The sequence below is a fragment of the Cellulosimicrobium cellulans genome, from assembly GCF_016921195.1.
Classification (GTDB): domain Bacteria; phylum Actinomycetota; class Actinomycetes; order Actinomycetales; family Cellulomonadaceae; genus Cellulosimicrobium; species Cellulosimicrobium cellulans_F.
The window spans coordinates 799711-914573 of sequence record NZ_JAFGYF010000001.1; the positions used below are offsets into that span (position 1 = coordinate 799711).

101 protein-coding genes, 3 tRNA genes and 4 riboswitches (2 of these 108 only partly in view) are annotated in these 114863 nt (G+C 74.7%); of the genes, 64 read left to right on the top strand and 40 right to left on the bottom strand.

Going from position 1 to position 114863, the window contains the following annotated elements; translation table 11 throughout:
- From recD to JN535_RS03455, 6 genes are all read right to left on the bottom strand, one after another.
- Positions 1-1303 carry the 5' portion of an exodeoxyribonuclease V subunit alpha gene (gene recD / locus JN535_RS03430; RefSeq protein ID WP_205202163.1) on the bottom strand. Its footprint begins 809 nt before the window's first position, so 1303 of the gene's 2112 nt are visible here — the first part of the coding sequence; it begins with the start codon at positions 1301-1303; its stop codon lies off the left edge, out of view.
- Positions 1300-4776, bottom strand: a complete 3477-nt coding sequence (locus JN535_RS03435; RefSeq protein ID WP_205202167.1) for a UvrD-helicase domain-containing protein — start codon at positions 4774-4776, stop codon at positions 1300-1302. Before JN535_RS03435 ends, recD begins: the two co-directional genes overlap by 4 nt.
- 65 nt (positions 4777-4841) lie before the next feature.
- The gene (recC, locus tag JN535_RS03440) at positions 4842-8276 is read right to left on the bottom strand and encodes an exodeoxyribonuclease V subunit gamma (RefSeq protein ID WP_307868239.1); all 3435 of its coding nucleotides are present in this window, start codon (positions 8274-8276) and stop codon (positions 4842-4844) included.
- Positions 8277-8408: 132 nt separating this feature from the next.
- On the bottom strand, positions 8409-9143 hold the full coding sequence (locus JN535_RS03445; RefSeq protein ID WP_205202171.1) for a class I SAM-dependent methyltransferase: 735 nt from the start codon (positions 9141-9143) through the stop codon (positions 8409-8411).
- A 149-nt stretch (positions 9144-9292) separates the two neighbouring features.
- Positions 9293-10543 carry an O-succinylhomoserine sulfhydrylase gene (locus tag JN535_RS03450; protein WP_374100424.1) on the bottom strand — a complete coding sequence of 417 codons (1251 nt, stop codon included), beginning with the start codon at positions 10541-10543 and terminating at the stop codon, positions 9293-9295.
- Positions 10540-11028: a rhodanese-like domain-containing protein gene (locus JN535_RS03455; RefSeq protein ID WP_205202172.1), complete on the bottom strand. Its 489-nt coding sequence runs from the start codon at positions 11026-11028 to the stop codon at positions 10540-10542. The genes JN535_RS03450 and JN535_RS03455 overlap by 4 nt, the downstream gene beginning before the upstream one ends.
- Positions 11029-11316: 288 nt before the next feature.
- On the opposite strand from JN535_RS03455, the gene JN535_RS03460 reads away from it, so the two are divergent.
- The 3 genes from JN535_RS03460 (at position 11317) to JN535_RS03470 (ending at position 14250) form a co-directional block, all read left to right on the top strand.
- Positions 11317-11859, top strand: coding sequence for a hypothetical protein (locus JN535_RS03460; RefSeq protein WP_205202173.1), 543 nt, complete (start codon positions 11317-11319; stop codon positions 11857-11859).
- A gap of 45 nt (positions 11860-11904) precedes the next feature.
- Positions 11905-12020: riboswitch (SAM riboswitch) on the top strand.
- Between the two features lie 35 nt (positions 12021-12055).
- Entirely contained in the window at positions 12056-13489 is a 1434-nt protein-coding gene (locus JN535_RS03465; protein ID WP_205202174.1) for an aminotransferase class V-fold PLP-dependent enzyme, read from the top strand.
- 113 nt (positions 13490-13602) lie between these two features.
- Positions 13603-14250 (top strand): GNAT family N-acetyltransferase, encoded by a 648-nt coding sequence (locus JN535_RS03470; RefSeq protein ID WP_205202175.1) that lies wholly within the window; start codon positions 13603-13605, stop codon positions 14248-14250.
- Positions 14251-14331: 81 nt separating this feature from the next.
- On the opposite strand, the gene JN535_RS03475 is transcribed toward JN535_RS03470, so the two are convergent.
- A complete protein-coding gene (locus tag JN535_RS03475) occupies positions 14332-14505 on the bottom strand; it encodes a CsbD family protein (RefSeq protein ID WP_047233613.1) in 174 nt (57 codons plus the stop codon).
- Between the two features lie 92 nt (positions 14506-14597).
- Between JN535_RS03475 and JN535_RS03480 the strand changes: the two genes are divergently transcribed.
- Entirely contained in the window at positions 14598-15188 is a 591-nt protein-coding gene (locus tag JN535_RS03480; RefSeq protein ID WP_205202179.1) for a GNAT family N-acetyltransferase, read from the top strand.
- A gap of 99 nt (positions 15189-15287) precedes the next feature.
- Here the strand turns inward: JN535_RS03480 and JN535_RS03485 are convergent, their stop codons facing one another.
- The 3 genes from JN535_RS03485 to JN535_RS03495 are packed head-to-tail and all read right to left on the bottom strand — an operon-like array spanning position 15288 to position 19128.
- Positions 15288-16382, bottom strand: a complete 1095-nt coding sequence (locus JN535_RS03485) for a MaoC family dehydratase (protein ID WP_205202181.1) — start codon at positions 16380-16382, stop codon at positions 15288-15290.
- Complete coding sequence (locus JN535_RS03490; RefSeq protein ID WP_205202183.1) at positions 16379-17791, bottom strand: 3-oxoacyl-ACP reductase; 1413 nt, start codon at positions 17789-17791, stop codon at positions 16379-16381. Before JN535_RS03490 ends, JN535_RS03485 begins: the two co-directional genes overlap by 4 nt.
- A 26-nt stretch (positions 17792-17817) precedes the next feature.
- The gene (locus JN535_RS03495; RefSeq protein ID WP_307868241.1) at positions 17818-19128 is read right to left on the bottom strand and encodes an acetyl-CoA C-acetyltransferase; all 1311 of its coding nucleotides are present in this window, start codon (positions 19126-19128) and stop codon (positions 17818-17820) included.
- A 318-nt stretch (positions 19129-19446) separates the two neighbouring features.
- Here JN535_RS03495 and JN535_RS03500 point away from each other — a divergent pair, with 318 nt between their 5' ends.
- Together JN535_RS03500 and JN535_RS03505 are read left to right on the top strand one after the other, a co-directional pair.
- Positions 19447-20301, top strand: coding sequence for a TetR/AcrR family transcriptional regulator (locus tag JN535_RS03500; RefSeq protein WP_307868155.1), 855 nt, complete (start codon positions 19447-19449; stop codon positions 20299-20301).
- The gene (locus JN535_RS03505; RefSeq protein ID WP_205202194.1) at positions 20298-22430 is read left to right on the top strand and encodes an acyl-CoA dehydrogenase family protein; all 2133 of its coding nucleotides are present in this window, start codon (positions 20298-20300) and stop codon (positions 22428-22430) included. The genes JN535_RS03500 and JN535_RS03505 overlap by 4 nt, the downstream gene beginning before the upstream one ends.
- 222 nt (positions 22431-22652) lie before the next feature.
- On the opposite strand, the gene JN535_RS03510 is transcribed toward JN535_RS03505, so the two are convergent.
- Together JN535_RS03510 and JN535_RS03515 are read right to left on the bottom strand one after the other, a co-directional pair.
- On the bottom strand, positions 22653-23753 hold the full coding sequence (locus JN535_RS03510) for a DUF2599 domain-containing protein (protein ID WP_205202196.1): 1101 nt from the start codon (positions 23751-23753) through the stop codon (positions 22653-22655).
- On the bottom strand, positions 23750-24190 hold the full coding sequence (locus JN535_RS03515) for an NUDIX hydrolase (protein WP_205202198.1): 441 nt from the start codon (positions 24188-24190) through the stop codon (positions 23750-23752). Before JN535_RS03515 ends, JN535_RS03510 begins: the two co-directional genes overlap by 4 nt.
- Before the next feature lie 176 nt (positions 24191-24366).
- On the opposite strand from JN535_RS03515, the gene JN535_RS03520 reads away from it, so the two are divergent.
- From JN535_RS03520 to JN535_RS03530, 3 genes are all read left to right on the top strand, one after another.
- Positions 24367-25032 (top strand): PadR family transcriptional regulator, encoded by a 666-nt coding sequence (locus JN535_RS03520; protein ID WP_205202201.1) that lies wholly within the window; start codon positions 24367-24369, stop codon positions 25030-25032.
- A gap of 203 nt (positions 25033-25235) precedes the next feature.
- Positions 25236-26321, top strand: a complete 1086-nt coding sequence (locus JN535_RS03525) for an ATP-binding cassette domain-containing protein (RefSeq protein ID WP_307868156.1) — start codon at positions 25236-25238, stop codon at positions 26319-26321.
- Positions 26318-27106 (top strand): ABC transporter permease, encoded by a 789-nt coding sequence (locus tag JN535_RS03530; RefSeq protein WP_205202215.1) that lies wholly within the window; start codon positions 26318-26320, stop codon positions 27104-27106. Before JN535_RS03525 ends, JN535_RS03530 begins: the two co-directional genes overlap by 4 nt.
- Positions 27107-27139: 33 nt before the next feature.
- On the opposite strand, the gene JN535_RS03535 is transcribed toward JN535_RS03530, so the two are convergent.
- The 3 genes from JN535_RS03535 to JN535_RS03545 all read right to left on the bottom strand — a co-directional run bounded on the left by JN535_RS03535 (position 27140) and on the right by JN535_RS03545 (position 30187).
- Positions 27140-27523, bottom strand: a complete 384-nt coding sequence (locus JN535_RS03535; protein ID WP_205202217.1) for a DUF2568 domain-containing protein — start codon at positions 27521-27523, stop codon at positions 27140-27142.
- The gene (locus JN535_RS03540) at positions 27520-28983 is read right to left on the bottom strand and encodes an APC family permease (RefSeq protein ID WP_205202219.1); all 1464 of its coding nucleotides are present in this window, start codon (positions 28981-28983) and stop codon (positions 27520-27522) included. The genes JN535_RS03535 and JN535_RS03540 overlap by 4 nt, the downstream gene beginning before the upstream one ends.
- Before the next feature lie 64 nt (positions 28984-29047).
- Positions 29048-30187 (bottom strand): EamA family transporter, encoded by a 1140-nt coding sequence (locus JN535_RS03545; RefSeq protein WP_205202221.1) that lies wholly within the window; start codon positions 30185-30187, stop codon positions 29048-29050.
- Positions 30188-30278: 91 nt separating this feature from the next.
- Between JN535_RS03545 and JN535_RS03550 the strand changes: the two genes are divergently transcribed.
- From JN535_RS03550 to JN535_RS03560, 3 genes are all read left to right on the top strand, one after another.
- Positions 30279-31244 (top strand): LysR family transcriptional regulator, encoded by a 966-nt coding sequence (locus JN535_RS03550; protein WP_205202223.1) that lies wholly within the window; start codon positions 30279-30281, stop codon positions 31242-31244.
- Positions 31241-31801 (top strand): hypothetical protein, encoded by a 561-nt coding sequence (locus JN535_RS03555; RefSeq protein WP_205202224.1) that lies wholly within the window; start codon positions 31241-31243, stop codon positions 31799-31801. Before JN535_RS03550 ends, JN535_RS03555 begins: the two co-directional genes overlap by 4 nt.
- 73 nt (positions 31802-31874) lie before the next feature.
- Positions 31875-32261, top strand: a complete 387-nt coding sequence (locus JN535_RS03560; protein ID WP_205202225.1) for a DUF1304 domain-containing protein — start codon at positions 31875-31877, stop codon at positions 32259-32261.
- Between the two features lie 34 nt (positions 32262-32295).
- Here JN535_RS03560 and JN535_RS03565 read toward each other — a convergent pair whose 3' ends face one another.
- Positions 32296-32571: a hypothetical protein gene (locus JN535_RS03565; protein WP_205202226.1), complete on the bottom strand. Its 276-nt coding sequence runs from the start codon at positions 32569-32571 to the stop codon at positions 32296-32298.
- 163 nt (positions 32572-32734) lie between these two features.
- On the opposite strand from JN535_RS03565, the gene purL reads away from it, so the two are divergent.
- Together purL and JN535_RS03575 are read left to right on the top strand one after the other, a co-directional pair.
- Positions 32735-35101, top strand: a complete 2367-nt coding sequence (purL, locus tag JN535_RS03570) for a phosphoribosylformylglycinamidine synthase subunit PurL (RefSeq protein ID WP_205202228.1) — start codon at positions 32735-32737, stop codon at positions 35099-35101.
- Positions 35102-35242: 141 nt separating this feature from the next.
- Entirely contained in the window at positions 35243-36250 is a 1008-nt protein-coding gene (locus tag JN535_RS03575; RefSeq protein ID WP_205202230.1) for an endonuclease/exonuclease/phosphatase family protein, read from the top strand.
- A 73-nt stretch (positions 36251-36323) separates the two neighbouring features.
- On the opposite strand, the gene JN535_RS03580 is transcribed toward JN535_RS03575, so the two are convergent.
- Positions 36324-38963, bottom strand: coding sequence for an MMPL family transporter (locus JN535_RS03580; protein WP_205202232.1), 2640 nt, complete (start codon positions 38961-38963; stop codon positions 36324-36326).
- Positions 38964-39040: 77 nt separating this feature from the next.
- The gene (locus JN535_RS03585; protein ID WP_307868160.1) at positions 39041-39763 is read right to left on the bottom strand and encodes a TetR/AcrR family transcriptional regulator; all 723 of its coding nucleotides are present in this window, start codon (positions 39761-39763) and stop codon (positions 39041-39043) included.
- Positions 39764-39935: 172 nt separating this feature from the next.
- A riboswitch (SAM riboswitch) is annotated at positions 39936-40034 on the top strand.
- Positions 40035-40390: 356 nt separating this feature from the next.
- Here JN535_RS03585 and JN535_RS03590 point away from each other — a divergent pair.
- The 19 genes from JN535_RS03590 (at position 40391) to JN535_RS03680 (ending at position 62870) form a co-directional block, all read left to right on the top strand.
- Complete coding sequence (locus JN535_RS03590) at positions 40391-41545, top strand: LLM class flavin-dependent oxidoreductase (protein ID WP_205202234.1); 1155 nt, start codon at positions 40391-40393, stop codon at positions 41543-41545.
- Positions 41546-41563: 18 nt separating this feature from the next.
- Complete coding sequence (locus JN535_RS03595; protein ID WP_205202250.1) at positions 41564-42964, top strand: NtaA/DmoA family FMN-dependent monooxygenase; 1401 nt, start codon at positions 41564-41566, stop codon at positions 42962-42964.
- A gap of 59 nt (positions 42965-43023) precedes the next feature.
- Entirely contained in the window at positions 43024-43959 is a 936-nt protein-coding gene (locus JN535_RS03600; protein ID WP_205202253.1) for a DUF1684 domain-containing protein, read from the top strand.
- 101 nt (positions 43960-44060) lie between these two features.
- On the top strand, positions 44061-44594 hold the full coding sequence (locus tag JN535_RS03605; protein WP_240200431.1) for a GNAT family N-acetyltransferase: 534 nt from the start codon (positions 44061-44063) through the stop codon (positions 44592-44594).
- Positions 44591-45682, top strand: coding sequence for an amino acid ABC transporter permease (locus JN535_RS03610; RefSeq protein WP_205202257.1), 1092 nt, complete (start codon positions 44591-44593; stop codon positions 45680-45682). Before JN535_RS03605 ends, JN535_RS03610 begins: the two co-directional genes overlap by 4 nt.
- Positions 45679-46473: an amino acid ABC transporter ATP-binding protein gene (locus tag JN535_RS03615; protein WP_205202259.1), complete on the top strand. Its 795-nt coding sequence runs from the start codon at positions 45679-45681 to the stop codon at positions 46471-46473. The genes JN535_RS03610 and JN535_RS03615 overlap by 4 nt, the downstream gene beginning before the upstream one ends.
- A 101-nt stretch (positions 46474-46574) precedes the next feature.
- On the top strand, positions 46575-47597 hold the full coding sequence (locus tag JN535_RS03620) for an ABC transporter substrate-binding protein (protein WP_205202261.1): 1023 nt from the start codon (positions 46575-46577) through the stop codon (positions 47595-47597).
- Positions 47598-47604: 7 nt separating this feature from the next.
- A complete protein-coding gene (locus JN535_RS03625) occupies positions 47605-48798 on the top strand; it encodes an FAD-dependent oxidoreductase (protein ID WP_205202269.1) in 1194 nt (397 codons plus the stop codon).
- Positions 48795-49733, top strand: a complete 939-nt coding sequence (locus JN535_RS03630; RefSeq protein ID WP_205202270.1) for an NADPH-dependent oxidoreductase — start codon at positions 48795-48797, stop codon at positions 49731-49733. The genes JN535_RS03625 and JN535_RS03630 overlap by 4 nt, the downstream gene beginning before the upstream one ends.
- Positions 49734-49807: 74 nt before the next feature.
- The gene (locus JN535_RS03635) at positions 49808-51076 is read left to right on the top strand and encodes an LLM class flavin-dependent oxidoreductase (protein ID WP_205202271.1); all 1269 of its coding nucleotides are present in this window, start codon (positions 49808-49810) and stop codon (positions 51074-51076) included.
- Positions 51077-51170: 94 nt separating this feature from the next.
- Positions 51171-51557, top strand: coding sequence for a rhodanese-like domain-containing protein (locus JN535_RS03640; RefSeq protein WP_205202272.1), 387 nt, complete (start codon positions 51171-51173; stop codon positions 51555-51557).
- A 116-nt stretch (positions 51558-51673) separates the two neighbouring features.
- A complete protein-coding gene (locus tag JN535_RS03645) occupies positions 51674-52789 on the top strand; it encodes an LLM class flavin-dependent oxidoreductase (protein WP_205202273.1) in 1116 nt (371 codons plus the stop codon).
- 151 nt (positions 52790-52940) lie between these two features.
- Positions 52941-54038, top strand: coding sequence for an LLM class flavin-dependent oxidoreductase (locus tag JN535_RS03650; RefSeq protein ID WP_205202274.1), 1098 nt, complete (start codon positions 52941-52943; stop codon positions 54036-54038).
- 169 nt (positions 54039-54207) lie between these two features.
- Positions 54208-54321: riboswitch (SAM riboswitch) on the top strand.
- A gap of 102 nt (positions 54322-54423) precedes the next feature.
- Entirely contained in the window at positions 54424-56052 is a 1629-nt protein-coding gene (locus JN535_RS03655; protein ID WP_205202276.1) for an ABC transporter substrate-binding protein, read from the top strand.
- A gap of 70 nt (positions 56053-56122) precedes the next feature.
- Positions 56123-57076 carry an ABC transporter permease gene (locus tag JN535_RS03660; RefSeq protein ID WP_205202278.1) on the top strand — a complete coding sequence of 318 codons (954 nt, stop codon included), beginning with the start codon at positions 56123-56125 and terminating at the stop codon, positions 57074-57076.
- Positions 57073-58119, top strand: coding sequence for an ABC transporter permease (locus JN535_RS03665; RefSeq protein ID WP_205202280.1), 1047 nt, complete (start codon positions 57073-57075; stop codon positions 58117-58119). The genes JN535_RS03660 and JN535_RS03665 overlap by 4 nt, the downstream gene beginning before the upstream one ends.
- Complete coding sequence (locus JN535_RS03670; RefSeq protein WP_205202282.1) at positions 58116-59933, top strand: dipeptide ABC transporter ATP-binding protein; 1818 nt, start codon at positions 58116-58118, stop codon at positions 59931-59933. Before JN535_RS03665 ends, JN535_RS03670 begins: the two co-directional genes overlap by 4 nt.
- Positions 59930-61348, top strand: coding sequence for a M20/M25/M40 family metallo-hydrolase (locus JN535_RS03675; RefSeq protein WP_205202283.1), 1419 nt, complete (start codon positions 59930-59932; stop codon positions 61346-61348). The genes JN535_RS03670 and JN535_RS03675 overlap by 4 nt, the downstream gene beginning before the upstream one ends.
- A gap of 25 nt (positions 61349-61373) precedes the next feature.
- Complete coding sequence (locus JN535_RS03680) at positions 61374-62870, top strand: MFS transporter (protein ID WP_205202284.1); 1497 nt, start codon at positions 61374-61376, stop codon at positions 62868-62870.
- Positions 62871-62945: 75 nt separating this feature from the next.
- Here JN535_RS03680 and JN535_RS03685 read toward each other — a convergent pair whose 3' ends face one another.
- Positions 62946-63431: a Dps family protein gene (locus JN535_RS03685; protein ID WP_205202285.1), complete on the bottom strand. Its 486-nt coding sequence runs from the start codon at positions 63429-63431 to the stop codon at positions 62946-62948.
- A gap of 263 nt (positions 63432-63694) precedes the next feature.
- Between JN535_RS03685 and JN535_RS03690 the strand changes: the two genes are divergently transcribed.
- The 3 genes from JN535_RS03690 (at position 63695) to JN535_RS03700 (ending at position 66467) form a co-directional block, all read left to right on the top strand.
- Entirely contained in the window at positions 63695-64714 is a 1020-nt protein-coding gene (locus JN535_RS03690; protein ID WP_205202286.1) for an aldo/keto reductase, read from the top strand.
- On the top strand, positions 64711-65943 hold the full coding sequence (locus tag JN535_RS03695) for an LLM class flavin-dependent oxidoreductase (protein ID WP_205202287.1): 1233 nt from the start codon (positions 64711-64713) through the stop codon (positions 65941-65943). Before JN535_RS03690 ends, JN535_RS03695 begins: the two co-directional genes overlap by 4 nt.
- 131 nt (positions 65944-66074) lie before the next feature.
- Positions 66075-66467 carry a hypothetical protein gene (locus tag JN535_RS03700; protein ID WP_205202288.1) on the top strand — a complete coding sequence of 131 codons (393 nt, stop codon included), beginning with the start codon at positions 66075-66077 and terminating at the stop codon, positions 66465-66467.
- Positions 66468-66563: 96 nt separating this feature from the next.
- Here the strand turns inward: JN535_RS03700 and JN535_RS03705 are convergent, their stop codons facing one another.
- Both JN535_RS03705 and JN535_RS03710 read right to left on the bottom strand, forming a co-directional pair.
- Entirely contained in the window at positions 66564-67133 is a 570-nt protein-coding gene (locus JN535_RS03705; protein WP_205202289.1) for a flavin reductase family protein, read from the bottom strand.
- Positions 67130-67720 carry an NADPH-dependent FMN reductase gene (locus tag JN535_RS03710; RefSeq protein WP_205202299.1) on the bottom strand — a complete coding sequence of 197 codons (591 nt, stop codon included), beginning with the start codon at positions 67718-67720 and terminating at the stop codon, positions 67130-67132. Before JN535_RS03710 ends, JN535_RS03705 begins: the two co-directional genes overlap by 4 nt.
- 20 nt (positions 67721-67740) lie before the next feature.
- A riboswitch (SAM riboswitch) is annotated at positions 67741-67873 on the bottom strand.
- 226 nt (positions 67874-68099) lie between these two features.
- Between JN535_RS03710 and gdhA the strand changes: the two genes are divergently transcribed.
- The 11 genes from gdhA to JN535_RS03765 all read left to right on the top strand — a co-directional run bounded on the left by gdhA (position 68100) and on the right by JN535_RS03765 (position 84055).
- A complete protein-coding gene (gdhA, locus tag JN535_RS03715) occupies positions 68100-69437 on the top strand; it encodes an NADP-specific glutamate dehydrogenase (protein WP_205202301.1) in 1338 nt (445 codons plus the stop codon).
- A gap of 79 nt (positions 69438-69516) precedes the next feature.
- Entirely contained in the window at positions 69517-70314 is a 798-nt protein-coding gene (locus JN535_RS03720) for a copper homeostasis protein CutC (protein ID WP_205202303.1), read from the top strand.
- Positions 70315-70563: 249 nt separating this feature from the next.
- On the top strand, positions 70564-72246 hold the full coding sequence (locus tag JN535_RS03725; protein ID WP_205202311.1) for an ABC transporter substrate-binding protein: 1683 nt from the start codon (positions 70564-70566) through the stop codon (positions 72244-72246).
- A 46-nt stretch (positions 72247-72292) separates the two neighbouring features.
- A complete protein-coding gene (locus JN535_RS03730; protein WP_205202313.1) occupies positions 72293-73291 on the top strand; it encodes an ABC transporter permease in 999 nt (332 codons plus the stop codon).
- Positions 73284-74444 (top strand): ABC transporter permease, encoded by a 1161-nt coding sequence (locus JN535_RS03735; RefSeq protein ID WP_205202315.1) that lies wholly within the window; start codon positions 73284-73286, stop codon positions 74442-74444. The genes JN535_RS03730 and JN535_RS03735 overlap by 8 nt, the downstream gene beginning before the upstream one ends.
- Positions 74441-75370, top strand: coding sequence for an ABC transporter ATP-binding protein (locus JN535_RS03740; RefSeq protein ID WP_205202317.1), 930 nt, complete (start codon positions 74441-74443; stop codon positions 75368-75370). The genes JN535_RS03735 and JN535_RS03740 overlap by 4 nt, the downstream gene beginning before the upstream one ends.
- Positions 75367-76251: an ABC transporter ATP-binding protein gene (locus JN535_RS03745; protein ID WP_205202319.1), complete on the top strand. Its 885-nt coding sequence runs from the start codon at positions 75367-75369 to the stop codon at positions 76249-76251. Before JN535_RS03740 ends, JN535_RS03745 begins: the two co-directional genes overlap by 4 nt.
- A gap of 188 nt (positions 76252-76439) precedes the next feature.
- Positions 76440-78014, top strand: coding sequence for an RNB domain-containing ribonuclease (locus JN535_RS03750; protein ID WP_307868162.1), 1575 nt, complete (start codon positions 76440-76442; stop codon positions 78012-78014).
- A 29-nt stretch (positions 78015-78043) separates the two neighbouring features.
- Entirely contained in the window at positions 78044-78415 is a 372-nt protein-coding gene (locus JN535_RS03755) for a sterol carrier family protein (RefSeq protein WP_205202320.1), read from the top strand.
- 302 nt (positions 78416-78717) lie between these two features.
- Positions 78718-83478, top strand: a complete 4761-nt coding sequence (locus JN535_RS03760; RefSeq protein WP_307868163.1) for an ExeM/NucH family extracellular endonuclease — start codon at positions 78718-78720, stop codon at positions 83476-83478.
- A gap of 145 nt (positions 83479-83623) precedes the next feature.
- On the top strand, positions 83624-84055 hold the full coding sequence (locus JN535_RS03765; protein WP_205202322.1) for a hypothetical protein: 432 nt from the start codon (positions 83624-83626) through the stop codon (positions 84053-84055).
- A gap of 33 nt (positions 84056-84088) precedes the next feature.
- Here JN535_RS03765 and JN535_RS03770 read toward each other — a convergent pair whose 3' ends face one another.
- The 5 genes from JN535_RS03770 to JN535_RS03790 all read right to left on the bottom strand — a co-directional run bounded on the left by JN535_RS03770 (position 84089) and on the right by JN535_RS03790 (position 89309).
- Positions 84089-85396, bottom strand: coding sequence for a hypothetical protein (locus JN535_RS03770; RefSeq protein ID WP_205202324.1), 1308 nt, complete (start codon positions 85394-85396; stop codon positions 84089-84091).
- Between the two features lie 79 nt (positions 85397-85475).
- Complete coding sequence (locus tag JN535_RS03775) at positions 85476-86495, bottom strand: sulfate/molybdate ABC transporter ATP-binding protein (protein WP_205202326.1); 1020 nt, start codon at positions 86493-86495, stop codon at positions 85476-85478.
- The gene (locus JN535_RS03780) at positions 86492-87367 is read right to left on the bottom strand and encodes a sulfate ABC transporter permease (RefSeq protein WP_205202328.1); all 876 of its coding nucleotides are present in this window, start codon (positions 87365-87367) and stop codon (positions 86492-86494) included. The genes JN535_RS03775 and JN535_RS03780 overlap by 4 nt, the downstream gene beginning before the upstream one ends.
- Positions 87360-88247: a sulfate ABC transporter permease subunit CysT gene (cysT, locus tag JN535_RS03785; protein ID WP_205202330.1), complete on the bottom strand. Its 888-nt coding sequence runs from the start codon at positions 88245-88247 to the stop codon at positions 87360-87362. The genes JN535_RS03780 and cysT overlap by 8 nt, the downstream gene beginning before the upstream one ends.
- Positions 88248-88250: 3 nt before the next feature.
- Positions 88251-89309 carry a sulfate ABC transporter substrate-binding protein gene (locus JN535_RS03790; RefSeq protein ID WP_205202332.1) on the bottom strand — a complete coding sequence of 353 codons (1059 nt, stop codon included), beginning with the start codon at positions 89307-89309 and terminating at the stop codon, positions 88251-88253.
- 273 nt (positions 89310-89582) lie between these two features.
- Here JN535_RS03790 and purF point away from each other — a divergent pair, with 273 nt between their 5' ends.
- Complete coding sequence (purF, locus tag JN535_RS03795) at positions 89583-91130, top strand: amidophosphoribosyltransferase (protein WP_205202334.1); 1548 nt, start codon at positions 89583-89585, stop codon at positions 91128-91130.
- A 76-nt stretch (positions 91131-91206) separates the two neighbouring features.
- Positions 91207-92340, top strand: coding sequence for a phosphoribosylformylglycinamidine cyclo-ligase (gene purM / locus JN535_RS03800; RefSeq protein WP_205202336.1), 1134 nt, complete (start codon positions 91207-91209; stop codon positions 92338-92340).
- Positions 92341-92585: 245 nt separating this feature from the next.
- Here purM and JN535_RS03805 read toward each other — a convergent pair whose 3' ends face one another.
- Positions 92586-92795, bottom strand: a complete 210-nt coding sequence (locus JN535_RS03805) for a DUF3073 domain-containing protein (protein WP_154799469.1) — start codon at positions 92793-92795, stop codon at positions 92586-92588.
- 397 nt (positions 92796-93192) lie between these two features.
- Between JN535_RS03805 and JN535_RS03810 the strand changes: the two genes are divergently transcribed.
- Positions 93193-93405 carry a BldC family transcriptional regulator gene (locus JN535_RS03810; RefSeq protein WP_024839011.1) on the top strand — a complete coding sequence of 71 codons (213 nt, stop codon included), beginning with the start codon at positions 93193-93195 and terminating at the stop codon, positions 93403-93405.
- 89 nt (positions 93406-93494) lie between these two features.
- On the opposite strand, the gene JN535_RS03815 is transcribed toward JN535_RS03810, so the two are convergent.
- The 5 genes from JN535_RS03815 to JN535_RS03835 all read right to left on the bottom strand — a co-directional run bounded on the left by JN535_RS03815 (position 93495) and on the right by JN535_RS03835 (position 94814).
- Positions 93495-93803: a DUF3618 domain-containing protein gene (locus JN535_RS03815; protein ID WP_307868166.1), complete on the bottom strand. Its 309-nt coding sequence runs from the start codon at positions 93801-93803 to the stop codon at positions 93495-93497.
- Positions 93800-94222 (bottom strand): phage holin family protein, encoded by a 423-nt coding sequence (locus JN535_RS03820; protein ID WP_205202338.1) that lies wholly within the window; start codon positions 94220-94222, stop codon positions 93800-93802. The genes JN535_RS03815 and JN535_RS03820 overlap by 4 nt, the downstream gene beginning before the upstream one ends.
- A gap of 158 nt (positions 94223-94380) precedes the next feature.
- Positions 94381-94453 (bottom strand) — tRNA-Phe (locus tag JN535_RS03825).
- A gap of 50 nt (positions 94454-94503) precedes the next feature.
- Positions 94504-94577, bottom strand: a tRNA-Asp gene (locus tag JN535_RS03830).
- Positions 94578-94741: 164 nt separating this feature from the next.
- A tRNA-Glu gene (locus tag JN535_RS03835) sits at positions 94742-94814 on the bottom strand.
- Between the two features lie 103 nt (positions 94815-94917).
- Between JN535_RS03835 and JN535_RS03840 the strand changes: the two genes are divergently transcribed.
- The 9 genes from JN535_RS03840 (at position 94918) to JN535_RS03880 (ending at position 102006) form a co-directional block, all read left to right on the top strand.
- Positions 94918-95262, top strand: a complete 345-nt coding sequence (locus JN535_RS03840; protein WP_205203060.1) for a metallopeptidase family protein — start codon at positions 94918-94920, stop codon at positions 95260-95262.
- A 40-nt stretch (positions 95263-95302) separates the two neighbouring features.
- A complete protein-coding gene (locus tag JN535_RS03845; protein WP_205202340.1) occupies positions 95303-95620 on the top strand; it encodes an ArsR/SmtB family transcription factor in 318 nt (105 codons plus the stop codon).
- 120 nt (positions 95621-95740) lie between these two features.
- Complete coding sequence (locus JN535_RS03850) at positions 95741-96667, top strand: cation diffusion facilitator family transporter (protein WP_205202342.1); 927 nt, start codon at positions 95741-95743, stop codon at positions 96665-96667.
- Positions 96668-96753: 86 nt separating this feature from the next.
- Positions 96754-97773, top strand: a complete 1020-nt coding sequence (gene galE, locus JN535_RS03855) for a UDP-glucose 4-epimerase GalE (RefSeq protein WP_205202344.1) — start codon at positions 96754-96756, stop codon at positions 97771-97773.
- Between the two features lie 88 nt (positions 97774-97861).
- Positions 97862-98776 carry a phytoene/squalene synthase family protein gene (locus JN535_RS03860; protein ID WP_205202345.1) on the top strand — a complete coding sequence of 305 codons (915 nt, stop codon included), beginning with the start codon at positions 97862-97864 and terminating at the stop codon, positions 98774-98776.
- On the top strand, positions 98773-100446 hold the full coding sequence (gene crtI, locus JN535_RS03865; protein ID WP_205202347.1) for a phytoene desaturase family protein: 1674 nt from the start codon (positions 98773-98775) through the stop codon (positions 100444-100446). The genes JN535_RS03860 and crtI overlap by 4 nt, the downstream gene beginning before the upstream one ends.
- Positions 100443-100784, top strand: coding sequence for a lycopene cyclase domain-containing protein (locus tag JN535_RS03870; protein WP_205202348.1), 342 nt, complete (start codon positions 100443-100445; stop codon positions 100782-100784). Before crtI ends, JN535_RS03870 begins: the two co-directional genes overlap by 4 nt.
- Positions 100781-101140 (top strand): lycopene cyclase domain-containing protein, encoded by a 360-nt coding sequence (locus JN535_RS03875; RefSeq protein WP_205202349.1) that lies wholly within the window; start codon positions 100781-100783, stop codon positions 101138-101140. The genes JN535_RS03870 and JN535_RS03875 overlap by 4 nt, the downstream gene beginning before the upstream one ends.
- Complete coding sequence (locus JN535_RS03880) at positions 101137-102006, top strand: prenyltransferase (RefSeq protein WP_205202350.1); 870 nt, start codon at positions 101137-101139, stop codon at positions 102004-102006. The genes JN535_RS03875 and JN535_RS03880 overlap by 4 nt, the downstream gene beginning before the upstream one ends.
- Before the next feature lie 84 nt (positions 102007-102090).
- Here the strand turns inward: JN535_RS03880 and JN535_RS03885 are convergent, their stop codons facing one another.
- Together JN535_RS03885 and JN535_RS03890 are read right to left on the bottom strand one after the other, a co-directional pair.
- A complete protein-coding gene (locus JN535_RS03885; RefSeq protein WP_240200433.1) occupies positions 102091-103566 on the bottom strand; it encodes a M15 family metallopeptidase in 1476 nt (491 codons plus the stop codon).
- Positions 103567-103946: 380 nt separating this feature from the next.
- Positions 103947-104360 carry a hypothetical protein gene (locus tag JN535_RS03890; RefSeq protein WP_205202359.1) on the bottom strand — a complete coding sequence of 138 codons (414 nt, stop codon included), beginning with the start codon at positions 104358-104360 and terminating at the stop codon, positions 103947-103949.
- A gap of 120 nt (positions 104361-104480) precedes the next feature.
- On the opposite strand from JN535_RS03890, the gene JN535_RS03895 reads away from it, so the two are divergent.
- Together JN535_RS03895 and JN535_RS03900 are read left to right on the top strand one after the other, a co-directional pair.
- Positions 104481-104627 carry a hypothetical protein gene (locus JN535_RS03895; protein ID WP_205202361.1) on the top strand — a complete coding sequence of 49 codons (147 nt, stop codon included), beginning with the start codon at positions 104481-104483 and terminating at the stop codon, positions 104625-104627.
- Positions 104628-104689: 62 nt separating this feature from the next.
- Complete coding sequence (locus JN535_RS03900; RefSeq protein WP_205202369.1) at positions 104690-106360, top strand: mechanosensitive ion channel domain-containing protein; 1671 nt, start codon at positions 104690-104692, stop codon at positions 106358-106360.
- A 57-nt stretch (positions 106361-106417) separates the two neighbouring features.
- On the opposite strand, the gene surE is transcribed toward JN535_RS03900, so the two are convergent.
- From surE to JN535_RS03925, 5 genes are all read right to left on the bottom strand, one after another.
- Positions 106418-107185 (bottom strand): 5'/3'-nucleotidase SurE, encoded by a 768-nt coding sequence (surE, locus tag JN535_RS03905; RefSeq protein WP_205202371.1) that lies wholly within the window; start codon positions 107183-107185, stop codon positions 106418-106420.
- A 43-nt stretch (positions 107186-107228) separates the two neighbouring features.
- Positions 107229-108230 (bottom strand): 1-phosphofructokinase family hexose kinase, encoded by a 1002-nt coding sequence (locus JN535_RS03910; RefSeq protein ID WP_205202373.1) that lies wholly within the window; start codon positions 108228-108230, stop codon positions 107229-107231.
- Positions 108227-109093, bottom strand: coding sequence for a glycerophosphodiester phosphodiesterase (locus JN535_RS03915; protein ID WP_205202375.1), 867 nt, complete (start codon positions 109091-109093; stop codon positions 108227-108229). Before JN535_RS03915 ends, JN535_RS03910 begins: the two co-directional genes overlap by 4 nt.
- Positions 109094-109188: 95 nt before the next feature.
- The gene (locus JN535_RS03920; RefSeq protein WP_205202377.1) at positions 109189-109752 is read right to left on the bottom strand and encodes a TIGR03086 family metal-binding protein; all 564 of its coding nucleotides are present in this window, start codon (positions 109750-109752) and stop codon (positions 109189-109191) included.
- 153 nt (positions 109753-109905) lie between these two features.
- A complete protein-coding gene (locus JN535_RS03925; protein WP_205202379.1) occupies positions 109906-110964 on the bottom strand; it encodes a 2,3-butanediol dehydrogenase in 1059 nt (352 codons plus the stop codon).
- 334 nt (positions 110965-111298) lie between these two features.
- On the opposite strand from JN535_RS03925, the gene JN535_RS03930 reads away from it, so the two are divergent.
- Complete coding sequence (locus JN535_RS03930) at positions 111299-112441, top strand: VanZ family protein (protein ID WP_205202380.1); 1143 nt, start codon at positions 111299-111301, stop codon at positions 112439-112441.
- On the opposite strand, the gene JN535_RS03935 is transcribed toward JN535_RS03930, so the two are convergent.
- On the bottom strand, positions 112428-112610 hold the full coding sequence (locus JN535_RS03935; protein WP_205202382.1) for a hypothetical protein: 183 nt from the start codon (positions 112608-112610) through the stop codon (positions 112428-112430). The genes JN535_RS03930 and JN535_RS03935 overlap by 14 nt on opposite strands.
- Positions 112611-112819: 209 nt before the next feature.
- Between JN535_RS03935 and JN535_RS03940 the strand changes: the two genes are divergently transcribed.
- Together JN535_RS03940 and JN535_RS03945 are read left to right on the top strand one after the other, a co-directional pair.
- A complete protein-coding gene (locus JN535_RS03940) occupies positions 112820-114433 on the top strand; it encodes a class I SAM-dependent methyltransferase (RefSeq protein WP_205202384.1) in 1614 nt (537 codons plus the stop codon).
- A gap of 159 nt (positions 114434-114592) precedes the next feature.
- Positions 114593-114863: the beginning of a hypothetical protein gene (locus tag JN535_RS03945; protein ID WP_205202386.1), read on the top strand. Its footprint extends 326 nt past the window's final position; 271 of the gene's 597 nt are visible here — the first part of the coding sequence; the start codon lies at positions 114593-114595; the stop codon falls past the right edge of the window.

Below are 114863 nucleotides of genomic sequence, written 5' to 3' on the forward strand. Positions count from 1 at the left end.
CCAGCACCGCACGGTCGTCCACCTCCCCGTGGGCGGGCGGCGGGGAGTCGGCGAGCGCGGTCGCGGCCGTCGCCACCACGGCCGGCGCGGACGCGGGCGGCGCGACCGGCTCGCGGTGCACGAGGTCCCCGAGCACCGCGCCGGCCTCGACGGAGGCGAGCTGGTCCGGGTCGCCGACGAGCACGAGCCGCGCGTCGGGCCGCAGCGCCTCGAGCAGCCGCGCCATGAGAGGCAGCGCCACCATCGACGTCTCGTCCACGACGACGACGTCGTGCGGCAGGTGATGGTGCGCGTCGTGGCGGAACCGCGTGCTGCTGCCGGGCCGGTACCCGAGCAGGCGGTGCAGCGTCGTCGCGACGGGCGTGCCCACGCGCTCGCGGTCGGCCGGGTCCGGGAACCCCGCGACCACCTCGCGCACCGCCTCCTGGAGCCGCGCGGCGGCCTTGCCCGTGGGCGCGGCGAGCGCCACCCGCAGCGCCGTGCCGGTGACCGGGTCGGGGCCGCCCGCGGGAGCGGCGCCCGGAGCGGGCGGCGTCGCGCCGGTGCCCGGGCGCGCCGGGGAGGACGGGGCGGCGGACGCGGTGACGGCGGACGACGAGGACGGGAGCGCGGCGTCGTGCAGGACGGCGAGCAGGCGCGCGACCGTCGTCGTCTTGCCCGTGCCGGGACCACCCGTGAGGATCGTGAGCCGGCGCGTCGCGGCGTGCGCGGCGGCGAGCCGCTGCCGGGTGTCGTCCGCCGCGGGGAACAGGCGCGCGAGGGCCGCCGCGAGCCGGTCCGGGGCCACGGGCAGGTCCGCCGCCGCGAGCCGCCCGTCGACGTCGTGCCGCACCGCGAGCTCGTCGCGCCAGTAGCGGTCGAGGTACAGCGCGCCGCCGACCCAGCGTGCGGGCAGGTCCACGGGGCCGTCGACCCCGACGGCGACGAGCGGGCTGCGCGCGACCGCGTCCGCCCACGCGGCGCGGTCGGGCCAGGGCAGGTCGGCGGCGTCCGCGCGCGCAGCCTCCTCGTCCTCGGGCAGCTCGAGCGACCCGAGGTCGTCGAGGCGCACGCACACCGACCCGCTGCGGACCGCGCGCACGGCGAGCGCGACGGCGAGCATCACGCTGTCGTCGTGCTCTCCGGTGAGCCGGCCCAGGCGCAGGGCGACGCGCAGGTCGGCCGCCGAGACGACGCGCGCGGCGTTGAAGGCGGCGAGCCACGGGCGCACGCCGACGGCCAGGCGCGGGTCGCCCTCGTCCACCGGGACCGGCGTGGAGGCGGGAGGAAGGGCCGCGGACGGCCCGGGGAGCGTCGTGGTCATGCGCGACCTCCGTCGAGCAGGGCGGACAGGGCGACGACCAGCCCCGGCGGGGGCGTCCAGGCCACGACGCCGTACGGCGCGCCGTCGGGGCCGGTCGGGGTGTCCGGTCCGGCCATGCCGCGCACGAACAGGTAGGCACCGCCGGCGAGGTCGCGGTCCGGGTCGTAGTCGCGCACGCGCCAGCGCAGGTAGCGGTGGAGCGCGACGAGGTACAGCACGAGCTGGAGGGGGTAGTGCGAGGCGAGCATCGCGTCGCGCGTCGCGTCCGGGTGGTAGTCCCCGACGGCGAGCGGCACGCCGGGCGGGCCGACGCGGTTGGTCTTGTAGTCGACGACGAGGTACCGGCGACGGCCCGCGGGGTCGGGGCGACCGTCCGGGCCCGCGGCGGGCACGCGCAGCACCGCGTCGATCGAGCCCGTGAGGTAGCCGCGCAGGGGCACGCCGCCCGAGCCTGACCCACCGCCCTCGGCCTCGTCGGCGAACGCCGCGAGCAGGTCGGGGTAGCGGGCGAACGCGTCGTCGGGGGGGAGGTGGGCACGCAGCGTGTCGGCGAGGTCGCGCAGCGTCGAGGGCCGGACGCCCTCGGTCTCGTCGCCGCCCGCGAGCGGGAGCTCGAACTCGAGCTCGGGCAGCCGGTCGCGCGGGTCGACGTCGGCGAGCGTGAGCCCGCCCGCGATCGGCCCGAGCGGGGTGCGCAGCGACAGACCGAGCGCCGCGGCGAGCGACGCGGGCTCCACCCCGGGCACGCGGACCGTCGCCGCCTGGGCACAGCGTGCGCGCAGCTCGGCGTCGAGGTCCTCCGCGGCCGTGTCGACGTACTCGAGGATCTCGTGCACGAGGGTGCCGAACGCGGTGCCGCCAGGCTGCCCCTCGTAGGGCGAGGGTACGTCGGCCCCGGGCCGTGCGGCCGGGCTCGGGGTCCCGGCGGCGGGACCCTCGTCCGTCGTCTCCTCCGGCTCGTCCTGGACGCCGGGGTCCTCGGGCTCGCTCTCGATCCCGCCCACGGGGCCGTGGTGCGCCGCCGCCGTGAGGGCCGAGTACGACGCGCGCCGCCACTCGCGGTCGGGCAGGTGCGTCGCGGCCGCGAGCGCGAGGCCCGACCTCGCACGCCCGCCGGGCGACCAGCGCTCGCCCTTCGGGCGCGCGTCCACCTGCTCGACGACGACGGTCCCGCCCGAGCGTGCGGCGACCGCCTCGAACGCGGACCGGGCCGCGTCGTCGCGCATCGCGTCGGGCCGGGCGTGACGACCGGGCTCGCCGCCGAGCATCCGGTCCGCGAGGAGCAGCCGCGTGAGCGGGCCGGACCCGGTGCTGCGCTTGGTGGGGGTCCAGTGCACGACCACCTGGTGCCGCGCGCGCGTGAGCGCGACGTACAGGAGGCGCAGGTCCTCGCCCAGCTCCTCGTCGCGCGAGCGCGCCCTGGCGTCCACGAACCCGGGGGAGCCGACCCCGCCCAGGTGCAGGACCCGCTGGCCGTGGTCGTCGTGGAACGCGAACAGCTCCTGGTCGTCCGGCTCGAAGCGCTCCCAGCCGAACGGGACGTACACGACGCCGAACTCGAGGCCCTTCGCCGCGTGCACCGTGACGACCTGCACGGCCGCCGCGTCCGTCTCGAGGCGGCGGGTGCGCTCGTCGGTGAACACGCTGCCGACCTCGGCGATCCGGGCGCGCAGCCACGCCGTGAGCGCGGCCGTGCCGAGCCCCTCGGTCACCGCGGCCTCGTGCAGGGCCTGGGTGACGTGGCGCAGGTCGGTGAGGTAGCGCTCGCCGTCCGCCCGGGCCATCACCCGTTCCGTGGCGCCCCGCCGGGCCGCGACCTCCGCGACGGCGGCGACGCCGCGGTCCGCGAGCAGGCGCGCCCAGGCCCGGACGGTGTCGCCCAGCTCGTCGTGGTCCGCGTCCCCGGCCGTCGCGAGCCGCTGGGCGTCCCAGCCCACGAACGGCGTGAGGGCGAGCGCCGTCGCGCGGCGGTGCAGGCCCGGCTGCTCGAGCGCGGCGAGCAGGGTGAGCCAGTCCTGGGCCGCCGCCGAGCCGAACACGCTCGACGGACCCGACACGACCGCCGGGACCCCCAGCGCGACGAGCGCCGAGCGCACCGCCTCCGCCTGGGCGTTCGTGCGCGTCAGCACCGCGACGTCCCGCGGCTCGAGCGCTCGCCAACGTTCCGCGCCGTCCGGGCCGCCGGCCGCGTCGTCACGTACGCGGTCGCCGCTGCCGTCGGCGGTCCCGAGCCGGCCGGCGACGTCGGCCGCGACGTCCCTCGCGAGCAGGCTGCGCGCGTCCGGTGCCGACGGTGCCGACGACCCTCCGAGCCGGTAGGCACGCCGCGTGACCTGCCGCAGCCGTACCGGCGGCCCGCCGGAGAACCGCGCTTCGGGGTGGGCGGCGTCGACGGGACGCACGACGATCCGCGGGTCGCCGAGCGCCGTCTCGCCGAGCAGCGCGTGCAGGCCCTGGAGGAGCGGGCCGTCGCTGCGCCAGCTCGTGCTGAGCGTCGCGGTGTCCGCGGCGTCCTCGACCGCTCGCAGGTACGTCACGACGTCCGCGCCGCGGAACGCGTAGATCGCCTGCTTGGGGTCTCCGATGAGCACGAGCGTGCGGTGACCGTGGAACGCCGTGCGCAGGATCTCCCACTGCTCGGGGTCCGTGTCCTGGAACTCGTCCACCATGACGACGCGGAACCGCGACCGGACCCGCTGGGCCGCCGTCGCGCCGTGCTCCGGGTCCGTCAGGGCGCGCCGCAGGAGGACGAGGAGGTCGTCGTAGTCGAGCAGGTGCATCGCGCGCTTGCGCGCCTCGACCTCGCGGCGGGCCGCGACCGCGACCTCGTACCGTGCCGCGCCCACCGAGCCCTCGGGAGCGTCCGACGGCGCGATGACGGCCCCGTGGTCGCTCACCGCCGCGCGCGCGACGTCGCGCACGTCGCGCGGCGAGAGGATCGGCTCCGGCTCGTCGGCGAACCTCCGCACGTACAGGTCGTCCGTGACCTCCTCGACGAGGTCGGCGACGTCGGGCAGGAAGGTCGTCGCGAGGTCGACGTCGGCCGCGGTCCCGAGCGCGGTGAGCATCTGCTGGCAGAAGCCGTGCGTCGTCGTGATGGTCGCGGCGTCGAGCTGGGACAGCGCGACGCGCAGGCGCTCGCGGCGGCGGGCGAGCTCGTCGTCGTCGACGGCGCCGAGGAACGCCACGAGCGCGTCCGGGTCGGACGCCGGCTCGGGGCCGCGCAGCGCACGCTCGGTCGCGACGAGGCGCTCGCGCACGCGGTCGCGCAGCTCCGACGTCGCGGCGCGGCCGAAGGTCACGAGCATGATCTCCGGCAGGACCGCCACGCCCTCGGCGACGTACCGCGTCGTGAGGGTCGCGATGGTGTGGGTCTTGCCCGTGCCGGCGCTCGCCTCGAGCACGACCGTCCCGCGCGGCAGGCCGCCGAACGGATCGAAGCGCCGCGGGCTCCCCGCGGCGGTTCCGGGCACGGCGGTTCCGGGCGCGGCGGGTCCGGAGGCTGCGGCAGCCGTGGCGGGTGCGGACGTGGGGCCGTTCACCGGGCACCTCGCAGCTCGTTCTCCAGCAGGGGCTCCCAGACGCGGCGCGCGAGCGCACCGAGACGGGTCGGGTCGTCGGGGAAGCGGCCCAGGTCGGCCGTGGTGGCGAGGCCCGCGAGGTCCGTCAGGGCCGGGTCCTGGCCCCACGCGAGGACGACGTACGGGTCCTTGCGCTCGAAGCCCTTGTTCCACGCCCAGCCTGCGCGCATCAGGGCGTCGCGCGCGTCGCTCGCGCGCCGCTCCTCGGTGTAGCGCAGCGACACCTCGGGGAGCAGGGGCAGCGGCTCGCGCGACGCCTCGTCGCGCAGCGCCACGAGGTCGGCGAGGAGCGCGGCCGCCGTGTCGCGGTCCGGCGGGGTCAGGGTGGACCACGCCACCCCGGGGCCTCGGGGCGAACGCCCGATGGCGACGGCGTCCCACGGGTGCGCGGGGTCGCTCGCCGTGAGCGCGAGCGCCTGGACCCAGGCGCGCAGGCGGTGCTTGGGCCCGAGGCGGGAGTACTCCGTGCGCACGACCCGCGCGCCGTGCACGCCCGGCACGCTCCCGACGACCGTGCGACCGTCCGGGAGCACGGCACGGACGTCGACCGTCTCGGCGGAGCTCAGCACGTCCTGGCTCACCGGGCGGCCCGCGGCGAGGTCGGCCTCGCGCGCGGCCTCCACCGCCGCGACGCGCAGCGGCCCGACGCAGCGGACGACCTCCTGCAGCGCCGAGCGACCGAGCTCGCGCGGGGGTACCTGGCCCCGGCGCCACTCGGCCTGCATCGCCCGGTTCGGGTCGACGCCCGCGAGCGCGGCCCGCAGCACGCGGTCGCCCACGCCCCACCCGGACAGCCCCGTGAGCGCGAGCGGGAGGCGGTCCTCGACGTCGTCCTCCTCCAGCACCAGCCCCACGTCGAGCGTGTGCTGGGCGAACCAGCGCGGCGCGTTCTCCAGCAGCCGGACGAGGTCGTCGAGCTCGACGTCGGCGTCGGTCCCTGGCGCCGCGGCCGTCACCTCTCCCTGCACCGGGCCGCTCGCTGCGCCGACAGGCAGCGAGAGCGGCGCGCCGACGAGCGCCCCGACCGGCTCGCGCCTCTCGCGTGCTCGCCGGGCTCCGGCGAACGCGGCGTCGTCGTGGCTGAAGGGGCCGGGCACGCCCAGCGCGCCCGGGGTGAAGTTGCGGTCGTCCACGGTCTGGAGCGGGTGCTGCACGACGACGTGCTCGCGCGCCGGGCGACCGTCGGGGGTGGTCGCGACGCGGTCCAGCGCGTCCAGCAGCTCCGCGACGGGGACCGCGGGCGGGCGGGGAGCGCCCGTGCGCTCGTCGGCGCCCGTGTGCACGACGACGAGGTGGTCGCCCGCCGCGGCGACGGCGTCGAGGAAGATCTGCCGGTCCTCGCTGCGCGCGTCACGCTCGCCGATCTCCGGGTGCCGCGCGAGCAGGTCGTCGCCAGCCGGCGCGGCGGTACGGGGGAACACGCCGTCGTCGAGGCCCAGGAGGCACACCACCCGGTGCGGCACCGAGCGCATCGGTTCGAGCGAGCACACGGTGAGCGCACCCGTCCGGAAGCCCGCGCGCGTCGGGCGACCCGCGAGGCGGTCGTCGAGCAGCGCGCGCACGTCCGCGAGCCGCAGCGCGACCCCGCCGTGCGAGGCGCCCGCCGCGCGCACGTCGCCCAGCACGCGGCGTGCGGAGCCGATCTGCCACGCCTCCGTCGGAGGCGCCTCGGCGAGCAGCGTGAGCGCGCGGTCGAGCGCGTCGAGCCAGTGCGCGAGCGGGTGCACCCCGTCGAGCGCGCGCAGCGTCTCCGTGAGCCGCGCGACGAGCTCCGCGAGGCGGCCCGCGAGGTCCACGTCCGTCGAGCCGACGTCGTCGAGCGGCAGCGCCGGCCCGACGAACCGTGCGTCCTCGTCGGCCATCGCCGCACCGAGCAGGAGGCGGTCGAGCGCCGCGTCCCACGTGCCCTGGCGCACGTGCCCGTCGATCCCGAACCGGGTGCGGCGCTCGCCGTCCTCGCCCCAGTGCACCCCCGCCTCGACGGCCCACTGCCGCAGGCGGTCCACGTCGTCGTCCGAGAACCGGAACCGGCGACGGACCGGGGCGCTCGCCGCGAGGTCGAGCACCTCCGACGCCGTGACGCGACCGTCCGCGAGGCGCAGCAGCGTGGCGACCAGCGCGAGCACGGGGTTGGTCGTCCCGGCGCCGCGGTCGGCGAGGCTGACCCGCAGCCGCTGGCCCGGGTGGGCCTCGTCCCCGAGCTCCGGGACCGCGCCGAAGGTCGCGGTGACGAGGGGCGCGAACGTCTCGACGTCCGGGCACAGCACGATGACGTCGCGCGCCTGGAGCGTCGGGTCGGCGGAGAACAGCCCGACGAGCGTCTCCCGCAGGACCTCGACCTGGCGGGCTCGGCCGTGGCAGGAGAGCACCTGGACGGACCGGTCCGCCGGGTCCAGCACGTGCGCGCCGTCGGGGTCGTCGGCCCACAGCGCGGACTGGAGCGCGCCGAGCAGCGTCGACGGGGTCGGTGCGGCCGCGTGGTGGGCCTCGTGGACGTCGCCGCGCCCGGCCAGGCGCAGCTGCAGCTCGACCGCGTCGCGACCGGTGGAGGCGAGGAACGGGTGGCGGGCGAGCGTCGGCAGGTCCGCGCGTCGCCGGGCGACGTCGCCGCCCGCGGCCGGGCCGCCGTCGTACGCCGCGACCTTCTCCCAGAGCGCGGGAGACGGGTGCACGAGCCACAGGTGGACGTCGCGGTGCTCGGCGAGCGCTCGCAGGACCCGCAGCTCGTCCTCCGGCAGCCGCGTCGGGCCGAAGACGGACAGCCGCGGCGGGAGGCCGACGCCGGCCGGGTCGGCGCGCAGCGCGGCGACCGCCTCCTCGACGCGGCGTGCCGGGTCCGTGGCCGGGACGCGGTCGACGAGGCGGCGCCAGAGCTCGGGCTGCCAGCCGAGGTCGTCCGGGGTGTCACCGGTCTCCGGCGACGTGGCCGACCACGCGAGCACGACCTCGGGCCGCTGTCGCGCGTAGTCGACGAGCAGGTCCGCGAGCCGGCGCGCGAGCGTGAGGCGCCGGCCCCGGCGCACCTCGTCGCCCGGGTCGCCGACGTACCGCGCGAGCGGCGCCGCCCACGGCTCGGCGAGGTGCGCGTCGAGCACCTCGAGCACGGACCAGGCGAGGCGCTCGGGCCGCCAGGGGTCGTCGTCGGGATCGAGGTCGGTGAGGTCCGCGACGACCTGCTCCACGAGCCGGCGCGGCCCGCGGAAGTCCACGTTCGCGCAGACGCCCGACGTCTCGCCCGCGCCCAGGTGGTGCGAGAGCCGCTGCGCGAGCCACCGCTCCACCCCGCGCGTCGGGACGGCCACGACGTCCGGCGTGAACGGGTCCTCCGGGACCTCCGCGAGCACGGCGGCGAGCGGCGCCACGAGCGCCTCGGCACGCTCGGAGCGGTGCACGTGCAGCAAGGGGACCCCTGTCGGTGGTGGCGGACCGGTCGTCGCGCCCCGCCGGCCGGCCGGGCGCTACGAGGAATCTACGAGGTGCGTCCCACACCGTCGAACCACCGTCCAGAGTGGTCGCCGGGGGCGTCACTCGGCCGGGTCAGCGCGCCGCGCGACGAACACCCACTCGCGACCCGGGCGGTCGGGCGCGTCCCGGACGTCCACGACCTCGAACCCGCACGCGGCGAGCGACGCCTCGACCTCGTCGCGCTCCCGGAAGCGCAGCGTCGAGTCGGAGGGCAGCACCGTGCCGTCGGGCAGCACGGTGGTGTGACGGAACGACACGAACGGGAGCGACACGTCGGTGAGGTCGGTCCAGGACTCGACCGGCCCGACGTCGGGCACGTCCACGCGGACGGTCGTCGCCTCGCGGACCCAGCGCTCCCACGCACGGCGCGCGGGATCGCGCGTCTCGAAGACCAGCCATCCTCCCGGCACCAGCGCGGAGCGGACACCGCGCAGCGTCGTCGTCCACGCGTCGTCGGTGAGGAACACCTGCGCGACGTTCGCGGTCATCGTCGCGAGGTCGACCTGGAGCGGCGGGAGCGTCGTCGCGTCGCCGTGCAGCCAGCGCACGCGGTCGGCACCCGGCTTGGCGCGCGCGACGTCGAGCGACGCGCTCGCCGGGTCCACGCCGACCACGTCGATCCCGCGCTCCGCCAGGAGGCACGCGAACGTCCCGGTGCCGCACCCGACGTCGAGCACGCGCCGCGCGCCGAGCTCGTCGACGATCGCGACATAGGCGTCGAGATCGCTGCGGTCGGGGTCGAGCGGGTCGTAGAGCGCGGCGAGGCGGGGGTCGTCGAAGATCGCGTCGGGCACCCCCCGACGCTAAGGAGGCATGACGGGACCGGTCCACCCGATTCTGGGAAGCCCCGCCGCCGACCATGCCCCTGCTGCCCGCCGACCATGCTGTTGTGGCCCGTCCCGACGCCGGGACGGGCCACAACCACATGGTCGCGGGAGGGGGGTCAGGAGTTCAGGGCCTGTTGCACGTCCTCGATGACGTCGAGTGGGTCTTCCAGGCCCACCGACAGGCGCACGGTCGTCTCTGCGATCCCGACGGCGGCGCGGCCCTCGGGGCCGAGCTTGCGGTGCGTCGTCGTGGCCGGGTGCGTGATCAGCGACTTCGCGTCGCCGAGGTTGTTCGAGATGTCGACGACCTGGAGCGCGTCGAGGAACGTGAACGCGCGCTTCTTCGCCGTCTCGGGGTCGGTGCCCTCGGGGACGGCGAGGTCGAACGTCACGACCGTGCCGCCGCCGCTCTGCTGCGACCGCGCGAGCTCACGCTGCGGGTGCGACGCGAGGAACGGGTACCGCACGCGGCCGATCCCCGGGAGCTGCTCGAGCGCCTCCGCGACCTGCGCCGCGGCGGCGTTCTGCGCGGCGACGCGCACGGGCAGCGTCTCGAGGCCCTTGAGCAGCACCCACGCGTTGAACGCCGAGAGCGACGGCCCGGTGTTCCGGATGAACGTCTGCACGGGCCCGTTGACGTACTCCTCGGTCCCGAGGATCGCGCCGCCGAGCACGCGGCCCTGCCCGTCGATGTGCTTGGTCGCCGAGTACACGACGACGTCCGCCCCGAGCTCGAGCGGCTTCTGCAGCAGCGGCGTCGCGAACACGTTGTCGAGCACGACGACCGCTCCCGCGGCGTGCGCGAGCTCGCTCACGCGCCGCGCGTCGACGATGTCCTGCATCGGGTTGGACGGCGTCTCGAAGAACACGACGTCCGCGGGCGTGGACAGCGCCTCCTCCCACTGGGAGAGCACGTGGCCGTCGACGTAGTCCGTCCGCACGCCCCACTTGGCGAAGATCTCGTCGAAGATGACCAGGCTCGACCCGAACAGCGCGCGCGCCGCGACGATGCGCGACCCGGATCCCACGAGCGCGGCGAGCGACGTGAACACCGCGGACATGCCGGACGCCGTCGCGTAGCAGGCCTCCGCGCCCTCCAGCAGACGCAGGCGCTCCTCGAAGGCGTGCACCGTCGGGTTGCCGTACCGCGAGTAGACGAACCGGTCGAGCTCGCCCTTGAACGCGGCCTCGGCGTCGGCGGCGCGGTCGTACGTGTAGCCCTGCGTGAGGAACAGCGCCTCGGAGGTCTCCTGGAACTCCGTGCGGTGGTGCCCGCCGCGCACGGCGAGCGTCGCGGGGCGCGCGCTCGCGGGCAGGGGCTTGCGTCCGGAGCCACCGGGCACGTTCCCGGGCTGCGCGGCGGTCACCGCGCCGCCTCGTCGTACGTCGTCGTCGGCAGGCCGCGGACCTTCCAGCCCTCGACGTCGCGCAGGCCCGAGAGGCCCTGGGCGCCCTCGAAGCCCTCGAGCACGTTGTACGACGGCCCGAGCCCGGCAGCCGTGGCCGCGCGCGCGGCGCCGATCGAGCGCTGGCCCGACCGGCACAGGAACACGACGGGACGCTCGTCGCCGGGGGTGAGGCCGGCCTCGACGAGCTGGTCCACGAAGCGCGGGTTGGGCCCGGCCGGGGTCACCCACTCGTCGAACACGACGTCGCGGCCGAGGGGTGTGGCGTCAGGCACGCCGATGGTGCGCCACTCGCCCTCGGTGCGGACGTCGACGAGCACCGCGCGCTCGTCGTGCGCGAGCAGGTCCCACGCCTGCTGGGGGGTGATGTCGCCGGCGTAGCCGACGGCGGGTCGCGCGTCGGGCAGCGCCGCACTGGGTGCCGACTGCTGGGACTGGTCGCTCATGAGTCCTCCTCCATCGATCGTGGCAGTAGCACCCTGCGCCCGGCCGCCTCGCGACGGACCGGGGGGTTGCTGCGGCGTCGACGTGCCACGTCACTCGGCCGCTCCGGATGGTTGCTCGGGATCGTACGCCACGTGTCCGACGCGCGGAACGCCCGTCTCGGGGAACGGCCCGCAGGCCGGGGTGCCCGACGTCGGACGGTCGCGCTAGCGTGGCGCGCGGCCGGGCGGGGGTCCCGGCGGGCAGGGGGATCGATGCGGATCGCGCGAGGACGTGCGGTGGGGGCGGCCGTGGCCGCCGGAGTGGTCGCAGCGGGTGTCGTGCTGCTGTGGACGGCGCCTCAGGACGAGCAGACCCCGCGGGCGGTGGCCGAGGTGCACGTCGTGGGGGACGCGCCCGGGCTGCCCGCCGAGCGGCCTCGGGTCGTCCAGGTCGAACCCGACGAGGACCTCGTCCCGCGCTTCCCCTCCCGCGCGGCCCTCGACGCGGAGACGGGGGAGCCGATCGATCTCGCGGACCTCGTCGTCGGGGGGTACGAGGGCTGGTGGAGCTCGGACGGCGACGGCGAGGCGTGCGACGCCTACGCCGACGCGCACCCGGAGGTCGTGCTGGTGAGCACGCGCACCGGTGAGGTCGTCGAGGCCCACACGAACGGCGTACGGCTGCAGCGTCCTCCCCAGACGGCACCTGGAGACCCGGCCGAGTGGCCGCCCGAGTCGGTCGTCGTGCTCGACGCGCGCACCGGGGCGGTGCTCGACGCGTTCGAGGTCGACGAGTCCGGGTGGCGCCTCGACCCGCCCGTGGAGTGCGTCCCGCCATCCGAGACGCCCTGACCACCGGTTGACACGGCGCGTCCCGCGCGCACATCCTGGGACGCAGGTCATGAGTGCCAGCGTGAAACCCCGGTTTGCTGGCCGGCAACCCTCCTCTCGCGGCGGGGTGCCCCGGGTGACGACCAGGCCGCACGCCGACCGGCGCGTGGCAAGCGCGGGGATCACCGTCCCCGGACCGCCCTCGGAGGACTGTGCCATGACTGCTCTCGCCGACGTCTCGTGTCCGACGGACGTCCCGGCCCCTGACCTCGCGGCGATCGCCGACGCGCCCGCCCTCCTGCCCGTCGTGGGCGCGGACACGCTCGTGCCGCTCGTCGACGGCCGCAGCGTCCCGTACGCGAACCTCGACGTCGCGGCCTCCGCCCCCGCGCTGCGCTCGGTCGCGGACCGCGTGACCGAGGTGCTCCCGCTCTACGCGAGCGTGCACCGCGGCGCGGGCTACCTGTCGCAGGTCTCGACCGCGCTCTACGAGGCGTCGCGCCGCACGATCGGTGCGTTCGTCGGCGCGCGCGAGGACGATGTCACGGTCGTCACGCGCAACACGACCGACTCGCTCAACCTGCTCGCGGGCTGCGTCCCGGCGAACCCGGACGGGACGCCCGGGCGCGTGCTCGTCCTCGACGTCGAGCACCACGCGAACCTGCTGCCGTGGCAGCGCACGGGCGGTGCGACGGTCCTCGCGGGCGGCGCGTCCGTCGCGGAGACGTTGTCCGGCCTGCGCACCGAGCTCGCGCGCTTCCCGTACGCCCTGGTCGCCGTGACCGGCGCGTCGAACGTCACGGGCGAGTCGCTGCCCGTCGCCGACGTGGTCCGCGTCGCCCACGACGCCGGCGCCCGGGTCGTGCTCGACGGCGCCCAGCTCGTCCCGCACCGCGGGTTCTCGCTCGCGGACTCGGACGTCGACTACGTCGCGTTCTCCGGCCACAAGACGTACGCGCCGTTCGGCGCGGGCGCGCTCGTCGGCCGCCGCGACTGGCTCGACGCGGGCACGCCGTACCTCGCCGGTGGCGGTGCGGTGCGCCAGGTCGCCGTCACGGGGACGCAGTGGCAGACGGCGCCCGCGCGCCACGAGGCCGGGTCGCCCAACGTCGTCGGTGCCGTGGCGCTCGCGGCGGCGTGCGACGCGCTCGCGGCGCTGGACCCGGCCGACCTCCACGCGCACGAGGCGACGCTGCGCGCGGCGCTCGTCGCCGGGCTGGAGGCGGTCCCGGGCGTGCGGGTCGTGCGCGTGTGGGAGGACGCCGTCGACCTGGTCGGCGTCGTGACGTTCTCCGTCGAGGGTCACGACCCGGGCCTCGTCGCCGCCTACCTCTCCGCCGAGCACGGCATCGGCGTGCGCGACGGCCGCTTCTGCGCCCACCCGCTGCTCGCGCGCCTCGGGTACGACGCGGGCGCGATCCGCGCGTCGGTCGGTGTCGGCACGACGGGCGCGGACGTCGTCCGGCTCGTCGAGGCCGTGCGGTCGTACGTGGAGCAGGGCCCCGCGACGCGCTACGAGGTCGTCGACGGCTGCTGGGCCGTGGCCGACGACCCACGCCCCGTGCCCGTGGGTTCCGGTCTCGAGGGTCTCTTCGCGACCGCCGCGGCGGGCTTCCTCGCCGACGCAGCGGGGTGCGGTCCCGCCGTCTGACCCGGCGCGCCGGGACGGCCCCCGTGCCCGTTCACCGGGCCGTCGACGAGCGTTGTCCACCGCGTCGCCGAACCCTCTTGGCGGCGTCGTCCGCGTGTGCTCTGATATGCGCTGTGCTGCACGACGTCGTCCTCTCGGGGCACGGGTTCCGCCTGGAACCGCTGGCCCTGGAGCACGCTGAGACGCTGGCCGGCCTCGTCGACGAGGCGATGTGGTCAGGCATGAGCGTCCCCATGCCCTTCGGGGTCGCGGGGATGGCCGAGCTGGTGGCCGCGACGCGCGCCGCGCCCGACCTGACGGGCTTCGTCGTGCGCGCCGTCGAGGCCGACGGGACCTCGGGCGACGTGCTCGGCAGCACGGCGTTCCGCGACCTGTCGCTCGTCGACCGCCGGGTCGAGGTCGGCCGGACGTTCTACACCCGCTCGACCTGGGGCGGCCTCGTCAACCCTGTGACCAAGTGGCTGCTGCTGCGGCACGCGTTCGAGACGTGGGACGTGCACCGCGTCGGCTTTCGCGTCGACACGCGCAACACGCGCTCGCTCGGAGCCATGCGCCGGCTCGGCGCGTACGAGGAGGGCGTCATGCGCGGGCATCGCACCGCCCCCGACGGGACGCGCGCGGACTCCGTGATGTTCTCGATCCTCGCGCCCGAGTGGCCCACCGTCGAGGTCGGCCTCCTGGAGCGGATCAACGCCCCGCGCGTCGTGCCCGTGCTGGCGCCGCCGGCGCCGCCGGTGGTCCTGCCGCTCGCCGCGTCCTGACCTCCCGCTCGCGGGCATCCCCGGACACGCCGCGAGGGCCCCGCCGCAGCGGAGCCCTCGCGAGCAGATCAGGGGCGGTGACTAGCGGTCGAACGCGTCCTTGACGTCGTCGCCCGCCTGCTTCACGTCGGCCTTGGCCTGGTCCTTCTTGCCCTCGGCCTCGAGCCGCTCGTTGTCGGTGAGCTTGCCCGCACCTTCCTTGAGCTTGCCACCCGCCTCCTCGGCGGCGTGCTTGGCCTTGTCTCCGAGTCCCATGAGTGCTCCTCTCGTCGGTACGTGCTCGACCGTAGGCAGGGGCCGGGCCGCTCGCACGCGGTCGGGCACCCGGCGTGTGGTGGGATGTGCGGGTGCAGCACGACACCACCCTCGAAGGCTTCGGCGTCCGCCTCGTCCCGCTCGACGAGAGCCACGCCCCTGCGCTCGGCGCGCTCGTCGACGACGGCATCTGGGCCGGCATGTCGAGTCCCCTGCCCGCCGGGACGGACGCGATGGCCGGCTACGTGCGCGACGCCGTCGCGGCCCCCGGCCGGCTGGCGTTCGCCGTGCTCGGCGCGGGGCCGGACGGCGCGTCCGACGGCGCCGACGTCGTCCGCGGGTCGACGTCCCTCTACGAGTGGGTGCCCTCGCAGGGTCGCGTCGAGCTCGGCTCGACGTTCTACGCGCGCGAGTGGTGGGGCGGCGTGACGAACCCGGCGTGCAAGTACCTGCTGCTGCGTCACGCGTTCGAGGACCTGGGGGTCGCGCGCGTCGCGCTGCGCGCCGACGCCCGCAACAGCCGGTCCATCGGCGCGATCCGGCGCCTGGGCGCCGTGCCCGAGGGCGTGCTCCGCAGCCACCGCGTCGCGCCCGACGGGTCCCGACAGGACACCGCCTACTTCTCGATCCTGCTCGACGAGTGGCCGGCCGTCCGCGACGGCCTGCTGGCCCGCCTGGCCTGATCGGCCGGCTCGTCGCGAACGAGCCTGCGCGGCGTCGAGCACGGGGTTGGCGTCGCTCTCGGCTGGATGGCGGCACCGACCCCGTGCTCGGCAGCGCCGTCAGGCGCGCGGCGTGATGCGGCCCGCGAGGTGGAGGCGGCCCTTGCCGTCCCACGCCTGGTAGACGACGCCAGCCGACGGCTGGCCCGCGCCGTCGGTCACCGCGGGCGGGACGTGCCCGACGGCGTCCCGCACCGCGGCGGGCACGTCGGCCGCAGGACGCAGTGCCACGTCGACCGTGCTCGGCAGCAGGACCGGCTTCGCGAACGTGACCGTCCAGTCGTAGGTGTCGCCGCGGCGCGGGCCCGCCTCGGCGAGCGCCCGCGCGGCGGTGTACATACCGTGCGCGATGGCCCGCGGGAACCCGAACGCCTTGGCGCCGAGCGCCGACGTGTGGATGGGGTTCCGGTCTCCGGAGACCGCGGCGTACGCCCGGCCCGTCGTCGCGCCCAACGTCCAGCGCCCCGTCGGGAGCGGGGGGACGAACCAGTCCGTGCTGGAGGTCGGCGCCTCGTCGGTCTCCGACGCCCCGGGGAGCGTGACGCCCTTCGCGAGGTAGGTCGACACGCCCCGGTAGGCGAGGGTCGTCGCCGAGAGGCCGCTCCCGGACGCGCGCTCCTCGTCGGTGCGCTCGACCGAGACCTCCGTGACGAGGTCCACCTGGACCCCGCGACGGTGCGGACGCAGCCGCTCGGCCCAGGCACGCACCTCGAGCGTGTCCCCGAGCCGCACCGGACGCAGCACGGACACCGAGTTCGCGAGGTGCACCATGCCGAGCAGCGGCAGCGGGAAGTCGGTCCGGACCATGACGGCCGTCGCGAGCGGGAAGCCGAGCACGTGCAGGTACCCGGCGGGCAGCACCTCGGACGGGGCCTCGCCCACGAGTCCCGCGTACCGCGCGAGGTGCACGGCGCTGCCCACGTGGTCGGGCGCGGCGGCGTCGCCCGTGGGCACGCCCGCGACGCGGTACGTGACGTCGGGCAGCGCGAGGTCGCGTCGGCCGCCCCCGGGGAGGCGGTGCGCCGCCGCGATCCGGCCCGATGCCGCGAGCCCGCGTACGTAGAGCCCGCCCAGCCCGGGGATCGCGGGCAGGGTCTCGACCCGCTCGGGCGCGCTCGACCGGGGCGCCGGCCCGACGCCGTCGGGCGCCGTCACCGGCCCACCACGTTCTGCCCGCACACGCGCAGCACCTGCCCGTTCACGCCCGCGGCCGCGGGCGACGCGAGGAACGCGATCGCCTCGGCGACGTCCACGGGCTGGCCGCCCTGCTGGAGCGACGCGACGCGGCGCGCGACCTCGCGCTGGACGAACGGGATCGACGCCGTCATGTCGGTCTCGATGAACCCCGGCGCGACGGCGTTCGCCGTCCCGCCCGGCCCGCCGGGCGACGCGAGCAGGCGGGCGAACGCGCGCGTGTGCCCGATGACGCCGGCCTTCGAGAACGCGTAGTTCGCCTGGCCACGGTTGCCCGCGATGCCGCTCGTCGACGCGAGCGACACGATGCGCGGTGCGGAGGAGAACCCGTTCGCGCCGAGCAGGTACTCGGTGATCCGCAGCTGCGCCGCGAGGTTCACTGCGACCACCGCGTCCCACTTGTCCGCGGACATGTTGGCGAGCAGCTTGTCGCGCAGGATGCCCGCGTTGTGCACGAGGACGTCCAGCCCGCCGTGCCGCGCGCGGGCGTGCTCGAGGATGCGCGCGCCCGCGTCGTCGGCGGTCACGTCGAGCTGGAGCGCCGTTCCCTTGATCTCGTTCGCGACCGTGGCCAGCGCCTCGCCCGCCGCGGGCACGTCGACCACGACGACCTTCGCGCCGTCGCGCGCGAGCGTCCGCGCGACCTGCGCCCCGATCCCGCGCGCCGCCCCCGTGACGACTGCGACCTTGCCGGCGAGCGGCTTCTCGCCTGCCGAGGTAGAACCCCGGTCCGGCGAGGTAGAACCCTGGTCCGCCGAGGTGGAGCCCTGGTCGGTCGGTGCGCCGGCATTGACCTGGAGGAGCTGGCCGTCGACGAACGCCGACTTCGCCGAGAGGAAGAAGCGGAGGGTCGCGAGGACGCTCGGGCTGTCGACGGGGGCGTCGTCGGTCACCTGGATGCCGTTGCCGGTCGCGCCGTAGCGCAGCTCCTTGGCGACGGAGCGCAGGAACCCGTCGACGCCCTCGCGGGCGGCGGCGAGCTCGGGCGAGTCGGTGTCGGCGGGGGCGCGCGAGATCGTCACGACGCGGCCGTTCGGCGCGAGGCGGCGCAGCGTGGCGGAGAGCGCCATGACCGGCGCGGACGCGTCCTGCGGACGCTCGATCCCGCTGAGCACGACGACGACCGCGCCCCAGCGGGTCGTGTCGTCCGGGGTCTGGCGGACGTCGAGGTCCCAGGCGAGCAGGGCCTCGGCGACGAGGTCGGCGTCGTCGCGCACGCCCGGCGTGCCGCCGAGCACGAGCACGGGCCCGACGGTGAGCGGCTCGCCGGCGCGGAAGCGGCGCAGGACCGCGGGGCGCGGGAGGCCGAGCTTCTTGGCGAGCGTCTTCGTGAAGCCGGAGTTGACGGCCTGGACGTAGGAGTCGGTCACGGGGGTTCCTCTCGGTCGTCGGGGCGTCAGGCGGGGGCGTCGGTCGCGGGGACGGACTCGAGGATCGCGGCGACGCCGAGGCCGCCCGCGGCGCACACGGAGATCAGCGCGCGCGCGGGTGCCCCCGTCTCGGCGGTGCGCTGCGCCAGGAGCTTGGCCGCCGTCGCGACGATGCGCCCGCCGGTCGCGGCGAACGGGTGGCCCGCGGCGAGCGAGGAGCCGTTGACGTTGAGCCGCGAGCGGTCGATCGAGCCGAGCGCGCCGTCGAGCCCGAGCTCGGTGCGGCAGTACTCGTCGTCCTCCCAGGCCTTGAGCGTCGTGAGCACGGTGGACGCGAACGCCTCGTGGATCTCGTAGAGGTCGAAGTCGCCGAGCGCGAGGCCGTTGCGCGCGAGCAGGCGCGGGACGGCGTGGGCCGGGGCCATGAGCAGGCCCTCGTGCCCGTGCACGAAGTCCACCGCTGCGGTCTCGGCGTCGACGACGCGTGCGAGCAGCGGGAGGTCGCGCTCGCGCGCCCACTCGGCGGACGCGAGCAGGACCGTGGACGCGCCGTCGGTCAGCGGGGTCGAGTTGCCCGCCGTCATGGTCGGCTCGGCACCCTCGGGCGTGCCCGCGAGGCGCTTGCCGTACACCGGCTTCAGCGCGGCGAGCTTCTCGAGCGACGTGTCGGTGCGCAGGTTGTCGTCGCGCACGAGCCCGCGGAACGGGGTGACGAGGTCGTCGAAGAAGCCGGCGTCCCACGCGGCCGCGAGGTGCTCGTGGCTCGCGAGCGCGAGCTCGTCCTGCGCCTCGCGCGTGATGCCCCAGCGCGCCGTCGTGATCGCCTGGTGCTCGCCCATGGACAGGCCCGTGCGCGGCTCGTCCGTCGCGGGGGTCAGGGGAGCGAGGTCGGAGGGGCGCACCTTGGTGAACGCCTTGACGCGCTGGCCGAAGGTCTTCGCGTGGCTCGCCTCGAGCAGCGCCCGGCGCAGACCCTCGCTCACGGCGATCGGGGCGTCGGACACGGTGTCCGAGCCGCCCGCGACGCCCGACTCGACCTGGCCGAGGCGGATCTTGTTCGCGACGGTGATCGTCGCCTCGAGACCGGTCGCGCACGCCTGCTGGAGGTCGTAGGCCGGGGTCTCGGGGGAGAGCGACGAGCCGAGCACGGACTCGCGGACCAGGTTGAAGTCGCGCGAGTGCTTGAGCACCGCGCCGCCGACGACCTCGCCGAGCCGCTCGCCCTGGAGGCCGAAGCGCGCGACCAGGCCCTCGAGCGCGGCCGTGAACATCTCCTGGTTGCTCGCCGAGGAGTACTTCTTGCCCGCGCGGGCGAACGGGATGCGGTTCCCGCCCACGACCCAGGCGTCGCGTGGGGTGCTGTTCGCCGAGGGCCGCTCGGGGGACTGCTCGGGGGTCTGGCGGGGGCTGGTGCGGTTGGCCACTGTGCCTCACTTCCTGTCCGTGCTCGCTGCGCTGCGTCGGTCCGGCCCCGGGGGAGCGCCCCGGCACGAGGTTGCGCGGTGGCGGGGGAAGAGGGCCGGCTGGTGTCCAATACCAAGAGTACCTGATACTCTCGGTTTCGTGAGTCGGGTCACAGGGCCGTGCCCTGCCCCGACGCGGTGCCGGAGGACCGGGCACCGACGACATCGAGGTCGGGCGCAACGGAGGGCGACGTGAACACAGGTGCCGACGCGCGAGCGGCCACCCGAGGACGGGTGCAGCCGGGCGCGGCGGTGGACGGCCGGTCGACCCGCTGGGACGAGCACCGGGCGGCGCGCCGCGCGGAGCTCATCCGGGCGGCGAGCAAGGCCGTGCATCGGGGAGGCCCCGGGGTCTCCATGGACGAGATCGCGGCGGCGTCGGGGACGTCGAAGTCGATCATCTACCGCTACTTCGACGACAAGACCGGCCTCCAGGTGGCCCTGGGCGCCGCCGTCGTGGGGCAGATGCACGACGCGCTGACCCAGGCGGCTGAGTCGGCCGAGACGCCCCGGCGCGCGCTGCGCGCAATGGTCGGCGTCTACCTCGAGATGATCGAGAGCTCGCCCAACGTCTACTACTTCGTGACCCGGACGAGCGCGGTCGCGGGCACGGAGGAGCCGGCGGCCCAGCTCGCGGCGAGCGGCCTCACGACGAACGGCACGAGCGGCGCCGACCGTGCGCCCCTCGCGGCGTTCCTCGACTCCGTGATCGAGCTCGTCGCCGAGCCGTTCGCGCGCGTCACCGACGTCTCGCCCGCCGACGCCGCGGCCTGGGCGGCCGGGGCCGTCGGCTTCGTGCGCGGCGCGGGGGAGTGGTGGCTCGGCCATCGTGACCGGGCCGACGTCCCCGACCGCGAGCAGCTCACCGAGCGCGTCGCGGCCTGGCTCTGGGCCGGGCCCGTCGGCGTCCTCTCCCACAACCCGGGCGCCGCCCGCCCCCACGACGACCGACGCACGTCGCCCGCGACCCGTCGCGACGGCGTCCGTCCCCCGACCGCCCGCCCTGAGCACCCGGCGACCGCCTCAGACCTCAAGGAGAAGCCATGACCGCCACGTCCGACCGTCCCGCCCTCGCGCAGCGCGCGACGCCCACCGGTGACGCGAGCGCGACGCCGCAGGGCGAGGCGCGCGTCGACGTCGCCGCCCTCGAGAAGCACCTGCTCGGCCGCTGGGCCGACCTGCGCGCGACGGCGCGCGCCACCGCGGGCGAGGAGGCGTTCCAGCGCATCGAGGGCCAGAGCCTGCGGGAGCACCGCGAGCGCGTCCTCGAGCAGATGCGCCTGCTCGTCGGCAAGGGCCAGGTGTGGCGCGCCTACCCCGAGCGCCTCGGCGGCGCCGACGACCCGGGCGGCAACCTCGCCGGGTTCGAGGAGCTCGTCGCCGCCGACCCGTCGCTCCAGATCAAGGCCGGCGTGCAGTGGGGGCTCTTCGGTGCGGCGATCCTGCACCTGGGCACCCCGGAGCAGCAGGACCGCCTCCTGCCGGGCGCGATGGACCTGTCGGTGCCGGGCGCGTTCGCGATGACCGAGATCGGCCACGGGTCCGACGTCGCGAGCATCGCCACCACGGCGACCTACGACCCGGAGACCGAGGAGTTCGTCATCCACACCCCGTTCCGCGGGGCGTGGAAGGAGTTTCTCGGTAACGCGGGCGTCCACGGCGTCGCCGCGGTCGTGTTCGCGCAGCTCGTCACGAAGAACGTCAACCACGGCGTGCACGCGTTCTACGTGCCGATCCGCGACGTCGCGGGCGAGCGCGACGAGCTCGGCCGGCTGCCGTTCCTGCCGGGCGTGGGCGGCGAGGACGACGGGCAGAAGGGCGGGCTCAACGGCATCGACAACGGCCGCCTGCACTTCGACCACGTGCGGATCCCCCGGACGGACCTGCTCGCGCGCTATGGTTCCGTCGCGCCCGACGGCACGTACTCGAGCCCGATCGAGAGCCCGGGTCGCCGGTTCTTCACGATGCTCGGCTCGCTGGTCCAGGGTCGCGTGTCGCTCGACGGCGCTGCGGTCACGGCCGCGAAGCTCGGCCTCGCGATCGCCGTGCGCTACGGGAACGAGCGCCGCCAGTTCACGGGCGCGAGCGCCACGGAGGAGGTCGTGCTCCTCGACTACGGCACGCACAAGCGACGCCTCATCGTGCCCATCGCCGAGACGTACGCGGCGCACTTCGCGCACGACCGCCTGCTCGACCTGTTCCACTCCGTGTTCTCCGGCGAGGAGGACACCCCGGAGCAGCGCGAGGACCTCGAGACGACGGCCGCCGCGCTCAAGGCCACGAGCACGCGGTTCGCGCTCGACGTGCTCCAGGAGACGCGTGAGGCGTGCGGCGGCGCCGGCTTCATCACCGCCAACCGGATCACGAGCCTGCGCGCGGACCTCGACGTCTACGCGACGTTCGAGGGCGACAACACGGTCCTGCTCCAGCTGGTCGCCAAGCGCCTGCTCGCCGACTACGGCAAGCAGTTCAAGGGCATCACCCCGGGGCAGATGGCGCGCGTCGTCGTCGAGCGCGCGGGCGACATGGCCCTGCACCGCACGCCGCTCAAGCGGGCGGCGCAGGCGCTGGCCGACGTCGGCGACCCGCGCCGCGCCGCCGGCCACCTGCGCGACCCCGAGACGCAGCGCGCGCTGCTCACCGACCGGGTCGAGACGATGGTGGCGGACGTCGCGCAGGCGCTGCGTCCCGCGCAGAAGGCCGACCCCGAGACGGCGACGAACCTGTTCAACGCCCACCAGGTCGAGCTCGTCGAGGCCGCCCGCGCCCACGCCGAGCTGCTGCGGTGGGAGGCCTTCACGCAGGCGCTCGAGACGATCGAGGACGCGGGCACGCGCGAGGTCCTCACCACGGTCCGCGACCTGTTCGGCCTCAGCCTCGTCGAGCGGCACCTCGCCTGGTACCTCCTCAACGGCCGCCTCTCGGCGCAGCGCGCCCGGACGGTGACGAGCTACCTCGACCGCCTCATCGACCGGCTGCGCCCCCACGCGCAGGACCTCGTCGACGCGTGGGGCTACGGCCCCGAGCACCTGCGCGCGACGATCGCGACCGGCATCGAGAAGGAGCGCCAGGACGAGGCGCGCGACTACTACCGGCGCCTGCGCGCGAGCGGCGACGAGCCGCGGAGCGAGAAGTCGCTGCGCAAGGCCGCGAAGGGCGGCCCGCAGGCCCGCTGACCGGCCCGTCCCCGGAACGTCCTCGGCACAGCAGCGGAGCGGTACCGCCGCCGAGGTCAGGCCTGGGCGGCACGACGTCCACCAGCCGTCGTGCCGCCCGGGCCGTTGCCGTCCCCGCTCCCACCGAGCACGGCGTCAGGGTCGTCCTGAGTCTCGGGACGACCCTCACGGCGTGCTCGACCGCGAGCGGCGTCGTCCTCGTCGTGGCCCGGGCCGTCGCGCTCAGGCGGGGTTGCAGCGCGCCGCCATCGTGGCGAGCAGCCCGACGTCGGGCCGCCACGGCTCGAGGTTCCACGTCGCCTTGTCCGGGGCGCCGACGGCGTGGCACACGAGCTGGTCGTGCATCGTCGGGGTGTCGGCCTCCGGCTCGGCGGCGACGACCTGCGCCCACACGAGCTCCCGGCCCGCCTGGCCCGCGGCGCGCGCCCACGCGGTCGGGTCGACGGCGAGCGACCGCCCACCCTCGCGCTCGCCCCAGTCGGTGCTCCGCACCGCCTGCGTGCCGAGCGCGACGACGACGTCCCACGCCGCGGTGGGTCCGTCGCCCTCCGCTCCCGTCCCGCCCGAGCCCGCGCCGTCCGTCGTGGCGCCCGGCGCGCTGCTCGTCGCGTCGGCGGCTGACGAGGTGCCCGACGACGTCCCCGCCGCGGGCACGAGAGCCACCTCCGCGCGGCGCGCGTCGACGAGCGCGACCCGGACGCCCGGGGTCCCCGCCGCGAGGGTGCCCGCCGTGGCGCGGTCGTCCGTCCCGCCCGCGTCGTCCGTGCCGGTCCCGTCGTCCGTGCCGGCACGGCGAGGCTCGCCGTGCGGGCCCACGACGCGCGGGGCGCCGAACCCGCCGGCGGGCGCGCCGCCGTCGTCCAGGACGGTCAGGGTGCCGTCGGCGTGCCGCACGAGCGACCCGCCCTCGACGGAGACGAGAGCCGGGGCGTCCGCGAGGGCGAGCATGACGTCGGACGCGCCCTCGTCGTCGGTCGAGACCCGCGACGGCGCCGCCTCGCCCGGCGCGGCCGAGGGGAGCGGGGAGACGGCGATCTCGACGGTCGTCGTCCCCACGGGCACTCTGACGACCTCGGGCTCCGCGGCGCTGCCGCCCCGGTCCTCCGCGGCTCCCGCGCCACCGTCCTCCGCGGTGGTGCCGTCACCGGGACCGGGGGACAGGACGTCCGCGGCTGCCGACGGGGCCGCGTCCGGGCTCGGTGACCGGCCGTCGTCGGGCGTGCACGCGGCGAGCGCGACCGGGACCAGGACGCCGACCGCGAGCGCGCCCAGCGCCGTCACCCCCGCGCGCCCGCGCGCCCGGGCCCGCCCCGGCCATGTCACGACGGCACGGGGAGCAGGCCGGCCCAGCGGCGGGCCACGTCGACGAGGCCGACGCGGGCGAGCGCGTCCACCTCGTCCGGGGTGAACCACCCGACGTCGTCGGTCGACTCGTCCTCCTCGACGCGCAGCTCGCCGCCCACGACATGGGCCTGGTAGACGATGCGGATCGCGTGCAGCGACCGGTCGCGGTCCTCGGGCCGGATCCGGTCGGCGGCGTCGACCACGATGCTGTCGACGCCGAGCAGGCCGTCGAGCTCGACGTCGTAGCCGGTCTCCTCGCGCACCTCCCGGACGGCCGCGGCGGCCGGGTGCTCACCGGGGCCGATGCCGCCGCCGGGCAGCGTCCAGCCGCCGCGGCCCCCCTCGCTCCAGTGCGGGAGGAGCATCCTCCCGTCCTCGCGGACGATCACGGCGTAGGCGGCGACGCGGGTCTGCATGGACCCATCATGCGCGACGGCCGTCGTCGAACATGCGGTCCCGGCACGCCGAGCATGGGGATACCGACCGTCCCGGCTCCCGGACGGTCGACAACCCCATGTTCGGCGCTGCCGACGGCACTCTTGTGCGAGCAATCGGCGTCGAGTACTCTGGGTCGAGTATTCGGAGGTGAGTCATGTCCCGTCGTCCTGTGTCCAACCCGCTCGCGCTCGCGGTCCTCGCGAGCCTCGCCGAGCGACCCATGTACCCGTACGAGATCACGACGACCCTGCGTGAGCGGGGCAAGGACGACAGCATCCGGCTCAACTTCGGCTCGCTGTACTCCGTCATCAAGTCGCTCGAGAAGCACGGCTTCATCACGCCGTCGCACTCGGAGCGCGAGGGCAACCGGCCCGAGCGCGTCGTCTACGAGATCACGGAGGCGGGCAAGGTCGAGGCGGCCGCGTGGCTGCGCGAGCTGCTGGCCGTGCCGTCCAAGGAGTACCCGGACGTCGAGGCGGGGCTGTCGCTCATCGCGATGCTCTCGCCCGAGGAGGTCGCGGCGCTCCTGCGTGCACGCCTCGCGTCGCTCGACAACGAGATCCGCACGCGCGACGCCGGGCTCACCGGCGCTGCCGCGGCCGGGCTGCCGGAGATCTTCCTCGTCGAGGCCGACTACCGGCTGGCCATGCTGCGCGCGGAGCGCGGGTGGATCGACCGGTTCGCCGCACGCCTGGAGGCGGGCGAGGTCGGCGGCCAGGACGGCTGGGCCGAGATGGCGCGTCTGCGCGCCGCGGGCGCGTCGCCCGAGGAGATCGAGGAGGTCGTGCGCCGCCACCTGCCCGCCGACCCCACCCCCTGAGACCACCGGCGCACGCTCGACCGAGCGCGCGCCGGACGGAGAAAGAGTGGTGGCCCGGATGCGCCAACATCCGGGCCACCGAGCCCGAGTCGTCCCGCCGGAACCGACGGAACCGCTGCGTCAACAGTCACCAGGGCTCTCCCATGCTATCCGCGCGGGAGGGGCCACCCGGCGAGACGGCTCCCGAGAGAAGGAGCCTCATCGTGCCCTCCACCACCCGGACGCAGGCGACGGCGATCGACGCCGTCGACCTGCGCAAGACCTACCCGGGCGGCCGTGGCCGCCCGCCCGTGGCCGCGCTCGACGGCCTGTCGTTCGCCGTCCCCGCGGGCACCGTGTTCGCGCTCCTCGGCCCCAACGGGGCGGGCAAGTCGACGACGGCCAAGATCCTCACGACGCTCAGCCGCGCGGACTCCGGCACGGCGAGCGTCGCGGGGATCGACGTCGCGCGCCACCCCGAGCGCGTGCGACGCGCGATCGGGTACGTCGCGCAGAAGCCCGTGACCGACCCGATGGACAGCGGTCGCGAGAACCTCGTCCTCGCGGGCCGGCTCCAGGGCCTCGGCGCGCGCGACGCCCGCGCCCGCGCGACCGAGCTGCTCGACCGGTTCTCGCTCACGGACGCGGCCGACCGCCTCGTGCGGACGTACAGCGGCGGCATGGCGCGCAAGCTGGACGTCGCGATGGGGATCGTCCACCGTCCCCGGGTCCTGTTCCTCGACGAGCCGACGACCGGGCTCGACCCCGAGGCGCGCGCCGAGATGTGGGCCGAGATCGAGCGCATGACCGCGCGCGAGAGCATGACGATCCTCCTCACCACGCACTACCTCGAGGAGGCCGACCGCCTCGCGGCGAACCTCGCGATCGTCGACCACGGCCGCGTGGCGGTCGCGGGGACGCCCGACGCGCTGAAGGACGAGCTGCGCGGCGACGGGATCGTCGTCGAGCTCGCCCCCGGGGTCGGGTTGCCCGACGGCGGCGCCGCCGTCGCCGACCGCGTCACCGCCGCGGTCGGCACGTGCGCAGGCGTCCGCGACGTGCACGTCGAGGGCCGCACCCTGCGCGCCCGTGCCGACTCGGGCGCCGTCGCGCTGCCCGCCGTCCTCACCGCGCTCGACGCCGCGGGCCTCCCCGTCGCGTCGGCGACGCTCGCGCGCCCGAGCCTCGACGACGTGTACCTGCGCCACACCGGCCGGACGTTCACGGCCGCGCAGTCCTCCGCGGGCGCGACGCCGGGGGGCGGCTCGGGGGCCGATGCCGGCGCGACCGTCGAGGGGGTGGCCGCATGACCGCCGTCGTGCACACCGGGCTGCTCACCGCTCGGGCGCTGCGCCAGGGTGTGCGCATCCCCGTGTTCATGGTCATGAACCTCGTCCAGCCCATGATCTGGCTGCTGCTGTTCGGCCAGCTCTTCCGGTCTGTCGTGGAGATCCCCGGGTTCGCCGCGGGCGGGACGTACCTCGAGTTCATCACGCCCGGCGTCGTCATGATGACGGCGATGTTCGGGGCCGCGTGGGCCGGCACGTCGTACGTCCAGGACATGGACCGTGGCGTCATGGACCGCTTCCTCACGTCGCCGGCGTCGCGCGGTGCGCTCATGGCATCGACGATGATCTACCAGGCCGTCATCGCGGTCGGGCAGGCGCTCGTCGTGCTCGCGGTCGCGTGGCTGTGCGGGGCGCGGTTCGGCAGCACGCCGGGCGAGACGACGCTCGGCGTCCTCGCCCTCCTGCTCGCGGTCGTCCTGCTCACGGCGCTGTTCTCGGCGCTGAGCAACGCGACGGCCCTGCTCACCGGTCAGCAGGAGGCGCTCATCGGCATCTCGCAGCTCATCACGCTGCCGCTCATGTTCCTGTCGTCGGCCGTGATGGACACGCGGCTGTCCGCGGGCTGGGTGGCGGACGTCGCGCGGTACAACCCGTTCGACTGGGCCGTCGTCGCCGGGCGCGCGGCGCTCGCTGCGTCGCCCGACTGGGGCGTGGTGTGGGGACGGCTCGGGCTCCTCGCGCTCGCGGCGGTCGTCATGGGCTGGCTCGCGACGCAGGCGTTCCGCACGCGGCAGCGCTCGGCCTGACGACCGGGCACGACGGCGGTCGCCCCGCCCGGGTCAGCGGTCCCGGGTGAGCGCGAACGCCGTCGTGCCGACGAGCGCGAGGCCCACGCCCCACCAGACGAGACCGACGCCCGCGGCCGCGAGGCCTGCGGCGACGAACAGCGCGACCTGCGCATCGAGCCGCCAGGGCTGTGCGAGGCGCCGGGTCGCGGTCCGCGCGAACCAGCGCCCCCACACGACCACGACGAGGGCGGGCAGAGCGACGGCGAGGACGAGCGAGAGTGCGACGCCGCCCGGGCCGGACGCGCCGCCGAGACGCCAGCCCACGAGGGCGACCAGCGCGAGGAGCGCGAGCTCGCAGAGGAACGCGACGACGTCGGCGGCGCCGACGCGCGGGACGTCACGACGGGGACGGTCGTCGGTGGACGGGCTGCTCATCGCTCCTCGACGTCGTCCTCGAGGTGGGACACGTCCGAGAACGCGGTCTGGCGGTGGCGCACCGCACGGTTGTACAGCCACGTGACGAACGAGAGCAAGATCCCGAGGCCGACGAGCGCGCCCGCGATGACGTACTGCTCCTGCTGCTCGGCGCTGCGTGCCCACGGCCCCGCGAGGTACGCGCACGTGAGCGCCCCGAGGACGGCGAGCCACGTGCGGGTGCGGAAGTGCTCGTGGTCGACACGGTCGCGGCGCAGCACGAGGAGCGCGACGTTGACGATCGTGAACACGACGAGCAGGAGCAGCGACGTCGTGCCGCCGAGCAGCGCGATCGCGGTGGTGCCCGCCTCGGTCCCCGACTGCCGCACGACGTACGCGATGAGCGCGAACGCGATGGCCGTCGTGACGAGGATCGACACCCACGGCGTCCGCCGGAACGGGTGGACCTGGCCGAACGCTCGCGGCAGCACGCCCTGGTTCGCCATGCCGTAGAGCAGGCGGGACGCCATGAGCATGTTGATGAGCGCCGAGTTCGCGACGGCGAACATGCCGATGAACGGGAAGATCGTGTCGAACGGCAGGTTCGGCGCCCCCGCCGCCACGACCTGCGTGAGCGCCGAGCCCTTGGAATCGTCCACGAGGTCGCCGACGGGGACGAGCGCGACGGCGGTGATCGCGACGAGCACGTAGATCGCACCCGTGATCGACAGCCCGGTGAGCATCATGCGCGGGAAGTCGCGCACGGGGTCCTTGCACTCCTCGGCCATGTTCACCGAGTCCTCGAACCCGACCATCGCGAAGAACGCGAGCGTCGTCGCAGCCGTCACGGCGAGGAACACGCTCTTGTCGTCCGCGCTCTCGAACACGACGACGCGCGAGAAGTCGGCGCGGCCCTGCGTCGCCGCCCACAGCCCCACGAAGATCACCAGCAGCAGGCCGGAGAGCTCGACGAGCGACAGCACGACGTTCGTCCGGACGCTCTCGCCGACGCCCCGCAGGTTCACCAGCGCGACGAGGGCCATGAAGCCGAGCGCGATGAGGAGCCTGCCGTTGCCGCCCGTCGGGAGCCCGAGGCCGAACCCGTCCGAGACGAACCCCGCGAACGCGTTGGACGCCGTCGACGCCGACGTGATGCCCGAGCTCATGACCATGAACGCGACGACGAACGTCAGCAGGTGGATGCCGAACGCCTTGTGCGTGTAGAGCGCCGCGCCGGCGGCGCTCGGGTACTTGGTGACGAGCTCGAGGTAGGAGAACGCGGTGATCGTCGCGACCACGAACGCGAGCAGGAACGGCAGCCACGCCGCCCCGCCGACCTCGCCCGCGACCTGGCCCGTGAGCGCGTAGACGCCCGTGCCGAGGATGTCCCCGACGATGAACAGGAGCAGGAGCTTGGGCCCCATGACGCGCTTGAGCTCCGGCTGCTGCCGTTCCTGCGTGCGACCCGCGGTCTGGCTCATGAGAGGCTCCCTCGCGTCTCGGACGTCCCCGGACCTCCATGAAACCCCCGGCCACAGCCTCCTGTCAGCGCGACCGGACGCGTGTCGCCCCCAGGCTGCCGAACCCGGGCCTGTCGTCAGGAACCTCGCCGAACCCGGGGTTGTCGCCGGGTTCGGCCGCGTGGGGTGCGACAACCCCGGGTTCGGCGGCCGGGCGGGCGGCACGCGGTCGCCGGTGCAGGACGCCGGTCGTCGTCGCGACGCCCAGCAGGAGGACGGCGCCGCCCGACAGCTCCGCCGCGTTCGGCACCTCGTCGAGCACGAGCCACGCGGCGAGCATGCCCACCGGCGGCACGAGCATCGTGAACGGCACGACCGCCGACGCGGGGTACCGCGCGAGCAACGTGTTCCAGATCCCGTAGCCCACGAGGCTCGCGAGCCACGCCGTGTACAGGGTCGACAAGACCGGCGCGAGCGTGAGGTGCGTGAGCGCGTGCCCGACGGCGTCCGGCCCGTCGAGCGCGAGGGACAGCCCGAGCATGGGGACGGGCACGACGACGGCCGACCACACGGTCATCGACAACCCGTCCAGCCCGGGCCGCGAGGTAGAACCCTGGTTGCGCGAGGTAGAGCGCTGGTTGCGCGAGGTAGAGCGCTGGTCGCGCGAGGTAGAACCCTGGTCGCGCGGGGTAGAGCCCTGGTCGCGCGAGGTAGAGCCGTGGTCGCGGCGGCTCCCGGCGCGTCGCGCGACGACGTTGCCCACCGCCCACGACGCCGCGGCGGCGAGCGTCACGACGAACGCGAGGGCGGGCGTCGACGCGCTGCGTCCCACGCCGACCACCACGAGCCCTGCGGCGCCGACGAGCACCCCGACGAGCTGCGAGCGCGTCGGGACCTCGCGCAGCGCCGCGGCGGCGAACAGCACGGTCAGGCCGACCTGGGCCTGGAGCACGAGGGACGCGAGCCCGGCGGGCATGCCGAGCGAGAGGGCGGTGTAGAGGAGGCCGAACTGGCCGAGGCTCATGAACGCGCCGACGAGCAGCACGTCCCGCCACCGCGCGCGGGGCCGCGGGACGAGGAACACCGCCGGGACCAGGACGACGAGGAAGCGCAGGGCGACGAACAGCGTCGGCGGCATGTCGCCGAGCCCGAGGTCGATGACGACGAAGTTCACGCCCCAGACGACGGCGACGAGGACGGCGAGGAGCGACGGGCGCAGCGGCATGGCATCGAGGGTGCGCCCGCGGCATCGTGCACGTCCAGCGCACAGTCGTGCACGATTCCCGGTAGCTACGCTTCTGGATAGCATCGGTCGCATGATCGACCTCGCCGCCGTGGACGCCCTGCTCGCCGTCGAGCGCACCGGGACCGTGCACGCCGCCGCGCGTGACCTCGGCTACACGCCGTCCGCCGTCTCGCAGCAGGTCAAGCGCCTCGAGCGCGACCTCGGCGCGCGGCTGCTCGACCGGGAGGGCCGCGGCGTCGTGCTCACGGCCGCGGGGCGGCGCGTGGTCGAGGAGGGCCGCGTGCTGCGCGAGCAGGTCGAGTCGCTGCGCGCCCGCCTGCATGACGCCGGCGCCCGCCCGACCGGGACCGTGCGGCTGGGGTCGTTCTCGACGGCGGTGCGCGGCGTCGTCGCACCGCTCGTCGCGCGCGTGCGCGAGGACGTCCCCGACCTGCGGCTCGTCGTCGAGGAGGCCGAGCCGTGGGACGCGGTCGCGGCCGTCGCGGCGGGCACCCTGGACCTCGCGCTCGTGCACCACTGGGAGGGCGTCGGCCTCGCGCTGCCGCCGAGCCTGCGCGCCGAGGAGCTCTTCCGCGACGAGGCCGACGTGCTCGTGCACGCGTCGAGCCCGCTCGCGGCCAGGCCCGCGCTCACCCCGCCCGACCTGCTCGACGAGACCTGGGTCTGCACGCCCGACGGCACCATCTGCTACGAGTGGTTCTGCCACATGTTCGCGCGGGAGCCGCGCGTCCCGCGCATCGACTTCCGGTGCCTCGAGTTCGCGTCGCAGGTCGAGGTCGTGGCGCAGGGACTCGCCGTCGCGCTCGTGCCGCGCCTCGGGCGCGGTCCGCTGCCCGCCGACGTCGTCGCCGTGCCCGTGCGCGAGCCCGTCCCGACCCGCCCGGTCACCGTCGTGTGGCGCGCGACCATGACCGACGCCCCGGCGGTCCGCTACCTGCGCGAGAGGCTGCGCGACGCAGGAACTCGACGCGGGCCCGAGCCGTTGGGTACCGCGAGCCCACCTGCCACCGCACCGTCCGACGAAGGGGCACGATGACCGAGCACGAGCCGACCCGGAGGTCCGCCGACCCGCGCACCGTGGCGATCGCGGGCCTGATGACCGTCGCCTGGTACGCCGTGCCCGACGTCGTGCGGCCGCGCTGGGCCCGCGCGCTCGCCAAGACGGCGGTCGGGACCGCGGGCGTCGTGCTCACCCTGACCTCGACGGCGGAGGGGATCGAGGCGCGCGAGGGCGTGCGGGCGCTGCGGGACGCGGCCCGGGAAGCGGGTGCGACCGGTGCCGACCCCGACGCCTCGCCCGACCGTCCGGCCGACGGAGCGCCCGGCGCCGCGCGCGAGGACAACACGTACGTCCCCGACCACGACGAGGCGACGCCCGCCCCGCCCGCGGTGGTCGTCGGGGGCGCCGTCGCCGGTGTCGCGCTCGCGACGACGCTCATCGTGGTGGGGGAGAAGTGGGTCTACCGCCGCGGCGAGCGGCTGCGCGCCCGGGGCGTGCGCCTGCCGCACACGCGCGTCGGGCTCGTGCTCGGCGCGCTCGCCGTGGCGCTCGCGGCGGCGGAGCCGCTGCTGTGGAACGCTGAGGACCGCTGAGGCAACGACCCGGGCCGGCCCGCCGGCGTGAGGTCGTGCACCGTGCGGCCTCGCGGACCGGGAGGAGCCGACCGTGATCGGGTTCGGGCTGGCGCTCGCGGGGGTCGCCGCGGCGATCCACGTGTACATCTTCGTCATGGAGTCGCTCACGTGGACGAGCGCACGCACGCGTGCGACGTTCGGCACGTCGCGCGAGGAGGCCGAAGCCACCAGGGAGCTCGCGTTCAACCAGGGCTTCTACAACCTGTTCCTCGCGGTCCTCGTCGTGCTCGGCGTCGTCCTCTACGCGGCGGACCGGCAGGACGTGGGCCTCACGCTCGTCGTCGCCGGGGCGGGGTCGATGGTCGCGGCCGGGCTCGTGCTGATCCTCTCGTCGCCGTCGAAGGCGCGCGCGGCCCTGGTCCAGCTGGTGCCGCCCGCGCTCGGCGTGCTGGGCGTCGTGCTGGGGCTGACGCTCTGAGCCGGCCCGCGCTCCGGGTCGCCCGCGGCGACGGTCAGGAGGAGGCGGCGACGCGCATCGCGCTGAGCATCTCGATCCGCGACAGGATGCGCTCGCGCTCCGCCTCGAGCTCCTCCCGGTAGCGCCCCTCCGCCGGCTCGACGATCTCGACGGCGCCGTGGCCCACGTAGGAGCCCGTGCGCCGGGAGTAGCCGCGGAGCTGGCGCTCGACGAGCGTGAGCTCGTGGCCGAGCCGCTCGAGGTGCGGGTCGAGGAGGTCGCTGATCGTGGTGCGGGCGGTGCCGGACGTCGGTTCGAGAAGGGTGGTCACGTCTCCATCCGAACCCGGAAGTCGGGTTTCCGCACGGCGAGACGCTCGTCTCGCTCCTCGGTCGACCGCGCCGCGAGACGCGCGGACGGCCTCGCCCCGGGCGCCGGTAGACTGGCCGCGCGCCGTCGTGCGCTCCCCGCTCAGCGCCCACCCGAGGGAAACGATGACCGCCCCCGCACCCCAGGCTTCCGCACGCTCCGAGGCTCGTCCCGCCGCACCGACGCTCGACACCGTCGAGCGCGCCGCCGCCACCCCCGACGAGGTCCAGCCGTACGCCGAGCTCGGCCTCAAGCCCGACGAGTACCAGCGCATCCGCGACATCCTGGGGCGCCGCCCCACGGCCGCGGAGCTCGCGATGTACTCGGTCATGTGGTCCGAGCACTGCTCGTACAAGTCGTCCAAGGTGCACCTGTCGAAGTTCGGCAAGGCCACGACGGACGAGATGAGGAAGCACCTGCTCGTCGGCATCGGCGAGAACGCGGGCGTCGTCGACATCGGCGACGGCTGGGCCGTGACGTTCAAGGTCGAGTCGCACAACCACCCGTCGTTCGTCGAGCCCTACCAGGGCGCCGCGACGGGCGTCGGCGGCATCGTGCGCGACATCATCTCCATGGGCGCGCGTCCCGTCGCCGTCATGGACCAGCTTCGCTTCGGCGCGGTCGACCACCCGGACACGGCGCGCGTCGTGCACGGCGTCGTGAGCGGCGTCGGCGGGTACGGCAACAGCCTCGGCCTGCCGAACATCGGCGGCGAGCTCGTGTTCGACGCCTCGTACCAGGGCAACCCGCTCGTCAACGCGCTGTGCCTCGGCGTGCTCCGCCACGAGGACATCCACCTCGCCAACGCCTCGGGCGTCGGCAACAAGGTCGTGCTGTTCGGCGCCCGCACGGGCGGCGACGGGATCGGCGGCGCCTCGATCCTCGCCTCGGAGACGTTCGAGGACGGCGTGCCCGCCAAGCGCCCGAGCGTCCAGGTGGGCGACCCCTTCATGGAGAAGGTCCTCATCGAGTGCTGCCTCGAGCTCTACGCGGCCAAGGTCGTCGAGGGCATCCAGGACCTCGGCGCCGCCGGCATCTCCTGCGCGACGTCGGAGCTCGCCTCGAACGGCGACGGCGGCATGCACGTGTGGCTCGACGACGTCCTGCTGCGCGACCCCACGCTCAACGCGGGCGAGATCCTCATGTCGGAGTCGCAGGAGCGCATGATGGCGGTCGTCGCGCCGGACAAGCTCGACGAGTTCCTCGCGATCACGAGCAAGTGGGACGTCGAGACCGCCGTGATCGGCGAGGTCAACGACTCGGGCCGCCTGACGATCGACCACCACGGCGAGCGCATCGTCGACGTCGACCCGCGGACGGTCGCGCACGAGGGCCCGGTGTACCACCGCCCGTACGCGCGCCCGTCGTGGCAGGACGGGCTCAACGCGGACACCGCCGCGGGTCTTGCCCGCCCCGAGACCGGCGACGAGCTGCGCGCGACGGCCCTGCGCCTCCTCGCGTCGCCCAACCTCGCGTCGAAGGAGTGGGTGACGGACCAGTACGACCGGTTCGTCCAGGGCAACACCGCGCTCGCGCAGCCCGACGACTCGGGCGTGATCCGCGTCGACGAGAGCACGGGCCTCGGCGTCGCGCTCGCGACCGACGCCAACGGCCGTTACGCCAAGCTCGACCCGCGCACGGGCGCGCGCCTCGCGCTCGCCGAGGCGTACCGCAACGTCGCGACGACGGGCGCCCGCCCGCTCGCGGTGACCGACTGCCTGAACTTCGGCTCGCCCGAGGACCCCGACTCGATGTGGCAGCTCGTCGAGGCGATCGAGGGCCTCGCGGACGCGTGCCGCGAGCTCGGCGTCCCCGTGACGGGCGGCAACGTCTCGCTCTACAACGGCACGGGGGAGCCGGGGCAGATCGACTCGTCGATCCACCCGACCCCGGTCGTGGGCGTGCTCGGCGTGCTGGACGACGTCGCGCACGCGACCCCGTCGGGCTGGCGCGAGACGGGCGAGAGCATCTACCTCCTCGGGACCACGCGCCCCGAGCTCGACGGCTCGGCGTGGGCCGACGTCGAGCACGGCCACCTCGGCGGCCTCCCGCCCCAGGTGGACCTCGCGGCGGAGAAGGCGCTCGCCGGCGTGCTCGTCAACGCGAGCCGCGACGACCTCGTGTCCGCCGCGCACGACCTCTCCGAGGGCGGACTCGCGCAGGCGCTCCTCGAGTCGTCGCTCCGCTTCGGCGTCGGGGCGACCGTGTCGCTCGACGCGCTCACCGAGCGCGACGGCGTCACCCCGTTCGAGGCGCTGTTCTCCGAGTCGACGGCCCGCGCGCTCGTCGCCGTGCCGCGTGGTGAGGAGTCCAAGCTCGTCGACGCGTGCGTCGCGCGCGGCGTCCCCGTGCTGAAGATCGGCGAGACGGGCACGGAGCCCGGCGCCGCCGCCGAGTCGGGCGAGGCGCTCGAGGTCACGGGCCTGTTCACCGTCCCGCTCAGCGAGGCGGACGCGGCCTTCCGCGGCACGCTCCCGGCCATCTTCGGCTGACACCCGCTCTGCCGACGCCCCGGTCACCGCACAGGTGACCGGGGCGTCGTCGTGCTCGGTCGTGGGCGGGTTCGGTGGAGATCGGCGCCGGGGCGGTGGGGCGGGTCGCGGCGCGCGCCCCGACGCTGGGAGAGTCCGGGCATGACCTCGGCGGCCACGAGCCTCCCGCCCGCGCGCGTCACGGCCCGACGGCGCCCGGGCGGTCCCGTGCTCACGGTGCTGCTCTCGCTGGCCACCGTCGCCGTCGTCCTGCTCACCCTCGTGCGCGCGGTCCCGTACGACGCCGTGACGCCGCTCGCGCAGGTCGTCGGGTTCACGCCGTTCGTCGCGGCGGCGGCCGTCGTCGGCCTGGCGGTCACGCTCGTCGCGGGCCGACGGGTCCTCGCGGCGCTGCTCACCGTCTGTGTCGCCGCGCAGGCGGTGTGGCTCGTGCCGGCGTTCGTGCCGGGCCCGGCGCCGCCCGACGACGGGGCGTCGCTGCGCGTGATGGGCGCCAACGCGTGGCTCGGGTCGGCGGACGCGGACGCGTTGGTCGACCTCGTGCGCGAGCAGGACGTCCAGGTGCTCGCGGTGCTGGAGCTGACGACCGGCCTGCGCGAGCGCCTCGTCGCCGCGGGCATCGAGGACGTGCTCCCGTACAGCGCCGACGCGAAGGTGGGATCCGGGGCGCTCGGCAGCGGGCTGTGGAGCGCGCTGCCGCTCGACGACGTCGACCTCGAGCCCTTCTCCAACGACGCGATGCCGTCCGCGACCGTCGAGGTCGACGGCGTGCCGGTACGGGTCACCGCCGTGCACCCGATCCCGCCGATCCCGGAGTACGTGCGGGTCTGGGGCGAGGAGACGGCCGCGCTCGCCGAGCGCGCGCACGGCGACCCGTTGCCCCAGGTGCTCGTCGGCGACTTCAACGCGACCCACGACCACGCGACGTTCCGGCGGCTGCTCGGCGACCGGTTCCACGACGCGTCGCGCGCGTCGGGCGGCGGGCTCGACCTGTCGTGGTCGCCGCGGCCAGGCACGGTGCCGCCGGTCCTCAACCTCGACCATGTGGTGACGGACCGCGAGAACGTCGTGACCGACGTCGCCTCCCTGCACGTTCCCGGCAGCGACCACCGCGCGATCCTCGCGACGGTCCACGTGCCTCGCCCCTGACGCCGAACCCGGGGTTGTCCCCGGGCTCGGGTGCCGAACCCGGCGGCAACCCCGGGTTCGGCACCGGGCGGGGTCAGCCGCGTGCGGGCTCCGAGGACTCGGAGGAGGCTTCGGGGGTGGCCTCGTGATGGTGCGGGTGGCGGCGCTCCAGGGCGGCGCCCTCGACGTCGACGTCGGGCAGGACCTTGTCCAGCCAGCGGGGGAGCCACCACGCCTTGTCGCCCACGAGGTGCATGAGGGCAGGGACGAGCAGCATCCGGACGACGAACGCGTCGACGAGCACGCCGAACGCGAGCGCGAACCCGATGGGCCGGATCATCGCGCTGTGCGAGAAGACGAACCCGCCGAACACCGAGATCATGATGATCGCCGCGGCGGTCACGACGGCCCGGCCCGCGCGCACGCCCTGGACGATCGCGACGCGCGCCGGGGCGCCGTGCGCGTACGCCTCGCGCATCCCCGAGCCGAGGAAGAGCTGGTAGTCCATCGCGAGGCCGAACAGGATGCCGACGAGGATCGTGGGCAGGAAGTTGAGGATCGGGCCCGGCGTCTCGACGCCGAACACCCCCGAGAGCCAGCCCCACTGGTAGATCGCGACGACACCGCCGAGCGCGGCGAAGTAGGACAGGATGAAGCCGAGCGTCGCGACGACCGGCACGAAGATCGACCGGAACACCAGCACGAGGATGACGAGCGACAGCCCGACGACGACCGCGAGGTAGATCGGCAGCGCCTGCGCGAGCTTGTCGGAGATGTCGATGTTGCCGCTGGCCGAGCCGGCGACGCCCAGCGTCACGTCCCCGTCGAGGGGCTCGAGCGCGCGCAGGTCGTGCACGAGCTCCTCGGTCGACGCGCTCGTGGGCCCCTCGGCGGGGATCACCTGGAACGCGGCGACCGTGCGGTCCTCGGACGTCCCGATCGGGGCGACCGCGACGACGTCGTCGAGTGCGAAGAGCTCCTCGGCGACGTTCACCTGGTACTCCAGCGCCTCCGCCTCGGTGGGCTCGCCCGGAAGGTCGGCGACGACGAGCAGCGGGCCGTTCGTGCCCTCGCCGAACTGCTCGGCGATCGTCGAGTAGGCGCGGTACTGCGTGGAGTCGTGCGCCTCCGACGACCCGTCGGGCAGGTTGGTCCGCAGGTCGAGCGCGGGGAGCGCGATCACCCCGAGCGCCGCGACGGCGAGGATCGCCGTGCCCACCGCGCGCAGCGTCGACATGGTGCGGAGGGGCTTCGTCCCGGCCGGGGCGGTCGTGCCCGACGGCGCGGTGTCGGCGGTGGCGCCCGGCTCGCCCGAGGCGTCACTCCCGGCGAGCGCGGCGCGCTCGCGGCGGCTGAGGATCCGCGGGCCGATCATGCCCAGCAGGGCCGGCGTGAGCGTGACGGCGATGAGGACGGCGATCGCGACGCACAGCGCGCCGACCGTCCCCATGAGGCCGAGGAACGGGATGCCGGTGACGTTCAGGGCGAGCAGGGCGATGAGCACCGTGGTCCCGGCGAACACGACGGCGTTGCCCGACGTGCCGTTCGCGAGCGCGATCGACTCCTGCACGTCGTCGCCCTGCTTGAGCTGGCGGCGGTGCCGGTTGACGATGAACAGCGAGTAGTCGATCCCGACCGCGAGCCCCAGCATGAGGCCGAGCACGGGGGTCACCGACGACATCTCGACGACGCCGGACAGCGACATCGCGGCGAGCGCGCCGATCCCGACCCCGATGAGCGCGGTGAGGATCGGCAGCCCGGCGCCGACGAGCGTCCCGAGCATGATCACGAGCACGACGGCCGCGACGACGAGGCCGATCGCCTCGCCCACGCCGAAGACCTGGGGGACGCCCTGGGCGATGTCGGACGAGAAGTCCGTCTGAACGCCCTCGACCGGGTCGTCGGTGAAGACCGCGACGAGGTCGTCCTTGGTCTGCTGCTCGATGCTCATGTTGGGCTCGGTGAACGTGACGCTCGCGACGGCGGCGCTCCCGTCCTCGGAGACCATGCGGATCTCCGACGCCATGTCGAGCAGGGGCGCGGAGAGCTCGAGCTGCGCGGACTGCTCCTCGAGCGCCGTGCTCTGGTCCTCCAGGGCGGTGACCTGCTCGTCCAGCGTGGCGGCCTGGGTGTCGAGCTCGGCGCGCCCGGCGTCGAGCTCCGCCTGCTGGGCGTCGAGCTGCGGTGCGGCCTGGTCGAGCGCGCCCGCGGCCTCGGCCTGCGCGCGCGCCGCGTCGAGCTGGGACTGGCCCTCGTCGAGCCGGGCCCGTGCGGCGTCGAGCTGCTCCTGGCCTGCGGCGAGCTGCGTGCGCCCGTCCTCGATCTGCGCGCGCCCGGCCTCGATCTGGGTCCGGCCGTCCTCGATCTGCCGGCGCTGGTCGGCGAGCTCGGCCTGCGTGGTGAACGGGTCGACGGCCGCCTCGACGCCGTCGACGTCCTCGGCCGCGGCGAGGCGGTCGGAGATCTCGGCCTCCTGCTCGGGCGTGAACGCGGAGCCGTCGTCCGTGGCGAAGACGACGGTGCCGCTCCCTCCCGCGGCCTCCGGGAGCGCCGTCTGGAGACGCTCGGTGACCTCGGCGGTCGGGGTGCCGGGGATGGAGAAGCTGCTCGCGAGCGTGCCGCCGAACGCGACGAACGCCGCCCCGGCCAGCACGAGCACCGCGAGCCACGCGGCGAGGACGGTCCGCGCGCGGCGCGCGCACGCGCGTCCGAGGCGGTAGAGGAGTTCAGCCATGCGGGGATCCTTCGGGTGGGAGTCCGGGGTGGTCCGGGAGGCGGTCCGGTGGGCGGTCGAACGGGGAGGCGGAGAGGTCAGGCGGGGCTCGCCCAGCCCGCGCGCACGCGGTCGACGAGGCGGTCGAGGAGGTCGGCCCACACGCGGCGCGAGGCGTCGTCGTCCGCAGCCCCGGTAGCCGCCCACCAGCGGCGCTGGATCACCAGGACGCCGGCCATGAGCGCGCCGACGAGCATCTCGATCTCGAGCGGGTCGACGTCGGGGTGCCGCCGCGTGGTCTCGGCGACCAGGCGCTCGGCGAGGTGGGTGAACGTGCGCACGACCATCGTCGTGACGCGCGGTGTGGGCTCGGTCGCGGTGCCACCGAGGGCGCGCGTGAGGTAGGCCATCGGGCCGACGAGGTCCGTGCCGCGGAGCGCCGTGGTGACGTCGTCGAGCGGGGTCGCGCGGTCGGTGCCGGGGTCGGCCGCGCTCGCCCCGAGCGCGTCGACCACCGTACCGAGCACGTCCTCGCACACCTCGACGACGACGTCGTCCAGGGAGGCGAAGTGGTTGAAGATCGTGCGCCGCGCGACGTCGGCGCGGGCCGCGAGGTCGTCGACCGTGAACCGGGCGCCGCCGTTCTCCTCCATGAGCGACGCCGCGGCGTCGACGATCCGACGGCGGTGCCGCGCGCGCAGCGCGGCGCGGCGGTCGGTCGCGGGACCGGCCGCGGGGTCGCTCACGGAGTCGGCCGCGGGGTCGGTCGCCCGGTCGGGCACGGGGGCGCCCGACGGCTCGGTCGTGGAGGAGAGGGGCACCCTTTGACACTAAGTGCATCGATGCACTCAGTGCAAACAGTGGCCCCTCGCGGCTCAAAGTTGACCAAACAAGTCCAGTATGTGGGAAGGTCTCCCCGGTGCGTTGACACCCCCGGCGGCCGCTCGTAAGTTCCCGCGCAACCGAGGTCGACGTACCCCGGTCACAGGACATGGTCATGAGCTCCGACGCCAAGCCCCGGCTCGTCGGACGGCAACCCTCCCGCGCGGTGGGGTGCCCCGGGTGAGGACCAGGTCCCGCGTCGCGCGGACCGCGCGCGGCACGGGACAACGACGCGGAGCCCGGAGACGGGCACGAAGGAGACGGACGATGGACCGGCGAGAGTCGAGCACCGCGGTGAGCACCCCGCACGCGTCGACGTGCCCCTGTCCGCTCGCGGGCGCCCCGGTCGCCCGCGCCCTCGGGGCCGCCGGACCCGTGCGCATCGCCTGTTGTCGCTGACGACGACCCGTCCCTGACACCCCGCGCGCCCCGGCGCGCGAGCCGGGTCCCTCCCGGCTCTCCAGCCTCGTCCTGCCGCCGCGCGGCCGGACCGCCCTGCCCACCCTCCGGCACCCCGCCGCGCCCCGAGCGCGCTGTCGGCACCCCACTGAGAACGGATCCTCGCGATGTCCGACCCCCGCCCCGCCCGCACCCTCCACCTCGGCGTCGACCTCACCGACGCCGGCGCGCACCCCGCCGCCTGGCGGACCGTGGGCTCCCAGGCGCAGCGGCTCTTCGACGCCAAGCGCCTCGTCGAGCTCGTCGCCACCGCCCAGCGCGGCCTGCTCGACCTCGTGACGCTCGACGACGCGTTCACGCTCCAGCCGGGCCGCAACGGGTCCGTGCGCGGCCGGCTCGACGCCGCGCTCGTCGCGTCCCGGCTCGCGCCGCGCAGCGCCGGCATCGGCCTCGTCCCGACCGTGACGACCACGCACACCGAGCCGTTCCACGTGTCCAAGGCGATCGCGACGATCGACCACGTGAGCTCCGGGCGCGCGGGGTGGCAGGTCGGGTGGTCGACGACCCCCGCCGAGGCCGCGGCCTTCGGCCGCAAGGGTGCGCAGGACGAGCCCGACGCCGTCGCCGAGGCCGACGAGGCCGTCGAGGTCGTCACGCGCCTGTGGGACTCGTGGGAGGACGACGCGGAGATCCGTGACGTCGCGACGGGCCGGTTCGTGGACCGCGAGAAGCTCCACTACGTCGACCACGAGGGCATCCGGTTCGCGGTCAAGGGACCGTCCATCACGCCGCGGCCCCCGCAGGGCCAGCCGCCCGTCGTCGTGCGGGCGGACACGCCCGCGTCGCTCGACCTCGCGGCCCGCCGGGCCGACGTCGTGCGGGTCCGCGCCGCGACGCGCGACGAGGCGGTCGCGCTGCGGACGCAGGTGCGCGACGCCGCCGCCGACGCGGGGCGCGACCCCGGCACGCTCCGGGTCCTCGTGGACGCCTACGTCGTCATCGGCGACACCCGCGCGAGCGCCCAGGCCCGCCTCGACCTGCTCGAGGACCTCGAGGGGGTCTCGTGGGACACGGACTCGCTCACGCACGTCGGCACGGCGCGCGACCTCGCCGTCACGGTCGAGGAGTGGCTGCACGCCGGCGCGGCCGACGGCTTCCTCCTGCGCCCGTCGTCCCTGAGCACCGACCTCGACGCGGTCGTCGACGGCGTCGTGCCGCTCCTGCAGGGCGCGGGCCTGTTCCGCACGGCGTACCCCGGGACGACGCTGCGCGACACCCTCGGCCTCCCGCACCCCGCGAACCGCTACGCGGCGATCGCCTGAGCCCGGACGGATCCCGACATGAGCACCCGACCCCGCAAGCAGATCCACCTCGGCGCCCACTTCCCGGGCGTCAACAACACGACCGTCTGGAGCGACCCGCGCTCGGGCAGCCAGATCGACTTCTCCTCGTTCGAGCACCTCGCCCGCCGCGCCGAGGAGGCCAAGCTCGACTTCTTCTTCCTCGCGGAGGGCCTGCGCCTGCGCGAGCACAAGGGCCGCATCCACGACCTCGACGTCGTCGGCCGCCCCGACACGCTGCCCGTCCTCGCCGCGCTGGCCGCCGTCACGGAGCGGCTCGGCCTCGCGGGCACGATCAACACGACGTTCAACGAGCCGTGGGAGCTCGCGAAGCAGTTCGCGACGCTCGACCTGCTCTCCGAGGGCCGCGCGGCGTGGAACCTCGTGACGAGCCCCGACGCCTTCACGGGCGCCAACTTCCGCCGCGGCGGCTACCTCCCGTACCCCGAGCGCTACGCGCGGGCGGCCGAGGTCGTCGAGGTCGCGCGCGCCCTGTGGGACTCGTGGGAGGACGACGCCGTCCTGGCCGACCGGATCGCGGGCGAGTTCCTGCGGCCCAGGTCGGTGCGGCCGGTCGCGCACCACGGGACGTACGCGGACGTCGTCGGGCTGTTCGAGACGCCGCGCGGTCCGCAGGGCCACCCGGTCCTGTTCCAGGCGGGCGACTCGGCCGACGGGCGCGACTTCGCCGCCGCGACCGCGGACGTCGTGTTCTCCGCGCACTCGACGTTCGACGCCGGCCGCGCGTTCTACGCGGACGTCAAGGGACGGCTCGCCGCCCACGGGCGCGAGCGCGACTCCCTGAAGATCCTGCCCGCGACCGTCGTCGTGCTGGGCGGCACGCCCGCCGAGGCGGAGGAGCGCGCGCGAGAGATCCGGCTCCAGCAGGTCTCGGGCCCGACGGCGATCGCGTTCCTCGAGCAGGTCTGGGGCCGCGACCTCGAGGCGTACGACCCCGACGGACCGCTGCCCGACGTCGACCCCGACACCGAGAACCTGTCGATCACGCGCGGCCGCGTGCGGCACGCGAAGGACCCGGCGGCGGTCGCCGCGGAGTGGCGCGAGCAGGCCGAGGCGAACGGGTGGTCGATCCGCGAGCTCGTCATCCAGGTGACGTCGCGCGGCGGGTTCGTCGGCACGCCGCAGCAGGTCGCGGACGACATCGACCGGCACGTCCAGGAGGACGCGTCCGACGGCTTCATCCTCGTGCCCCACCTCACGCCGGGCGGGCTCGACGACGTCTTCGACCAGGTCGTCCCGCTGCTCCAGGAGCGCGGCTCGTTCCGCACGGAGTACGCGGGCACGACCCTGCGCGAGCACCTCGGCCTCGCCCGCCCCGGCGCGCAGCCGCGCGCCGACGACCCCGAGCCGGCCACGGCCTCCGCCGAGCTCGTCGGCTGACCCCCCGCCCGCCCGCACCCGTCCCGCAGACCCTGCACCGCACCGACCTCGGAGGACCCATGAGCCAGAGCACGCTGCCCGCCACGGGCGCCACGGGCGCCACGGGCGCCGCGGCCGCGAGCACCGACGCACCGGACGTCGTCCCGCACCCGGCGGCCGACGCCGCCGCGTGGGAGGCGTGGCACGCCGAGCGCGAGGAGGCGCTGCGCCCGCCGCACGGCTGGCTGAGCCTCGTCGCGTACCACTGGCTCGCCGCCGAGCCCACCGCGCTGCCCGGCGTGCCCGGGCTCTGGTGGGCCGACGCCGACGGCGCGCACCACCGCGCGGGCGAGGGCGGCGCCGTCCGGGCGACGACGGGCGACTCCGTCGAGACCGCCGTCGGGACCGTCGTCGTCACGGAGGGCGGCTCGACGATCGCGGGCACGTTCCTGCCGGACGGCCGGGACGCGCTCGACGTGTCGAACGGGGGTGAGACGCGCGAGGTCGCGGTCGAGGTCGTGCGCCGCACGGGCCGGTACGCGGTCCGGCTGCGCGACCCGCTCGCACCGCCCCGGCTCGCGTTCGACGGCGTCCCGGCGTTCGCGTACGACCCCGCCTGGGTCGTGGACGCGCCGGTGCGCTGGTACGACGCGCCGCGGCCCGTCGTCGTCGGCGCAGCGCGCCCCGGCCTGGTGCACCACGTGAGCACGGTCGGCGAGGTCGACCTCGTGGTCGAGCGTGACGGGGTCTCCCGCCGCGCGACGCTCGTCCTCACCGGCAAGGCCGGCGGCGCGGTGACGCTGCTGTTCAGCGACGAGGCCGACGGCGTCGCCCCCTGGCGCGTGCTGGGGGTGGACGCCGACGTGGCGCCCGGCACCGCGGGGCGCGTGCGGTTCGACCTGAACCGGACGGTCAACCTCCCGTACGCGTTCAGCAACTTCGGGACGTGCCCGGCGCCGGTCGAGGGCAACCACGTGCCGTTCGCCGTCACCGCGGGCGAGAGGGCACCCCGATGACCGCGCTCGCGGCGGGACCGGCCACGGCGGGACCGGCCAGCACGGGATCGACCGGAGGGACACGGCCGAGCGCAGCAGCGCGTGAGGTCCGCTCCGTCGCCATGCACGACCCGCTCGTGCGACCGCTGCTCGACGAGCTGTCCCACGAGTACTGGACGCGGTACCAGCGCGTGCTCACCGCGGAGGAGCTCCGCGCCGAGATGGAGCACTATCCCGCGCAGGACTTCGCGGCGCCGCACGGCGAGCTCGTGCTCGTGCTCGAGGACGGCGAGCCCGTCGCGGGCGGTGCGTTCCGGCGTCGGGCCGAGCCGGAGCTCGGTGACCCCGCGCGCCTCGCCCGGCCCTCCGCGCGCCGCGCCGACGGGACGCCCGCCGTGCGCACCGCCGAGCTCAAGCGGATCTGGACGCACTCGGCGCACCGGCGCCGCGGGCTGGCGCGCGTCGTGCTCGCCGAGCTCGAGCGCCGGGCCGTCGAGCGCGGCTACCGGCGCGTGTACCTCACGACGGGCCCGCGCCAGCCCGAGGCCGCCGGCCTCTACCTCGCGACGGGCTACACGCCCCTGTTCGACACCGGGACCGATCCCGAGGAGATCGGCCCGCTCGCCTTCGAGAAGTGGTTGGAGGTCGCGCCATGAGCACCGTGTCGCTCCCGCAGGACGAGTCCCGGCAGCTCGCGCCGCCGTCGGGCCGGCACCCCGCCGACCCGCGCGCCGGCTCGCCCGACGCGCTGCCGCTCGAGAGCCTGCGCATCGTCCCCGCCCGGCACCCGGGCCGCTGGGTCGCGACGGCCGGCGTGGCCGTGCTGCTCGCCATGGTGGTCAGCTCGCTCGTGACGAACGACCGCTGGGAGTGGGACGTCGTCGCGCAGTACCTCACGTGGCCCTCGATCCTCGAGGGCGCGTGGGCGACGATCCGGCTCACGCTCGTCGCGTCGGTGGTCGGGTTCGCGCTCGGCACCGTGCTCGCGCTCATGCGGCTGTCGCGCTCGCCGCTCCTGCAGTCGGTCTCGTGGACGTACACGTGGGTGTTCCGGTCGGTGCCGCTGCTGCTGCAGCTCCTGCTCTGGTACAACCTCGCCTACCTGTACCCGTACCTGAGCGTCGGCATCCCGTTCGGGCCCGAGTTCCTGTACTTCGACACGCTGTCCGTGATCGACAAGTTCTGGGCCGCGATCCTCGGGCTCGGGCTCTCGCAGGCCGCGTACTCGGCCGAGATCGTGCGGGCCGGGATCCTCTCCGTCGACCAGGGGCAGCAGGAGGCCGCCGCGTCGCTCGGCATCCCCAAGCGGCGCCAGGTGAGCCGCATCATCCTGCCGCAGGCGATGCGCTCCATCATCCCGACGGCCGTCAACGAGGTGATCGGGCTGCTCAAGGGCACGTCGATCGTCTACGTGCTGGCGTACGGCGAGCTGTTCTACATCGTCAGCGTCATCTACGGCCGCAACGGCCGCGTCGTGCCGCTGCTCATCGTCGCGTCGATCTGGTACCTCGTGCTGACGACCCTCATCACGGTCGTCCAGTACTACGTCGAGCGGCACTACGCGAAGGGCGCGGTCCGCACGCTGCCGCCGACGCCGCTCCAGAAGGCCCGCTGGACCGTCCTCGTCTGGGCGTCGCGGCTCTCCGGCCGGCCCGTGCCCGACTCCGTCCCGCCCGCGTACGCGGCCCGCGCCCGGGTGGGCGTGCTGACCCGCACCGCCCGCACCTCGGGAGGTGCGGCATGACCGCCGAGACCACAGCCGCGGGCGTCGCGACCGCCGGGCTCGTCGAGATCCACGGCGTCCACAAGAGCTTCGGCACGCTCGAGGTGCTGCGCGACGTGTCGCTCACGGTGCCGCCCGGGTCCGTGACCGTGGTGCTCGGGCCGTCCGGCTCCGGGAAGTCGACGCTCCTGCGCGCGATCAACCACCTCGAAAAGGTGGACAAGGGTTTCATCTCGCTCGACGGCGAGCTCATCGGCTACCGCCGCAAGGGCAACACCCTGCGCGAGCTCAAGGAGCGCGAGATCCTCGGTCAGCGCACCCAGATCGGGTTCGTCTTCCAGAGCTTCAACCTCTTCCCGCACCTCACGGCGCTCGAGAACGTCGTCGAGGCGCCCGTCTCCGCGCAGCGCCGCCGTCGCGAGGACGTCGAGCCCGAGGCCCGCGCGCTGCTCGAGCGCGTGGGGCTCGCCGACAAGGCGGACGCCCGGCCGCGCCAGCTCTCCGGTGGGCAGCAGCAGCGCGTCGCCATCGCCCGTGCGCTCGCGCTGCGGCCCAAGGTGCTCCTGTTCGACGAGCCCACCTCGGCGCTCGACCCCGAGCTCGTCGGGGAGGTGCTCGAGGTCATCAAGGACGTCGCGAGCACCGGCACGACGCTCGTCGTCGTCACGCACGAGATCGGCTTCGCCCGCGAGGTCGCCGACACCGTCGTGTTCATGGACGACGGCGTCGTCGTGGAACAGGGCACGCCCGCCGAGGTGCTCGACCACCCACGCCACGACCGCACCCGGGCCTTCCTCCAGAAGGTCCTCTGAACCACCGATTCCCGACGTCGTCACGCGACCGGCCGTCCGGCCGTCCCGCACACCCGCACTCCCTGCGTCGCCCGACGCACCACCCGAGAGGTAGGACACCCGTGACCGCAACGACCACCCGCGCCCGCGCCCCCCGCGCGCTCGCCGCCCTCGCCGTCGTGCCCCTGCTGGCGCTCGCGGCCTGCTCCGGGGTGAGCACCGAGGCCCCGGCCGCGGCGGAGGAGGGCGCGGCCACCGAGGAGAGCACGACCTCCGTGTCGGACGCCCTCGACGTGAGCACGAGCCCCGACCAGGACCGCATCCGCACCACCGAGTCGGCCGAGGCGATCGCGCTCCTCCCGGACGCCTGGAAGGACAAGGACGAGCTCGTCGTCGCGATCTCCGCCGGCGCGGCGCCGCCGCTCGGGTTCCTCGCCGACGACGACGAGACGCCCATCGGCAACGAGACCGACATCGCGCAGCTCGTCGCCGACGCGCTGGGCAAGGACCTGCGCCTCGAGGTCAAGGCCTGGGCCGACTGGCCGCTCGCGCTGGGCTCGGGCGACGTCGACGCCGTGATCTCCAACGTCACCGTGACCGAGGAGCGCAAGGAGACCATCGACTTCTCCACCTACCGCAACGACGAGCTCGGCTGGCTCGTGGGCGCCGACTCCGACATCACGTCGATCACGAAGCGCGAGGACATCGCGGGCAAGGTCGTCGCCGTCGGCTCCGGGACGAACCAGGAGAAGATCGTGCTCGAGTGGGACCGCCTCAACCAGGAGGACGGCCTCGAGCCCATCCAGGGCCCCGAGTACTACGAGCAGTTCTCCGACGTCCTGCTCGCGCTCCAGTCCGGGCGCATCGAGACGTACGTCGGCCCCAACGCGTCGCTCGCGTACCAGGCGGCGATCTCCCCGCAGGACTTCACGGTCGTCGGCACGCTCAACGGGGGCTGGCCCGACACGGCGCAGATCGCCGTGGCCACGAAGAAGGGCAACGAGCTCGCCCCGGCCGTCACCGCCGCGATCAACCACGCCATCGAGGACGGCACGTACCTCGAGGTGCTCCAGCGGTGGGGCCTGGAGTCCGAGGCCGTCGAGCAGTCGCAGACCAACCCGCCCGGCCTGCCGAAGACGGAGTGACCCGAGCATGACCACCAGCACCCAGCACGTCGACCACCTCGTGGTCGGGGGCGGCGTCATGGGCTCGGCCGCGGCGTGGCAGCTCGCCCGGCGAGGGCGCGACGTCGTGCTGCTCGAGCGCTTCGCGCCCGGGCACGCGCACGGCGCCTCCCACGGGACGTCGCGCATCTACCGCACGACCTACGCCGAGCCCGAGTACCTCGACCTCGCGCAGGAGGCGCTCCGCCTGTGGCGCGAGGTCGAGGACGAGGCCGGCACCGAGCTCCTCGCCGTCACCGGTGGCGTGAGCCACGGGCGGCGCGACGGCGCCGCCGAGCGCCGCGCGGACGCGATCGGCGCGGCGTTCGCGGCCCGCGGGATCGAGCACGAGTGGCTCGACCCCGCGGCCGCGGCCGAGCGGTGGCCCGGCCTGCGGTTCGAGGGCCGGGTGCTGCACGAGGTCGCGACGGCCGGGCGGCTCCACGCCGACCGCGCCGTCGCGGCCCTCCAGGGGGCCGCGGCCGCCCGGGGCGCCGACGTCCGGCACGAGGTCGCCGTCCGCCACGTCGAGCGCGTGCCCGCGGGCGTGCGGGTCGTCACCGACGGCGGCGACGTCGTCGCGCGGGTCGTCGTCGTGACCGTCGGGGCGTGGAGCGCCGGCCTGCTCGGCGGCCCGACCGGCGGGCTGCTGGGGCAGGAGCTCCCGCTCGTCGTCACGCAGGAGCAGCCCGCGCACTTCGCGCTCGTCCCGGGCGCGTCCCCGCAGGGGTGGCCCGCGTTCACGCACGACGTCGGTCCCGGTACCGCCTGGCCGAGCGGTGTCTACGGCCTCGCGACCCCGGGCGAGGGAGTCAAGGTCGGCTTCCACGGGGTCGGCCCCGTCGTCGACCCCGACCGGCGCTCCTACCGGCCGGAGCCGGGCCAGCTCGCCGCGCTGCGCGACTACGTGCGCACCTGGCTGCCCGGCCTCGACCCCGACGCCTACGTCCCCGTGAGCTGCACCTACACCACGACGCCGGACCACGACTTCGTGCTCGACCGGCGCGGCCCGGTCGTCGTCGGCGCGGGGTTCTCCGGACACGGCTTCAAGTTCGCCCCGGCGGTCGGGCGCGTGCTCGCCGACTTCGCGACCGCCCCCGGCTCGCTGCCCGACGGCCGCACCGCCGCCGAGCGGTTCGCGCTCGCTCGCCTCGCCGCACTCCCCGAGAGGACCGCCTCATGACGATCGCTCCCGCACCCATCGCCGGGGAGGCTCCGGCTCCGTCCGCGGACCCGAGGACGCCCCCTACGCTGCCCCACGACACCGACGGCCCCCACGCCGCGCTCGCGGCGCGGTACGGCGTCGACCCCGCCTCGGTCGAGGACGTCGCGCCCGGCGCGACCGCGGGCCTGGCACCCGCGGCGGACCGTCCCGGCACCGTCCTCGCGACGCAGCTTGGCCACCGGACGGTGCGCCGCTACCTCACCCACCCGCTGGCCCACCACGTCGTGCCGACGCTCGTCGCGGCCGCGCAGTCCGCCCCGACGTCGTCGAACCTCCAGCTCTGGAGCGTCGTCGCCGTCACCGACCCCGCGCGCAAGGACCGGCTCGCGGCGCTCGCGGGCGACCAGGACCACGTACGCACGGCCCCGCTGCTGCTCGTCTGGCTCGCCGACGTCGCGCGGGCGCGCGCCCTCGGCGAGCGCGAGGGCGTCCGGCTCGAGGCGACCGACTACCTCGAGACGACGGTCGTCGCGTTCCTCGACGCCGCGCTCGCCGCGCAGAACGCCGTCGTCGCGGCCGAGTCCCTCGGCCTCGGCACCGTCTACATCGGCGCGCTGCGCAACCACCCGGCCCAGGTCGCCGCCGAGCTCGGCCTGCCCGAGGGGGTCGTGGCGGTCGTCGGGCTCGTCGTCGGCCACCCCGACCCCGCGGGCGGCGAGCGCGTCAAGCCGCGCCTGCCGCAGGCCGCAGTGCTGCACGCCGAGCGCTACCACGGCGACCAGGCGGAGCACGTCGCGGCGTACGAGGAGCGCATCGCGCCCTTCTACCGCGAGGAAGGGCTCGACGGCGGCTGGCACGACCGCGTCGTCGACCGCCTGCGCGTCCCGGGTGCCCTCCGCGGGCGCGCCCACCTACGACCCACGCTCGCCGCGCTCGGGTTCCCGTCCAAGTGACCCGGCGCGCCGCACGCGACCACGCCGGGAGCCACCGCACCACCACGAGCCCCCCGCCACCACTGAAGGAAGCCATGTCGTCCCACCAGCACCCCGACCCGACCGCCATCCCCGGCTGGCCGCGACCGGCGTCCGGCCGTGTCCCGCTGTCCGTGCTCGACCTCGCGATCGTCCCCGAGGGGGCGACGGGCCAGGACGCGGTGCGCCGCGCCGTCGGGCTCGCGCGCGACCTCGACCGGCTCGGCTACCACCGCGTCTGGTACGCCGAGCACCACCTGTCGCCCGGCGTCGGCTCCGCGTCGCCCGCCGTGCTCGCCGCGGCCGTCGCGGCCCGGACCGAACGGATCCGCGTGGGCAGCGGTGCCGTGCTGCTCAGCACGACGAGCCCGCTCGTCGCCGCCGAGCAGTTCGGGACGATCGCCGCGCTGCACCCGGGTCGCGTCGACCTCGGGCTCGGCCGGGCGTTCACGCCGCCGACGGGGGAGAAGGGAGCCGGGGCGCCGCCGCGGCGGGCCCGGCCCGCCACCGCGCCGCGGGTCGTCGACGGGCTGTACGTGCCCGGCGCGCCGCCGGCGGACGTCGACGACTCCGTGCTGCGCGAGCGGATCCTCGCGCAGAAGCGGATCGTCGGGGCGTCGCGCACCCCGGCGAGCTTCCGCGACGAGCTCGACCTCGTGCTCGGCCTGCGCGCGGGGACGTACCGCGACGAGCACGGGACGCCGTACGTGAGCCCGCCCGTCGAGGGCGCCGACTGGGACCTGTGGGTCCTCGCGTCGAGCGCCGGCGAGAGCGCGCGCGTCGCGGGCGAGCTCGGGCTGCCGCTCGCCGCGAACTACCACGTGGCACCGTCGGCCACGCTCGACACGGTCGCCGCCTACCGCGAGGCGTTCCGGCCGGGCGTGCTGGACGAGCCGTACGTCGTCGTGTCCGCCGACGTGCTCGTCGCCGACACGATCGAGCGGGCGCGCGAGCTCGCGACGCCGTTCGCCGACTGGGTGCTCTCCATCCGTAGCGGCACCGACGGCGCGATCGCCTACCCCGCGCCGGGCACGTCGCCCGCGTGGGAGGACCGCCCGGAGGCCGAGCGCGCGCTCGTCGCGGACCGCGTCGACACACGCATCGTCGGCGACCCGGAGACGGTCGTGCAGCGGCTCGAGACCTTGCGTCGCGCGACCGGAGCGGACGAGCTGCTCGTCACCACCGCGACCCACGACGCCGACGACGCGCGCCGCTCGTTCGAGCTGCTCGCCGAGCACTGGTTCGCGGCGGACCCCGTGCCCGACGCCTCCGCGGCACCCGCCGCCACCGCCGGCGCCGCTCCCGCGCTCGCCATCGCCCCCTGACGCGACATCGACCCGTGCGTCACCAGATCGACCTCCGGAAGGTCGATCTCGGACGTGCGGGCCGATCTCGCGACCTCACCCGAAGGAGAGACCCATGACCACGACCCCGCGCCTCCAGACCGCGGCCGACGCCGCGGCCAAGGTCGCCGACGGCGCCCTGCTGATCGACGTGCGCTCGGCCGGCGGCCGCGCCGCGCACGGCGAGATCCCGGGCGCGACGCTCGCGGACCGCCACGACCTCGACGCGCTCTTCGGCCCCGCTGACAACCCGGCGATCTCGCTCGACACGCCCGTGGTCGTCGTGTGCGGGTCGCCGAACGGCTCCGGCCCCGTCGCCGAGGCGCTCGCCCGGCGCGGGTACACGAACGTGTCCCACGTCGACGGCGGATTCCCCGCGTGGAAGGAGGCCGGTCTCCCGGCGTCCGACCCGGTCGGGGCGCCCGCTACGTCCCCGGAGCCGACGGCGTCCGCCCGGCCCTGAGCCGGCGTCCGACCGCATCGCGACTGCCCGGAGCGCGCCCCGCCCGCACCCGGCCGGTCCGGCCCACGCACCACCCGCACGCCGCACCACCCGCACCGACACCCACGGAGACCCTCATGCCCGTCGAGTTCCTCGGCATCGCCACGACCAACGACGCCTCGGAGACCACCGAGCGCACGACCGCCGCGTTCGACCCCGCCTACCTCGAGCGCATCGTCCGCGCCCACGAGGACAACGGCTGGACGCGCGTGCTCTTCGCCTACGGCTCCTCCGGCCCCGAGCCCGCCGCGCTCGCCGCCTACACCGCCGCGCGACTCGACTCGATCGAGCTGCTGCTCGCGCACCGGCCGAACGTGTCCTACCCGACGTACGCCGCCAAGACGTTCGCGACGCTCGACCAGCTCTCCGGCGGGCGGCTCTCCGTGCACTTCATCACCGGTGGCAACGACCACGAGCAGGGCCGCGAGGGCGACACGCTGACCAAGGACGAGCGGTACGCGCGCACCCACGAGTACATCCAGATCGTCAAGCAGGCCTGGTCGAGCGCCGAGCCGTTCGACCACCACGGGCCGTTCTACGACTTCGACGACTTCGTGCTCGACGCCAAGCCGTTCGAGGGCCGGACCCCGACCATCTCGTTCGGCGGATCGTCCGACGCCGCGTTCCGCGTCGGCGCGGCCGAGGCCGACATCTACGCCGTCTGGGGCGAGCCGCTCGACCGCACCGCCGAGCAGATCGCGCGCGTGCACGCCGAGGCCGCCGCGGCGGGCCGCGCGACGCCGCCACGCATCCACGCCGCGTTCCGGCCGATCGTCGCGCCGACCGAGGAGCTCGCCTGGGAGAAGGCGCACCGCGTCCTCGACCGGATCGAGGCCCGCAAGGCCGCCGCCGGAGGACAGCTCAGCCGCCGGCACCCGATCGACAAGCCCGAGAACGCGGGCTCGCAGCGGCTGCTCGAGATCGCCGCCCAGGGCGAGCGCTTCGACACCGCGCTGTGGACCGCGACGGCGAAGGCCACCGGCGGCGCCGGCAACTCCAACGCGCTCGTCGGGACGCCCGAGCAGGTCGCCGAGGCGCTCCTCGCGTACTACGACCTCGGCGTCCGCGTCATCTCCGCCCGCGGCTACGACCTGCTCGACGACGCGATCGACTTCGGCCGGTACGTCATCCCGATCGTCCGCGAGGAGGTCGCGAAGCGCGACGCTGCGACCGCGGAGGCCGCCGCGGCCTGACGGGCCCGGGACCGAGATCGGCAGAGAAGGACGAGATCGGCAGCCCCGGCCGAGATCGGCGCGTGCACGTGCCGACCTCGACCGGTGCTGCCGATCTGGCTGGCGGGCCCGCCCGGCCCGACCACGAACGACGACAGCAAGGAGAACGACCGTGCGGTTCCAGGTACTCGACATCGTGTTCAACCCGCCCCACCCCGTGACCGGGGAGGCGGTCGCGCCGTCCGACCGGTTGAACCGGGTCGTGGAGACGGCGGTGCTGGCGGAGGAGCTCGGGTTCGACTCGTTCGCGGTGGGGGAGCGGCACGCGGGGGAGGTGCTGTCGTCGGCACCGACGGTGATCCTCGGCGCGGTCGCGGCGCGGACGTCGCGGATCCTCCTGAGCACCGGCGTGACGGTGCTGTCGCTGCTCGACCCGATCCGCGTCGCCGAGGACCTCGCGACGGTGGACCAGCTGAGCCGGGGGCGGCTGGAGATCGTCATCGGCAAGGGCAACGAGGTGCTCCAGTACCCGTTGCTGGGGCTGGACATCGACAAGCAGTACGAGTACCTCCAGGAGAACTACGAGCTCCTGCGGCTGCTGTTGTCCGAGGAGGACGTGAGCTGGACCGGGAGGCACCGGCACGCGCTGGAGCACGCGACGACGCTGCCGCGTCCGTTCGCGGGGCCGTTCCGCATCTGGCACGGGTCGGCGACGTCGCGCTTCGCGGTGGACCTCGCGGCCCGGTACGGGGACCCGATCGTCAGCGCCAACGCGCTGCAGCCGCGCGAGAACTACCAGGTGCTCATCGACCGCTACCGTGAGCGGTACGCGGCGCACGGGCACGACCCGGCGTACGGGTTCGTCGGGTCGGGCTCGGGCGGGCTGTTCCTCGCCGACACGACGGAGGAGGCGGTCGAGCAGTACCGGCCGATCTACGAGGGCCAGGTCGCGGCCGCCGCACGCCGGGGATACGGGCCGGACGCCGTCGGGAAGGCGCCGAGCTTCCGGACGGTCGAGGACGCCGTCGAGCGGGGACCCGCGCTCGTGGGGTCGCCGGAGCGCGTGGCGGAGAAGATCCTCGACTACCACGCCTCGTACCGGCACGACCTGCAGTCCGTCTCGGTGAACCACCTCATCCCCGCGACGCAGCAGGAGGACGTGCTGCGCCGGTTCGCGGAGGAGGTCATCCCCGTCGTGAAGGCCGAGGTGAAGACGGACCTGTGGAGCGCGGCCGACGCCCGTCGCGCGGCGGGCTTCACCGCCGCCTGACCCGTCCCCGCTGAGTGCCGGATATTCGTCGTGGAGTACGCCCGTGGACGACGGATGCCCAGCCCTCAGCCGCTGATCGGCGACGGTGCGCGCGAAACATCCGTCCAGCAGGCGGGACGGCCGTCTCGATACTTGACTTAACCGGTCGAGATTGTCTTTCCTGCTCCCAGGTGACGAGCGTCAGCACACAGGCCCGGCTCGCTGACCAGCAACCCTTCGACGTGACGGGGTGCTCCGGGAACGACCTGACCGCGTGGCTCCCGCCGCGCGGTAAGCACGGCACCCCGGTGGGTTCCCCGCCGCGCCGGCCCTCGGCCCGGTGCGGACGACCACCGGCGCCGGACGACCGCCGGTCCCGGCCGGCACACGAGGAGAGCAGCACGACATGATCCCCACACCTCACCGACGCCGGTCCCTGACCGCCGCCGCGGCGGTCGCCGCGACGGGCCTCCTGCTCAGCGCGTGCGCGGGCGGCGGCTCCGGCGCGTCCGACGGCGACGGGTCGCCCAGCCCGTCCGGCGAGCCCGTGGCGGGCGGCGACCTGACCTTCGCGATCACGGTCGACTCGCACTGCATCGACCCGCAGCAGGTCGGCAACAACGACGCCATCGCGGCGGCCCGCCAGACCGTCGCGTCGCTCACGGCGCAGGACCCGGAGACGGGCGAGATCCTGCCGTGGCTCGCGGAGAGCTGGGAGGTGAACGACGACGCGTCGAGCTACACCTTCCACCTGCGCGACGACGCGACCTACGCCGACGGCACGCCGATCGACGCCGAGTCGGTCAAGACGAACTTCGACGCGATCGTCGCGCTCGGCGCGACGGCGTCGCTCGGGTCGCAGTACCTCGTCGGCTACGAGGGCACGACCGTCACGGACCCGCAGACCCTCACGGTCGACTTCACGGAGCCGAGCGCCCAGTTCCTCCAGGCGACGTCCACGTTCTCGCTCGGCCTGCTCGCGCCGTCGTCGGCCGACCTGAGCGTCGAGGACCGCTGCGCGGGCAAGTTCGTCGGTTCCGGCCCGTTCTCCGTGAAGTCGTACACGCAGGATCAGGAGATCGTGCTCGAGAAGGTCACGGGCTACGCGTGGGGCTCCGAGGCGAACGACCACCAGGGCGAGGCCTACCTCGACACGGTGACGTTCAAGGTCATCCCCGAGGCGAGCGTGCGCAGCGGCGCCCTGCGGTCCGGCCAGATCGACGCGACGGCCGCGATCTCGACCGTCGACCTCCCGCAGTTCGACGGCAACGGGTTCTGGCTCGAGTACCGCGCGAACCCGGGCGTCGTGTTCAACCTGTTCCCCAACGAGTCGAGCCCGCTCGCGGGCGACGAGGCCGTGCGGACGGCGATCCTCAAGGGCATCGACCGCGAGCAGATCGCGGACACCGTGCTCAGCGAGCAGGACGAGCCAGCCACTGGCGTCCTGTCCCACTCGACGCCCCTGTACGAGAGCATCGCGGACGAGCTCGCCTACGACCCTGAGGGCGCGAAGAAGATCCTCGACGACGCGGGCTGGGTCGAGGGCGCCGACGGCGTCCGTGAGAAGGACGGCCAGAAGCTCTCGACGACCGTGACGTTCTGGCAGGTGCCGGAGCCGCTCGAGCTGGTCCAGCAGCAGCTCGCGCAGATCGGCGTCGACCTCCAGCTCCAGCACGTGACCGTCGCGGAGTCGCAGGCCATCAAGGAGAGCGGCGACTTCGACTTCGACTACTACAACCTCACGCGCTCCGACCCGGACGTGCTGCGCACGATCTTCTCGGCGAACGCGCGCGACATCAACCAGCGCGACGCGGAGGAGGTCGACGACCTGCTCGACGCGTCGGCCGCGGCGACCGACCCGGCCGAGCGGCAGGAGCTCGTCACGGAGGCGTCGCGCCTCCTGGTCCGGAAGGGCCACGCGATCCCGGTCTACGAGCTGTCGACGACCATCGCGGCGGCCGACACGGTCCACGGCCTGACGTTCGAGGCGTCGTCGCGGCTCGACTTCTACGACGCCTGGGTCACCCAGGGCTGACCCGCCGGGCCCGCCTGCCCGACGCCGCGGCGTCGGGCAGGCGGGCATCCCCCACGGAAGGAGGCCGACCATGGGCCGGTACGTCCTGCGTCGCGCCGGGCAGGGCCTGTTCGTGCTCTGGGCGGCGTTCACCATCTCGTTCTTCGTCCTCTACCTGCTGCCCAGCGACCCGGCCGCGCTCATGGCGAGCGGCGGGGGCGAGGCGGACCAGGTGGACCCCGCGCTGCTCGACGCGCTGCGCGCGCAGTACGGCCTCGACCGGCCCGTGCTCGTGCAGTACGCCGACGCGCTGTGGCACGCGCTGCGGCTCGACTTCGGGACGTCGTACGCGTCCGGGGCGCCCGCGACGCAGCTCGTGCTCCAGGCGCTCCCGGAGACGCTCCGGCTCACGGCCGCGGCACTCGTCCTCGCCGTCGTGGCGGGCGCCGGCATCGCGATCGCGAGCACGTTCCCGCGCGCGACCTGGCTGCGCCACGCGCTCGCCTCGCTGCCGCCCCTCGGCGTCGCCCTGCCGCCGTTCTGGCTGGGCCTCCTCCTCCTGCAGTGGTTCTCGTTCCAGCTCCCGGTGTTCCCGGCGATCGGCAACGAGGGCGCGATCAGCCTCGTGCTGCCGGCGATCACGCTCGCCGTGCCGGCGAGCGCCGCGCTCGCCCAGGTGCTCGCGCGGAGCCTGCGCGGGACGCTCGGCGAGCCGTACGTCGAGACGGCGCGCGCCAAGGGCGCGAGCCGGGCGCGCGTGCACTTCGGCCACGCGCTGCGCAACGCCGCGATCCCCGCGCTCACCGTGCTGGGGGTCCTCGTCGGTGGGCTGCTCGGCGGCACGGTCGTCACGGAGACGGTGTTCTCGCGCGCGGGCCTCGGACGGCTCACCGTCACGTCCGTGGACGCGCAGGACATCCCCGTGGTGCAGGCCGTCGTCGTCCTCTCGGCGCTCGTGTTCGTGGTCGTCACGCTCGTGGTCGACCTGCTCTACCCCCTGCTCGACCCCCGGATCGACGCACGACAGAAGGCGGTGGCCGCATGAGCACCAGGCCGGGAGTGCGCATCGTGCTCCGGGACGAGGTCCGGGTCGCGGACCGTGCCGCGGTGGCCGACGCACCGCCGTCGGGCCCGCTCGTCCCCGACGCCCCGCCCGCCGGCGCGCCGGAGGTGCGCACGCCCGAGGAGATCGAGGTCGCGGACCGCGAGGACGCGCGCGCGATCATCCGGTACGGCCGGGTCCGTGGCGCGGGCCCCGCGGGCCGGTGGCGCCGCGGGGTGCGGTACGCCGCGCGGCGTCCCGGGCTGGTCGTCGCCGTGCTCGTCGTCCTGCTCGTCACGGCGTGGGCGGTCGTCCCGCAGCTCTTCACGGCATACGACCCCCTGACGGGCGTGCCGGCGGACCGGCTCCAGCCCCCGTCGGGCCACCACCTGTTCGGCACCGATCACCTGGGGCGCGACGTGTACGCGCGCGTCGTGCACGGCGCGGCGGCGTCGCTCAGCGCGACCGTCATCGCGGTGGCGGTCGGGCTCGTGGCCGGGTCGCTGCTCGGCCTGCTCGCGGGGTTCGTGCGCGGGTGGGTGGACGACGTCGTCGGCCGCCTCGTCGACGTGCTGCTCGCGATCCCCAGCATCCTGCTCTCGCTCGCGATCATCACGGCGCTCGGCTTCGGGACGGTCAAGGTCGCGATCGCCGTGGGCATCACGAGCGTCGCGACGTTCGCGCGCGTCATGCGGGCCGAGGTCCTGCGGACCTCGACGTCGGTGTACGTCGAGGCGGCCCGCGCGTCGGGCGTGCGCTGGTACGGCGTGCTCGGGCGCCACGTGCTGCCCAACTCGACGGGACCGGTGCTCGCGCTCGTCGCGCTCGAGCTCGGCACGGCCGTGCTCGCGATCTCGGCCCTGAGCTTCCTCGGCTACGGGACGCCGCCGCCCGCGCCCGAGTGGGGGTCGCTCGTCTCGGGCGGGCGCGACTACCTGGCCACCGCGTGGTGGCTCACGACCATGCCGGGCCTCGTGATCGTCGCCGTCGTGCTGTCGGCGAACCGCATCGCGCGGGCCCTGGAACGGACCGGAGGGGACGCATGACCGCCACGACGCCGACCACCCAGGAGCGTCCCGGCCCGACGTCGGGCGAGGCGCCCGCGCTCGAGATCCGCGGGCTCGAGGTCGCCTACCGCACGCGCGACGGCGGCTCGTACGCGGCCGTCCGCGGCGTCGACCTCACGGTCGGGGCGGGCGAGGTCGTGGCGCTCGTCGGCGAGTCCGGGTCGGGCAAGAGCACGACGGCGCACGCGGCCCTGCACCTGCTGTCGCGCGGGGGAGCGGTGACGGGCGGGACCATCCGGCTCGGCGGACGCGACGTCGGCGACCTCTCCGAGAAGGAGTGGCAGCAGGTGCGTGGCCGCGACGTCGGCCTCGTGCCGCAGGACCCGACGGTCTCGCTCAACCCCGTCACGCGCGTGGGCGACCAGGTCGCGGAGGTGCTCGTCATCCACGGGCTCGCGCGGCGCAAGGAGGCGCGCGAGCGCGCGGTCGAGCTGCTGCGCCAGGCCGGGATCGACGACCCGGAGGCGCGTGCGCGGCAGTACCCGTCGCAGCTCTCGGGCGGCATGCGCCAGCGCGTGCTCATCGCGATCGCCGTCGCGGCCCGGCCGCGCCTCGTCGTCGCGGACGAGCCGACGAGCGCGCTCGACGTGACCGTCCAGCGCCGCATCCTCGACCACCTCGACGGCCTCGTGCGCGACCTCGGCACCGCCGTCCTGCTCATCACGCACGACCTCGGCGTCGCGGCGGACCGCGCCGACCGGATCGTCGTCCTGGAGCGCGGGGTCGTCGTCGAGGAGGGCACGGCCGACCAGGTGCTGCACGACCCGCGCCACCCCTACACCCAGCAGCTCATCGCGGCGGCGCCGAGCCTCGCGAGCTCGCGCCTCGTCGCGGGCGGCACCCCGGAGACGGCGCCGGGCGACGGCGTCGTCCCGCGCGCCGACGCGAGCCGCGCCGCGGTCGCGAGCCGCGCCGACGGTCAGGGGACCGCGGTGCCCGACGGCGCCGGCCCGGACACCGCGGGCGCGCCCGTCCTCGCGGTGCGGGACCTGCGCAAGGAGTTCACGCTGCCGCGCGGGTCGGCGCACCGGACGCTCGTCGCGGTGGACGGCGTGAGCCTCGCGGTCGGGCGCGGCGAGACCTACGCGCTCGTGGGGGAGTCCGGGTCGGGCAAGAGCACGACGGCGCGCCTCGCCCTCCGGCTCGAGCGGCCCACCGCGGGAACGGTGGAGTTCGCCGGCGAGGACATCACGACGGCGCGCGGCGAGCGGCTGCGGTCGCTGCGTCGCGGCTTCCAGGTGGTCTACCAGTCCCCGTACGCGTCGCTCGACCCGCGGTTCACCGTCGAGCAGATCGTCACCGAACCGCTCCGGGCGTACCGGGTCGGGTCGCCGTCCGAGCGGGCTGACCGGGCGCGTGCGCTCGTCGAGGACGTCGCGCTCCCGCCCGACGTGCTCCGACGGGGACCGCGCGAGCTCTCGGGCGGGCAGCGGCAGCGCGTCGCCATCGCGCGGGCGCTCGCCCTGAACCCGGCGCTCGTCGTGCTCGACGAGCCCGTCTCGGCGCTCGACGTGTCCGTGCAGGCGCAGATCCTCGAGCTGCTCGTGCGGCTCCAGGCCGAGCACGGGCTCGCGTACCTGTTCATCTCGCACGACCTCGCCGTCGTGCGGCAGGTGTCCGACCACGTCGGCGTCATGCACCGCGGGCGCGTCGTCGAGCAGGGGGCGGCCGAGCAGATCCTGCTCGACCCGCAGGAGGAGTACACGCGTGAGCTCGTCGCGGCCATCCCCGGCCGCCGCGCGCTCCAGGACGCGCCCCGGGCGTCGTCCACGACCGCAGGGAGCGCACGATGACCGTCGACGCACGACCGGCCGCACCCGGCGCCCGGCCCGGGACCAGGGCGACGCCCGGGCCGCGCGTGCTCGCGGAGCCCGCCCCCGCGCCGTCGCGCACCGAGCTCGCGGGCCGCACCACCGAGCTGCTCCAGGCGATGATCCGCAACGCGTGCGTCAACGACGGCACCGTCGGCTCGGGGCACGAGGCGCGCAACGCGCGCGCCGTCGCGGACGTGCTCGACGGTCTGGGCCTCGAGGTCGAGTGGGTCGAGCCGCAGCCCGGTCGCACGTCGCTCGTCGCTCGCCTGCGCGGCACCGACCCCGACGCCCCGTCGCTCGCGCTCGTCGGGCACACCGACGTGGTCCCCGTCGAGCCGTCGGGGTGGACGCGCGACCCGTTCGGCGGCGAGCTCGTCGACGGCTGGGTCTGGGGTCGTGGCGCCATCGACATGCTGGGACTCACGTCCGCGTTCACGGTCGTCACGCGCGCGCTCGCGGAGAGCGGGCGGCGGCTGCGCGGCGACCTCGTGCTCGCCGCCGTCGCCGACGAGGAGCACGGCAGCACGTGGGGCGTCGACTGGATCACGCAGCACCGCTACGACCTCGTGGACGTCGACGCGGTGCTCACGGAGTCGGGCGGGGTCCCGCTGGGGTCCCGGGGGAGCCGCACGGTCGCGGTCGGGGAGAAGGGCGGCGCCGGGCGCCGGCTGCGCGTCGTCGGGCGGCCCGGGCACGGGTCGGGTCCGTACGGGTCGCTCAACGCGATCGTGCTCGCGGCCGAGGCCGTGCGGCGAATCACCGCGCACCGCGGGCCGGTCGTCATCGGCGACCTGTGGCGCCGCTACGTCGACGCGCTCGACCTCGCGCCCGACGTGCGGGCCGCGCTGCTCGACCCCGCCCGGATCGACGACGCGCTGCCCGCGCTCGGCGCGCTCGCGTCCGTCGCGCACGCCACGACGCACACGACCGTCGCACCGACCGTGCTGCACGCCGGGTCGAAGCCCAACGTCATCCCCGGGCTCGCCGAGGTCACGCTCGACATCCGCGTCCTGCCGGGCGCGACCCCGCAGGACGTGGCCGACCTGCTCGACGACGCGCTCGGCGACCTGCGCGAGCACGTGCACGTCGAGGGGGACTGGTTCGGCGAGGCCTCGCAGTCGCCCACCGACGGCGCGGCGTACGCGGCGATCGAGCGTGCCGTGCGCGCGCACGCGGGCGCCGACGTCGTGCCGGTCCTCGGGACCGGCGGCACGGACGGGCGCTTCTTCCGCCGCCGCGGCGTGCCGGCCTACGGGTTCGGCCTGCTCAGCGAGCGGTGGGACCCGGGGGTGTTCCGTTCCCTGTTCCACGGGAACGACGAACGCGTCGACGTCGAGTCGCTGGGGCTCACCGCGACAGCGCTGCACGACGTCGTGACGAGCTACCTCGGGTGAGCGGTCGTCCGGGTGACGGCCTGCCGTGGCGGTGACGACGGACGGTCGGGCGTCGCGGGCCGTGCTGCGGGTCTGCCTCGCGACCGGGTTCGTCACGCTGCTCGACTCCGCGATCCTCACCGTCGCGGCGCCGGCGCTGCGGGTCGAGCTCGGCGCGACGACCGCCCAGCTCCAGTGGATCCTCGCCGGGTACTCGCTGACGTTCGGGCTCGCGCTCGTCCCGGCGGGCCGCCTCGGCGACCGGCTCGGTCGCGGCGGACCGCTCGCCGTCGGGCTCGGGCTGTTCGCCGTGGGGAGCCTCGTCGGCGCGACGGCCTCCGACGCCGACGTGCTCGTCGCCGCGCGCCTGCTCCAAGGAGCCGGCGCCGGGACCGCGAACCCGCAGGTCATCGGGCTGCTCCAGGACCACTACGCCGGACCGGCCCGCGCGCGTGCGCTCGGCGCCTACGCCTCGACGGGGGCGTTCGCCATGGTCCTGTCCCCGCTCGTCGGCGGCGGCATCCTGGCCGCGCTCGGACCGGCGGCGGGGTGGCGCGCCGCGGTCGGGCTCGCCGCGCCGCTCGGGCTGACGGTCATGGTGGTCGCCCTGCGAGCGCTGCGGCCGGGGGACGCCGGACCTGGCGTCGCGGGAGGGGGTCCTGCCGGTGCGAGCACGGACGGCGGCCGCGGGGGCCGGTCGCGCGGCAGTCGGGTCGGGGCGGGCTTCGACGTCGTGGGCCTCGTGCTCGTCACCCTCGTGACCCTGGGCCTGCTCGTCCCGTTCGTCGCCGAAGGACCGCGCGCCGCCGTGCTGCCGGTCTCGCTCGGGGTGCTCGTGGCCGCCGCCGGGGCGCTCGTCGTGTGGGAGCCGCGCTACGCGCGGCGTGGCCGGGCACCGGTGCTCGCGCCGGCGCTCCTGCGTTCTCCCACGTACGTGCTGGGGTGCGTCGTCGCGGCGTTCAGCTTCGGTGCCGCGCTCGGATACTCGGCCGTCCTCATGCTCTTCCTCCAGGACGGCGCGGGCCTCGGCCCGGTCCAGGCAGGCCTGGTCACGACGCCGGGCGCGATCGCCTCGGTCGTGGTGGCGAACCTCTCGTGGCGGCTGTTCCGCCGGTTCGGCCGCCGCGGCGTGACCGTGGCCGTCGGCGCGAAGGCGCTCGTGGCCGCGGCCACGGCCCTCGCGGTGGCGGTCGCACCCACGTCGACGGTGGTCGCCGTGCTCGTCCTGTCGCAGGTGCTGACGGGCGTCGTCGCGGGGCTGACGATCTCACCCAACCAGACGCTCACGCTCGAGGGTGCCCCCGGCACGGAGCGCGGCGTCGCCGGCGCGGCGCTCCAGCTCGTGCAGCGCGTCGCCGCGACGGTCTGCATCGCCGCGATGACGGGCACGTTCGTGGCCCGGACCGACGGCGCGGCCACCGGTCTCCTCGACGCGCACCGCGACGGCCTCGTCGCCGTCAGCGCCGCCGTCGCGGCCCTCGCCCTCGTCGCCTGGGCGGCGTCGTGGCTCGACGAGCGCCTCGCCCGCCCCGCCACGAGATAGAGCCGCAGGCCGTGGGGGAGGACACCCGGTGTCGTCCCCCACGGCCTGCGGCTCGCCGTCGCGGTGCCGGACGGATCAGGCCTCGCGGTTCTCCGAGGAGAGGAACCAGGCCTGCTTCTCCAGGTCCGCGATGATCTCGTGCAGGATGTCGGCGCTCGTCGGGTCCTCGGCGTCGACGTCGTCGTGCACCTCGCGCACGACCTCGACCGTCTGGGCGAGGCGCTCGACGATGGCGTCGACCGTGTCGCCGACGGAGACGAGGCCGGCCGGGTACGGCGAGAGGTCGGTCGTCGTGGCGACCGTCTCGGTGCGGCCGTCGGGCACGACCTGGAGCGCGCGCATGCGTTCGGCGACGGTGTCGCTGTGCTCGCGCGCGGCGTCCACGACGTCGTCGAGCTGGAGGTGCAGGTCGCGGAACCCGCGGCCCGTGACGTTCCAGTGGGCCTGCTTGCCCTGGACGTGCAGGTCGACGAGCGCGACGAGCACGCGCTGCAGGTGGGCGCGGAGCTTCTCCGACGCCTCGAAGCGTGCCGTGGCTCGGTGGATGGTGGGTGCGGACATGGTGCTCCTCGCTCTCTCGGGGGTCGCCCGGGTCGTGCGGCGGTCACCCGGCTTCCGTCGGTGCCGTCCTCGTGTCTCGTTCACTTGAACGATTCCAGACTAGGCAGGATTCCCCGGCCCCGCCAGCAAGGACAGGCGTGCCTGACCTGGGCGGACGCGACCTCGGAGCGCGCGCGGTGACCGCGCGCGTCACGTTCTCTCGGCAGGTGAGAGGACCCGCCGCGCCCCTTGTCCGACGGCGCTCGGAGTGGTCCGCTGGCGTCATGACCGACGACCTCGCCACCCAGCCCGCCCTCCCGCAACGCACCCTCGGTTCCGGCGGCGCCGCGCTCACCGTCGCGGCCGTCGGGTTCGGCGGCATGTCCGTGACCGACGCGTACGGACCCGCCGACGCCGCCGAGGCCGAGGCCGTGCTGCGCCGTGCGCTGGAGCTCGGGGTGACGCTCGTCGACACGGCCGACGTCTACGGTCACGGCCGCAACGAGGAGCTCATCGGCCGGGTGCTCGGGGCCTACCGCGACCAGATCGTGCTCGCGTCGAAGTTCGGGCTGCCGCCGGCCGGTGGCCACCCCGACGGCCGTCGCGTCGACGGGCGCCCCGAGTACGTGCGCTCCGCGATCGACGCGAGCCTGCGCCGCCTCGGTACCGACCGGCTCGACCTGTACTACCTGCACCGCATCGACCCGCAGGTCCCGATCGAGGAGACGGTCGGGGCGCTCGCCGAGCTCGTCGAGGCGGGCAAGGTCCGGACGATCGGGCTCTCGGAGCCGTCGGCGGCCACCGTGCGCCGCGCGCACGCCGTCCACCCGGTCACCGCCGTCCAGAGCGAGTACTCGCTGTGGACGCGCGACCCGGAGGACGAGGTCCTGCCGACGCTGCGCGAGCTCGGTATCGGGTTCGTCCCGTTCTCGCCGCTCGGTCGCGGCATCCTCACGGGCACCGTCGACGCGACGGACGGCTTCGCCGAGGACGACGTGCGCCGCTCCCACGCCCGCTACGCGGGCGAGGCGTTCGAGCACAACCGAGGCCTCGTCCGCTCGCTCGAGCGGCTCGCCGCGGAGCGCGAGGTCACGACGGCGCAGCTCGCCCTCGCCTGGCTGCTCGCGCAGGGCGAGGACATCGTGCCGATCCCCGGGACCAAGCGGCTCGGCTACCTCGAGCAGAACGTCGCGGCCGCCTCGATCGGCCTCACCCCGGACGACGTCGCGGCGATCGGCGCGGCCATCCCGCGCGGGGCCGTGCAGGGCGTGCGCCACCCGCAGCCGGACCTGCTCGCGGGATGAGCACCGACGCAGCGGCCGTGCCCGCGACACCCGCGCCCCCGCCCGACGAGGAGGGCGTTCGCCGCCCGCTCGCGGTGCACTGGTTCCTGCCGACCTCAGGCGACGCGCGCGGCATCGTCGACGGCGCGCACGCGAAGGACACGCCCGGCCGGGCGACCGGGTTCCGCGCGCCGTCGCTCGACTACCTGGAGCAGGTCGCGGTCGCTGCCGACCGCCTCGGCTACGAGGGCGTGCTCACGCCGACGGGCACGTGGTGCGAGGACGCGTGGCTCGTCACCTCCGCGCTGATCCGCAGCACGGAGCGGCTGAAGTTCCTCGTCGCGTTCCGCCCGGGCCTCGTCTCGCCGACGCTCGCGGCGCAGATGACCGCGACGTTCCAGCGCCTGTCCGGGGGGCGGCTGCTCCTCAACGTCGTCACGGGCGGCGACGAGAACGAGATGCGCCGGTTCGGCGACTGGCTCCAGCACGACGAGCGGTACGACCGTACGCGCGAGTTCCTCGAGGTCGTGCGCGGCGTGTGGGACGAGGCGCCGCTCGCGTACGAGGGCACGCACTACCGGGTCGCCGACGCCCGGACGTCCGCGCCGCCGGACCCGCGCCCCGAGATCTTCTTCGGCGGATCGTCGGAGGTCGCGCTGCCCGTCGCGGCGGCCCAGGCCGACGTCTACCTCACGTGGGGCGAGCCGCCCGCGCAGGCGCGCGAGAAGATCGAGCGCGTGCGCGAGCTCGCCGCCGCGCAGGGGCGCACGATCCGCTTCGGGGTGCGCCTCCACGTCATCACGCGCGACCGGTCGGCCGACGCGTGGGACGTCGCGCAGCGGTTCCTCGACGACCTCACGCCCGAGCAGATCGCGGGAGCCCAGCGGCTCCTCGGCTCGTCCGGGTCGGTCGGTCAGCAACGCATGGTCGCGCTCCACGGCGGCGGCGACCTCGCGGCCACCCGGCGCGCGCGGGACCTCGAGATCCACCCCGGGCTGTGGGCAGGCGTCGGGCTCGTGCGCGGCGGCGCCGGGACCGCGCTCGTCGGCAGCCACGAGGAGGTCGCCGACCTGATCGAGGAGTACCGCGCGGCCGGTTTCGACGAGCTCGTGCTCTCGGGCTACCCGCATCTCGAGGAGGCGTACTGGTTCGCGGAGGGCGTCCGACCGCTCCTCGACGCGCGCGGCCTCACCGCTCCCGTCGCGCGTGCCGGCGGCGGCGCATCGCGCACCCACGCCGTGCCGTTCTGACCCGCTTCCCGACCCCGCCCGCGCTCCCGGTGCGCCGGACCCGCGGGACGGGATCGAGCCATGGCTCGCTGCGGTGCGCGGACCTAGACTGGAGGAGTCCTGTGGGTCTCCCCGCGCAGAGGTCGGCTCCGATGTCGTGGCTGCTCATGATCTGGTGCGCGACGGCGTGCACGGTCGCCGCCGCGTGGTGGGTGCTGCGCCGCGCCGGAAGACCCCCGAGCCACCGGCCGCGCCGGCTCCGGCGTCGCCTGCCGGCGCCCGACCCGCTGGCCACGCTCGCGCTCCAGGTGCGGCTGAGCGAGCTCGCGGCAGAGATGCGGCGCCTCGAGGCCGACCCGGGCGTCTTCGCCCGTGCCCACCACTACCTCGCGGTCCAGGGCGCGTACGACGCCCTGCTGCGGGAAGCCTGCCGGCTCACCGGCCTCTCGGTCGAGGACGCGCCGCTGCGGGCCGGGTTCCGCACGGGCGACGACGAGCGGTTCCGCGAGGAGCTCGAGCTGAGCGCGCGCGGCTGGAGCTGGTGACCGGTCCACCCGTGAGGGGCGGCGCGGGACGGGCGAGGGGCCCGACGACGGTGCGTCCGCCGTCGGGCCCCTCGCCCGTGGTCCCGTCGCGTGCGCTCAGAGCGCCGAGTGGTCTCCGATCCGGTGGTAGGTGCGGTCGTGGTAGACGAGGGGCGACGGCGCGCCGGCCGCCTCGCCCGACGAGCCGGTGCGGGCGCCGACGCTCGACGAGAGCGCCCGCAGCGAGACGAGGTAGGAGTCGCCCACGGGCGTGCGCTGGACGACGCGGCCCCGGACCCACGAGAGGGCGCCGTCGATGACGGGTTCCCCGGTGTCGAGGCGTGTCCAGCCGCCGTCGGCGAACCGGTCGATCCCGCTCGTGGCGAAGCGCGCCGAGACGTCGTCCTGGTGGTCGGCGAGGAAGCTCACCGTGAGCGTCCGCGCTGCCGAGACCGCGGGCCACGACGACGAGGTCGACGCGAGCGAGAACGCGAGCAGCGGGGGCGCGGCCGAGACGGAGATGACCGACGTCGCGGTGAACCCGACGAGGCGGCCGTCGTGCTCGAGCGCGATCACGGCGACCCCGGCGGGGTGGCCGCGGAACACGGACTTGTACTCGTCGGGGGAGAGCTGCGGCTCGTCCTGCTCCGCCAGGAGGGCCTCCAGGTGGGTGAGCTCAGCGGTCATCGGGCCACCCCCGCGAACGCGTCGGCGACGGCCTGGTCGGCGGGCGCCGGGCCGTCCGCGGGGAGGGGCGTCGCGGCGCGACGGAGGGCGTCGCCCTCGCGGTCGAGCCACGCGTCCACGACCGGGCCCAGGTCCGCGAGCTGCGGCTCGGTGACCGTGAGGGAGCGGGTCGGCACGACGGCGCCGAGCTCGACGAGCACGGGCCGCAGGTGCACCTCGCCGACGAGCGCGTGGGCAGGGTTGCCCGACACGACGAGCGGCACCACGACGACGCCCGCGAGCCCGTCCGGGCCGTAGAGGTCGAGGAACGCCTTGAGGAGCCCGGTGTACGACGCCTTGTAGACCGGCGTCGCCACGACGGCGACGGTCGCCGCGGCGAGCCGGTCGCGCGCGGCGTCCGCCGCGGGGCGCTCGGGGGCGAGGACCTCGGCGGCGAACGCCGCGAGGTCGATGGTCGAGACGTCGGCCGCGCCGAGGAGGGCGGCGACGCGCTGCGCCACGGTCTCGGCGGCGCCGAGCGTCCGCGAGCCGGGGCGCGGGTTGCCGGAGACGGCGAGGACCGTCGGGGAGTGGGAGCGGTGGGTCATGTGCACCTCGCAGTAGTCGTCGATCACGCTTGCCGCGCGGCCGTCCCGCGGGTGCGGGCCGGTCGCGCGCGGCCTGGTCATCTCCCGGAGCACCCCGCCGTGACAGGGGGTTGCCGACCAGCGAGCCGGGGCTTGGCGCTGGTGCTCGTGACCTGGGGACGGGTATAGCAACGGCTCCGGTAAAACCGCACCAGATAGGTCTGGTTTCTCAGTGGGTGGACGGTTGTGTCGTGCGGGGCGGCGACGAGGAGGCGCTCGCGGCGGGCGACGGGTAGCACGACGAGGCGCGGGTGCGCAGGGAGTGAGACGGCGTTACGGGAACTTCTGGCACAGGCGTACCGTCAGCAGGAGTTCCGCCCGCGTCAGACGAGGAGTGCCCATGGACAGCCGACTGCAGTCCGTCTACGACGAGGTCCTGCGTCGCAACCCCGGCGAGGCCGAGTTCCACCAGGCCGTGCGCGAGGTCTTCGACTCGCTCGGCCCCGTGCTGCGCAAGCACCCGCGCTACGTCGAGGCGGCCGTCCTCGAGCGCGTGTGCGAGCCCGAGCGCCAGATCATCTTCCGGGTCCCGTGGGTGGACGACACGGGCCGCGTGCAGATCAACCGCGGCTTCCGGGTCGAGTTCAACTCGGCGCTCGGCCCGTACAAGGGCGGCCTGCGGTTCCACCCGTCGGTCTACCTCGGGATCGTCAAGTTCCTCGGCTTCGAGCAGATCTTCAAGAACTCGCTCACCGGCATGCCGATCGGCGGCGGCAAGGGCGGGTCGGACTTCGACCCGCGCGGTCGCTCCGACGGCGAGGTCATGCGGTTCTGCCAGTCGTTCATGACCGAGCTGTACCGGCACATCGGCGAGAACACCGACGTCCCGGCTGGGGACATCGGCGTGGGCGGGCGCGAGATCGGCTACCTGTTCGGCCAGTACAAGCGGATCACCAACCGCTACGAGTCCGGCGTCCTCACGGGCAAGGGGATCTCGTGGGGCGGCTCGCTCGTGCGCACCGAGGCGACGGGGTACGGCACCGTGCTCTTCGCGCAGAGCATGCTCGCCACGCGCGGGCAGGAGCTCGACGGCCGTCGCGTCGTGGTCTCCGGCTCGGGCAACGTCGCGATCTACGCGACCGCCAAGGCCCAGCAGCTCGGCGCGAACGTCGTCGCCTTCTCCGACTCCTCCGGCTACGTCGTGGACGAGGCGGGCGTCGACCTCGACCTGCTGCGCCAGATCAAGGAGGTCGAGCGCGGCCGCGTCGCCGACTACGCGGCCCGCCGCCCGGGCGCGCGCGTCGTCACCGACGGTTCCATCTGGGACGTGCCGTGCGACGTCGCGCTGCCGTGCGCGACGCAGAACGAGCTCGACGAGAGCGCGGCCAAGCAGCTCGTGGCGAACGGCGTCGTCGCCGTTGCCGAGGGTGCCAACATGCCGACGACCCCGGCGGCCGTCGCGCTGCTCCAGGAGGCGGGCGTCCTCTTCGCGCCCGGCAAGGCGGCCAACGCCGGCGGCGTGGCCACCTCCGCGCTCGAGATGCAGCAGAACGCGTCGCGCGACGCGTGGTCGTTCGAGTACACCGAGGACCGGCTCGCGCAGATCATGTCCGGCATCCACGACCGGTGCGTCGAGACGGCCGACGAGTACGGCACGCCCGGCAACTACGTGCTCGGCGCCAACATCGCGGGCTTCACCAAGGTCGCCGACGCGATCCTCGCGCTCGGCGTCATCTGACCGTCGTCTACCCTGGCCGACGGCCGTCGTCGTGCACGCCGCACGCGACGGCCGCCGGACCGGACGACGGGAGAGCGCAGTGACGACCACCGATCCCGAGGGCCCTGCCGCGCGTGCGGTCCGCGACGTCGTGCTCGAGCTCGCGGTCCAGGACCCGGAGGGGGTCCGGGTCGCCGCCGCCGTGGGTGCAGGGCGGGTCGAGCTGTGCGTCGGCCTGGGCGCCACGGGCGGGCTCACGCCGAGCGCCGGCCTCGTGGAGGCCGCCGTCGCGGCGGCCCCGCAGGCGGTCGGCGAGGGCCCGCGCGTCGAGGTGCACGTCCTCGTGCGCTCGCGCCCCGGTGGGTTCGTCCTCTCGGCCGACGATCTCGACGTGCAGGTCCGCGACGTCCGGGCCGCGGTCGCGGCGGGGGCGGCGGGCGTCGTGGTCGGCGCGCTCACCCCGGACGGCCTCGTGGACGCGGTCGCGGCCCGCGCCCTCGTCGAGGCGGCGGACGGCCGGGAGGTGACGTTCCACCGTGCGGTCGACGTCGTCGCCGACCCGCTCGCGGCGCTCGACGTGCTCGCCGGGGTGGGAGCGGCGCGCGTGCTCACGTCCGGCGGCGCGGCACGCAGCATCGACGGGGTCGAGCGTCTGCGCGCCATGGCGTCGCACGCCCACGGCCCTCTGGGCGGCCGCGTCCAGGTGATGGCGGGCGGGGGAGTCCGCCCGCAGGACGTCGCCGCGCTCGTCGCCGCCGGCGTGGACGCCGTGCACCTCTCCGCGAAGCGCGTCGTCGCCGACGACGCCGGGCCCGGGGGCGGTGGCGACGCCGGCTACGAGGTCACGGACCCCGACGTCGCCGCGGCGGCGCGTGCCGCGCTGGACGGCGTGCGCTAGCCAGCCCGCAGCCACCTCCCCGTGCCCGCCCGGGGAACCTCCGACCACTCCGACGGCCGGCCCTGCTCTCGCGGGGCCGGCCTTCGTGCGTCCGTCGAGACCGCGGCAGCGCCGCGATGTCTCAGTTAGGTAACTTTCCTGTCGTATTCGTCGGCAGTCGGGAGGGGGTTAGTTAGTGTTCCTGCCACACGCCCCCGGGCGCCACGACGAACGACGCGAGGACGCGTCGTCCATGCGAAAGGACCGATGATGATTCGAAGCACGGCGCGCAAGCGTCTGCTCACGGCGGTTGCGCTCGTGACCGGCGTGACCCTCATGGCCGCGGGCTGCTCCGGCGGCGGCAGCAACGGTGACGGGGACGAGGGCGCGAGCGGGGGCCGCACGCTCAACGTGTGGGCCGGGACGCAGACGCCGGTCGTCGCGAACTTCAACCCGTACTCGCCGAACCCGCTGCACGCGGCCAACGGCGCGATCTACGAGCCGCTCTTCCACTACAACAAGGCGCAGGCCGGCCCGCCGGAGCCGCGGCTCGGCGAGTCGTTCGAGTGGTCGGAGGACGGCACCGAGCTCACGGTGAAGCTCCGCGAGGGCGTCAAGTGGACCGACGGCGAGGACTTCGACGCCGACGACGTCGTGTTCTCGCACACCAACGAGGCCGCCAGGCGCGACTTCGTGGTCTCGGTCGAGGCCGTCGACCCGTACACCGTGAAGTGGACGTTCGACTCCCCGCAGTTCACGTCCGAGGTGCAGCTCCTCGGCACGTCGCTGGTCGTGCCGGAGCACATCTGGTCCGAGGTCGACGACCTCGTGACGTTCGCGAACGAGGACCCGGTCGGCACCGGCCCGTACAAGGCCGACGCCGTCACCGAGGCCGCCTACACGGTGGTCGCCAACGAGGACTACTGGGGAGGCGCTCCCCAGGTGAAGAAGGTCCGCTACCTCGGCATCGACGCGAACCAGAGCGCCGAGGACCTGCTCACGACCGGCAAGGTGGACTGGGCCACGATGTTCGTGGCCGACCCCGAGCGGATCACCGCGGACGGCCGCCTCACCATGCTGAACACTCCCCAGGACCCGACGACGATCTACAGCTGCGTCTCGGTCGACCTCGGCTGCACCGGTGCGCAGACGGACGCCGCCGTGCGGCAGGCGATCAACCTCGCGATGGACCGCGGCGAGATCAACGAGAAGGCGTTCGCCGGGCACGCGGCGGTCGCGTCGCCGACCTTCGCGCTGCTCGGTCGCGACGACCGCTGGATCTCGCCCGACGTCGAGGCGGAGAGCCCGCAGACGGCCGACCCCGCCGCCGCGTCGAAGGTCCTCGAGGACGCCGGCTACACCAAGGGCGCGGACGGCATCTACGAGAAGGACGGCCAGAAGGTCGAGATGACCCTCATCACGGTCGACGGCTGGAACGACTACAACGCGGTCGGCGATCTGCTCGTCGAGCAGGCGAAGGCCGCCGGCATCTCGATCGTCCACAACAAGGTCACGCAGCAGGAGATGTCGGACGCGCGCGTCGCGGGCTCCTACCAGCTCATGGTCGGCGGCATCACGGGCCCGTCGCTCGACGACCCGTTCAGCATCTACCGCCAGTGGATGACGACGGACTACACCCGGCCCGTGGGCGAGGTCATGGAGTCCGGCCTCTTCAACTACGTGCGCTACACCAACCCGAAGGTCGACGCCGCGGTCGAGGCGGCCGCCTCGACGAACGACGAGGCCGCGAAGCAGGAGCAGTACGCGATCATCCAGGAGGAGATCACGCGTGACCTGCCCTACATCCCGGTGGTCGTGAACGCGACGATGACCTTCGCCGACACCAAGGACTTCACGGGCTGGCCGACGGAGGACGACCTCTACGCGTTCCCGCCGTCGTGGAGCACCGTGTCGCTCGGCGTCGTGCTCTCGAAGCTCGAGCCGGCGAGCTGATGAGACCGCGCCGAAGAGGAGGACCGAGGAACGAGGGCCACGCATCATGAGGTACTACGCACGGCGGATCACGTTCTACGTGATCACCCTCTGGGCGGCGATCTCGCTGAACTTCCTCATCCCGAAGCTCATGCCGGGTGACCCCAAGCAGATCTTCATCGACAAGCTGCTGCGCAAGGGCGGCGAGCTGACGCCCCAGATGCAGAACAGCATCGACCTCCTCTTCGGCGCGGACGACGACGCCTCCCTGTGGGACCAGTACGTGGCCTACTGGGGGCGCCTGTTCTCGGGAGATCTCGGGATCTCCGTCACCTACTACCCCCAGCCCGTCACCGAGCTGATCGGCCAGGCGCTGCCCTGGACGGTCGGGCTCGTGGGACTCGCGACGATCGTCTCGTTCGTCCTGGGTGTCGGGCTGGGGGCGTGGGCCGGCTGGAAGCGCGGCACGTGGGTGGACAGCATCATCCCCGCGTCGACGCTCCTCCAGGCGGTGCCCTACTTCTGGCTCGCGCTCATCCTCGTCTCGGTCTTCTCCGTCTCGACCGGATGGTTCCCGCGGATCGGCAGCTACGACATCTTCGGGTTCGACAACGGCCCCGAGTGGTCGTGGGCGTTCGTCGGCAGCGTGATCTACCACGGGTTCCTCCCCGCGCTGACGATCGTGCTCTCGTCGGTGGGCGGGTGGCTGCTCGGCATGCGCAACATGATGGTGTCCACGCTGTCGGAGGACTACGTCACGACGGCCGAGGCCAAGGGCCTGCGCCGCATGCGCGTCGCGATCACCTACGCGACCCGGAACGCCGCCCTCCCGTCGTTCGCCGGGTTCGGCGTCGCGCTGGGGTTCGTCGTGGCGGGGTCGGTGGTCATGGAGCAGGTCTTCAGCTACCCGGGCCTGGGCAAGCTCCTGTTCAACGCGGTCCAGGCGAGCGACTTCGCGCTCATGCAGGGCACGTTCCTCGTGATCACGCTCGCCGTGCTCGCCGCGAACTTCCTCATGGACATCATCTACGGACTCATCGACCCGAGGGCGCGCGCCAATGTCTGACAACACCCGCGACACGGAGATCGTGACGCCGGCCGCCGACGCGGCCCCGGCCGCCACGGTCGTGGTCGACGGCCTCGCGCCGGCCACGACCACCGAGGGGATCGTCCCGGACGTCCCCGCGGCGCTCGACCAGGGTGCCCCCACCGTGCCCACGCGCCCCGGCCTGCGGGCGATGCTCCCGCGCCGGTCCGGCAAGCTCACCGCCGGGATCGTCCTCGTGGCGGGCATCCTGCTCTTCACGTTCGTCGCGCCGTTCTTCGCGCAGGACCCGCGCTCGACGGCGAACCCGCGGTTCCTGCCGCCGAGCGCCGAGCACCTGCTCGGCACGAACCACATCGGGAACGACATCTTCGCCCAGGTCGCGTACGGCGGGCAGGGCTCGTTGATGGTGGGCCTCATCGCCGGAGCCATCGCGCTCGTGCTGTCGATCGTGTTCGGCATCGTCGCGGGGTACCGCGGGCGGTTCACCGACGAGGCGCTCTCGCTCGTCACGAACATCATGCTCGTCATCCCGGGCCTGCCGCTGATCATCGTCATCTCGGCGTACCTGCAGACGCGGTCGCTCCTCATCGTGGCCGTGATCCTCGGGCTGACGGCGTGGCCCGGTGCGGCGATCGTGCTCCGCATGCAGGCCAAGTCGCTGCGCGCGCGCGACTACGTGTCCGCGGCGCGCGTGGCGGGCGAGAAGACGCCGCGGATCATCCTCGTGGAGATCTTCCCCAACCTCCTGCCGCTCCTCACCGCACAGTTCCTCGGGGCGGTGCTCCTCGCGATCCTCGCCGAGGCCGGGCTGTCGTTCCTCGGGCTCGGACCGTCGGGGTCGATCACGTGGGGCACCATCCTCAACCAGGCGAGCGCGAACAACGCGCTGAGCCTCGGCATGTGGTGGTGGTTCGTCCCGCCGGGCCTGCTCATCGCCCTCTTCGGCTGCGGGCTCGCGCTCATCAACTTCAGCCTGGACGAGATCATCAACCCTCGGCTGCGCCTGGGCCCGGCCGCGGTCAAGAGCGTGCGCAAGGCCCGCAAGGCCGGCCTCGCCGCGGACGCGGACCCCGACGGCGCGGGGTCGGGCACCGTCGGCGCCGACGGCAGCGACGCTGACGGTACGGACACCGACGACACCGACGACGCGAAGGAGACGGTGGGCGCATGACCGCCACGACCACGGCCACCGGGCCGCTGACCAGCGAGGGCCACGCCGCCTACCTCGTCGGCAAGGAGCCGGTGCTCACCGCACGCCACGTCTCGATCGACTACGAGGTCGAGCCGGTCGTCCACGCCGTCAAGGACGTCTCCCTGACGCTGCACCGCGGCGAGATCCTCGGGCTCGCGGGGGAGTCGGGCTGCGGCAAGACGACGCTGGCGTACGGGATCAACCGCCTCCTCAAGCCACCGGCGCTCCTCACGTCCGGGACGGTGACGTTCCACGACCAGGACGGCGCCGACGTCGACGTCGTCGCGCTGTCCGGCGACGCGCTGCGCTCGTTCCGGTGGCACAAGGTGTCCATGGTGTTCCAGGGCGCGATGAACTCGCTCAACCCGGTCATCAGCGTGCGCGACCAGCTCGGGGACGTCCTCAAGACGCACCGCCCGGGGATGTCGCGCAAGGACCGGGCGACCCGGTCCGCGGAGCTCCTCGATCTCGTGGGGGTCGACCCGCTGCGTCTCGACAGCTACGCGCACGAGCTGTCGGGCGGCATGCGCCAGCGCGTCATGATCGCGATGGCCCTCGCGCTCAACCCGCAGGTCATGATCATGGACGAGCCGACGACGGCGCTCGACGTCGTCGTCCAGCGCGGGATCCTGCGCGAGATCATGCGGCTGCGCGAGCAGCTCGGGTTCGCCGTCGTGTTCATCACGCACGACCTCCCGCTCCTGCTGGAGATCAGCGACCGCATCGCCGTGATGCTCCGCGGCGAGATCGTCGAGATCGACACGGCGGAGTCGATCTTCGAGGGTGCCCAGCATCCCTACACGCGCCGGCTGCTCGGCTCGTTCCCGAGCCTCACCGGCGACCGCGGCTCGTTCGTCCGCACGGGCGAGGGCACCGGCGAGAGCCAGGAAGGACCGCACGCATGAGCACCCTCGAGGTCCGCAACCTGGTCAAGGACTTCTCGATCCGCAAGGGGCTGCGCCGCACGCGCCTGCGCGCGGTGAACGACGTGTCGTTCACGCTGGAGCCCGGCAAGACGATCGCGGTCGTCGGCGAGTCCGGCTCCGGCAAGTCGACGGTGGCGCGCATGATCGCCCAGCTCGAGACGCCGACGTCGGGCGAGATCCTGCTGGACGGCAAGCCGTCCGCGACCCGGGGCCGTGGCCTGGACGCCTACCGGCACGACGTGCAGATGGTGTTCCAGGACCCGTTCGCGTCGCTCAACCCGTTCCACACGGTGGGCCACCACCTCGAGCGCCCGCTGCGCCTGCACAAGGTCGCCCGTGGACGCCAGGCGCTCGACGCGCGGGTCCACGAGCTCCTCGAGCGGGTGAACCTCACGCCGGCGCCCGTGTTCGCGGCCAAGCAGCCCCACGAGATGTCGGGCGGTCAGCGGCAGCGCGTCGCGATCGCCCGCGCGCTCGCCCCGGGCGCGCGGTTCCTCGTGGCGGACGAGCCGGTGTCGATGCTCGACGTGTCGATCCGGCTCGGGGTGCTCAACCTGCTCGCGCGGCTCCAGCGGGAGGAGGACCTCGGGGTCCTCTACATCACGCACGACCTCGCGACCGCGCGGCACTTCAGCGACGAGATCCTCGTGATGTTCCGCGGGAACGTCGTCGAGCGGGGCCCGTCGGACCAGGTGATCCTCGACCCGCAGCACGACTACACCAAGCTGCTCCTCGGTGCGGCGCCCGAGCCGCAGAACCACGGGAAGCTGCGCGAGGAGGTGCGCCGCGAGCTCGCGGCGGCCAGGGCGGGAGCGGACGACGGCGCCGACCGCGACCCCTTCGGCACACGCGGCATGTGAGACCGGCGCACCCGCCGCCCGCTCGATCCGGGCGGCGGGTGCTGCCTCGACGTACGCGTCGGTGGTGGCGCGTACCCGTCGCGCGGGCCAGGTCTGTCGGACGCCCTGGCCCGCGCGCCGTCCCGTGCGACCCCGCACGGCGGCGCGGGGCGCGGGACGGCCGTGCGTCGTGTCGGTAGGGTCGGCTCGTGCCCGCCCGTCATCTGCGCCTCGCCCGCCCCGCCGCGCCGTCCGCCCCGACGCCCTCGGCGGACGCCGCCGTCCTCGTGACCGACGCGCTCGCCGCGCTGCGTCGCGAGATGGAGGTCCCGGAGTCCTTCCCCGACGCCGTGCTCGCCGAGGCGGAGGCGGTGGCGCGGGAGCACCGCCCGGTCGTCGGCCCCGACCGCGCCGACCTGCGGCACCTGCCGTTCGTGACGATCGACCCGCCGGGGTCGATGGACCTCGACCAGGCGCTCCACCTCGAGCGCGCCGGGGACGACCCGGCAGGCCCTGCGGGTGCGGCGTTCGTCGTGCACTACGCCATCGCGGACGTCGGCGCGTTCGTCGCGCCGGGCGGGGCGATCGACGCCGAGGTGCACGAGCGCGGGACGACCCTGTACGCGCCCGACGCTCGTACCCCGCTCCACCCCGCCGTGCTCTCGGAGGGCGTGGCGAGCCTCCTGCCGGGCGAGGACCGCCTGGCGGCGGCCTGGCGCGTCGTGCTCGACGCGCGGGGCGAGATCCTCGGCGCGACGGTGCGCCGCGCCGTCGTGCGGTCGAGGCGGCGCCTCACCTACGACGAGGCCCAGGCCGCGATCGACGCGGGCGGATCCGAGGAGGTCGGCGGCGCCGCCCTCCTCCTGCTCCGGGAGGTCGGGGAGCTGCGGCTCGCGCGCGAGCGCGAGCGCGGGGGAGTCTCGCTCGAGGTCCCCGAGCAGGAGATCGTCCCGCGCGACGACGGCACGTTCGGCCTCGAGTTCCGCTCGACCCTCCCGGCGGAGGGGTGGAACGCCCAGATCTCGCTGCTCACGGGGATCGCGGCGGCGCGCCTCATGCGGGCGGGCGGCGTCGGCGTGTTTCGCGCGCTGCCCGAGGCCGACCCGCGCGACCTCGCGCGCCTGCGCCGCACCGCGCGCGCCCTCGGCATCGACTGGCCGCGCGAGACGGCGTACGCCGACCTCGTGCCGACGCTCGACTCCCGCGTCCCGCGCCACGCGGCCTTCCTCAACGAGGCGACGTCGCTCTTCCGCGGCGCGTCGTACGAGGCGTTCGGCGGCACGGGCCAGGAGCCCGGCGTGCCCGACGACGCCGCGCACGCGGCGATCGGCGCCGAGTACGCCCACGTCACGGCACCGTTGCGTCGGCTCGTGGACCGGTACGGCACCGAGGTCTGCCTGGCCCTGTGCGCGGGCGAGGACGTGCCGCGCTGGGTGCTCGACGCGCTGCCCGGTCTGCCGCGCACGATGGCGCGCACGGGCCAGCGTGCGGGGTCGTACGAGCGCGCGATCGTCGACGTCGTCGAGGCGGCGCTGCTGAGCGGGCGAGAGGGCGAGGAGTTCGACGGCGTCGTGGTCGACGTCGAGGACGACCGCGAGCGCGGACGGCGCCTCGAGCGCGAGGGCGGGGGTGCGGCCGGCGTGCGGCGCGGGCAGGTCGTCCTCGCCGACCCCGCGGTGCGGGCGCCGGTCGAGGGTGCGGACCTCCCGCTCGGCGACCCCGTCCGTGCGACGCTGCGCGAGGCGTCGGTGGCAGGGCGCCGCGTCCGGTTCACCGTCGGCTGAGGTGGGCGGGGCGACCTAGGCTGGTGCTCGTGCCTGCCCGACGACGTACCGACCCGGCCGCCGGACGCCTCGCCCTGGCGGCGTGGCGCACCGACCCCACCGACCGCCAGGCGGTGACGACCGCGGTGCGGTTCACGCTCGAGGAGCTCGCCGACGTCGCGCCCGGGCACACGGTCGAGGTGCGCGTGCCCCCCGCGGGTGCGGTGCAGGCGGTCGAGGGGCCCCGGCACACCCGCGGGACGCCGCCCAACGTCGTGGAGACCGACCCGCAGACGTGGCTCGGCCTCGTGACCGGTGCGCTCGCGTGGGCCGACGCCGTCGCCGACGGTCGCGTCCGCGCGTCGGGCGAGCGCTCCGACATCTCCTGGCTCCTGCCGCTCCAGGCGGCCCGCCCTCGCTGAGGTTCGTGCTCCGGGCCGGGGACGCGCGTGTTACCGGTGCGTAACGTTCTCGGCCCGAGGTCTGGCGGCGCGGCACGCGGAGGGCTAGCGTCCGATGATGACCGGCCGCCGTCCGCGCGGGCGCTCGCGGCACGACGACGTGCGGCGACGTTCTCGCGGCGGTGACGTGGCAGCAACCGCCCGTTCATCCAGGTGGGGTGCGATGTCCTGCGGAGGCAGGGCGTCGACCCGTCCGAGGCTTGGACGCGATCGATGGACGCGCGACTGCTGCCCGGCCGTCCGCACGAGATGAAGGAGTCAGCGTGACCGACCACCAGCACCTGCGGCGACGGAGGGTGGTGGCGGGCACGTTGACCGTGGCGCTCGCCGCGCCGCTCTCGGTCGCGGCAGCCACCGCCGCGAGCGCGGCGCCCGACGGGTCGGGCCTCGTCATCAACGAGGCCTACCTGAGCGGCGGCAGTGCCAACGCCCCCTACACCCACAAGTTCGTCGAGCTGTACAACCCCACGCAGGCGGCGATCGACCTCACCGGCATGTCGCTGCAGTACCGCTCCGCGACGGGCACCGGCGCCTTCACGGGCGTCACGCCGCTGACCGGCACGGTCGCCCCCGGGGGCTACTTCCTCGTGCAGGGCGGCTCCAACGGGTCCAACGGCGCGGCGCTGCCGACGCCGGACGCGACCGGAGGCCTCAACCCGTCGGGCACGACGGGCACCCTCGCGCTCGTGCGCTCCACGTCGGCGGTCACGCTGCCTGCGGGGAACGCCGCGGGCGCAGCGAACGTCGTGGACCTCGTCGGGTACGGGACGTCGAACACGTTCGAGACCGCCGTGAGCCCTGCGCCGTCGGCCAACAACGTGCCGGCCTCGATCAACCGGACCGGGTTCGCGGACACCGACGACAACAGCAAGGACTTCACGCTCTCGAGCACCGTCACCCCGCAGAACAGCGGTGACGACGGCGGCGGCCCCGGCCCCGAGCCGGGCGAGGTCGTCCCGATCGCCGACATCCAGGGCACCGGAGCGGCGAGCCCCCTCGTCGGGCAGACCGTCACGACGCGCGGCGTCGTCACCGCCACCTACCCCACGGGCGGCTACGACGGCTTCTACCTGCAGACCGAGGGCACGGGCGGCGACCTCGACGCCTCGCACACGGCGTCGGACGCGATCTTCGTCTACTCCAAGGCGGGTGCCGCCGCCGTGCAGGTCGGCGACCACGTCGAGGTCACGGGCGCGGTGTCCGAGTACTTCACGCTGACCCAGATCACGCCCGCGGCGGGCGGCTGGACCGTCCTCGACGAGCCGGCCGAGGAGGTCAAGCCGGCGAACGTCGCCTTCCCCGCGACCGACGCCGAGCGCGAGGCGCTCGAGGGCATGCTCGTGCAGCCTGCGGGCGACTACGTCGTCGCGGACAACTACGACACGAACTACTACGGCTCGTTCCTGCTCGCCGCGGGCACGGACCCGTTCGTCCAGCCGACGTCGGCCGGGCGGCCGGGCAGCGCGGAGGCCGCCGCCGCCGTCGCGGACCGTGCGGCGCGCGCCGTCGTGCTCGACGACGGCGCGACGACCAACTTCAACAACACGGCCAACAAGGGCATCCCGCTCCCGTACCTCACGGGCGGTGCACCGGCCCGCGTCGGCGCGAGCGTGACCTTCACGACGCCCGTCATCCTCGACTACCGGTTCGACGCGTGGAGCTTCCAGCCGCTCACGCAGCTCACCGCGGGGGACGGCGGCAACGCCGCCACGGTCCAGCCGGCCACGTTCGAGAACACGCGCGAGGACGCGCCGGCCGAGGTCGGAGGCGACCTGTCGGTCGCGACGTTCAACGTGCTCAACTACTTCACGACGACCGGCGACCAGCTCACGGGCTGCACGTACTACACGGACCGCGCGGGCAACCCGATCACGGTCAACCGTGGCTGCGACGCACGCGGTGCGGCGAACGCGGAGAACCTCGAGCGTCAGGAGACCAAGATCGTCGCCGCGATCGACGCGCTCGACGCCGACGTGGTCGCGCTCATGGAAATCGAGAACTCGGCGCCGTTCGGCAAGGACCGCGACCAGGCGCTCTCCGACCTCGTCGACGCTCTCAACGAGGCCGCCGGCGCCGACGAGTGGGCGTTCGTCCCCTCGCCGGCGGCTCTGCCGGACGACGAGGACGTGATCCGGCTCGCGTACATCTACCAGGTGGACGCGGCCGAGCCGGTCGGGGACTCGCGGATCCTGCTCGACGACGCGGCGTTCGTCAACGCGCGCGAGCCGCTCGCGCAGGTGTTCCAGCCGGCCGGGGGGATCTCGGAGGGTGACGACGCCGCGAGCGACGACGTGCTCGTCGTCGCGAACCACTTCAAGTCGAAGGGTTCCGGCACGCCCGTGCTGCCCGGCGACGAGGACTCGGGCGACGGTCAGGGCGCGTTCAACGCGTCGCGCGTCGCGCAGGCCACGGCGCTCGTCGGCTTCGCCGAGGACGTCGCGGCGGACGCGGGCACGGACAAGATCCTGCTCGCGGGCGACTTCAACTCGTACTCCCAGGAGGACCCGCTCGAGGTCCTCAAGGACGCGGGCTACACGGACCTCGGCGAGACGACCGGCGAGCACACCTACCTCTTCGACGGTTACGTCGGGTCGCTCGACCACGTGTTCGCCTCGGCGGGCGCGGCCGACGCCGTCACCGGCACCGACGTGTGGAACATCAACTCCGTCGAGCCGATCGCGAACGAGTACAGCCGGTACAACTACAACGCCTCGATCCTCTACGACACGACGCCGTTCCGGTCGTCCGACCACGACCCGGTCATCGTCGGCCTCGAGCTCGGCGACGCCGAGCCGGGCACCACGCAGCTCGACCTGCTGGCGATCAACGACTTCCACGGTCGGATCGACGCCAACACGGTGAAGTTCGCGGGCACGATCGAGCAGCTGCGGGCGGCGAACCCCGACGGGACGGCGTTCGTCTCCGCGGGCGACAACATCGGCGCGTCGCTGTTCGCGTCGGCGCTCCAGGAGGACCAGCCGACGATCGACGTGCTGAACGCCCTCGACCTCGCGGCCTCCGCCGTGGGCAACCACGAGTTCGACCAGGGCATGGACGACCTCACGGGCCGCGTGACCGACGAGGCGGACTGGGCCTACCTGGGCGCCAACGTCTACGACAAGGGCACGACGAACCCGGCCCTGCCCGAGTACCAGGTCGTCGAGATCGACGGCGTGGACGTCGGCTTCGTGGGCGTCGTGACCGAGGAGACCCCGACGCTCGTCACGCCGTCCGGCATCGCCGACGTCGACTTCGGCGACCCGGTCGAGGCGCTCAACCGCGTCACCGCCCAGCTCCAGGACGGCGACCCGGCGAACGGCGAGGCCGACGTGGTCGTGGGCCTCGTCCACGAGGGCGCGTCCGCGGGCACGCCCGACGGCGCGACGCTCGAGGAGGAGGTCGCCGCGGGCGGCGCCTTCGCGGACATCGTCAACGAGACCGACGCGCGCGTCGCGGCGATCTTCACGGGCCACACCCACAAGCAGTACGCGTGGGACGCGCCCGTCCCGGGCGCCCCGGGCAAGACCCGCCCGATCGTCCAGACCGGCAACTACGGCGAGTTCATCGGGCACGTGTCGCTCACCGTGGACACCGCGACCCACGAGGTCACGGCGTACACGGCGCAGAACGTGGCCCGCACGACGACGGACGACGCGACCCTGGTCGCGACGTACCCGCGCGTCGCGGCGGTCAAGTCGATCGTCGACGCGGCGCTCCAGCAGGCCGAGATCATCGGCGCGCAGCCGATCGGCGAGGTCACCGCGGACATCACGACGGCGTTCGCGGGCGGCTCGTACACCGGCCCCGGCGGCACGTACGTGGGCCCGGGCCCGAACCCGACGTCCGGTCGCGACGACCGCGCGTCGGAGTCGACGCTCGGCAACCTCGTCGCGGACTCGCTCCTCGCCACGCTGTCCGACCCCGCCCGTGGCGGCGCGGACATCGGCGTCGTCAACCCGGGCGGGCTGCGCGCCGAGCTGCTGCACGGCGACGACGGCGTCATCACGTACGCCGAGGCCAACGCGGTCCTGCCGTTCGTCAACAACCTGTGGACCGTGACCCTCACGGGCGAGCAGGTCGTCGAGATGCTCGAGCAGCAGTGGCAGACGGACGCGAACGGCAACCGCCCCTCGCGCCCGTACCTCGCCCTGGGGCTCTCGGACAACGTGTCCTGGACGGCGAGCACCGCCGACCCGAACGCGACGCCCGGGAGCAACGTCTCCTCCGTGACGATCGACGGGGAGCCGATCGACCCCGACGGCGAGTACCGCGTCGCGACGTTCTCGTTCCTGGCCACCGGGGGCGACAACTTCCGCGTGTTCACGGACGGCACCGACCCGCGCGACTCCGGTCTCGTCGACCGGGACGCGTGGATCGCGTACCTGCAGCAGAGCTCGCCGGTGTCGCCGTCGTTCGACCGCTCTCGCGTCGTGGTCGACGAGCTGCCCGGCACGGTGGCCGCGGGCTCCGACGTGAGCGTGGGGCTCTCGGGCCTCGACCTCACGTCGCTCGGGTCGCCGGCCAACACCTCCGTGGACGGCTACCTCGTCGCGGCGGACGCCACGTTCGACCCGGCGGACCCGGGCGACCCGGTCGGCACCGCCTCGGTGACCGGCGGGGCGGCGACGCTGACGGCGACGGTCCCGGCCGACGCCGCGGCGGGCGAGTACGACCTCTGGGTCGTCGCGTCGCCGAGCGGCACGACGGCGCGCATCCCGGTCACGGTCGAGGCCGCGGCCCCGACGGTGACGCTCGAGAACCTGGAGGCCTCGGCGCGCTGCATGGGCAAGTTCGTCCACGTCGCGGTCCGCGCGACCAACGGCGAGGACGTCCCGGTCGAGGTCGTGATCGAGACGCCGTACGGCTCCAAGCGGTTCCCGAACCTCCAGCCGGGCAAGAACGCGTACCAGTCGTTCAACACCCGGGCCACGTCGGTCGAGGGCGGGACGGTGACCGTCACCGCGACGCTCGACGGCGTGACGCAGGAGTACGAGGTCCCGTTCGAGGGCCAGACCTGCGGCTGACGCTCGCTGACGCCGTGCGGCGCCGCCGACCAGGCGGCGCCGCGTCCCGCGACCCGGGTCCCGTCCGACGGGCCCGGGCCGCGGTGCGTCGCGGCGGCCGCCCACGGCGTGGGGCCTCCCAGGAACCGCGGGTAGGGTCGTGGCCGTGAGCTCCGAGCAGTCCCCCGTGCCCGACGGCGCCGCCCCCGACCCGTCCGACGCGCCCGCCTCGCGGACCGCCGGCCCGGCCGCGAGCGCCGAGAACGCCCCCGAGACCGCGGCCCCCGAGACCACCGCGGCGGGGACCGCCGCGACCGGGCCGGCCGCCGACGAGGTGGAGGTCGAGGACGTCGTCGACCCCGCGACGGTGCGCCGCGCTCCGCGCTACGGGAGGTTCTTCGCGGTGGGGATCGTGCTCGGCACGGTGCTCGGTTTCGGGATCGGCGGTGCCTGGCTCCAGTCGCCCGCCGCGGCGCCGGTCTTCAAGCCGGGCGTGTACTTCACCGTCATCGTCGTCACGTGCGCCGCGCTCGGCGCGGGCGTCGCGGGCCTGTGGGCGGTCCTCGCGGACCGGCGGAGCCTGCGTGGGCGGCGCTGACCCCACCTCTCGCGGGGTGCCGGTCGGCGCACGTCAGCCGGGACCGTCGTCGCCCGGATGCCAGCGCTCACGCACGAGGGCGCGGTACCGGGCCGACCGGACCGCGCCGGCCGTCACGACGCCCGGGGCCGCGAGGGTCACGACGGCCAGGACCACCGCCATGGCGGCGAACGGTACGCCGTCGGCCACCAGGGCGACGCCCCCGCCCGCCAGCCCGGCGAGGACGGACGGTGCGAGCAGCCCGCAGCCCACCAGGAGCACGAGCGCGAGCGTCGCGGGCGCCGACCAGGGGGACAGGAGCTCCCGGACGACGTCGTCGGCGGGAGGCGCGGACGGCTCCGGGGAGCGCAGGGCCGCGCGCGCGGCCCTGCGACGCCGTTCCTCTCCTGACACCGGGAGGAGGACCCACACCGCTCCGAGGAGCAGCGCCGTCCCGACGAGCGCCCCGCCCACGCCGACGAGGACGTCGATCGACACCTCGCCCACCGGTCCGTAGTACCGGTCCGGCCCGAACTTGCGCGGGTGACGCATCCACAGGCCGACCAGGAACAGGACGAGGCCCGTCATCCCGGCGCCGCCCAGCACCGCGGCCGCCCGGTCGTTCCGGAGAGTCCGCCGGCCGTCGGGCCGCGCGGGTGCCGTCGCGCCGAGCGCGGCGCGGCGACGGCGTTCGGCCGCCTCGGCGAAGCGCACCTCGTTCGGCCCCCACGTCGTGCGCACCGCGTCCTGCGCCGCGGACCAGCGTGCGCGCAGCCCCCGCAGGAGCAGCAGCCCGGTCGCGGCCACGACCCCCACGACGGTGGAGACCGTGACGGTCGGCGCGCGCTCGACGTCGTCGCGGTCCATGGCGAGGAGACCGATCACCAGCGCGAGGAGAGCGAGCACGAGGAACGTCCACGCGAGCCCGGCGAGCGCCCCCGGAGGGCTCTGGTCCGCCACGCGCCGTCGGACCGAGTGCGGCGGCACGTCGGTGGCCGGGCGGTCCTCGCGCAGCAGGGCGGTCGCGGTCGCGAGCGTCGCCGCGGCACGCACCGGCACGAAGGCCGACACGGCCACCGCGAGGGTCAGGACCCACCAGACGATCGTCGAGCGCACGATCTCGTCGGCCTCGTGCCGTCCGCCCGGGACGAGCTCACCGCCGACGAGCGTGAGCCCCAGGAGGACGAGGAAGCCCAACACCGTGCCGGCGAGGAACGCTCCGCTCCCCGCCGCGAGCCCGTCGAGCCGCGCGGGTCCCACGGCGTCCCGGATCTCGACGAACCGGTAGGCCGCACGCTCGCGGCGGTGCCGGGGTCGCTCACCGCGGCCCTCGGGGGAGCGGTCGACGCGGGAGGGGGCCACGCGGGCAGGATAGCGAGCGGCACCCGGCGGTGGCGCGGCCTCGGCCCCTGACGGGGTGCGACGCCGGTGCGGCGCCGGGTCAGCCGGCGACCGGCGCGCCGACCCGCCGGGGAGCGGCGGACGTCGGCGCGCCCTCCGCCGGGGCGAGCCGCACGGCGATGCCCGGCGCGAGCCCCAGCGTCCGGGCCTCCGCGCGGGTCACGACGACGGACACCACCTCGTCCTCGGTGGCCACCTCGGCCCGCACCTCGAAGCCCACGCGCGTCGTACGGGTCACGACGCCGGGCACCGGCCCGCCGGGGCGGGACGGCGTCGCGACGTCCGCGGTGCTGTCGGGCACCACCTCGACGTGGACGTCGTGCGGGCGCACGAGCACGCCGCCGAGGCGCGTCACCGGCCCGAGGAAGCCCATGACGAAGTCGTTCGCGGGGCGGTCGTAGAGGTCGTCCGGCGTGCCGACCTGCTCGATGCGCCCCTCGTTGACGACGACGATCTCGTCGGCGACCTCCAGCGCCTCCTCCTGGTCGTGCGTGACGAACACCGTGGTCACGGGGATCTCGTCGTGCAGGCGGCGCAGCCAGTCGCGCAGCTCCTTGCGGACGTTGGCGTCGAGCGCGCCGAACGGTTCGTCGAGCAGCAGCACGCTCGGGCGGATCGCCAGGGCACGCGCGAGCGCCATGCGCTGGCGCTGGCCGCCCGAGAGCTGCGACGGCAGCCGGTGCGCGAAGCTCTCGAGGTGCACGAGGCGCAGGAGCTCGTCGACCCGCTCGGCGATCTCGGCCTTCGGCGTGCGGCGGATCTCGAGGCCGAACGCGACGTTCCGCGCGACGCTCAGGTGCTTGAACGCCGCGTAGTGCTGGAAGACGAAGCCCACGTTGCGGCGTCGGGCCGGCAGGTTCGTGGCGTCGCGGCCCTCGATCTCGATCTCGCCGGAGTCGGGCACCTCGAGCCCGGCCACGACGCGCAGCAGCGTCGACTTGCCGCCGCCGCTCGGGCCGAGCAGCGCCGTGAGGCGGCCGGTCGGCACGGAGACGGAGACGTCGTCGAGCGCGACGAAGTCGCCGAAGGTCTTGCGGACGTTGCGGATCTCGATGCTCATGCGTCGGCCTCCGTGGGGGCGGCTGTTCGAGGGGCGGCTGTTCGGGGGGCCGTGCGGCGGGTGCGGGGGTCGGTGGCGTCGTCGGAGCGGAGGAAGGTCACCGCGACGATGCACGCGACGGACACGGACGCGAGGAGGAACGCGACCGCGTAGGCCGTGCCCTGCTCGAAGTCCTGGTAGCGCTGCTCGACGAGGAGCGTGGACGTCTGGGTGCGGCCCTCGAAGTTGCCGGAGACCACCTTGACGGCGCCGAACTCGCCGAGCGCCCGGGCGAGCGTGAGCACGACGCCGTAGACCACCGCCCACTTGACGGCCGGCAGGGTGATGCGCCGGAAGATCTGGAACCGGCTCGCCCCGAGGCTCGTCGCGGCGAGCTCCTCCTCCGTGCCGAGCTCGGTGAGGACCGGCACGACCTCGCGGATCACGAGCGGGAGGCACACGAACGCCGTCGCGAGGACGATGCCGGGCGGCGCGAAGATCACCTGGAGCCCGGCGTCCTCGAGCGCGCCGCCGAACCAGCCGTTCTTGCCGTACACGAGGACGAGCGACAGCCCGACGACGATGGGCGAGACGGACAGCGGGAGGTCGAGCAGGGCGTTGAGGAGCGCCTTGCCCGGGAAGTCGTACCGGACGACGAGCATCGAGATGCCGACGCCGAACACGGTGTTGAGGAGCACGACCTGCACCGCGACGGCCGCGGTGAGCTGGAGCGCGAAGACGACGGACGGGTCGGCGAGCGCCCGCTGGAACGTCTCGAGCCCGTCGGCGAACGCACCGCGCACGACGAGCGAGACCGGCCACCCGACGAGCAGCACGAGGTAGACGACCACGACGGCGCGCAGCGCACGGCGCACCCACGGAGAGCTATCCACGGCGGGCCACCCTGCGCTGGAGGAGCTGGATCGTCGCGATGACGAGGAGGGACACGAGCAGGAGGACGGAGGCGACGGCCGCCGCCTGCTCCGGCTGGCCGTTCTCCAGGTAGCTGAGGATGCGCACGGAACCGACCTCGGTGCGCATCGGCAGGTTCCCGGAGAGCAGGACGAGCGCGCCGTACTCGCTGATGGCGCGCGCGAACGACAGCGCCGCACCCGCGGTGATCGCGGGCGCGAGGGCCGGGAGGACGACGCGGCGGAAGGTCGTGGACCGCGTCGCGCCGAGCGACGCGGCGGCCTCCTCGACGTCCCGGTCGAGCTCGGCGAGCACGGGCTGCACGCTGCGCACCACGAACGGCAGCGTGACGAAGAGGAACGCGAGGAAGACGGCGGCGCGCGTGTTCGCGACGTCGATCCCGAGCGGTCCCGACGGTCCGTACAGCGCGAGCAGCACGAGGCCGGCCACGATCGTCGGGAGCGCGAACGGGATGTCGATGAGGACCTCGAGGAGCCGCTTGCCGGGGAACCGGTCGCGCACGAGGACCCAGGCGACGAGCGTTCCCATGACGACGTTGACGGCGGTCACGCCGAGGGCCTGCGTCACCGTGAGGGTCAGCGCCGCGGCGGTCTGCGGCTGCGTCACGGCGGCGACGAAGGCGGGCCAGCCGCCGACGGACGTCTCGACGAGCACGGCGATCAGCGGGACGAGCGCGAGCGCCGAGAACCACACGAGCGCGACGCCGAGCCCGAGGCCCGACGCCGCCGTGAGGCGGTAGGGGCCGTTGGGCGTCCGGCGGCGCGTGCGGCCCGGGGCGGCCGGGGCCGGGCGGTGCTGGCGCGCCGCCCGGCCCGGTCGTCCAGCGAGGGTCGATGACACGGGTCACTGCTTCCCGGTCTCGGCCTGGATCTTCGTCACGAGACCCTCGTCGCCGAAGAACTTGTCGTTCGTGGCCGACCAGCCGCCGAAGTCGTCGGCGATGGTGAGGAGGGTCGGGACGGCGGGGAACGGGTCGCTCGGGTCGTTCGCGCCCTCGACCTCGAAGTCGACGTCGCCGGTGAGCGGGCGGAAGCCCACGTGCGCGAACGCCTCCTGACCCTCGGGCGTGAGGACGAAGTCGAGGTAGCTCTGGGCCTTCGGGTCGGCGTCGACCGTCACCGCGGCCGGGTTCTCGATGAGGAGCGTCTGGTCGGGGACCACGTAGTCGAACGCTTCGCCGTTCTGCCGCGCGAGGATCGCCTCGTTCTCGTAGGAGATCAGGACGTCGCCGGTGCCGGACGTGAAGGCCGTCGTCGCGTCGCGGCCGCTGCCCGGGAGCGCGACGGCGTTGGTGAAGAACTTCCGCAGGTACTCGGTCGCGTCCTCCTCCGAGCCGCCGTTCGCGATGACGCTGCCCCAGCCGGCGAGGATGTTCCAGCGGGCCGAGCCCGACGAGCCGGGGTTGGGGGTGACGATCTCGACGCCCGGCTGGACGATGTCCTCCCAGCTCCGGATGTTCTTCGGGTTGCCCTCGCGCACCACCAGCACGACGACGGACTGGCTGACGATGCCCTGGTGATCGCCCGCGTTCCAGTCCTCGGCGACGAGGCCGGCGTCGACGAGACGCGTCACGTCGCCCTCGAGGGAGAAGTGCACGTAGTCGGCCTCCAGGCCGTCGGCGACGGCGCGGCTCTGGTCGCCGGAGGCGCCGTACGACGTCTCCCACGTGACGCCCTGGCCGTCCTCGGTCTCGCCCCACAGCTCCTGCGCGGCGTCGTTGCCCGCCTTGGGCACGGCGAAGCCGACGAGGGAGAGGGTCGTGGGCTCGACGTCGGAGCCGGCGTCGCCGTTCGCGTCGCCACCGCCGGACCCGTCGACGGCGGTCGGCGCGCAGGCGGTGAGGACCAGGGCGGTGGCTGCCGCGGCAGCCGCGAGGGTGATCGTGGTCCGGAGGCGTCGCATGGTGTCGTCCTTCGTCGGGGTCCCGGGGCCGGGAGCGGGATGGTCGGATGGAGCGGCCGACGCGGCGAGGAAGATACTGGACTGCCGCGGTCGGGTAAGTCGAGATTCAAGCGCGGTGTTCCCACGCAGCGGAACCCCTGACCGACAGGTGGGACGACGTAACGCCACCGTGAACGCCGGGGCGCCCGGCGTCGTGGGGCGGCTGCGCCGCCCGGCCGTCCGTATGACCTCGCGCTTCGGTCCGGGCACGGGTGCTGTGGGACACTGAGGTACGTGGCCCCCCGCGGAGATGGACTTCTCAACCACGACCTCATGCCCGGCGAGAAAGGCCCCCAGGACGCCTGCGGCGTCTTCGGTGTCTGGGCGCCCGGCGAGGAGGTCGCCAAGCTCGCCTACTTCGGTCTGTACGCGTTGCAGCACCGAGGCCAGGAGTCGGCCGGCATCGCCACCAGCAACGGTGAGCAGATCCTGGTCTACAAGGACATGGGACTCGTGTCCCAGGTGTTCGACGAGACGGCGCTCAACGCCCTGACGGGGCACATCGCCGTCGGGCACTGCCGGTACTCGACCACGGGCGGCGTCACGTGGGAGAACGCGCAGCCGACGCTCGGCGCGACCGCGTCGGGGACCGTCGCGCTCGGGCACAACGGCAACCTCACCAACTCCGCCGAGCTCGTCAACCTCGTCGCGGAGCGCTACGGCAGCCAGCGTCGCGGCGAGCTCGCGCGCGGCAACACCACGGACACGGCGCTCGTCACCGCGCTCCTCGCGGGCGACGCCGACCACACGCTCGAGGCCACGGCGCTCGAGGTGCTCCCGCGCCTGCGTGGCGCCTTCTCGCTCGTCTTCATGGACGAGCGCACCCTCTACGCGGCGCGCGACCCGCAGGGCGTGCGCCCGCTCGTCCTGGGCCGACTCGAGCGCGGCTGGGTCGTGGCGAGCGAGACGCCGGCGCTCGACATCGTCGGTGCGTCGTACGTGCGCGAGGTCGAGCCGGGCGAGCTCATCGCCATCGACGCCGACGGCCTGCGCTCGCAGCGCTTCGCGCCGGCCGAGCGTGCGGGCTGCGTCTTCGAGTACGTCTACCTCGCGCGCCCCGACACCACCATCAACGGTCGTTCCGTGCATGCCGCGCGCGTCGAGATGGGTCGTCAGCTCGCGCGCGAGCACCCCGTCGAGGCCGACCTCGTCATCCCCGTCCCCGAGTCGGGCACGCCCGCCGCGGTGGGCTACGCCGCCGAGTCGGGCATCCCGTTCGGCCAGGGCCTGACCAAGAACGCCTACGTCGGGCGGACGTTCATCCAGCCGTCGGACACGCTGCGCCAGCTCGGCATCCGGCTCAAGCTCAACCCGCTGCGCGAGGTCATCCGCGGCAAGCGGCTCGTCGTCGTCGACGACTCGATCGTGCGCGGCAACACGCAGCGCGCGCTCGTCCGGATGCTGCGCGAGGCCGGCGCCGCCGAGGTCCACGTGCGCATCAGCTCGCCGCCCGTGAAGTGGCCGTGCTTCTACGGCATCGACTTCGCCTCGCGCGCCGAGCTCATCGCGAACGGCCTCTCTCCCGACGAGATCGGCAAGTCGCTCGGTGCCGACAGCCTGGGCTACATCTCGACCGAGGGCATGATCTCCGCGACCGAGCAGCCGTCGTCGCAGCTCTGCACGGCGTGCTTCACGGGGAAGTACCCCATCGAGCTGCCGCCCGACGACCAGCTCGGCAAGCACCTCCTCGAGCAGGCGGAGCTCCCGCTCGGCGCGCCCGAGGACGGGCTGCGCAGCCTGTCGGTGACCGCCGGCGGGGCCGGCGCGCTCCAGCACCCTTGAGCTCACCCCTGAACCCGACCGTGAGACCACCAGCACCACCGGCGCGTGCGCCGCGAGACCTCTTGGAGCCGACACCGTGACTGCCGACTCGCCCCAGACGGGCCTCACCTACGCCGCCGCGGGCGTCGACACCGAGGCCGGTGACAAGGCCGTCGAGCTCATGAAGGACGCCGTGCGCCGCACCCAGGGGCCGCAGGTCCTCGGCGGGGTCGGCGGGTTCGCGGGGCTCTACGACTTCTCCGAGGTCGCGACCTACCGTCGGCCGCTGCTCGCGACGTCGACCGACGGCGTCGGGACCAAGGTCGCGATCGCGCAGGCGCTCGACGTCCACGACACCATCGGGTTCGACCTCGTGGGCATGGTCGTGGACGACATCGTCGTGGTCGGTGCCAAGCCGCTGTTCATGACGGACTACATCGCGTGCGGCAAGGTCGTGCCCGAGCGCATCGCGGGCATCGTCCGCGGCATCGCGGCGGCCTGCGAGGTCGCGGGCACCGCGCTCGTGGGCGGCGAGACGGCCGAGCACCCGGGTCTGCTCGGCGCGGACGAGTACGACGTCGCCGGTGCCGCCACGGGGGTCGTCGAGGCCGACCGGCTGCTGGGCCCGGACCGCGTGCGCGAGGGCGACGTGCTCATCGCGATGGCGTCCTCCGGCCTGCACTCGAACGGGTACTCGCTCGTGCGCGCCGTGCTCAAGCACGCGGGCTGGGGCCTCGAGCGGCATGTCGACGAGCTGGGCCGCACGGTCGGCGAGGAGCTCCTCGAGCCGACGCGCGTGTACGCGAGCGACTGCCTCGCGCTGGCCGCCGACGACGCCGCGCAGGTCCACGCGTTCACGCACGTGACCGGCGGCGGGCTCGCCGCGAACCTCGCGCGCGTCCTGCCCGCCGGGCTCGTCGGCGTCGTGGACCGCGCGAGCTGGGACGTGCCGCCGGTCTTCCGCCTGGTGCGCGAGCTGGGCGGCGTGCCGCGCGGCGACCTCGAGAACACGCTCAACCTCGGCGTCGGCATGGTCGCCGTGGTCGGAGCCGACGGCGTCGACGCCGCGCTCGCGCGCTGCGCCGCCCTCGGTGTCCCCGCGTGGGTGCTGGGCACGGTCGATTCCTTCGACCCGGCGACGGTCGCCGACGTCGCGGACGGCGACCTCGTCGCCGGGACCAAGGGCGTCCAGGCCGGTGCCGTGCGTCTCGTCGGCGACTACCGCGCCTGACCTCCGGGGTCCCCGGGCGGGTGCGGTGGTCGCCGGCCCGCCCGGTGGAGGCCGCCCCGTGGCCGGGGCACGCCCCCGTCAGGCCACGACGACGGTCACGGCGCGCAGTCCTCGTGGCGGGGCGGTTCGCGAGGGCCTCAAGGTCACGAACAACGACCGCGCCGTCGCCTACGGGGCAGGCGACGGCGCAGTCGAGGTCGAGACGCTTCCGCGGCAGACGCGGCGAGAAAGGTGGTCGACGACCGTCAGCGGTCGTCGGACCAGTCGTTGTAGCGCTGGTCGTAGCGCTCGAGGTCGTCCGCCGACTCGGCGCCGAAGCGCGAGTCCGTCACGACATCCGTGTGGCTGTGACCGGTGAGCTCTTGCTCGAGCGCACTGTAGTTCGTCTCGGGGCTGTAGTACTTCAGCGCGCGAGCGACCTTGGTCTGCTTTGCCTTCTGACGGCCGCGGCCCATGGCTCCGACCCCCTCAACGTAGAAGCGGGGCGGCTACGTGCTCAGACGTGCGGCCCCGGGGTGTAGTTTCGTCTGTTCAGGGTCCAACGGTACATGCTCGGGGCCTATTCCATCCACTCAGAAGACCGTGACGGGCCGCGGACGTGCCTACCGTCACACACTCTCCACGAGCGATGGAGCCGCGGCAGCGGCCGCGGGCCGGGAGGGCCGCGGCCCGCCGGGTCCCGTAAGCCGCACGCGCGCCTATCCGGCCGTTCCGACCATAGAGCGCCTAATTCACCCGTCCGTCAAGTCGCCCGAAATCCGCATGCTGCGACAATGGAGGGTACTGGCGTCGTGCTGTCGTCGTGATCCGGGGTATCTGCCGGACCAGCGCGTACCAGGAGGAGGTGTCGTGATGTCCATGCACGGAGAGTCCGAGGTTCTGCTCACGCCCGCCGAGGTCGCCAGCCTGTTCCGCGTCGACCCCAAGACGGTCACCCGCTGGGCGAAGGCGGGCAAGCTCTCGTCGATCCGTACGCTCGGCGGGCACCGCCGCTACCGCGAGTCCGAGGTCCGGGCGCTGCTCGGCGCCGCCAGCGAGCCCGCGGAGGGCACCGACAAGTCCTGAGCCGACCGCGCGCCGCGCCGCCGGCACGGCCGGCGCGTCGGATCGGCAGGCAGACGCCCCGGCATGGACCCGGGCGAGCGCTCGGGCGACTACGAGCGCCGGCGCAGGATCGCCGCCGTGACGAGCGCGACACCGGCCACCACGGCACCCAGCAGCAGCTTGACGTTGCGCGACCGGTCGGGGTCCTCCTCGGGCAACCCGCCACCGGTGAGGAACGCACCCGTGTCCGAGGCCGCCTGCTTCGCCTGCTGGGCCGCCGCCTTCGCCTGGACGCGCGGGTCCAGGCGGGTCGTGAGCTCGTCGATGGTCCCCGCGAGCTCGGCGCGCGTGCGCGCGATCTCGTCCTCGAGCTGGGACTGGGACAGCGGGGGCACGAAGGCCCCGTCGGTACCGCTCACGGGCGCAGTCCTTCCTTGATGGTGGCTACGTCTTCCTTGATGCTGTCGACCGCTCCGGTCGGGGTCGGCGGGACGCCGCGCTGGAGCTGCTTGACGCCGACGAACGCGAGCGTACCGGCGACGAGCACGAGGACGAGGCCGACGATCAGCGCGGCGAGCCACACCGGCATGACGGTCGCGAGCCCCTCCATCGCCGAGTGGAGGAGGAAGCCCAGGCCGTAGAGGACGAGCACCCCGCCCACGACGAGCATGCCGATGCCGATGCCCGCGTGCTTGGCCTTCGTGGTGAGCTCGGCCTTCGCGAGCGCGATCTCGGAGCGGACGAGGCGCGTGGCCTGCTCGGACAAGCGCTCCACGAGCTGCCCGACCGTCGGCTTCTGCTCCTCGGGCGGGATGCGCCCGTCGATCCAGTCGCTCATCTCTCCGCCTTTCCGCAGGTGACCCCACCACTCAACCGGCACCCGGGGCGGCGCGCAACTTCCCGCGAGGCCGGGCAGGGCGCCGTGGGAGGGCCGCGCGGCACCCGCGCCGAGATACGAAAGACCCCCGCCCGGTTCCCGGGAGGGGGTCTCTTCGGTGGCTCCGACCGGCGTCGATCCGGTGACCTTTCGATTTTCAGTCGAACGCTCTACCAACTGAGCTACAGAGCCATGGGGGAAGAGCCCGGCCGGCCGATGCCGACCGGGCTCTTCGCCTCACGCGACCCTGACGGGACTTGAACCCGCGACCTCCGCCGTGACAGGGCGGCGCGCTAACCAACTGCGCTACAGGGCCTTGCTGTTCTTTCGCGAGACACACCCTAACACCAGGGAACCCGGTGGTTTTCACCAGTGGACCTGGTGGTGTGGTGGCCCGCTTTCGAACCGAGAGGATCGTACCGTACCGGTGAGCCGATCCGTAAATCCGCTGGTGGCCACCGGTCCCGAGGCGATCACGCGTACCCCCAACGGGATTCGAACCCGTGCTACCGCCGTGAAAGGGCGGGGTCCTAGGCCGCTAGACGATGGGGGCTCAGGAACGTCGGCCAGTGTACAGCGGCGCGACCGTGACCTCCCGGTCGGTCCGCCCGTCCGGTCCGACCCGGTGCGCGGGGGAGGATGGTCGCGTGGTGGAGATGACGCGGGCCGAGTTCGAGGACGCCGTGCGGGACGGGCTGGACCTCGTCCCCGAGGACCTCGCGGCGCAGATGGACAACGTCGTGGTGCTGGTCGAGGACGACGCGCCCGCCGACGACCCCGACCTCCTGGGGCTGTACGAGGGGGTCCCCCTCACGGAGCGGGACCACATGTGGGCGGCGGGGGCGCTGCCCGACCGCATCACGATCTTCCGCAACCCGACGCTCGCGATCTGCGAGACGCGCGAGGACGTGGTCGAGGAGGTGGCGGTGACGGTCGTCCACGAGATCGCGCACCACTTCGGCATCGACGACGACCGTCTGCACGAGCTCGGCTGGGGCTGACGCCGGGCGGCGCGCGGGTGCTGCTCGCTACGATCGGGTGGTGACGACGAGCGCCGCGAGCGACACCCGGCACGGCGGTGCGCACGACCACGAGGCCGTCGCGCGCCTGCTCCACGCGCTCGCGGACCCGAGCCGGCTCGCGATCGTGCACCTGCTCACGGGGACCGAGCGGCGCGTCGTCGACCTCACGCGCGAGCTGGGGCTCGCGCAGTCCACGGTCTCCGCGCACCTGACGACCCTGCGCGACGTGGGCGTCGTCGCGGTCCGGCGCGAGGGTCGCTCGTCCTGGTACCGCCTCGTGCGCCCCGAGGTGGCGCATCTTCTCGCCGACGCGGAGCACGTCGCGCTCGCCCCCTGAGCTGCACCCCGGCGTGCGCCCCCGTGAGTGCCTGACGGGCGCCGTCGCGCGGCGGAACAGGGCTGGCATTCATCGCCGACTACCGATATCATCGGTGACTGACGATGAATAGGAGGGGCGATGGGAGCCGGTCACGACCACGGTGCGGTGGGCCTCGCCGTGCCCGACCACCGCGCACGGCTCGCCGTCGCGTTCGGGATCACCGCGACGATCCTCGTCGCGCAGGCCATCGGAGCGGTCCTCACGGGGAGCCTCGCGCTCCTCACGGACACGGCGCACATGCTCACCGATGCGACGGGCCTGCTCGTGGCGCTCGTCGCCGCGTCGCTCGTGCTCCGGCCAGCGACCAAGCGCCGCACGTGGGGCTTGCGCCGCGTCGAGGTGCTCGCTGCCCTCGCGCAGGCGGCGCTCCTCCTCGGGGTCGGCGCGTACGCCGTCGTCGAGGGCGTCCGGCGCCTGTTCTCGCCGCCGGACGTCCCCTCGTCGGAGCTGCTCGTCTTCGGGGTCGTCGGCCTGGTCGGCAACGTCGTCGCGATCGCCGTCCTCGCGTCCGGGCGCCGGGCGAACCTCAACCTGCGCGCGGCGTTCCTGGAGGTCGTCAACGACGCCCTGGGGTCGGTCGGGGTGATCGTGGCGGCCGTCGTCATCGCGACGACGGGGTACCAGCAGGCCGACGCGATCGCCGGCCTCTTCATCGCGCTGCTCATCGTCCCCCGCGCCTTCCGCCTCCTGCGCGAGGCGACGGCCGTGCTCATGGAGTTCACGCCGGAGGGGCTGGACCTCGACGACGTCCGGGCGCACATCCTCTCGCTCGACCACGTGGAGGACGTGCACGACCTCCACGCGTCGACCGTCGCGACCGGCCTGCCGACCATCTCGGCGCACGTCGTGGTCGACGACGCGTGCTTCCGGGACGGGCACGCGCTCGAGATCACCGAGCGGGTCCGCGCGTGCGTCGCGCACCACTTCCCGGTGTCGGTCGAGCACTCGACGTTCCAGCTCGAGACGGCCGCCCTGCGCGACCGCGAGGCGCACGGCCACGCCTGAGCGCTCGGCGGACGCGCCGAACCCGGCGACAACCCCGGGTTCGGCGCTCTGCGGGTGCGGGGCACGGCCACACTAGGGTGGGTGTCATGACGATCCTCGTGACCGGCGGAGCCGGGTACATCGGCGCGCACGTGGTGCGCCTTCTCCAGGAGCGTGGCGAGAAGGTGGTCGTGGTCGACGACCTCAGCACCGGTCGCGCGGACCGCGTCGGCGACGCCACGCTCGTCGAGGTCGACGTCGCGGCGCCCGAGGCCGTGGACGTGCTGACGCGCGCCCTTACCGAGCACGACGTGCGCGCGGTGATCCACTTCGCGGCGCGCAAGCAGGTGGGGGAGTCGGTCGAGAAGCCGGCCTGGTACTACCAGCAGAACGTCGGGGGCTTCACGAACCTCGTCACCGCCATGCAGGCGGCCGGCGTCGACCGCCTCGTCTTCTCCTCGTCGGCGGCGACGTACGGCATGCCGTCGGTCTCCCTCGTCGAGGAGAAGCTGCACGCCGAGCCGATCAACCCCTACGGCGAGACGAAGCTCGTCGGCGAGTGGCTCGGCCGCGCGGCCGGTCGCGCGTGGGGCCTGCGGTTCGTCGCGCTGCGGTACTTCAACGTGGCCGGCGCGGGCTGGCCCGAGCTCGGCGACCCCGCGGTGCTCAACCTCGTCCCCATGGTGCTCGACCGCCTGGAGCGCGGTGAGCGGCCCAAGATCTTCGGCGACGACTACCCGACGCCGGACGGCACGTGCATCCGCGACTACATCCACGTCCTGGACCTCGCGCACGCGCACCTCGCGGCGCTCGGGTACCTCGATGCCGACGAGCGCCCGTTCGACGTGTTCAACGTCGGGACCGGGCAGGGGTCGTCGGTGCGCGAGGTGATCGACGAGATCGGGCGCGTGAGCGGGCTCGACGTCACGCCGGAGGTCCTCCCGCGGCGCGCCGGCGACCCGCCGCAGCTCGTGGGCGACCCGCGCCGGATCAACGAGCTGTTCGGCTGGCGGGCGACGAACGGCCTGCCCGAGATCATCTCGTCCGCGTGGGAGGCATGGCAGGCCGGCCCGCGCCGCATCGAGGGCGTGGCACCCGGCGCCGCGCAGGGCGCTCCCGAGGTGTGAGCGACCGCGTCCCGTGCGACCCTGCATTCCTCAGCATGCTGAGGAATGACCGGGGAGACGCCCCGGCGGCGGACGACGGGACCACGACGTGGGCGACGAGAACGACCCGGCACGGCTGTACGACCTGACCGCCGCGCGCGCGAGCCGGGTCGTGCTCGCGTCCTACTCGAGCTCGTTCGGGCTCGGCGCGCGACTCCTCGACGCGCCCACCCGCGACGGGATCGACGCCGTCTACGGCCTCGTCCGCATCGCCGACGAGGTCGTGGACACGCGCCGCGGGGACGGCGCGGCAGACCTCCTCGACGAGCTGGAGGCCGAGGCGGCGCGCGCGCTCGTGCGCGGGTGGTCGACCAACCTCGTCGTCCACTCGTTCGCGCGGACCGCGCGCCGGTGCGGCATCGGCCACGCGGAGGTCGACCCGTTCTTCGCGTCGATGCGCACCGACCTCACGGTGCGCGTGCACGACCGGGCGAGCTACGAGCGCTACGTCTTCGGCTCGGCTGAGGTCGTCGGCCTCATGTGCCTTGCGGTCTTCCTCAACGCGCGCCGCCGCCCCGGCGAGCCGCTCCGGGTGCCCGACCCCGTGCTCGTCCGGGGCGCGCGGGCGCTCGGCGCGGCGTTCCAGAAGATCAACTTCCTGCGCGACCTGCGCACGGACCACGACGAGCTGGGGCGGGCGTACCTGCCCGGCGTCGTCCCCGGCCGGCTGCGCCGGCGCGACGTCGAGGCGTTCTGCCGCGAGGTCGAGGAGGATCTCGCCGCGGCGCGCACGGCCCTCCCGGGGTTGCCCGTGCGGCCGCGGATCGCGGTCGCCGCGACGGTCGCGGTCTACGAGCGGCTGCTGGCCCGACTCGCTGCGACGCCGCCCGAGGACATCCTCCGCGCCCGTGTGCGCGTCCCCGACACCGTCAAGGTCGCGCTCGCGGCCCGCGCCGCCGGCGGCCAGCTCCTCAACCAGGTGGCGTCCGGCCGGTCCCCGCGCCCGTGGAAGGTGCTCGCGTGAGGGCGCCGCGCGTCGCCGTCGTCGGGGGCGGGATCTCGGGGCTCGCGACCGCGGCGCTGCTCGCGCGCGGAGGCGCGCGCGTCACGCTGCTCGAGCGCCACGAGACCCTGGGGGGCCGAGCCGGCACGCTCGACCTCGACGGCTTCCGCTTCGACACCGGCCCGTCCTGGTACTTCATGCCCGAGGTGTTCGACCACTTCTTCGCGCTCCTGGGAGCGCGGGTCGAGGACCACGTCGACCTCGTCCCGCTCGACCCGGCCTATCGCGTCTTCTTCGAGCCGGACGGCACCGACGTCGCGTCGACCTTCGAGCTCTCGGCGAGCCCGGGCGTGAACCGGTCCCGGTTCGACGCGGTCGAGCCCGGCGCCGGGACTCGTCTCGCCGCGTACGCCGCGGACGCGAGCGAGGCGTACGGGCTCGCGCTCGACCACTTCCTGTACACCACGTTCGAGCGCCCCGACCGGGCGTTCTCGCCGGCGATGCTGCGGCGGCTCCCTCGCCTCGCGCCGCTGCTGCGCGAGTCGCTCGCGGACCGCGCGGCGCGTGCCGTCGAGGACCCGCGGCTGCGCCAGCTCCTGGGGTACCACGCCGTCTTCCTGGGCTCGTCGCCGTACCGCGCCCCCGCGCTGTACTCGCTCATGAGCCACCTGGACCTCGTCGAGGGCGTCCGGTACCCCCGCGGCGGGATGTACACGGTGATCGAGGCCGTCGCGCGGCTCGCGCGCGACGAGGGTGCGGAGCTGCGCACCGGTGCCGACGTCGCGGGCATCGAGGTCGTCGGAGGAGAAGGGCGGCGCGGGCGCGTGACCGGTGTCCGCCTCGCCTCGGGCGAGCTCGTGGAGGCGGACGTCGTCGTGTCGGCCGCGGACCGCCACCACACCGAGACCGCGCTCCTCGACCCCGTGTGGGCCGACCTGCCCGCCCGGGCGTGGGAGGACAAGGGACCGGGCATCTCGGCCCTGCTCGTGCTCGCCGGGGTCCGGGGCGAGCTGCCCGAGCTGGCGCACCACTCGCTCTTCTTCACGCGCGACTGGCCCGCGAACTTCGACGCCGTGCTCGGCACCGACCGTCGCAGCGACCCGCGCGGGCTGCGCGTGCCCGACCCCGCCTCGCTCTACGTGTCTCGCACGTCCGCGACGGACGGGCCGACGTCGGGCGCCCCCGCCGCCCCGCCCGGGCACGAGAACCTCTTCCTCCTCGTCCCGTTCCCCGCCGACCCGACGCTCGGGGCGGACGCCCCGTCGCAGCGCACCCTCGACGCGCTCGCGGACCGCTACCTCGCCCAGGTCGGCCGGTGGGCCGGGATCGACGAGCTCCCGGGGCGGGTCGTCACGCGGCGCGTGCTCGGGCCCGCCCACTTCTCGACCGAGCTCTCGTCGTGGCGCGGCGGCGCGCTCGGCATGGAGCACACACTGCGGCAGTCCGCGCTGTGGCGGCCGGGAAACGTCTCCCGTCGTGTCGACGGGCTGTACCACGCGGGGGGTGGCACGATCCCGGGCGTGGGACTGCCGATGTGCCTCATCAGCGCCGAGCTCGTCGCGAAGCGGCTGCTCGGCGAGACGTCGTCGCGCCCGTTGCCCGCGCCCTTGCGCGCCGGGTTCCTCGCGGCGAGCCGGCGGCCGGAGCGCCTGCGGCCTGCCGACGGGAAGCCGGTCGGGGTCCGCCGGTGACGGGTCTGGCGTACCTCGGCGCGCTCGTCGTCGCGCTCGGCGGTCTCGCCGTGCTCGACCGGCGCTTCCGCCTCGCGTTCTGGGCGGACCGGCGTCGCGCCGCGCTCACGGTGGGGCTCGGCGTCGTCGGGTTCCTCCTCTGGGACGTCGCGGGCCTCGCGCTCGGCATCTTCGCGCGCGGGGAGAGCCCCTGGATGACGGGGCTCCTGCTCGCGCCCGACCTTCCCGTCGAGGAGGCGGTCTTCCTGACGCTCCTGTGCTACAACGCGTTGCTCGTCTGGCGCGGTGCCGAGCGCGTGCTCGTCGCCCGCCGTGCCCGGGCGGAGGACGACGCGTGACGAACATCGTGCTCAACGTGATCGTCCTGGCGGTCCTCGTCGTCGTGTCGTGGCGCGTGCTGCGGCGCCTGCGGCCCGGCCCGCTCGTGTGGGCCGCCGCCGTGATGTGCGTGCTGACGCTCGTGTTCGACACGCTCATGATCGCCGCCGACCTCTACGTCTTCGACCCGGACAAAATCCTCGGCGTGCGGCTCTGGGGCGCGCCCCTCGAGGACTTCGCCTACGCGCTCGCCGCGGCGCTGGGCATGCCGGTGCTCTGGACGGCGCTCGGGGCGCGTGACCGTGACCGCGTCGCCGACGGTCGTGCCGCCCCCGACAGGCACTCCGACGGCCGGACGGACGAGGACACCCGGTGAAGGACGTGCTCGCCGCGTCGCGGCCCTTCTCGTGGATCAACACCGCCTACCCGTTCGCCGCGGGCTACCTCGTCGCGACCGGCGGCCGGGTCGACCTCGCGCTCGTCGTCGGGACGCTGTACTTCCTCGTGCCGTACAACCTGCTCATGTACGGCGTCAACGACGTCTTCGACTACGCGAGCGACCTGCGCAACCCGCGCAAGGGCGGGATCGAGGGGGCGCTCGCCGACCCGGCGACCGCACGCGCGACCCACCGGCGCATCCTGCGCGCGTGCGTGGCGACCAACGTGCCGTTCCTCGTCGCCCTGGTGCTCCTGGGCGACCCGCTCGCTGCCGTGGTCCTCGCGCTCGTCGTGCTCGGCGTCGTCGCGTACTCCGCGCCGAACCTGCGGTTCAAGGAGCGTCCGTTCCTCGACTCGTTCACGTCCGCGATGCACTTCGCCGGGCCGCTGCTCTACGCGCTCGTGCTCGCGGACGCGGATCTCTCCGCGCGCACGGTGTGGCCCGTGCTCGTGGGGTTCGTGCTGTGGGGGATGGCGTCGCACGCGTTCGGGGCGGTGCAGGACGTGCGCGCGGACCGCGAGGGCGGGATCGCGTCCGTCGCGACGGCGGTCGGCGCCCACGCGACGGTCGTCGGGGCGGCGGCGGCGTACCTGGCCGCCGCGGCGGTCCTCGCCGTGCTGCCCTGGCCCGGTGTCCTCGCCGCCCTCCTGCCGCTCCCGTACGCGGCCAACGTGCTGCGGTTCCGCGACGTGCGTGACGACGACTGCGAGCGCGCCAACGCCGGGTGGCGGACGTTCCTGTGGCTCAACCTCGTGACGGGCTTCCTCGTGACGATGCTGCTCATCGCGAGCGCGACCACCTGACCACGGCCGCCCCCGAGGACGACGACGGCCCCGGCCCGCGAGGTCGTCGCGGTGCCGGGGCCATGGTCGCGGGTGCGGGAGCCCTCAGGACAGGTCGCCGTACTCCCAGTGCCAGGGCTCGTTCTTCGAGCCGCCGGCGCGGGCCCACTCGGGGTTGTCCCAGCCGTAGGCCGGCGCGTTGGCGCGCATCCACTCGTACTGCGCGGTGCCGTAGCTCTGGATGCCGCCGCCGAGGTCGAGCGCGAGCGCCCACCCGTGGTTCGACATGCCCGGGGGCGCCGCGAAGTATCCGCGCGACGCCTTGACCGCGACCTGCGAGGCGTAGGAGCGGTAGGAGTCCGTGACGGAGAGGTTCACGCCGAACGCCTCCCGGAACTTCTCGTTGAGCGCCTCGATCTGGTGCGCCGCGTCGCAGCGGAGCTGCTCGCCCGGCGCGAACGACAGCTCGCACAGGGCGCTCGCCGGGATCTGCCCGTTGCCGTAGCCCGCCGTGGACGCCGCCCACGCGTCGAGCTGTGCCGCGATCTCCTCGGCCGACGGCGGCCCGGGCACGACCTGGACCGTCACGCCCGACCCGGCCGCGTCGAGGAGCGTCGACAGCTCGGCGGTCAGCGAGGCGATCTCCTCGGAGGACGACGCGCCGGCGAGGGACGCGTCGGTGCCCGGTGCGGTCGCGGTGTCGTCGGCGGACCCCGTCGCGAGGTCGGGCGACGCGGTGGCCGTGTCGGCGGCCGCGGCGTCCTCCTCGGGAGACTCGGTCGCGGTGTCGGCGGACGCGGAGGCGTCGGGAGCGGCGTCGTCGGGGTCCACCGCGCTCGCTGCCGAGAGGGACGCCGTCAGGTCGTCGGACGCCGCGGTGAGGTCGGGCAGGGCCGCGTCGAGGGCAGGGGACGCTGCCCCGAGGTCGCCGAGCGAGGTGCGAGCCGAGGAGCGGCTCGCGCGGTCGTTGCCGCGCTCGTCGAGCACCGGCACGCTCTCCTCGAGGGCGTCCGCCGCCAAAGGTTCGCCCGTCTCGGCCTCGTCCGGGTCGTCGGGAGTCGTGCCCGACGACCCGTCGGCGGGCGGAGCCCCGACGGAGACGCCCGGCAGCCCGGTGAAGCCGGGCGCCTGGTCCGCGGCGGAAACCTCGGTGACGGCCTCGCTGAGGCGCGTGCGGGCGTCCTCGATCTGGGCACGCTGCTCCGGGGTGAGCCCTGCGGCACCCTCCCCGGTGAGGAACTGTGCGCGCTGGAGCGCGTCGCCCGCCGCCTCGACCGTCTCCGGGTCGGCGGCGACGGTTCCGATCGTGGCGGGCGCGGGCGCGGGCATCGCGCTCGCGGTGGTCGCCCCCGAGGTCGGGGTGGGACCCGTCGCGGTGCCGGTCCCGGTGGCCGACGGCGCGGTGCCGCTCCCGAACGCCGCCGCGGCGGTGCTCGCCGTGAGCGCGACGGCGGCGACGGCGGCACCGGTCCCGAGCGTCCGGCGGCGGGGCGCGACACGGGCAGCGCCGTGCGCGCCGCGACGGGCGGCGGAGACGAGGGCAGCGGTGAGCGAGGCGCGGCTCGCGGTGTGGCGGCCCATCTAGCGCGCCTCGCCGCGGGCGGCGGGTCGCGCGCCGGTCGTGCTGTTCGTGTTGCGGGTGGACGTACGGTGCTGTGCAGTGGTCAAGCGAACGATCCGATCATCGGGCCGTGGTCGCGGGCGGTCGAGCACCGAAGCGCTCCCGTCCCTGGTGCACCTGCGCAGGACGGAGCGCTGGGTGACCACGACGGCGTGCGGTCGGGCGGGGCGCACGCGCCCTCTCACCACGACGCCGGCAGGCCTGGTCGCAAGGCGGACCGCGGAGACCTGTCGGCTGTTCCATCTTCAACTAGACATGTGTCCAGCGGGGTGCCGTCACGGGGGGAAGCCTCGCGAATGAGGTGCCGACCGTGTGGTCAGGATGTGAAGAAGGGGACGTGTCACGCGTCCTCCGCGCTCGCCGCGACGAGCGCGAGCACCGCGCGCGCGTAGGCGTCGGAGGCGTCCGCCGCGGCGAACTCCCCGACGTCGTCGAGCACCTCGGTACGGACGACGAACCCGCCCGTGGTCCGCTCGAGCCGCCGGAACGTGCCACCGAGCAGGTCCCGGAGCTGGCCCTCGAGAGGATGCCACAGGGCGTCCTCGAGCGCGACGGAGTCGAGCGCCCACTCGGTCGTCCCGTTGAACCCGAGCACGACGCCCGTGTCGAACTCGTGCGGCTCGATGGTCATGTCGCTCACGGTGAAGACGTCGCCGTCACGCCCCGTGGCCAGGAGGCGGAAGCGGTCGCCCGGTGCGGGGGACCACCGCACGCCGGCGTCGCGCAGGGCGAGCGCGAGGTCCCACGAGATCATGGCTGCCACGGTAGGCCCGGGCCGCCCGGCGCGCGCGTCGGCCGGCGTCCCGACCAGCGCGACGATCCGTCCCTCGCGCGCGTTCACGACCCGGCAACACCCGCCACGATCACTCGTCCCGTGACCGTCGCGATCCAGCGCCGGGTCCTGCCCCAGAACGTCCCGGCGGTCACGCGCTGGGTGCAGGTCGGCGTGAACCTCGCCGACCGGTACCCGGGGTTCCTCGGCTCGCGCAAGGACGCGACCTCGTCGAGGAGACGCGGGTGACGGTCCCGGACGGGTCGCCCGGCCCGGAGGTGACCGCCCGACGCCCTGCCTAGCCTGGGAGGATGGACACCGAGATCGAGAGCACGACCGACGTCCTCGTCACCCTCGGTGCGGCCGCGGCAGGCGTCCTCCTGGCGTTCGTCCTCGGGACGGTGATCTCCGCGGTGGTCCGCCGGGCGGGCCGGCGCAGCGAGCTCGCCCGCGACCTCTCGCGGCGGCTGCGCCGACCGGACCGGGCTGTGCTCACCGTCGTCGCGGTGTGGATCGCGGTCCGCCTGACGACGGACGCGTCCACGCCGTGGCGACCCGCGGTCGAGCACCTCCTGCTCATCGCGCTCGTCGTGGTCGGCGCGTGGTGGGTGGGCGCGATCGCGTTCGTGCTCGAGGACTCCGCGCTCCAGCGCTATCGCATGGACACCGCGGACAACCGGCACGCGCGCCGCGTCCGGACGCAGATCACGGTGCTGCGCCGGCTGACCGTCGCCGTGATCGTCGTGTGCGCCGTCGCGGGCATCCTGCTCACGTTCCCGGCGGCCCGCGCGGCCGGTGCGAGCCTCCTCGCGTCCGCGGGCCTCATCTCGATCGTCGCGGGCCTCGCGGCGCAGACGTCGCTCGCGAACGTGTTCGCGGGCATGCAGATCGCGTTCACGGACGCGATCCGCGTGGACGACGTCGTGGTGCTCGAGGGCGAGTGGGGCCGGATCGAGGAGATCACCATGACGTACGTCGTGGTGCACCTGTGGGACGACCGCCGCCTCATCATGCCGTCGACGTACTTCACGACGACGCCGTTCCAGAACTGGACCCGGCGCGCCGCCGACCTGCTGGGGACCGTCGAGCTCGACCTCGACTTCGAGGTGCCGGTGGGCCCGATGCGGGCCGAGCTGCGCCGGCTCCTCGCGCTCACCGACCTGTGGGACGAGCGCGTGGGCATCCTCCAGGTGACCGACGCCGTCGGGGGGCTCGTGCGGGTGCGCGCGCTCGTGAGCGCGCACGACGCGCCGACCTTGTTCGACCTGCGGTGCTTCGTGCGCGAGGGGCTGGTCGACTGGCTGCAGCGCGCGGCGCCGCAGGGCCTGCCCCGCACGCGCCTCGAGCGCGCGGCCGACGCTCTGGAGGTCGGTGGGCACGAGGGGGAGGGGCTGGGCGCTGCCGGGACCGGTGGCGCGGAGGCGCCCGGTGACGTCGACCGCGACGCGACGGACGACGGCGCACCCGTCGCGCCCGCGCGCCCGCCCCGGCTCCCCGCCGAGCGTGGCGCGCGCCGCGCCGACGCGCCCGTCGTCCTCGGGACGATCCGACGCGCGGGCCGGGGCGCGGGCGCCGCGCCGAGCGAGGACCCGACGCGGCTGGTGGGCGTCGTCCCCGGTGCGGCCGGCGGCCCTGTCCGTCCCGGCGGCGCGGCAGACGGGAGCGCCGACGGCGCCGAGGCGCCGGGCGGCACCCGGCCGCTGCCCGCCGTCGGGCACGACGCGCACGACGACGCCACGCCCGAGGCCGCCGAGTCCGCCTTCTTCAGCGGCACGCCCGAGGGCGAGGAGCGGTCGCGGGCGTTCGCCGGGCCCGGCCAGGACGTCATCGACGAGCGCGAGCGCACGGCCGAGCACGGTGTCGTCCCCGACGACGAGCCTGAGGGGCCGGCGGCGGCCGGCGCGGGCGGCGGGCGCGAGGCGGACGACCGCGGGGACGGCGGCCACGGCGACGGCGGACCCCTCGGTCGGCCCCGGGGCTGACGGCCGGAAGCACCGTGCGCCCTCGCGGACCGGGTGCTCTACCGAGCGGAGCGGCCGTCAGCCGAGCCCCGGGACCTCGACCGTCGCGTCGGCGTACGGCGCGACGAGGAGCGTCGCGGTGGCCCAGCCGCGCGTGAGGAGCCCGGTGTCGGAGTCGGGCTCGGAGTGCCGCTCGGTCCCGGAGTACTGGAGCACGAGGTGCCGGTCGCCGTCCTCGTGGATGTTCGCCTGCACGAGCCCGAACGTGGCGAGGGGCGCCTGCCGCAGCCCCCGCAGCCGGTCCGGCGGGACGTCGGGGACGTTGACGTTGAGCGTGCGCCGGTCGAGCGGGACGTCGCGCGAGTCGTCCGCGTCCATCCAGGCGAGCACGTGGTCGGTGACCAGGCGCGCGGTGTCCCAGTGCTTCGGCTCCGCCGCGTCGACGGAGACGGCGAGCGACCGGATCCCGTGCGTCATCGCCGACAGCGCCGCGCCGACCGTCCCGGAGTGCAGGATCGCGTTGCCGGTGTTGGCGCCCTTGTTCACCCCGGAGAGCAGGAGGTCCGGTCGGGGACCGAACCCGCCGTAGGCGGCGACGAACGCGATGAGCGCGGGGGCGGCGCGGACCGCGTAGGAGGTCACGTCGTCGGGCAGGCCGGGTGCCCGGTGCGGCTCGACGGCGAGCCGGCCGTCGCGCTCGGCGCCGAGCAGGGACGCGCTCGCGCCCGAGGACTCACGGGCCGGCGCGGCGACGACGACCTCGTAGCCGGCGTCGAGCGCCGACCCGGCGAGCACCGCCAGTCCGGGAGAGTCGATCCCGTCGTCGTTGGTCACGAGGGCGCGCACGGTGGTTCTCCTCTGTCGTCGGGGTCGGGGCGGGATTCCGGGGTCAGGCAGGCGCCTCGCGCACCGTGATGCGACGCGCGAGGCGCTCGATCTGGTCGCGGCGCCCGGTGCCGAGACCGCGGCGCGTGACGTTGAGCGCGCCCGCCGCGGCGCCGAGGCGCACCGCGCCGGGCAGGTCGAGGCCGCGACCGAGCCCGACGGCGATGCCTGCCGTCATGGAGTCGCCCGCGCCCCGGTGGTCGACGGTCGTGATGCGCGGCGTGCGCACGGTGTACGTGTGCTCGCGCGTCACGAGCAGCGAGGGGTCGTGCGCGCGCGAGACGACGACCGCGCGCGGCCCGGCGTCGACCATCCCGCGTGCGGCGGCGAGCAGCGCCGCCTCGGTGTCGTCGTCGGCGAACCCGCCCTCGACCATCTCCTCGTGGCTGATCTTGAGCACCGCGCCGGGCGCGTCCGCGACGGCGCGTGCCTGCTCCCCGGAGAGGTCGGCGACGACCTGACGCTCGGACGCGTGCAGGTCGCGCGCGAGCCGGCCGAAGAACGAGGCCGGTACCCCGACGGCCGTCTCCGAGCCGGTCAGGATGGTCACCGCGGCGTCGAGCCCGGACACGAGCACGGTCCCGTACAGGTCGTCGACCTCGTGCCGGTTCAGCGGGAAGGGGTCCATGGTCGCGACCTCCTCCCGGTGCCCGCTCCGCCGGTCGTGGACGTACGCGCCGTTCCCGCCGGTCGTCGTCGCGCGCAGGTCGAGGTTCTCGGCGCGCGCGAGGTGCGCGGCGACCGTGCCCGTCTCGCCGCCGAACGGGCCGCACACGACGACCTGCGCGCCGAGCGAGTACGCCATGCGCGCGAGCCACAGGCCCTGCCCGCCGGGGTGGACGTGCACCTCGGGCGACGTCTCGTACGGCCCGGCGGGCTCGATCTCCACCGTGAGCAGGGGCGTCAGGGCGAGCACGCACACGCTGGGGGAGCGGGCGGGTCCGGGGTCGGGTGGGCCGGGAGGGGTGGGGAGCGGGCCGGGCGTGGGCGTCGGGGTGGCGCTCATCCGTCCACGCTAGGGCGGCGGCGCGCGCTCCACCCGTCGAACCGGGCGTCGAGCCAGCCGACGAGCCGGTCGGGGCGGTCGGTCATGATCGCGTCGACGCCCTGGATCACGAGGTCGTCCCACTCGTCCGTCGTGTTCGCGGTCCAGACGTGCACGCGCAGCCCGGCGCCGTGGAGCGTCTCGACCAGACCGGGCTCGTGCGCGAGGAGCGCGACCTCCGGGTTGCAGGCCACGACTCCCAGCTCCGCGCACACCTCGACGAGCTCGGCGAGGCTGTCCGGGTGCAGCGCGAGGAGCAGCGCGCGGTCGAGGTGGCCCGCGGCGTCGCGCAGCGCCGCGACCGTGGGTGGCCAGAACGACTGGACGAGCACGCGGTCGGCGAGCCCGGCGTCGTCGACCTGCCGGGTCACGAGCAGGACGTCCTCGACCGTCCACACGCCCTTGAGCTCGACGAGCACGTCGAGCCCCGGTCGCTCGACGACGAGCCGGGTCACCTCCGCGAACGTCGGCACGCGCTGGCCCGCGAACGCGCGCGAGAACGACGACCCGGCGTCGAGCGCCCGGACCTCGGCCAGCGTGAGCCCGTCCACGCGGCCGGTCCCGTCCGTCGTCTCGTCGACCACGTCGTCGTGCAGCACGACGACCTGGCGGTCTGCCGTCAGGTGCACGTCGAGCTCGATCGCGTCGGCGCCCGCGCGCCACGCGGCCTCGAACGCCGCGAGCGTGTTCTGCGGGGCCACGGACGAGTTGCCGCGGTGCCCGACGACGAGCGGTCGCCCCCGACGGTCGGCGGCGGGCCGGAGCAGGGAGGACGGGGACGTCGTGGGTCGGCCCGGGGAGCGACCCGGAGACGGGGGCGGCATGGGGCCAGTCTCGCGCGCGACCCGCGCAGCCGTCCTGCCGGGCCCGCCGTCCGGCGGACCGTTCCGCGAACGTTCACCCGGCGTCGGTGCGACCGTCAGCGGCGGCGGCCCGTGAGCGCTAGCAGGCGCGTGAGGTCGTCGGCGCCGTCGTCGACGTCGAGCGGCCCGCGGAACAGCGGGCCCGGCTCGAGGAACGTCGAGCGGGACTCCGCGTAGTGCAGGGCCCACGCGACGAGCGCGGGCTCGCCCGTCTCGTCCGCCCCGACGGCGCGGGCCAGGTCCCACGCGTGCACCACGAGGTCGAAGGTCATCTGGGCGCAGTACTCCGCGCCTGACTCGTCGCCGTAGGAGAGGTGCACGCGGCGGTCCAGGGCGTCGGGCGCGAGGAACGCCTCGCGGGCCTGGACGGACGCGTCGACCCACCGGTCGACGGGGTCGTCGCCGAGCACGTCGCCCTCGAAGACGGTGCCGACGTCCTCGATCCAGCGCCCGGCGAGCAGCTCAGGTGCCCAGAGCTGCTCGGCCGTGAGGTGGTTGACGAGGTCGCGCACGGTCCAGTCGGCGTCCGGGGTGGACAGCGCCCACTGGTCGTCGCGCAGCGGGCGGACGAGCGCGTCGAACGCGCCGATCGCGTCGCCGTGGGCGGCGAGGACGTCCATGCGCACCTCCCGGGACCTCGTGAGCCTCCACCGTGGCACGCCGCGTCGCGCACCGCAGGTCGAGCGCGGCCGGGTGGAGCGGCCCGGTCGGGCAGCCCGGCCGAGCAGCGCGGCCCGCGGCCCCGGGGACGGCGGGGGCCGCGAGCCGCCGTCTCACACCGACACGACGATCTTCACGTGGTCGTCCTTGTGGTCGATGAGCTCGCGGTACCCCTTCTCCACGACGTCCTCGACGGCGATGCGGCTCGTCACGAACGGGGCGAGGTCGACCTTGCCCTCCTGGACGAGCCGGATGACCGCCGGGTGGTCGTCCGCGTACCCGATGGCGCCCTTGATGGTGAGCTCGCGCAGCAGCACCGTCATGACGTCGAGGGTCGGCGGCTCGGAGAACAGCGCCACGATCTGGAGCGTCCCGCCCGCCTTGAGCGCGTGCGTCAGCGTGTCGAGCACCGGCTGCGCGCCCGAGCACTCGATCGCGACGTCCGCGCCGCGGCCGTCGGTGAGCTCGAGGACACGGGCGGCGACGTCGACCTCGCGCGGGTCGAGCACGTCGTCCGCCACGCCCGTCTCGAGAGCCTTGGCCTTGCGCGCCCCGCTCACCTCGGTGACGACCGCGCGCGCACCGATGGCGTGCAGCACGGCGCACGTGAGCAGGCCGATCGGCCCCGCGCCGCCGACGAGGACGGTGTCGCCCGCCTGCGCCCCCGACAACCGGACGCCGTGGTAGGCGACCGCGAGCGGCTCGATGAGCGCCGCCTGGTCCAGCGGGACGTCGCCCACCGGGTGCACCCACCGGCGCTCGACCACGATGTGCTCGGACAACCCGCCGCCGCGCCCGGAGATGCCGATGAAGCCCATCTTCACGCACGCGTTGTAGAGGCCGTCGCGGCACGGCGGGCACTCGCCGCACACCATGAACGGCTCGACGACGACCGCGTCCCCGACCGCGAGTCCGTCGACGCCCTCACCGATCTCCTCGACGACCCCGGAGAACTCGTGGCCGAAGACGACGGGCAGCGTCTCGCCCGACAGGGGGTGCGGCTGGGTCTCCGACGGCGCCGGCGGGAACGGGCCCTCGAGGTACAGGTGCAGGTCCGAGCCGCAGATGCCCGTCCACGCCGGCCGGATCTTCACGGTCCCCGGCCGGGTCTCGGGCTCCGGGACGTCCTCGATCCGGAGGTCTTCCTTGCCGTGGTACCGCGCCGCCTTCATCGTCCTCACCTCGTCCGTCGGGCCGCGCGCACCGCTCGGTGCGCGGCGGGCGGTCCCCGGACCGGGTCCTCGGCGAGCCCTCGGCGGGCCGTGGCGACCGACCGCACCTCCACGGTAGGTCCGGGTCCTGCCCCTACGCCGCGCCGAAGGTCCTCTCCGGCGGGGCCGTACGTCGTCGGTGCGCGCCCCGGAGGTGTGGCGCTGCGTCGGAGCGCTGCGTCGGCGCGAGGCGCCGGCGCGCGGTGCCTGGGAAAGCCGCCGCGATACTGGAGCGCGTGACCACGACCCGCGCCCGCACCCTCCGACCCACCCCTGAAGCCCGCGAGGTCCGCGCGTGATCGAGCGATGGACGTGGCCGGCGTACGTCGGCGTGATCGGCGGCGCGCTGCTCTTCGCGGCGCTCCTCGTGCCCGCGCTCGCATGGCAGTCGCGCCGGTACGGCGGGCTGAGCGGCCGGCGCCTGCTCGGTGCCGCGGCCGTCGCCGTCTACGGGGTGGCCCTCGTCGCGTACACGCTCCTGCCGCTGCCGAGCGGTGACCTCGCCCGGTGGTGCGCGCAGTACGGCGTCGCCGGCGCCGAGCTCGTGCCGTTCCACTCCCTCGCCGACATCCGTCGCGACACCGCGGGCCTCGGGGCCGGCGCGACGCTGCGGAGCGCGGCCGTGCTCCAGGTCGTGTTCAACGTCGTCCTGTTCGTCCCGTGGGGCCTGCTGGTCCGGCGCTACCTCGGGCGTGGCGTCGCCGTCACGACGCTGTCCGGGCTGGCCGCGTCGGTGCTCGTCGAGACCACGCAGTACACGGGCATCTTCGGGCTCATCCCGTGCTCGTACCGGGTCGCCGACGTGGACGACGTCCTGACCAACACGCTCGGCGCGCTCGTCGGCGCGCTCGCGGCGCCGCTCCTGCTGCGCTGGATGCCGCGCGCGGCCGAGCTCGAGGCGCGCCGGGACCGGGCGCGGCCCGTGACGGTGTGGCGCCGCTGGCTCGGGATGCTGCTCGACGCCCTGCTCGTCACCGCGCTGGGCGCCGTGCTGCAGGTGGGCTACCGCACGGTGCTCTACGCGCTCGGGCAGCCGCTCCCCGACGGCTCCGACTGGCCGCAGTGGCTGCTCGGGACGCTCGTCCCGTTCGTGCTCGTGTTCGTCGTGCCGACGTTCCTCGGCAGCGGCGCGTCCTGGGGGCAGCGGACCGTGTGGCTCGCGCCGCGCTGGGCGGGCCGTCGCGGCACGACGCCGCAGCGTGTCTCCCGCGCGGCCGCCGGGGGAGCGCTGTGGGGAGCGCTGGGCCTGCTCGCCGACCTGCCGACGGACACGCCGGTGCTCGCGGTGGCCGGCGCCGTCGCCGCGCCGGTCGCGTCGCTGTTCGCGGTGGTCTCGGTCGTCGCGGTCCCGTTCACGCGCGGACGGCGTGGGCTCTCCGGGGTGATGACCGGTGCGGAGGTCGTCGACGCGCGCGAGGCGGCGCTCAGTCCTGCGTGAGGAACCCGACCGTCAGGGCGATCGCGCCCCAGATCACGAGACCCCCGCCGACGGCGATCGCCATCCCGTTCGCCCCCGTGGAGCCGGCCCGGCGCACGCCGCGGGCGGCCGTCGCGGCTATCGCGAGGCCGGACACGACGAGCACAGCCCCTGCCACGATCCAGAACATCGCGAACACCGTCCCATACGTCCCCTGTGCTCCGCATCGTGGACGGGCGTCCAGGACCACCGGCTCGGTGAGCGCTCGCGCGCGTGCGCCCCGGCGACCTGCGGGTTCTCGGCCTGACGGCTTCACGCAGAGCGAACACGCCGACGGCGGCGTGTGCCGAGCCGTGAGACGGGTTGCGCCGAGGCGCGGTCACCCCGCACGGTGTGCGGGTGCACACGACCCCTGAGGGCCCGCCCGTCCGCCGCGTCCTGTTCCCGGGCCGTCACCACGTCGTCACGCGCTACCAGGTCGACTACCTGCGGGCACTGCGTGCCGGGCTCGTGCGCGACCTCGACGGGCGGCGCGTGCGCTGCGCCCCCGACGTCGAGGTCGTCTGGGTCGTCACGTCCGCGAACCACGCGGGCACGCGTCGCAACCCGCTGCCGGGCCACCGCCGCGAGGCGCTCGTCGAGAACGTGACCACCCGGGAGGGTCTCGCGTCGGTGGTCGTCCCCGTGCCCGACGTGGCGCCCGACGACCGCTTCGCGCAGCTCGTCGTGACGAGCGTCGCGACCGCGACCGGCGTCACGCCCGACCCGGCCGACACCGTCGTCGCGTGCTCGACGCCCGCGCTCGTCGACGCGTACCGCGCGCTCGGGTACCGCGTCGCCGGCGTCGAGCTCGACGCCGCCGAGTCCGGTGGCGAGGTCCCCGCCCGCCCGTGGGACGTCGTCGAGCAGATCGCGGCGGGCGACGAGCGCTGGCGCGACGTCGCGCACCCCGCCGTCCCGGAGTTCTACGCGCGCTACCGGTTCGTCGAGGACGTCCGGCGGATCTTCGCGGACCCCGTCGTCTCGGGGGACGGCGACCTCACGTCGACGCGCGACTACCGCACGTACGCCGCCGCGTTCGAGGACGCGTCGGCGCGCAAGTGGGCCCAGGTGGCGCCGTACGTGCGGCCCGGGCGGATCGTCGACATCGGGTGCGCGACCGGCGGCCTGCTCGAGCACGTCGCGCGCGAGCCGCGCCTGCACGAGTCCGACCTGTTCGGCGTCGACGTCGCGCGGCACCTCGTCGCCGAGGCCGAGCACAAGAAGGCGCAGGGCGCGTTCGCGAACCCGCACGTCTGGTTCGTGCAGGCCAACATCCTCGACCGCTCCGTGATGCCCGACGCCTCCGTCGACACCACCCTGACGATCGCCCTCACGCACGAGGTCTCGTCGTACGGGGACGGCGTGCGCGACGTCGAGACCTTCGCGCGCCGCGTCCATGCCCACACGCGGCCCGGGGGTGTGTGGATCAACTCGGACGTGTGCGGTCCTGCCGAGCCGGACCGCGTCGTGGTGCTCACGCTGCGGACCGACGACGGCGCCGCCGCCACCGGGGACGGGCCCGGTGGCGCGCGCACCGATCTGGACGACCTCGCGCGCGAGGAGGTCGCGGCCTGGGTCGGTGCCTTGTCCACCGACGCGCGCCTGGTCCAGTTCGCGCACGACTTCCCGCGTCTGTCCCACGCCGCGTTCGCCCCCGAGCGCCTGGCGCCGGGGTCCTGGCGGCTCACCCTGCGCGAGGCCATGGAGTTCCTGACCCGCAAGGACTACGTCGACAACTGGCTGTCCGAGTGCCACGAGCGGTTCTGCGACCTCAGCGGCCCGCGCTGGGCGGACCTGCTCGCGGACGCCGGGTTCGAGCTCGAGCCGGGCAGCGGGGCGTGGCGCAACGAGTGGGTCGTGGAGCACGCGTTCGAGCCCGTCGCCGCGCTGCACGACGCCGGGACCGGCGAACCCGTCGACTGGCCCGACACGCACGTCCTCACCGTCGCGCGCCGCCCCGAGCTCAGCTGACCCACCGAGGTAGGCCCCGGCAGCGCGAGGTAGAGCCCTGGTCGCACGAGGTAGAGCCCCGGTCCGGCGAGGTAGAGGCCCGGTCATGACCAGGGCTCTACCTCGCCGGACCGGGGCTCTACCTCGGGAGGCGGGGTGGCGAGGTCGTAGGCTCGGAGCGTGCTCCTCGACGCCCGCACGCTGCGCGGCCTCCAGGACGGGACCGTGACCCTCGCGTTCCGCCGCTGGACGGCGCCCCGGGTAAAGGTCGGGACGCTCCAGCGCACGCGGATCGGGGTCGTCGAGGTGACGTCGGTCGAGCGCGTGCCCGTCGGCCCGGACGGCGCGCCGCTGGTGTCCGACGACGAGGCGCGGCTCGCCGGGATGGCGTCGCCCGAGCAGGTGCTCGCGCGGGGCGCAGCGCGCGAGGGCGACCTCTACCGGGTAGGGA

What these genes read in the sequence shown, in the direction of transcription:
- JN535_RS03710 (WP_205202299.1), bottom strand. Translation starts at nt 67,720, where the DNA reads ATGACCCACCGCTCCCACTCCCCGACGGTCCTCGCCGTCTCCGGCAAC.
- JN535_RS03820 (WP_205202338.1), bottom strand. Translation starts at nt 94,222, where the DNA reads ATGAGCGACTGGATCGACGGGCGCATCCCGCCCGAGGAGCAGAAGCCG.
- JN535_RS03595 (WP_205202250.1), top strand. Translation starts at nt 41,564, where the DNA reads ATGAGCACCCGACCCCGCAAGCAGATCCACCTCGGCGCCCACTTCCCG.
- galE (WP_205202344.1), top strand. Translation starts at nt 96,754, where the DNA reads ATGACGATCCTCGTGACCGGCGGAGCCGGGTACATCGGCGCGCACGTG.
- JN535_RS03700 (WP_205202288.1), top strand. Translation starts at nt 66,075, where the DNA reads ATGTCGTGGCTGCTCATGATCTGGTGCGCGACGGCGTGCACGGTCGCC.
- JN535_RS03735 (WP_205202315.1), top strand. Translation starts at nt 73,284, where the DNA reads ATGTCTGACAACACCCGCGACACGGAGATCGTGACGCCGGCCGCCGAC.
- JN535_RS03605 (WP_240200431.1), top strand. Translation starts at nt 44,061, where the DNA reads ATGCACGACCCGCTCGTGCGACCGCTGCTCGACGAGCTGTCCCACGAG.
- JN535_RS03610 (WP_205202257.1), top strand. Translation starts at nt 44,591, where the DNA reads ATGAGCACCGTGTCGCTCCCGCAGGACGAGTCCCGGCAGCTCGCGCCG.
- JN535_RS03900 (WP_205202369.1), top strand. Translation starts at nt 104,690, where the DNA reads ATGGACACCGAGATCGAGAGCACGACCGACGTCCTCGTCACCCTCGGT.
- JN535_RS03645 (WP_205202273.1), top strand. Translation starts at nt 51,674, where the DNA reads ATGCCCGTCGAGTTCCTCGGCATCGCCACGACCAACGACGCCTCGGAG.
- JN535_RS03675 (WP_205202283.1), top strand. Translation starts at nt 59,930, where the DNA reads ATGACCGTCGACGCACGACCGGCCGCACCCGGCGCCCGGCCCGGGACC.
- JN535_RS03740 (WP_205202317.1), top strand. Translation starts at nt 74,441, where the DNA reads ATGACCGCCACGACCACGGCCACCGGGCCGCTGACCAGCGAGGGCCAC.
- JN535_RS03540 (WP_205202219.1), bottom strand. Translation starts at nt 28,983, where the DNA reads ATGAGCCAGACCGCGGGTCGCACGCAGGAACGGCAGCAGCCGGAGCTC.
- JN535_RS03805 (WP_154799469.1), bottom strand. Translation starts at nt 92,795, where the DNA reads ATGGGCCGCGGCCGTCAGAAGGCAAAGCAGACCAAGGTCGCTCGCGCG.
- JN535_RS03730 (WP_205202313.1), top strand. Translation starts at nt 72,293, where the DNA reads ATGAGGTACTACGCACGGCGGATCACGTTCTACGTGATCACCCTCTGG.
- JN535_RS03640 (WP_205202272.1), top strand. Translation starts at nt 51,171, where the DNA reads ATGACCACGACCCCGCGCCTCCAGACCGCGGCCGACGCCGCGGCCAAG.
- JN535_RS03695 (WP_205202287.1), top strand. Translation starts at nt 64,711, where the DNA reads ATGAGCACCGACGCAGCGGCCGTGCCCGCGACACCCGCGCCCCCGCCC.
- JN535_RS03685 (WP_205202285.1), bottom strand. Translation starts at nt 63,431, where the DNA reads ATGTCCGCACCCACCATCCACCGAGCCACGGCACGCTTCGAGGCGTCG.
- JN535_RS03790 (WP_205202332.1), bottom strand. Translation starts at nt 89,309, where the DNA reads ATGCGACGCCTCCGGACCACGATCACCCTCGCGGCTGCCGCGGCAGCC.
- JN535_RS03655 (WP_205202276.1), top strand. Translation starts at nt 54,424, where the DNA reads ATGATCCCCACACCTCACCGACGCCGGTCCCTGACCGCCGCCGCGGCG.
- JN535_RS03515 (WP_205202198.1), bottom strand. Translation starts at nt 24,190, where the DNA reads ATGCAGACCCGCGTCGCCGCCTACGCCGTGATCGTCCGCGAGGACGGG.
- JN535_RS03660 (WP_205202278.1), top strand. Translation starts at nt 56,123, where the DNA reads ATGGGCCGGTACGTCCTGCGTCGCGCCGGGCAGGGCCTGTTCGTGCTC.
- JN535_RS03840 (WP_205203060.1), top strand. Translation starts at nt 94,918, where the DNA reads ATGACGCGGGCCGAGTTCGAGGACGCCGTGCGGGACGGGCTGGACCTC.
- JN535_RS03670 (WP_205202282.1), top strand. Translation starts at nt 58,116, where the DNA reads ATGACCGCCACGACGCCGACCACCCAGGAGCGTCCCGGCCCGACGTCG.
- JN535_RS03890 (WP_205202359.1), bottom strand. Translation starts at nt 104,360, where the DNA reads ATGATCTCGTGGGACCTCGCGCTCGCCCTGCGCGACGCCGGCGTGCGG.
- JN535_RS03455 (WP_205202172.1), bottom strand. Translation starts at nt 11,028, where the DNA reads ATGAGCGACCAGTCCCAGCAGTCGGCACCCAGTGCGGCGCTGCCCGAC.
- JN535_RS03535 (WP_205202217.1), bottom strand. Translation starts at nt 27,523, where the DNA reads ATGAGCAGCCCGTCCACCGACGACCGTCCCCGTCGTGACGTCCCGCGC.
- purL (WP_205202228.1), top strand. Translation starts at nt 32,735, where the DNA reads ATGACCGCCCCCGCACCCCAGGCTTCCGCACGCTCCGAGGCTCGTCCC.
- JN535_RS03915 (WP_205202375.1), bottom strand. Translation starts at nt 109,093, where the DNA reads ATGCCGCCCCCGTCTCCGGGTCGCTCCCCGGGCCGACCCACGACGTCC.
- JN535_RS03725 (WP_205202311.1), top strand. Translation starts at nt 70,564, where the DNA reads ATGATTCGAAGCACGGCGCGCAAGCGTCTGCTCACGGCGGTTGCGCTC.
- JN535_RS03530 (WP_205202215.1), top strand. Translation starts at nt 26,318, where the DNA reads ATGACCGCCGTCGTGCACACCGGGCTGCTCACCGCTCGGGCGCTGCGC.
- JN535_RS03630 (WP_205202270.1), top strand. Translation starts at nt 48,795, where the DNA reads ATGACGATCGCTCCCGCACCCATCGCCGGGGAGGCTCCGGCTCCGTCC.
- JN535_RS03885 (WP_240200433.1), bottom strand. Translation starts at nt 103,566, where the DNA reads ATGGGCCGCCACACCGCGAGCCGCGCCTCGCTCACCGCTGCCCTCGTC.
- JN535_RS03505 (WP_205202194.1), top strand. Translation starts at nt 20,298, where the DNA reads ATGACCGCCACGTCCGACCGTCCCGCCCTCGCGCAGCGCGCGACGCCC.
- JN535_RS03600 (WP_205202253.1), top strand. Translation starts at nt 43,024, where the DNA reads ATGAGCCAGAGCACGCTGCCCGCCACGGGCGCCACGGGCGCCACGGGC.
- JN535_RS03615 (WP_205202259.1), top strand. Translation starts at nt 45,679, where the DNA reads ATGACCGCCGAGACCACAGCCGCGGGCGTCGCGACCGCCGGGCTCGTC.
- JN535_RS03520 (WP_205202201.1), top strand. Translation starts at nt 24,367, where the DNA reads ATGTCCCGTCGTCCTGTGTCCAACCCGCTCGCGCTCGCGGTCCTCGCG.
- JN535_RS03465 (WP_205202174.1), top strand. Translation starts at nt 12,056, where the DNA reads ATGACTGCTCTCGCCGACGTCTCGTGTCCGACGGACGTCCCGGCCCCT.
- JN535_RS03745 (WP_205202319.1), top strand. Translation starts at nt 75,367, where the DNA reads ATGAGCACCCTCGAGGTCCGCAACCTGGTCAAGGACTTCTCGATCCGC.
- JN535_RS03580 (WP_205202232.1), bottom strand. Translation starts at nt 38,963, where the DNA reads ATGGCTGAACTCCTCTACCGCCTCGGACGCGCGTGCGCGCGCCGCGCG.
- JN535_RS03635 (WP_205202271.1), top strand. Translation starts at nt 49,808, where the DNA reads ATGTCGTCCCACCAGCACCCCGACCCGACCGCCATCCCCGGCTGGCCG.
- JN535_RS03625 (WP_205202269.1), top strand. Translation starts at nt 47,605, where the DNA reads ATGACCACCAGCACCCAGCACGTCGACCACCTCGTGGTCGGGGGCGGC.
- JN535_RS03910 (WP_205202373.1), bottom strand. Translation starts at nt 108,230, where the DNA reads ATGAGCGCCACCCCGACGCCCACGCCCGGCCCGCTCCCCACCCCTCCC.
- JN535_RS03690 (WP_205202286.1), top strand. Translation starts at nt 63,695, where the DNA reads ATGACCGACGACCTCGCCACCCAGCCCGCCCTCCCGCAACGCACCCTC.
- JN535_RS03925 (WP_205202379.1), bottom strand. Translation starts at nt 110,964, where the DNA reads ATGAAGGCGGCGCGGTACCACGGCAAGGAAGACCTCCGGATCGAGGAC.
- JN535_RS03810 (WP_024839011.1), top strand. Translation starts at nt 93,193, where the DNA reads ATGTCCATGCACGGAGAGTCCGAGGTTCTGCTCACGCCCGCCGAGGTC.
- JN535_RS03705 (WP_205202289.1), bottom strand. Translation starts at nt 67,133, where the DNA reads ATGACCGCTGAGCTCACCCACCTGGAGGCCCTCCTGGCGGAGCAGGAC.
- JN535_RS03850 (WP_205202342.1), top strand. Translation starts at nt 95,741, where the DNA reads ATGGGAGCCGGTCACGACCACGGTGCGGTGGGCCTCGCCGTGCCCGAC.
- JN535_RS03545 (WP_205202221.1), bottom strand. Translation starts at nt 30,187, where the DNA reads ATGCCGCTGCGCCCGTCGCTCCTCGCCGTCCTCGTCGCCGTCGTCTGG.
- JN535_RS03550 (WP_205202223.1), top strand. Translation starts at nt 30,279, where the DNA reads ATGATCGACCTCGCCGCCGTGGACGCCCTGCTCGCCGTCGAGCGCACC.
- JN535_RS03920 (WP_205202377.1), bottom strand. Translation starts at nt 109,752, where the DNA reads ATGGACGTCCTCGCCGCCCACGGCGACGCGATCGGCGCGTTCGACGCG.
- JN535_RS03665 (WP_205202280.1), top strand. Translation starts at nt 57,073, where the DNA reads ATGAGCACCAGGCCGGGAGTGCGCATCGTGCTCCGGGACGAGGTCCGG.
- JN535_RS03775 (WP_205202326.1), bottom strand. Translation starts at nt 86,495, where the DNA reads ATGAGCATCGAGATCCGCAACGTCCGCAAGACCTTCGGCGACTTCGTC.
- JN535_RS03935 (WP_205202382.1), bottom strand. Translation starts at nt 112,610, where the DNA reads ATGTTCTGGATCGTGGCAGGGGCTGTGCTCGTCGTGTCCGGCCTCGCG.
- gdhA (WP_205202301.1), top strand. Translation starts at nt 68,100, where the DNA reads ATGGACAGCCGACTGCAGTCCGTCTACGACGAGGTCCTGCGTCGCAAC.
- JN535_RS03475 (WP_047233613.1), bottom strand. Translation starts at nt 14,505, where the DNA reads ATGGGACTCGGAGACAAGGCCAAGCACGCCGCCGAGGAGGCGGGTGGC.
- JN535_RS03590 (WP_205202234.1), top strand. Translation starts at nt 40,391, where the DNA reads ATGTCCGACCCCCGCCCCGCCCGCACCCTCCACCTCGGCGTCGACCTC.
- JN535_RS03555 (WP_205202224.1), top strand. Translation starts at nt 31,241, where the DNA reads ATGACCGAGCACGAGCCGACCCGGAGGTCCGCCGACCCGCGCACCGTG.
- JN535_RS03575 (WP_205202230.1), top strand. Translation starts at nt 35,243, where the DNA reads ATGACCTCGGCGGCCACGAGCCTCCCGCCCGCGCGCGTCACGGCCCGA.